The 115,343-nt window shown below is 48.1% G+C and carries 94 protein-coding genes and 1 tRNA gene (1 of these 95 only partly in view); 30 read left to right on the top strand and 65 right to left on the bottom strand.

The genetic code is table 11. The features are described 5' to 3' along the window. Nucleotides 1–1,860: the 3' portion of a TonB-dependent receptor gene (locus B067_RS0104935; RefSeq protein WP_019528954.1), read on the top strand. 432 nt of this gene lie to the left of the window's left edge; only the last 1,860 of its 2,292 coding nucleotides appear in the window; its start codon lies beyond the left edge, outside the window; the stop codon is at nucleotides 1,858–1,860. Between the two features lie 192 nt (nucleotides 1,861–2,052). Here B067_RS0104935 and B067_RS0104940 read toward each other — a convergent pair whose 3' ends face one another. From B067_RS0104940 to purL, 4 genes are all read right to left on the bottom strand, one after another. Then, nucleotides 2,053–2,256, bottom strand: coding sequence for a hypothetical protein (locus B067_RS0104940; protein WP_019528955.1), 204 nt, complete (start codon nucleotides 2,254–2,256; stop codon nucleotides 2,053–2,055). A gap of 56 nt (nucleotides 2,257–2,312) precedes the next feature. Next, a complete protein-coding gene (gene secF / locus B067_RS0104945; RefSeq protein ID WP_019528956.1) occupies nucleotides 2,313–3,233 on the bottom strand; it encodes a protein translocase subunit SecF in 921 nt (306 codons plus the stop codon). 22 nt (nucleotides 3,234–3,255) lie between these two features. Beyond that, nucleotides 3,256–5,121 (bottom strand): protein translocase subunit SecD, encoded by a 1,866-nt coding sequence (gene secD, locus B067_RS0104950; protein WP_026244424.1) that lies wholly within the window; start codon nucleotides 5,119–5,121, stop codon nucleotides 3,256–3,258. Between the two features lie 86 nt (nucleotides 5,122–5,207). After that, on the bottom strand, nucleotides 5,208–9,098 hold the full coding sequence (gene purL, locus B067_RS0104955) for a phosphoribosylformylglycinamidine synthase (RefSeq protein WP_019528958.1): 3,891 nt from the start codon (nucleotides 9,096–9,098) through the stop codon (nucleotides 5,208–5,210). Between the two features lie 205 nt (nucleotides 9,099–9,303). On the opposite strand from purL, the gene mltF reads away from it, so the two are divergent. Further along, nucleotides 9,304–10,764, top strand: coding sequence for a membrane-bound lytic murein transglycosylase MltF (gene mltF / locus B067_RS0104960; protein ID WP_019528959.1), 1,461 nt, complete (start codon nucleotides 9,304–9,306; stop codon nucleotides 10,762–10,764). A 98-nt stretch (nucleotides 10,765–10,862) separates the two neighbouring features. Here mltF and tadA read toward each other — a convergent pair whose 3' ends face one another. The 10 genes from tadA to B067_RS22105 form a co-directional block, all read right to left on the bottom strand. Then, nucleotides 10,863–11,345 carry a tRNA adenosine(34) deaminase TadA gene (gene tadA / locus B067_RS0104965; RefSeq protein ID WP_205619947.1) on the bottom strand — a complete coding sequence of 161 codons (483 nt, stop codon included), beginning with the start codon at nucleotides 11,343–11,345 and terminating at the stop codon, nucleotides 10,863–10,865. A gap of 116 nt (nucleotides 11,346–11,461) precedes the next feature. Next, nucleotides 11,462–12,004 (bottom strand): TOL_0243 family YfiR-like periplasmic protein, encoded by a 543-nt coding sequence (locus B067_RS0104970; protein ID WP_019528961.1) that lies wholly within the window; start codon nucleotides 12,002–12,004, stop codon nucleotides 11,462–11,464. Next, nucleotides 12,004–13,863: a TOL_0244 family TonB-dependent receptor gene (locus B067_RS19665; protein WP_156820758.1), complete on the bottom strand. Its 1,860-nt coding sequence runs from the start codon at nucleotides 13,861–13,863 to the stop codon at nucleotides 12,004–12,006. The genes B067_RS0104970 and B067_RS19665 overlap by 1 nt, the downstream gene beginning before the upstream one ends. 534 nt (nucleotides 13,864–14,397) lie before the next feature. Further along, nucleotides 14,398–16,497, bottom strand: coding sequence for a 3-hydroxyacyl-CoA dehydrogenase NAD-binding domain-containing protein (locus B067_RS0104980; RefSeq protein ID WP_026244426.1), 2,100 nt, complete (start codon nucleotides 16,495–16,497; stop codon nucleotides 14,398–14,400). A 37-nt stretch (nucleotides 16,498–16,534) separates the two neighbouring features. Next, entirely contained in the window at nucleotides 16,535–17,743 is a 1,209-nt protein-coding gene (locus B067_RS0104985; RefSeq protein WP_019528964.1) for an acetyl-CoA C-acyltransferase, read from the bottom strand. A 41-nt stretch (nucleotides 17,744–17,784) separates the two neighbouring features. Beyond that, nucleotides 17,785–18,207: an acyl-CoA thioesterase gene (locus tag B067_RS0104990; protein WP_019528965.1), complete on the bottom strand. Its 423-nt coding sequence runs from the start codon at nucleotides 18,205–18,207 to the stop codon at nucleotides 17,785–17,787. Nucleotides 18,208–18,612: 405 nt separating this feature from the next. Continuing rightward, entirely contained in the window at nucleotides 18,613–20,112 is a 1,500-nt protein-coding gene (locus B067_RS0104995) for an indolepyruvate oxidoreductase subunit beta family protein (protein ID WP_019528966.1), read from the bottom strand. Continuing rightward, entirely contained in the window at nucleotides 20,109–22,289 is a 2,181-nt protein-coding gene (locus B067_RS0105000; protein ID WP_019528967.1) for an indolepyruvate ferredoxin oxidoreductase subunit alpha, read from the bottom strand. The genes B067_RS0104995 and B067_RS0105000 overlap by 4 nt, the downstream gene beginning before the upstream one ends. Nucleotides 22,290–22,295: 6 nt before the next feature. Next, nucleotides 22,296–23,087, bottom strand: coding sequence for a cyclase family protein (locus B067_RS0105005; RefSeq protein WP_019528968.1), 792 nt, complete (start codon nucleotides 23,085–23,087; stop codon nucleotides 22,296–22,298). Between the two features lie 188 nt (nucleotides 23,088–23,275). Then, nucleotides 23,276–25,624, bottom strand: coding sequence for a bifunctional salicylyl-CoA 5-hydroxylase/oxidoreductase (locus B067_RS22105; protein WP_019528970.1), 2,349 nt, complete (start codon nucleotides 25,622–25,624; stop codon nucleotides 23,276–23,278). Between the two features lie 217 nt (nucleotides 25,625–25,841). Between B067_RS22105 and B067_RS0105020 the strand changes: the two genes are divergently transcribed. Continuing rightward, a complete protein-coding gene (locus B067_RS0105020; protein ID WP_019528971.1) occupies nucleotides 25,842–26,324 on the top strand; it encodes a MarR family winged helix-turn-helix transcriptional regulator in 483 nt (160 codons plus the stop codon). 98 nt (nucleotides 26,325–26,422) lie between these two features. Here the strand turns inward: B067_RS0105020 and B067_RS0105025 are convergent, their stop codons facing one another. Then, nucleotides 26,423–27,184: an SDR family NAD(P)-dependent oxidoreductase gene (locus B067_RS0105025; RefSeq protein ID WP_019528972.1), complete on the bottom strand. Its 762-nt coding sequence runs from the start codon at nucleotides 27,182–27,184 to the stop codon at nucleotides 26,423–26,425. Between the two features lie 776 nt (nucleotides 27,185–27,960). Between B067_RS0105025 and B067_RS0105030 the strand changes: the two genes are divergently transcribed. The 3 genes from B067_RS0105030 to B067_RS0105040 all read left to right on the top strand — a co-directional run bounded on the left by B067_RS0105030 (nucleotide 27,961) and on the right by B067_RS0105040 (nucleotide 30,470). Continuing rightward, nucleotides 27,961–28,788 (top strand): enoyl-CoA hydratase family protein, encoded by an 828-nt coding sequence (locus B067_RS0105030; RefSeq protein ID WP_019528973.1) that lies wholly within the window; start codon nucleotides 27,961–27,963, stop codon nucleotides 28,786–28,788. Nucleotides 28,789–28,804: 16 nt separating this feature from the next. Next, nucleotides 28,805–29,986 (top strand): acyl-CoA dehydrogenase family protein, encoded by a 1,182-nt coding sequence (locus B067_RS0105035; protein WP_019528974.1) that lies wholly within the window; start codon nucleotides 28,805–28,807, stop codon nucleotides 29,984–29,986. Nucleotides 29,987–30,050: 64 nt separating this feature from the next. After that, a complete protein-coding gene (locus tag B067_RS0105040) occupies nucleotides 30,051–30,470 on the top strand; it encodes a RidA family protein (protein WP_019528975.1) in 420 nt (139 codons plus the stop codon). A 250-nt stretch (nucleotides 30,471–30,720) separates the two neighbouring features. Here B067_RS0105040 and B067_RS21165 read toward each other — a convergent pair whose 3' ends face one another. The 4 genes from B067_RS21165 to guaB form a co-directional block, all read right to left on the bottom strand. Continuing rightward, nucleotides 30,721–32,784, bottom strand: coding sequence for an ATP-binding protein (locus tag B067_RS21165; RefSeq protein ID WP_083921361.1), 2,064 nt, complete (start codon nucleotides 32,782–32,784; stop codon nucleotides 30,721–30,723). Nucleotides 32,785–32,794: 10 nt separating this feature from the next. Then, nucleotides 32,795–33,865 carry a TMAO reductase system periplasmic protein TorT gene (gene torT, locus B067_RS0105050; RefSeq protein WP_019528977.1) on the bottom strand — a complete coding sequence of 357 codons (1,071 nt, stop codon included), beginning with the start codon at nucleotides 33,863–33,865 and terminating at the stop codon, nucleotides 32,795–32,797. Between the two features lie 150 nt (nucleotides 33,866–34,015). After that, nucleotides 34,016–35,596: a glutamine-hydrolyzing GMP synthase gene (gene guaA / locus B067_RS0105055; protein ID WP_019528978.1), complete on the bottom strand. Its 1,581-nt coding sequence runs from the start codon at nucleotides 35,594–35,596 to the stop codon at nucleotides 34,016–34,018. An 85-nt stretch (nucleotides 35,597–35,681) separates the two neighbouring features. Next, nucleotides 35,682–37,151 (bottom strand): IMP dehydrogenase, encoded by a 1,470-nt coding sequence (guaB, locus tag B067_RS0105060; protein WP_019528979.1) that lies wholly within the window; start codon nucleotides 37,149–37,151, stop codon nucleotides 35,682–35,684. Between the two features lie 215 nt (nucleotides 37,152–37,366). On the opposite strand from guaB, the gene xseA reads away from it, so the two are divergent. Then, a complete protein-coding gene (gene xseA / locus B067_RS19675; protein ID WP_019528980.1) occupies nucleotides 37,367–38,731 on the top strand; it encodes an exodeoxyribonuclease VII large subunit in 1,365 nt (454 codons plus the stop codon). A gap of 7 nt (nucleotides 38,732–38,738) precedes the next feature. Here xseA and B067_RS0105070 read toward each other — a convergent pair whose 3' ends face one another. After that, on the bottom strand, nucleotides 38,739–39,389 hold the full coding sequence (locus tag B067_RS0105070; RefSeq protein ID WP_019528981.1) for a Crp/Fnr family transcriptional regulator: 651 nt from the start codon (nucleotides 39,387–39,389) through the stop codon (nucleotides 38,739–38,741). Between the two features lie 292 nt (nucleotides 39,390–39,681). On the opposite strand from B067_RS0105070, the gene B067_RS0105075 reads away from it, so the two are divergent. The 7 genes from B067_RS0105075 to B067_RS0105105 all read left to right on the top strand — a co-directional run bounded on the left by B067_RS0105075 (nucleotide 39,682) and on the right by B067_RS0105105 (nucleotide 46,815). Next, complete coding sequence (locus tag B067_RS0105075; RefSeq protein ID WP_019528982.1) at nucleotides 39,682–41,187, top strand: adenylate/guanylate cyclase domain-containing protein; 1,506 nt, start codon at nucleotides 39,682–39,684, stop codon at nucleotides 41,185–41,187. A gap of 12 nt (nucleotides 41,188–41,199) precedes the next feature. Continuing rightward, the gene (locus B067_RS19680; protein ID WP_019528983.1) at nucleotides 41,200–41,571 is read left to right on the top strand and encodes a response regulator; all 372 of its coding nucleotides are present in this window, start codon (nucleotides 41,200–41,202) and stop codon (nucleotides 41,569–41,571) included. Between the two features lie 8 nt (nucleotides 41,572–41,579). Beyond that, entirely contained in the window at nucleotides 41,580–43,166 is a 1,587-nt protein-coding gene (locus B067_RS19685) for a sensor histidine kinase (protein ID WP_019528984.1), read from the top strand. A gap of 36 nt (nucleotides 43,167–43,202) precedes the next feature. Then, nucleotides 43,203–43,811, top strand: coding sequence for a YigZ family protein (locus B067_RS0105090; RefSeq protein ID WP_019528985.1), 609 nt, complete (start codon nucleotides 43,203–43,205; stop codon nucleotides 43,809–43,811). A 163-nt stretch (nucleotides 43,812–43,974) separates the two neighbouring features. Then, entirely contained in the window at nucleotides 43,975–45,156 is a 1,182-nt protein-coding gene (locus B067_RS0105095; RefSeq protein ID WP_019528986.1) for an MFS transporter, read from the top strand. Continuing rightward, nucleotides 45,149–45,883, top strand: coding sequence for a tRNA pseudouridine(65) synthase TruC (truC, locus tag B067_RS0105100; protein ID WP_019528987.1), 735 nt, complete (start codon nucleotides 45,149–45,151; stop codon nucleotides 45,881–45,883). Before B067_RS0105095 ends, truC begins: the two co-directional genes overlap by 8 nt. Nucleotides 45,884–45,966: 83 nt before the next feature. Next, on the top strand, nucleotides 45,967–46,815 hold the full coding sequence (locus B067_RS0105105) for a CvfB family protein (RefSeq protein ID WP_019528988.1): 849 nt from the start codon (nucleotides 45,967–45,969) through the stop codon (nucleotides 46,813–46,815). Nucleotides 46,816–47,040: 225 nt separating this feature from the next. Here B067_RS0105105 and B067_RS0105110 read toward each other — a convergent pair whose 3' ends face one another. Further along, on the bottom strand, nucleotides 47,041–47,853 hold the full coding sequence (locus B067_RS0105110) for an alpha/beta fold hydrolase (RefSeq protein WP_019528989.1): 813 nt from the start codon (nucleotides 47,851–47,853) through the stop codon (nucleotides 47,041–47,043). A 104-nt stretch (nucleotides 47,854–47,957) separates the two neighbouring features. On the opposite strand from B067_RS0105110, the gene B067_RS0105115 reads away from it, so the two are divergent. The 6 genes from B067_RS0105115 (at nucleotide 47,958) to B067_RS0105140 (ending at nucleotide 55,084) form a co-directional block, all read left to right on the top strand. Next, complete coding sequence (locus tag B067_RS0105115; protein ID WP_019528990.1) at nucleotides 47,958–48,839, top strand: hypothetical protein; 882 nt, start codon at nucleotides 47,958–47,960, stop codon at nucleotides 48,837–48,839. Beyond that, a complete protein-coding gene (hisA, locus tag B067_RS0105120; RefSeq protein ID WP_019528991.1) occupies nucleotides 48,836–49,600 on the top strand; it encodes a phosphoribosylformimino-5-aminoimidazole carboxamide ribotide isomerase in 765 nt (254 codons plus the stop codon). The genes B067_RS0105115 and hisA overlap by 4 nt, the downstream gene beginning before the upstream one ends. 507 nt (nucleotides 49,601–50,107) lie before the next feature. Continuing rightward, complete coding sequence (locus B067_RS0105125) at nucleotides 50,108–50,710, top strand: HEPN domain-containing protein (RefSeq protein WP_019528992.1); 603 nt, start codon at nucleotides 50,108–50,110, stop codon at nucleotides 50,708–50,710. A 144-nt stretch (nucleotides 50,711–50,854) separates the two neighbouring features. Beyond that, nucleotides 50,855–51,268, top strand: coding sequence for a GFA family protein (locus B067_RS0105130; RefSeq protein ID WP_019528993.1), 414 nt, complete (start codon nucleotides 50,855–50,857; stop codon nucleotides 51,266–51,268). 680 nt (nucleotides 51,269–51,948) lie between these two features. Next, nucleotides 51,949–53,040, top strand: coding sequence for a hypothetical protein (locus B067_RS0105135; RefSeq protein WP_019528994.1), 1,092 nt, complete (start codon nucleotides 51,949–51,951; stop codon nucleotides 53,038–53,040). 40 nt (nucleotides 53,041–53,080) lie between these two features. Next, on the top strand, nucleotides 53,081–55,084 hold the full coding sequence (locus tag B067_RS0105140) for a BCCT family transporter (protein ID WP_019528995.1): 2,004 nt from the start codon (nucleotides 53,081–53,083) through the stop codon (nucleotides 55,082–55,084). Between the two features lie 193 nt (nucleotides 55,085–55,277). Here the strand turns inward: B067_RS0105140 and B067_RS0105145 are convergent, their stop codons facing one another. The 16 genes from B067_RS0105145 to B067_RS0105220 form a co-directional block, all read right to left on the bottom strand. Next, nucleotides 55,278–56,948: an arylsulfatase gene (locus tag B067_RS0105145; RefSeq protein ID WP_019528996.1), complete on the bottom strand. Its 1,671-nt coding sequence runs from the start codon at nucleotides 56,946–56,948 to the stop codon at nucleotides 55,278–55,280. A gap of 54 nt (nucleotides 56,949–57,002) precedes the next feature. After that, the gene (locus B067_RS19690; RefSeq protein ID WP_169335545.1) at nucleotides 57,003–58,160 is read right to left on the bottom strand and encodes an MFS transporter; all 1,158 of its coding nucleotides are present in this window, start codon (nucleotides 58,158–58,160) and stop codon (nucleotides 57,003–57,005) included. Between the two features lie 43 nt (nucleotides 58,161–58,203). Continuing rightward, nucleotides 58,204–59,328 (bottom strand): class II histone deacetylase, encoded by a 1,125-nt coding sequence (locus B067_RS0105155; protein ID WP_019528998.1) that lies wholly within the window; start codon nucleotides 59,326–59,328, stop codon nucleotides 58,204–58,206. Nucleotides 59,329–59,428: 100 nt separating this feature from the next. Continuing rightward, on the bottom strand, nucleotides 59,429–61,750 hold the full coding sequence (locus B067_RS0105160) for a TonB-dependent receptor (RefSeq protein WP_019528999.1): 2,322 nt from the start codon (nucleotides 61,748–61,750) through the stop codon (nucleotides 59,429–59,431). A 386-nt stretch (nucleotides 61,751–62,136) separates the two neighbouring features. After that, nucleotides 62,137–64,875, bottom strand: coding sequence for a winged helix-turn-helix domain-containing protein (locus B067_RS0105165; RefSeq protein WP_169335546.1), 2,739 nt, complete (start codon nucleotides 64,873–64,875; stop codon nucleotides 62,137–62,139). Nucleotides 64,876–65,046: 171 nt separating this feature from the next. Continuing rightward, nucleotides 65,047–65,751 carry a phosphoadenylyl-sulfate reductase gene (locus tag B067_RS0105170; protein ID WP_019529001.1) on the bottom strand — a complete coding sequence of 235 codons (705 nt, stop codon included), beginning with the start codon at nucleotides 65,749–65,751 and terminating at the stop codon, nucleotides 65,047–65,049. Nucleotides 65,752–65,896: 145 nt separating this feature from the next. Then, the gene (cysG, locus tag B067_RS19695) at nucleotides 65,897–67,297 is read right to left on the bottom strand and encodes a siroheme synthase CysG (protein ID WP_019529002.1); all 1,401 of its coding nucleotides are present in this window, start codon (nucleotides 67,295–67,297) and stop codon (nucleotides 65,897–65,899) included. Nucleotides 67,298–67,490: 193 nt separating this feature from the next. Further along, complete coding sequence (cysI, locus tag B067_RS0105180; RefSeq protein WP_019529003.1) at nucleotides 67,491–69,215, bottom strand: assimilatory sulfite reductase (NADPH) hemoprotein subunit; 1,725 nt, start codon at nucleotides 69,213–69,215, stop codon at nucleotides 67,491–67,493. A 1-nt stretch (nucleotide 69,216) separates the two neighbouring features. Further along, on the bottom strand, nucleotides 69,217–71,061 hold the full coding sequence (locus B067_RS0105185) for an assimilatory sulfite reductase (NADPH) flavoprotein subunit (protein ID WP_019529004.1): 1,845 nt from the start codon (nucleotides 71,059–71,061) through the stop codon (nucleotides 69,217–69,219). A 329-nt stretch (nucleotides 71,062–71,390) separates the two neighbouring features. After that, complete coding sequence (gene cysM, locus B067_RS0105190) at nucleotides 71,391–72,278, bottom strand: cysteine synthase CysM (RefSeq protein WP_026244432.1); 888 nt, start codon at nucleotides 72,276–72,278, stop codon at nucleotides 71,391–71,393. Beyond that, nucleotides 72,266–73,093: a serine O-acetyltransferase EpsC gene (epsC, locus tag B067_RS0105195; protein ID WP_240472829.1), complete on the bottom strand. Its 828-nt coding sequence runs from the start codon at nucleotides 73,091–73,093 to the stop codon at nucleotides 72,266–72,268. The genes cysM and epsC overlap by 13 nt, the downstream gene beginning before the upstream one ends. Nucleotides 73,094–73,250: 157 nt before the next feature. After that, nucleotides 73,251–73,709 carry a MaoC family dehydratase gene (locus tag B067_RS0105200; RefSeq protein ID WP_019529007.1) on the bottom strand — a complete coding sequence of 153 codons (459 nt, stop codon included), beginning with the start codon at nucleotides 73,707–73,709 and terminating at the stop codon, nucleotides 73,251–73,253. A 25-nt stretch (nucleotides 73,710–73,734) separates the two neighbouring features. After that, nucleotides 73,735–74,478, bottom strand: coding sequence for a substrate-binding periplasmic protein (locus tag B067_RS0105205; protein WP_019529008.1), 744 nt, complete (start codon nucleotides 74,476–74,478; stop codon nucleotides 73,735–73,737). A 194-nt stretch (nucleotides 74,479–74,672) separates the two neighbouring features. Further along, complete coding sequence (locus B067_RS19700) at nucleotides 74,673–75,110, bottom strand: hypothetical protein (RefSeq protein WP_019529009.1); 438 nt, start codon at nucleotides 75,108–75,110, stop codon at nucleotides 74,673–74,675. A gap of 14 nt (nucleotides 75,111–75,124) precedes the next feature. Beyond that, nucleotides 75,125–75,682 carry a class GN sortase gene (locus B067_RS0105215; RefSeq protein ID WP_019529010.1) on the bottom strand — a complete coding sequence of 186 codons (558 nt, stop codon included), beginning with the start codon at nucleotides 75,680–75,682 and terminating at the stop codon, nucleotides 75,125–75,127. Further along, complete coding sequence (locus tag B067_RS0105220; RefSeq protein WP_019529011.1) at nucleotides 75,679–77,883, bottom strand: marine proteobacterial sortase target protein; 2,205 nt, start codon at nucleotides 77,881–77,883, stop codon at nucleotides 75,679–75,681. The genes B067_RS0105215 and B067_RS0105220 overlap by 4 nt, the downstream gene beginning before the upstream one ends. 215 nt (nucleotides 77,884–78,098) lie before the next feature. On the opposite strand from B067_RS0105220, the gene pdsR reads away from it, so the two are divergent. Then, nucleotides 78,099–78,800 (top strand): proteobacterial dedicated sortase system response regulator, encoded by a 702-nt coding sequence (gene pdsR, locus B067_RS0105225; protein WP_026244435.1) that lies wholly within the window; start codon nucleotides 78,099–78,101, stop codon nucleotides 78,798–78,800. After that, on the top strand, nucleotides 78,797–80,860 hold the full coding sequence (gene pdsS / locus B067_RS0105230) for a proteobacterial dedicated sortase system histidine kinase (RefSeq protein ID WP_019529013.1): 2,064 nt from the start codon (nucleotides 78,797–78,799) through the stop codon (nucleotides 80,858–80,860). The genes pdsR and pdsS overlap by 4 nt, the downstream gene beginning before the upstream one ends. A gap of 465 nt (nucleotides 80,861–81,325) precedes the next feature. Here pdsS and B067_RS0105235 read toward each other — a convergent pair whose 3' ends face one another. From B067_RS0105235 to ffh, 12 genes are all read right to left on the bottom strand, one after another. Then, complete coding sequence (locus B067_RS0105235) at nucleotides 81,326–82,027, bottom strand: OmpA family protein (RefSeq protein WP_019529014.1); 702 nt, start codon at nucleotides 82,025–82,027, stop codon at nucleotides 81,326–81,328. 142 nt (nucleotides 82,028–82,169) lie between these two features. Then, nucleotides 82,170–83,912: a single-stranded-DNA-specific exonuclease RecJ gene (gene recJ, locus B067_RS0105240; RefSeq protein WP_019529015.1), complete on the bottom strand. Its 1,743-nt coding sequence runs from the start codon at nucleotides 83,910–83,912 to the stop codon at nucleotides 82,170–82,172. 140 nt (nucleotides 83,913–84,052) lie between these two features. Then, complete coding sequence (gene thrC, locus B067_RS0105245; protein WP_019529016.1) at nucleotides 84,053–85,450, bottom strand: threonine synthase; 1,398 nt, start codon at nucleotides 85,448–85,450, stop codon at nucleotides 84,053–84,055. Nucleotides 85,451–85,531: 81 nt separating this feature from the next. After that, nucleotides 85,532–86,842, bottom strand: coding sequence for a homoserine dehydrogenase (locus B067_RS0105250; RefSeq protein WP_019529017.1), 1,311 nt, complete (start codon nucleotides 86,840–86,842; stop codon nucleotides 85,532–85,534). A gap of 148 nt (nucleotides 86,843–86,990) precedes the next feature. Beyond that, nucleotides 86,991–87,836 carry a thioredoxin fold domain-containing protein gene (locus tag B067_RS0105255; RefSeq protein ID WP_019529018.1) on the bottom strand — a complete coding sequence of 282 codons (846 nt, stop codon included), beginning with the start codon at nucleotides 87,834–87,836 and terminating at the stop codon, nucleotides 86,991–86,993. 44 nt (nucleotides 87,837–87,880) lie between these two features. Further along, the gene (locus B067_RS0105260; protein ID WP_019529019.1) at nucleotides 87,881–88,636 is read right to left on the bottom strand and encodes a DsbC family protein; all 756 of its coding nucleotides are present in this window, start codon (nucleotides 88,634–88,636) and stop codon (nucleotides 87,881–87,883) included. Between the two features lie 86 nt (nucleotides 88,637–88,722). Next, on the bottom strand, nucleotides 88,723–89,619 hold the full coding sequence (gene xerD / locus B067_RS0105265; protein ID WP_019529020.1) for a site-specific tyrosine recombinase XerD: 897 nt from the start codon (nucleotides 89,617–89,619) through the stop codon (nucleotides 88,723–88,725). Between the two features lie 165 nt (nucleotides 89,620–89,784). Beyond that, on the bottom strand, nucleotides 89,785–90,141 hold the full coding sequence (gene rplS, locus B067_RS0105270; RefSeq protein WP_019529021.1) for a 50S ribosomal protein L19: 357 nt from the start codon (nucleotides 90,139–90,141) through the stop codon (nucleotides 89,785–89,787). Nucleotides 90,142–90,294: 153 nt separating this feature from the next. Continuing rightward, on the bottom strand, nucleotides 90,295–91,053 hold the full coding sequence (gene trmD, locus B067_RS0105275) for a tRNA (guanosine(37)-N1)-methyltransferase TrmD (RefSeq protein ID WP_205619942.1): 759 nt from the start codon (nucleotides 91,051–91,053) through the stop codon (nucleotides 90,295–90,297). Nucleotides 91,054–91,087: 34 nt separating this feature from the next. Next, on the bottom strand, nucleotides 91,088–91,642 hold the full coding sequence (gene rimM, locus B067_RS0105280) for a ribosome maturation factor RimM (protein WP_019529023.1): 555 nt from the start codon (nucleotides 91,640–91,642) through the stop codon (nucleotides 91,088–91,090). 3 nt (nucleotides 91,643–91,645) lie between these two features. Beyond that, nucleotides 91,646–91,894, bottom strand: a complete 249-nt coding sequence (rpsP, locus tag B067_RS0105285) for a 30S ribosomal protein S16 (RefSeq protein ID WP_019529024.1) — start codon at nucleotides 91,892–91,894, stop codon at nucleotides 91,646–91,648. 217 nt (nucleotides 91,895–92,111) lie between these two features. Further along, nucleotides 92,112–93,485, bottom strand: coding sequence for a signal recognition particle protein (gene ffh / locus B067_RS0105290; RefSeq protein WP_019529025.1), 1,374 nt, complete (start codon nucleotides 93,483–93,485; stop codon nucleotides 92,112–92,114). 220 nt (nucleotides 93,486–93,705) lie between these two features. On the opposite strand from ffh, the gene B067_RS0105295 reads away from it, so the two are divergent. Both B067_RS0105295 and B067_RS0105300 read left to right on the top strand, forming a co-directional pair. Beyond that, a complete protein-coding gene (locus B067_RS0105295) occupies nucleotides 93,706–94,488 on the top strand; it encodes a cytochrome C assembly family protein (RefSeq protein WP_019529026.1) in 783 nt (260 codons plus the stop codon). Nucleotides 94,489–94,557: 69 nt separating this feature from the next. After that, nucleotides 94,558–95,838: an HlyC/CorC family transporter gene (locus tag B067_RS0105300; RefSeq protein ID WP_019529027.1), complete on the top strand. Its 1,281-nt coding sequence runs from the start codon at nucleotides 94,558–94,560 to the stop codon at nucleotides 95,836–95,838. A 74-nt stretch (nucleotides 95,839–95,912) separates the two neighbouring features. Here B067_RS0105300 and B067_RS0105305 read toward each other — a convergent pair whose 3' ends face one another. The 6 genes from B067_RS0105305 to B067_RS0105330 form a co-directional block, all read right to left on the bottom strand. Then, nucleotides 95,913–96,137, bottom strand: coding sequence for a DUF1289 domain-containing protein (locus B067_RS0105305; protein WP_019529028.1), 225 nt, complete (start codon nucleotides 96,135–96,137; stop codon nucleotides 95,913–95,915). A gap of 36 nt (nucleotides 96,138–96,173) precedes the next feature. Then, nucleotides 96,174–96,698, bottom strand: coding sequence for a gamma carbonic anhydrase family protein (locus tag B067_RS0105310; protein WP_019529029.1), 525 nt, complete (start codon nucleotides 96,696–96,698; stop codon nucleotides 96,174–96,176). Nucleotides 96,699–96,722: 24 nt separating this feature from the next. After that, the gene (locus B067_RS19705) at nucleotides 96,723–97,322 is read right to left on the bottom strand and encodes an NUDIX hydrolase (RefSeq protein WP_019529030.1); all 600 of its coding nucleotides are present in this window, start codon (nucleotides 97,320–97,322) and stop codon (nucleotides 96,723–96,725) included. An 8-nt stretch (nucleotides 97,323–97,330) separates the two neighbouring features. Next, nucleotides 97,331–98,476, bottom strand: coding sequence for a tRNA guanosine(34) transglycosylase Tgt (tgt, locus tag B067_RS0105320; RefSeq protein ID WP_156820782.1), 1,146 nt, complete (start codon nucleotides 98,474–98,476; stop codon nucleotides 97,331–97,333). A gap of 43 nt (nucleotides 98,477–98,519) precedes the next feature. Beyond that, nucleotides 98,520–99,572, bottom strand: coding sequence for a tRNA preQ1(34) S-adenosylmethionine ribosyltransferase-isomerase QueA (gene queA / locus B067_RS0105325; RefSeq protein WP_019529032.1), 1,053 nt, complete (start codon nucleotides 99,570–99,572; stop codon nucleotides 98,520–98,522). A gap of 112 nt (nucleotides 99,573–99,684) precedes the next feature. Further along, nucleotides 99,685–99,954: a GNAT family N-acetyltransferase gene (locus B067_RS0105330; RefSeq protein ID WP_240472830.1), complete on the bottom strand. Its 270-nt coding sequence runs from the start codon at nucleotides 99,952–99,954 to the stop codon at nucleotides 99,685–99,687. 186 nt (nucleotides 99,955–100,140) lie between these two features. Between B067_RS0105330 and B067_RS0105335 the strand changes: the two genes are divergently transcribed. After that, a tRNA-Leu gene (locus B067_RS0105335) sits at nucleotides 100,141–100,225 on the top strand. 589 nt (nucleotides 100,226–100,814) lie between these two features. On the opposite strand, the gene B067_RS0105340 is transcribed toward B067_RS0105335, so the two are convergent. The 6 genes from B067_RS0105340 to B067_RS0105365 form a co-directional block, all read right to left on the bottom strand. After that, nucleotides 100,815–101,189: a nuclear transport factor 2 family protein gene (locus B067_RS0105340; RefSeq protein WP_019529034.1), complete on the bottom strand. Its 375-nt coding sequence runs from the start codon at nucleotides 101,187–101,189 to the stop codon at nucleotides 100,815–100,817. A gap of 62 nt (nucleotides 101,190–101,251) precedes the next feature. Then, complete coding sequence (locus tag B067_RS21170) at nucleotides 101,252–101,686, bottom strand: ester cyclase (protein ID WP_019529035.1); 435 nt, start codon at nucleotides 101,684–101,686, stop codon at nucleotides 101,252–101,254. Between the two features lie 43 nt (nucleotides 101,687–101,729). Then, nucleotides 101,730–102,128 carry an ACT domain-containing protein gene (locus B067_RS0105350; RefSeq protein WP_019529036.1) on the bottom strand — a complete coding sequence of 133 codons (399 nt, stop codon included), beginning with the start codon at nucleotides 102,126–102,128 and terminating at the stop codon, nucleotides 101,730–101,732. Between the two features lie 160 nt (nucleotides 102,129–102,288). Continuing rightward, entirely contained in the window at nucleotides 102,289–102,789 is a 501-nt protein-coding gene (locus B067_RS0105355; protein WP_156820761.1) for a hypothetical protein, read from the bottom strand. 20 nt (nucleotides 102,790–102,809) lie between these two features. Next, nucleotides 102,810–103,061, bottom strand: a complete 252-nt coding sequence (locus B067_RS0105360) for a CBU_0592 family membrane protein (protein WP_026244439.1) — start codon at nucleotides 103,059–103,061, stop codon at nucleotides 102,810–102,812. An 11-nt stretch (nucleotides 103,062–103,072) separates the two neighbouring features. Then, nucleotides 103,073–103,690, bottom strand: a complete 618-nt coding sequence (locus B067_RS0105365) for a hypothetical protein (protein ID WP_019529039.1) — start codon at nucleotides 103,688–103,690, stop codon at nucleotides 103,073–103,075. 166 nt (nucleotides 103,691–103,856) lie between these two features. Between B067_RS0105365 and B067_RS0105370 the strand changes: the two genes are divergently transcribed. Together B067_RS0105370 and B067_RS0105375 are read left to right on the top strand one after the other, a co-directional pair. Then, on the top strand, nucleotides 103,857–104,759 hold the full coding sequence (locus B067_RS0105370; RefSeq protein WP_019529040.1) for a LysR family transcriptional regulator: 903 nt from the start codon (nucleotides 103,857–103,859) through the stop codon (nucleotides 104,757–104,759). Between the two features lie 92 nt (nucleotides 104,760–104,851). Beyond that, nucleotides 104,852–106,066: an MFS transporter gene (locus tag B067_RS0105375; RefSeq protein WP_019529041.1), complete on the top strand. Its 1,215-nt coding sequence runs from the start codon at nucleotides 104,852–104,854 to the stop codon at nucleotides 106,064–106,066. Between the two features lie 105 nt (nucleotides 106,067–106,171). Here B067_RS0105375 and B067_RS0105385 read toward each other — a convergent pair whose 3' ends face one another. Next, nucleotides 106,172–108,514 carry a TonB-dependent receptor gene (locus tag B067_RS0105385; RefSeq protein WP_019529043.1) on the bottom strand — a complete coding sequence of 781 codons (2,343 nt, stop codon included), beginning with the start codon at nucleotides 108,512–108,514 and terminating at the stop codon, nucleotides 106,172–106,174. Between the two features lie 259 nt (nucleotides 108,515–108,773). Continuing rightward, complete coding sequence (locus tag B067_RS21175) at nucleotides 108,774–109,664, bottom strand: helix-turn-helix transcriptional regulator (protein ID WP_019529044.1); 891 nt, start codon at nucleotides 109,662–109,664, stop codon at nucleotides 108,774–108,776. Nucleotides 109,665–109,830: 166 nt separating this feature from the next. On the opposite strand from B067_RS21175, the gene B067_RS0105395 reads away from it, so the two are divergent. After that, entirely contained in the window at nucleotides 109,831–111,012 is a 1,182-nt protein-coding gene (locus B067_RS0105395; protein ID WP_019529045.1) for a pyridoxal phosphate-dependent aminotransferase, read from the top strand. A gap of 145 nt (nucleotides 111,013–111,157) precedes the next feature. After that, nucleotides 111,158–112,525, top strand: coding sequence for a YjiH family protein (locus tag B067_RS0105400; RefSeq protein WP_019529046.1), 1,368 nt, complete (start codon nucleotides 111,158–111,160; stop codon nucleotides 112,523–112,525). Nucleotides 112,526–112,666: 141 nt separating this feature from the next. Here B067_RS0105400 and nadS read toward each other — a convergent pair whose 3' ends face one another. Together nadS and B067_RS0105410 are read right to left on the bottom strand one after the other, a co-directional pair. Then, a complete protein-coding gene (gene nadS, locus B067_RS0105405) occupies nucleotides 112,667–112,957 on the bottom strand; it encodes a NadS family protein (protein WP_019529047.1) in 291 nt (96 codons plus the stop codon). Between the two features lie 2 nt (nucleotides 112,958–112,959). Then, nucleotides 112,960–113,223 carry a type II toxin-antitoxin system RelE/ParE family toxin gene (locus B067_RS0105410; protein ID WP_019529048.1) on the bottom strand — a complete coding sequence of 88 codons (264 nt, stop codon included), beginning with the start codon at nucleotides 113,221–113,223 and terminating at the stop codon, nucleotides 112,960–112,962. A 479-nt stretch (nucleotides 113,224–113,702) separates the two neighbouring features. On the opposite strand from B067_RS0105410, the gene B067_RS0105415 reads away from it, so the two are divergent. Then, on the top strand, nucleotides 113,703–115,307 hold the full coding sequence (locus B067_RS0105415; RefSeq protein WP_019529049.1) for a zinc-binding metallopeptidase family protein: 1,605 nt from the start codon (nucleotides 113,703–113,705) through the stop codon (nucleotides 115,305–115,307). Nucleotides 115,308–115,343: the final 36 nt, after the last annotated feature.

The raw sequence follows: 115,343 nt of genomic DNA on the forward strand, positions 1-115,343 counted from the left end.
TTGAAAGGCCCACAGGGTACGCTATATGGTCGCAACACCACCGGCGGCGCCATCAATCTACTGAGTAGAACCCCCGACTTTGAAGCCGATGGCTACGCCTCGCTTAGCCTAGGTAATTATAATGCTCACGAGATCAATGCCGCCTACGAGACACCGTTAATAGACCATAAACTGGCAGTACGACTGGCTACCAATATTGCTCGCGCCGATGGTTACAGCGAAAACCACACTCCGGGGCTGGATGACCTCAATCAAGTTGATAGACAAGCTTATAGACTCAGCCTGCGCTATCAGGCCAGTGACAATATTGAAACCGTACTCAAGCTGAATAGCAGTAACAGCGACACCAATGCCCCAGCAGTCATCCCCGAAGCAACACTGCCCGGCGGTATAGATGTATTGAGCGCTACCCTAGGTCTATTCAGCCAACCTTTTTATGTACGCCCCAGCGATTATGATGGCCACGATGCCAACACGAGTAAAAACGGCAAAATGGCGATTACCGTGGACGGCGCCAACCTAGCGGTTAACTGGCGACTAAACAGCGTCAACCTCAACTCCACCACCGGCTACTACGACAGCAGCTATGATTTGCGCGCCGACAGTGACGGCACCCCCCAACAATTGCTGGAGCTGGACTACCTCACCGACACCCGCCAGTTCAGCCAAGAATTTAGCATCAGCAGCCTAGAAACCGATCCTTTGGGCTATATCGCTGGTCTGTATTACACCCAAGACCATGTAGACACCCACGTTACCTTTGACTATTTCCACAGCCTAGAAGCCGTACTACCGGGCTACGCGCCACCCAATACCGGCTTTACCCAAGAGCAACGCTATCAGCAGGATAGGCAGTCACTGGCGGTTTACGGCCAGCTGGATTACCAACTTAGCGATACCCTCAGCCTAACCGCTGGCCTGCGCTACAGCCGAGACCGCAACAAGCAATTCAACGTCAACACCTCTATAGGTAACTACGCCGGCGTGCCCTTGGTGGGGCTTATCCCCTTAACCATCCCCTACGACGCCAATGCAGCTTTCCCCAGCCAGCGTATTACTGATGAAGAATGGACTGGCACCACTAAGCTAGTCTACCAACTCAACGATGAGCATATGCTGTACAGCGCCTATAGTCGCGGCTATCGCGGCAGTGCCTTTAACGGTGCGGCAGTGAATGATGCCAGTGAGCTAAATCCGGTAGACCCAGAGTATGTGAATGCCTATGAAGTGGGTGCCAAAGGCCAGTGGTTTGATGGCCGGCTGCAATACCGCTCGGCCCTGTTCTACTACGACTACCGCGGCCTGCAATTTATTAATATCGTCGGCACCCGCCAGCTGCTGGAAAGCGCCGACCGAGCCAGCATCAAAGGCTTGGACTTAGAGCTTAGCGCGCAGGTGACTGAGCAACTCAGCCTGCAAGCAGGCTTGGGTTTAATCGATTCGGAATTTAAAAAAGGCATCCATCTTGATGCCAGCGGCCAGAGCTGGGATTTGTCCGGCAACGAACTGGCCAATGCCCCAGCAATCAATGCCAACCTTTCGGCCAACTACCAATGGCTAATTAAACAAGGCCGGCTAGACTTTTTTGTCAATTATCAATTTATAGACGATCAATGGTTTACCCCCTTTAACAATACCGCCGGCTACGACAGCATAGGTCAAAGCAACTACAGCCTTATAGACGGCCGCATTAGCTTTAGCCCCAGCGACAGCGATGTAACTGTGGCGCTATGGGGTAAAAACCTCACCGACCAAGAGTACAAACTCTACGGCATTAATCTCAGCGAAGCCTTTGGTTACAACTACACTATTCGAGGCGCACCACGTACCTATGGCATAGAGATAAGCTCTAAGTTCTAAGCTGCAAGCTTTTTACAGGGATGCAAGCAACTATTCTCGGTACGCCATGGACAATATTTCTATTTATCTCCAGCTATAAGCCCCAACAGAAAATAATCCTGCTAGCTTACAGTATCAAGCTTTTTCAGCAGCATAAAAAAAGGCGCCATCCCTAGAGACGGCGCCTTTTTTAACATCTTAAAGCTAGGCTAATTACTCAGCCGCTGGTGCTTCTTCAGCAGGAGCCTCTTCTACCGGCGCAGGCGCTGCAGCGGTTAGTTTAATTAAGCCTTCAGCTAAAAGAATTTTGGTTTTCTCTTCGCCGTTGATCGCTTTTTTATTGGCACCAATTACCGCATAACGCTCATCTTTACGCTGCTGTATGGTGTACTCAGACGTCTTCTTTACTGTTTTCATGGTTCATCCTTTCGACAGTTGTTAAAGCCGGGCAGTATGCTCGGCCAGTTTAAAAATTAGGGTAAGTCATCAATCTCCGCAGCTTCTTTAGCCGGCGGAATCAAATCTTCTTTCGAAATATCCATGGCTAGCAATACATTGGAAGCCACGTAAATAGAGGAGTAGGTACCGATAACCACACCTACTAATAAGGCTAGGGCAAAGCTATGTATCATCTCGCCACCAAACACAAACAAGGCGACCAATACTAATATCGTAGTTAACGAGGTCACTATGGTTCTAGCCAAGGTTTCCGTTAAAGAAATATTAATAATTTCTATGGGCGTAGCCTTACGTATCTTGATGAAATTTTCACGTATGCGATCCGACACCACGATAGTGTCATTCAAGGAATAACCAATAACGGCCAACACCGCCGCCAATACGGTTAAATCAAAGTCTATTTGCAGTATAGAAAACACACCCAGCGTAACAATAACATCGTGGATTAAGGCCGATACCGCCCCCACCGAAAACTTAAGCTGAAAGCGCATAGCCACATATAACATGACTAAACCCAGCGCCATCAACATCGCTAGGCCGCCCTGTTCTTTGAGTTCATCACCCACTTGCGGGCCAACAAACTCTACTCGGCGTAACTCTATAGCACCGTTTACATCTTGGCTGAGGGCGGCAATGATCTCTGCACCTAATTGATCGCTCTGGCCATGCGGCAGGCGCACTAACACGTCAGTGTCGGAGCCAAAGTTGACTACCACTGCACCATTGTAGCCCGACTTTTCCAAGGTGTTACGCACATTTTGTAAAGGCTCAGCTACGCTGTAGTTCACCTCTACCAAGGTGCCACCGGTAAAATCTAAACCAAAGTTTAACCCTTTCACCGCCAGCGAGCCTATAGACAGCAGCAACAACAGCAATGAAAAAGTAGCAGCTATTTTGCGCTGCCCCATAAAATTAATAATTTTTTGTTCTGACATAATATGACCGTTTAATTCCGTGCTATATGGACAGTTTGCTAACTTTGCGACCGCCGTGAATTAAATTAACCAATGCTCTAGAACCGATGATAGCGGTAAACATTGAAGTGATAATACCCAGCGATAAAGTCACCGCGAAGCCGCGTACCGGGCCGGTGCCCACAGCGTATAGTATGACCGCCACCAATAAAGTGGTGAGGTTGGCATCCATAATAGTGACAAAGGCGCGCCCATAACCGGAGTTAATCGCCTGTTGTGGCGGCATGCCATTCTTTAACTCTTCTTTAATACGGGCAAAAATTAACACGTTGGCGTCCACCGCCATACCCACAGTTAATACCACACCCGCTATACCCGGCAGGGTTAAAGTAGCCGACATCAACGACATTAGGGCCACTAACAATATCAAGTTAACCGCCAAGCCCAGCACCGCAATAACACCAAATAAGCGATAGTAAATCATCATAAAGGCCGCCACTAAGGCTAGGCCTATCTGTACCGACATTAAGCCCTGCTGAATATTCTCGGCACCCAGTGATGGCCCTACCGTGCGCTCTTCAACAAAGTCCATAGGCGCGGCTAAGGCACCGGCGCGTAATAACAATGCCAACTCGGCAGCTTCAGCGGGGCTATCTAAACCGGTAATGCGAAAGCGTACGCCCAGCGCAGATTGTATGGTGGCCAAGCTAATAATACGTTTTTCGTCATAGGGTATTTTTACTATGACTTCTTCGCCAGCTTCGTTCATCTCATAGCGGGTGCGGCTTTTGCGCTCTAAAAACAACACACCCAAACGACGCTTGATATTGTTGCGAGTAACGCGGTGCATCATGCTACCGCCTTCGCTATCTAAGGTGATATTGACTTCCGGCTGGCTGGTTTGCGGATCAAACCCGGCGGAGGCATTGGCTACGCGCTCACCAGTAATCACTGCATTACGCTCTAGCCAGGCCGTGCCGCGGCCTTGATCGCGGTATTCGAATTCTTCGCGGGTGGCGCTGCTGGCACTGAGTTTAGCTTCTAAGCGAAACTCCAAGTTAGCCGTTTTACCCAGTATACGCTTAGCTTCGGCGGTGTCTTGCACGCCAGGTAATTCCACCACAATACGGTTGCTACCTTGACGCTGTACCAACGGCTCTGACACGCCCAATTCGTTAACGCGGTTGCGCAGCGTGGTTAAGTTTTGGCTTACGGCGTAGTCTGTAATCTCTTTGATTTTGGATTCGGAAATCATCCAACGCAATTGAAAGCTGTTGTCACTATTATTATCTTCGCGCACTAACTCGGGGTATTCGCTGCGAATTTTTTTACTGGCTTGCTGACGTAACTCTTCGGTTTTAAATTTACCGACAATAAATCCGCCCTGCTTATCTAAGCTTACAAAGCCGCGAATCTTTTCTTCCCGCAGCTGCCGCTTAATACCGGCATTATAAATTTCCATGCGCTTAGCCAGCGCCGCTTGGGTATCCACTTCTAATAAAAAGTGTACCCCGCCGCTTAAGTCCAAGCCCAATTTCATAGGCTCTGCGCCCCAGCTGCTTAACCAGTCGGGGGTAGTGGTGGCCAGATTTAAGGCCACCACATAGCCGTCACCCAAGGCGCGCTGTATCACGCTCTGGGCGTGCAATTGATCATCCCTATGCTGTAAACGAATTAAGGCGTTTTTGGCATTATCGCCTATCTCTTCACCAAAATAAGCGATATCAGCCTCTTGCAGGGCTAGCGTGACACGGCTTAGCGCCTTGTCATCGATTAAGGTGGTACTACTGTCACCGGATATTTGCACCGCCGGGTCGGGGACATATAGATTGGGTGCGGCATAAAAGAAACCCACGCTGACAACAAACGCTATCAGCAGGTATTTCCAAAGAGGGTATGTATTTAGCATAACTGTTCCATTATTAGCGCCGCCTTTATAGCCGCGCCCTAGTTGTTCTTTTTTATTAATGCCTTACGGCGCTTTATAAAATAGGCTTAGCCCACCCAAACCCGCGCATTGCGGAATAGACGCATCCAAGCGCCGTCTTCATCCCACTCATCAGGCTGCCACGAGTTTTGCACGGCGCGGAATACGCGCTCGGGGTGCGGCATCATGATAGTGACACGGCCATCGGCGCTGCTAACTGCACTAATACCTTCCGGTGAACCGTTGGGGTTGGCAGGGTAACGCTCGGTGACTTGTAGGTGGTTATCGATATAACGCATACCTACGTGATCAGTTTCGGCCAAGGCTTGCTGCTGCTTATCACTGCTAAACTCAGCGCGGCCCTCACCGTGAGCAATCGCTACCGGCATATACGAGCCAGCCATCCCCTTCAGTAATATGGAGGGTGATTGTTGAATTTCAACCAGTGCCACTCGCGCCTCAAATTGCTCAGAGCTATTGCGTACAAAACGCGGCCAGTGATCGGCACCGGGGATAAGGCTCTTAAGGTTGGACATCATCTGGCAACCATTACACACCCCCAAGCTAAAGGTGTCTTCGCGGTGGAAGAAAGTTTCGAACTGGTCACGGGCGCGCTTGTTAAACAAGATGGTCTTGGCCCAGCCTTCACCGGCCCCCAATACATCACCGTAGGAGAAACCACCACAGGCAGCTAAACCTCTAAATTCATCTAGGGTGACACGACCCGATAAGATGTCGCTCATGTGTACATCTACCGCAGTAAAACCGGCCTTATCAAAGGCCGCTGCCATTTCCATTTGGCCGTTTACGCCCTGCTCACGCAGTATCGCCACTTTGGGCTTGTTACGTTTTTTGAGGAACTTAGCGGCCACATCTTTATTGGGGTCGTAGCTAAGCTGGGTAGAAAGGCCGGGGTTATCCTCGCTGATTAACGCAAACTCTTGCTCAGCACACTCGGGGTTATCGCGTAGCGCCTGTATACGGTAGCTAACCTCAGACCACATTTGCTGGTAGTGGCTGCGGGGCTGGCTAAGCAGCACGTTATCACCGCGGCTAATCGTGATTTGATCGTCTTCATTGACCTCACCGATAAGCTTAACCGCATCGGCCAAGCCCTGATCGGCAAAGGCTTTGATTACACTTTTTAAGCTGCGGCGCTTCACTTGCAATACCGCGCCCAGCTCTTCGTTAAACAGCACGGCTAAGTCCTGCTCACCCAGCGCCTTGATATCGATAGTGATACCGCAATGGCCAGCAAAGGCCATTTCACAAAGCGTGGTAAACAAGCCACCGTCAGATCTATCGTGATAGGCGATGGCCCACTCTTTAGCCAACACCTTTTGCATGGCATTGAAAAACCCTTTTAAATGCTCGGGGTTGTCGACATCAGCAGCGCTATCACCAATTTGGTTATACACCTGCGCTAAGCAGCTGGCCCCTAAACGGTTTTTACCTAGGCCTAAGTCGATTAACAGTAAATCACTATTACCGAGGTCGGTGCGCAATTGCGGGGTAAGCGATAACCGCACATCGGTAACCGGGCTAAACGCCGAAATCACTACTGACATGGGCGAGGTTACCGTCTTGGTATGGTTGCCCGCCTCCCAAGTGGTTTGCATAGACATAGAGTCTTTACCTACCGGGATAGTCAGGCCCAAAGCCGGACATAACTCCATGCCTACCGCTTTGACGGTGTCATACAGCTTTTCGTCTTCACCGGGGTGGCCTGCGGCACACATCCAGTTGGCGGATAATTTAATGTCTTTAATATCACCTATGGCACTACAGGCGATATTGGTTAGCGCCTCGCCTACTGCCATACGGCCTGAGGCCGGCGCATTGATTAACGCCATAGGGGTACGCTCACCCATGGCCATGGTTTCACCGGCATAGCTATCATAGGAAACCGTAGTCACCGCGCTGTCGGCTACCGGCACCTGCCAAGGGCCCACCATTTGATCTCTGGCGACCATGCCGGTAATGCTGCGATCACCGATGGTAATCAAAAAGTTTTTGCTGGCCACAGTAGGCAGCTTGAGTATGCGTTCGGCAGCCTCCTCTAGTTCGACAAAACGGCTGTTAAACTTCACCCCTTTTACTTTAATGCGATCTAACATGCGATGCATTTTCGGTGCCTTGCCAAACAGTACTGACATGGGTAAATCAACCGGGTTGTTTTCGAAATGGCTATCGCCCACCCGTAGATGCTTCTCATCGGTGGCCTCGCCCACTACCGCATAAGGGCAGCGCTCGCGCTCACAAATTTGTTCAAAGGTCGCTAGGTCTTCGGGCTTCACCGCCAACACATAGCGCTCTTGCGATTCATTACACCAAATCGCTAGGGGCGACATACCCGGTTCGTCGTTGGCTACGTTGCGCAACTCAAAGTTACCGCCGCGATTGCCGTCTTTAACTAACTCGGGGAAGGCGTTAGATAATCCACCGGCACCGACATCGTGAATAAAAGCTATGGGCGTGTTCTCGCCCATAGCCCAGCAGCGATCTATCACCTCTTGGCAGCGACGCTCCATTTCTGGGTTTTGACGCTGTACCGAGGCAAAGTCTAAATCTTCGGTAGAGCTACCCGAAGCCATGCTGGAAGCGGCACCACCGCCCAAACCAATTTGCATGGCAGGGCCGCCTAGGGCAATCAACTTACAGCCGGCGGGGAATTCAGTTTTTATCACGTGTTCGGCTTTGATGTTGCCGTAACCACCGGCAATCATAATAGGCTTGTGGTAACCGCGACGCTCTATGCCGGCTGGGCCATTGACGGTTTCTTCATAGGTACGGAAGTAACCACATAAGTTGGGACGGCCAAACTCATTATTAAAGGCCGCGCCACCGACGGGACCCTCTATCATAATATCCAGCGCCGAAACGATACGCTCAGGTTTGCCGTAATTCAGCTCCCAGGGCTGGTTAAACTCGGGAAGATGTAGGTTGGACACGGTAAAACCCGTAAGGCCTACCTTGGGCTTAGAGCCCTTTCCCACCGCGCCTTCGTCGCGTATCTCACCACCAGAGCCAGTACCTGCGCCCGAGAAAGGGGCTATCGCTGTGGGATGGTTATGGGTTTCCACCTTCATTAACAGGTGTATATCTTCGTGGTGGTAGTTGTAAGTATAGGTTTCGGGGTCGGGGTAAAAACGCCCGCCTTTGCTACCGGCAACCACTGCGGCATTATCGGAGTAAGCCGACAAGACATTTTCACCGCCCAATTCGTTGGTGTTTTTTATCATGCTAAACAGCGAGTGCTTTTGCTTCTTGCCGTTAATCGTCCAGCTGGCATTAAAAATTTTGTGGCGGCAATGCTCGGAGTTAGCTTGCGCAAACATCATCAGCTCTACATCGCTGGGGTTGCGCCCCAAGCCTTTAAAGCTCTCAAGCAAGTAATCAATTTCATCATCGGCCAAGGCTAGGCCCAACTCTTCATTAGCTTTAACCAATGCTTTGCGGCCGCCTTTAAGCATATTAACGGTGGCCATAGGCGCAGGCTGTTCGTGCTCAAACAAAACCTTAGCATGATCCAACTTGGTATATACCGCCTCTACCATGCGGTCATGTATCAGTGATTTGATTAAATCTGCCTGTTCAGACTTTAAGCTCTTCTTGCCTATAATGGTAAAGGCTATGCCGCGCTCTATACGCTTCACCGCTTTTAAACCACAGTTGTGAGCAATATCGGTGGCCTTACTGGACCAGGGGGAAATAGTACCGGGGCGTGGCAACACTAAAAATAATAGGCCTTCGGCCTCAGCCGCTTTAGCTTTGGGGCCGTAGCTAAGCAGCTTCTCTAAAACTTTTTGTTTGGTTTTAGGTAGGTCGCCGTCTAGGTCGGAAAAGTGGACGAACTCTGCGTAAATACCTTCTAGGCCGGGAATGGACTTTGTGAGTTGAGCAACAAGCTTTTCGATACGAAACTCGGATAGTGCTGGGGCGCCACGGTTTATCAGCATGCTGAATTCATTCCTTCCTGAGGGGAGTTATAAAAAGCCCTCATTCTACTCGATTTCTCACAAAAGAGTTATGTTTCTGTCAGCCTAATTAAGGTGCTAAACCCTAGCATTTGCCCAAATAGCAGTGACACAACTAAAACACTGTACACTTTTTCAACAATCATAGGCCGATACAAGCCCAAGCAAGGCTGCTAAAATAAGCAGCATGCACTCACAATTATTCTCACTATGCACAACCACGCTAGCTAGCCCCCTACGCTACACGCTTAGCTACCTGTGCTTAGTGTTTTTATTAACGGCCTGCCATAGCGACTCAAGCACTCACGACCCCAAAACTCAGCTTAAAGTTGTTACCCGCAATGGCCTAACCACTTACTACCAAGATAAAGACGGCCCCACCGGTTTTGAATATGAATTAGTTAAACGCTACGCTGATTCGCAAAACCTAGAGTTGGAATTTGTCTCTGTACACAGCCTGGACGATATTTTTTCCGCACTGCGCGAAAACCGCGCCGACCTAGCCGCAGCCGGCCTAACCATTACCCCAGAGCGACAGCAACAGTGGTTATTCTCACCCTCTTATTTAGATGTGCAGCAGTGGCTAATCTACAACCGTAAAACTCACCTCAAACCCAAAACCATAGCCGACCTTATCGGCACCCGCATCGTAATTATGACCAGTAGCAGCCACGGCGAAATTTTACAGCAGCTACAGCAACAGCACCCAGAGCTAAGCTGGCACGCAGCGCCCGATGCTGAAACTATCGATTTGCTAGACATGGTCGCTAACGGCGAAAGTGATTACACCATCATCGACTCTAATGACTTTATCGCCAACCGCGGTTTTTACCCCACCCTGCGCTCGGCCTTTGAGCTGGGGCAGCCAGGGCAGCTAGCATGGGCACTACCCAACAATGCTCACAGTAATCAACGAATGGCGTCCTTAGAGGCTTTTTTTAAAGAGATTATGGAAGACGGCACTCTGCAACAATTGCAGGAGCGTTTTTACAGCCACGCCGAAGAGCAAAAACAAGTTAGCACTAATACCTTTGCCAAAGCCGTGGAGAGCAAGCTACCCCAGTATCGTGAGCTGATAGAAAAAACCGCGCAACAATACGGCATGGACTGGCGCTTACTGGCCTCTATTAGCTATCAGGAATCACATTGGAACCCACGTGCCCGCTCGCCCACCGGCGTACGCGGCATGATGATGCTTACCCAGGGCACCGCCAGAGAAATGAATATTATTAACCGCGTGGATGTAGAGCAAAGCCTAAAAGGCGGCGCGGCTTATTATAAAAAAATAAAACGTAAACTACCCCGAGCGATTAAAGAACCCGATAGAAGCTGGTTTGCTCTGGCGGCCTATAACCTAGGCCTAGGACATATCAAAGACGTGAGAAAAATAACCCAACAACAAGGTGGCAACCACAACCAATGGGCCGATCTAAAAACTCGCCTACCGCTGCTACAAAAACGCAATTGGTATAGAAACACCAAATACGGTTACGCCCGCGGCCAAGAGGCCCTAACCTATGTGCAAAACATACGGCATTATTATAATTATTTACAGTGGTCGGAACTCAGCCAAAATCGCACCCCGCCGCCGAAACAAATGGATCAATATTTACCGGAAAGTTTACTGGGAAGTTTTGATGCGTTATAAAAAAGTCTATAGCTCCTAGTCTATAGTCGCTAGTAAAAGCAGGACTCCGGTTTTCACCGGAGTGACGATTCTAGCGACTACAAACTAGGAACTAGCGACTATTCTCTAGCGACTTTCTTTTTATCCGCACGCCGCTTTTTAAAAAACGCACTGAGCATAACCCCGCATTCTTCTGCCAACACGCCGCCCTGATACTCGACTTTGTGATTTAAGTATTCATTGTCAAATACACAGGGATTACTGACCACCACTCCAGCCTTGGGCTCGGTAGCGCCATACACTATACGACCAATCCGGGCATGAACAATGGCCCCCGCACACATGGTGCAGGGCTCTAAGGTAATGTATAAGGTGGAATTAGGTAGGCGGTAATTGGCTTGTTGCTGGGCAGCATCACGCATAGCCATTACCTCAGCATGAGCGGTGGGGTCGTTACGACTAATAGGGCAGTTATAGCCCTGCCCCAATAGCTGATCATCGGCTACCAGTACCGCGCCTACGGGCACTTCACCTAGGGCAGCACCTTGCTCAGCTAGGGCCAAAGCCTTGGCCATCCAATATTCATCACTACTCAACGCCAGCACACCTCTTACACAGACACCATTAAAAGGTGGATCATAACAAGCAAGCGCCCGTTAAAATAGCCACTTAACCTTGCGCATCAGTAACAACGCAGGCATTAAAAAGTAGCAACACATTATGGAGACTCTCTAATCACCTGCCTAGCCACAGTTAATAACTGCGAATCCATACTCAAATTTGCCTTTTGCGCGCGAGCCTGGAAAACATCAAAGCGCATACGATTATCCACCTTAATAAAATTAATAATACCCGGCCCCTGCTGATTAACTAGCTCGGTCACCGTCACTACAGGTTGCAGCGCTAGTTGGGATATAATTTTGTGTTTATTGCTCAGCTCAACGCCTGCCATATAAACTAGCTGTACTGAAGTAAGCTCAACACTATCTAAACCACGATAAACAGAAAACGAGCGCCCCTCCGTCAAACGATCTGCAACTATATACTCTAATTCAGCCGCTAACACATCGTCACCCAATATCAGCATTATCACGGGATCATCGCTATTCGCAAAAACCTCTGACGGCCAACGAATATAGCTACAAAACTTATATAAAAAAGCGGCTTTAATACGCGTTTCTACCGAAACATTATCCGCCCAACTGACACTCAAAAAACTAATAAGTAGAATGCTGCATGCGCTGACAACTCGCCTGCGCATTACAAACCCCACCTAAGCGATAGATAAACACTGCGTTCAATTTCGCTGCGCGTAGGGCCAGCGCCAAATTCTGGATGCTGACCATCAAAAAGATTACGCCCCGTTACAGCTATCTCTACATTTTTTTGCCACTGCCAAGCTACGCGCATATCAACAGCCACATAGGCGGGCACCTCGGGCTGTGGCAAAGCGCCTACCCGGCGCACGGTAACATCCAATTGCGTCGTTCTACTCATATCCCACTGCGAACGCAGCGACCATTGATGGGAGGGGTCATTGCCCTCGCTCTCGCCATTATTGAGGTCGGTACTATCGGATTTCACATCAAAACGCTGCTGCTGTATTAACAGCCCTGCATTTAATTGCCAATCATCGTTTGGCCGCCAACTACCCCAAGCTTCTACGCCCTGTGAGCGCCCCTCCAGACCATTGGCAAGAGTAAACGGTCCTAAGCCATTAGACTCCACTGAACGCAAGTAATCATATTCGGCGTAAAACGTGCTTAGCGACCAGCTTACTGCCGCTAACGACTGGCGATAACCCAGTTCATAAACCTGTGCCGTTTCAGATCTAAAATCAGGGCCACCGGCAATTTGATAAGGCTTATCACCCGGAATAAAAAAATCGCTATCTATACGCGAAGGCGTACGCACCGCACGCGATACCGCCCCCCAGAGTAATTGGCTGTTATCGATATTCCATGCCAACCTAGCTGCAGGCATAAACTCTGTGCCCGAATACTCGTTGTGCTCTAGCCGTCCATCTAAGGTTGCCACCAAGGACGAGCTTAATTTAATTTCATCTTGAAAAAAAAGTGAATACCATTCTAAGGTTTTAGTTGCCGGCAAAAAAGCCAACATGGCCGTATTATTAATATCGTCTTTAGCAACACGGTAGTCTGCGCCCCACTGCACACTGTGCGCCGCCAGTGGCTGAAAGTGATAGCGCAGCTCTATATACGAGCTGCGTAAATGTTCGGTAAAAATGCCGGGGTAATCTCTAGCGGTGTAATCATGGTAGGCCGTCATGGCAACGCCCTCATGGGCCCCCAATTGCCGCTGCCAATGCAGTATTATATTGGCACCAGAGGTTTCTTTATCGCCTGCGGCGGTTTGTTCTAAATCACCTCTATAGGCATCGCCCTGTAATTGCAGGCTGTCGTCACCGTAGTCCCAATCTAAGCGAAAGCCGGTTTGCAGACTATCCCAACTATCTTCTTGTTCACCACCATCAGCGCGCTCACTATGCTCTCTATCTGAAAGCTTGGCGTAGGCTCTATAATGCGCATTATCACCCAATTCACCGCCATGGCGCACAGCGGTGTTTCGCTCTACGTTACCGGCCCCCGCACTAATAAAACTACTTTGTGTATCGCCCGCCGGGCGAGTAATAATATTAATCACACCGTTAACCGCATTCGCCCCCCAGATAGCAGCGGCAGGGCCACTAATCACTTCTATGCGATCCACATCCGCCAGTAACACATCTTGAGCATCCCAAAAAACACCTGAAAACAGTGGCGTATAAACCATACGGCCATCAATTAATACCTGTAATTTATTACTCACTGTGCCATTAAAACCACGAGCACTAATGGCGTAACTATTAGCATCAACTTGTGCTACTTGTAGATTGGGGGCTAAACGTAAGGCTTCGGGTAAGCTTGTGGCGCCAGAACGGCGTATATCATTTTGCGTGATAACAAAAATAGCGGCTGGGGTATGCGAAAGTACCGATTGTTTTTTAGCGGCAGAGGTTATTTTTATATTCGCTAACTGCTCTAGGCTTAAATCGGCCAGCGACAATTGTTCAACAGCTTCATGGCTGGCAAAAGCCGACACTGATATCGGCAACACCATAAACAGATGCCAACATACTTTTTTTATATCACCCTGGAACACACAAACATCTCCAGTCAGTTAACCACGGCTACTACAATATGACTCAGTATGGGTCACATCGCTCAAAAAGCAAAAAAGGAGCGGGCTCTCATCTAATGGCCAAACTATCGAGTATCATTGCATTAACACTAATAATCTCAATGCAAGTATTAACCACTATACTGCAGAGGATTGCCCATCTTTGTGAGGGAGTGTCTACTTATGCTTTAGTAAAATTGGCTGCGGTACTTTCTCAAGGTTATTCAATTGAACTGTTTTTAAAATTACTCTGCAACAGTAGGAGGTATTGGAAACGCTTATTCTAGAGTCGAGTAACAGCCCAAAACCCGCCTACTTATGCCTTATTTCTATTCGCTTATCCAGCACAGCTATGCTGCACGCTTGTATCAAATTTTTACAGCGAAATAGGGGAGAGATTTAAACACAGGATATTACCCACCAACACCACTTAAGTTATCAACTTGGCCGAAAAGTGGGCAATAATTTATTTAATTAGATCGCTGATTTAAAGCCCTCACCCTCTGCCGCCATACGCCGCAGTAATGGCGCTGGCTGCCAATATAAAGACCCTTGCGAAGCATGGAACTCTTCAACACGTTTCAGCACATTTATTAAACTCACTGTTTCGGCATAATAAATCGGCCCACCTCGATAACGAGGAAAACCGTAGCCATTAGCCAAAATCAAGTCAATATCTGACGGCCTCTGGGCAATACCCTCTTCTAGCAAGTGGCACGCCTCATTAATAATTGTATAGAGTAATCGCTCGACAATTTCTTTCGCCTCTAGCTTGCGTTGCGGCACACCAAGATGTTTAGCTTCAGCGACTATTAAGTGCTCTACCGCTGGGTCCACATCACGTTGCCGCGTCTTTGGGTCATAGCTATAAAAGCCAGCACTGCTTTTTTGGCCTAAACGCCCCTGCTCAACCAAAACATTGCCAATATGAAAATAACAGGGATCATCGGGCAAGTCGGTACGTGCTTGCCGCGCTTTGTAGCCTATGTCTAACCCTGCCATATCCAGCACTGACAAGGGGCCCATAGCCATTCCCCAATCCACCATCGCTTGATCCACTTGCGATGGCGTCGCCCCTTCTAGCAATAGCATCTGCGCCTCACGACAATAGGCGCTAAATAAACGGTTACCAACAAAACCATAACCAACGCCCACCAAGGCCGTTACTTTGCCGATTTTTTTACCTAATTGCATAACCGTAGCAATAACGTCGTCACTGCTGTGTTCGCCACGTACCACTTCCAACAATTTCATAATATTGGCAGGGCTGAAAAAATGCATACCAATCACATCTTCAGGTCGCTGGGTAAAAGCCGCTATTTTGTTCAGATCAAGATATGAAGTATTGCTGGCCAATATCGCTCCAGGCTTACAAACTCTGTCCAGCTCTTGAAACACTTGTTTCTTTACTTCCAGCGATTCAAACACAGCCTCAACAACGAGGTCAACGTCGGCCAGTTCGTCATAGTTCAAGCATCCCTTAATTAGAGAGAGTCTTTGCTCTACCTGGCTTTCTGTCATACGTCCTTTTTTAGCACTGTCACGGTAATTTTTATCGATGGTCGCAAGCCCCCGCTCCAACGCGGCTGATTGCGCCTCTAGCAGCGTGACCGGAATACCAGCATTAGCAAAACACATCGTGATACCAGCGCCCATAGTACCGGCACCAATCACTGCAACTTTCGCTACCGAACGCGGTTGCACCGTTTTATCCAAATCGAGAATTTTGGTCGCCTGCCGCTCAGCAAAAAACTGGTAACGTAAGGCCTTAGACTGAGGCGAAGTCATGCACTCTAAAAACAGTTCGCGTTCACGCTTTAGACCTTCTAATAGAGACAACTGAGTAGCCGCTTCTACCGCGGACACAATACAGTGCGGCGAAAGGAATCCGCGGTAGCGCTTAGCTACTCGCTCCCTAGTATCAGCAATTAACTGGGCCGTATCGCTGTTGCACTCTATAGCCAGCTCACCTGTACGCCGAATGGGGTTTGTTGCCCCTACGCCTTCATCGATCAGCTGATTAGCAAATTGCAGGGCGCCATCGAGTAAATTATCATTCACCACCCGATCAATTATTCCTATCTCCAATGCTTTTTGAGCCGCTACTGGCTTACCATTGAGTATCATTTCCATAGCCTTCTCAACGCCGACTAACCGTGGCAAACGCTGGGTGCCCCCGCCTCCAGGCAACAATCCTAGGTTAACCTCGGGTAATCCCATGCTGGCCGATGATAGCGCACAACGGTAATGACAAGCTAAAGCCACTTCCAAACCACCCCCTAAAGCAGTTCCGTGTATAGCAGCGACAATCGGTTTAGCTGAACCTTCCAGCGCAGCTAACACTTCAGCTAAAGCTGGACTTTGTGGCGGCTTGCCAAATTCTTTAATATCAGCCCCAGCGATAAAGGTTTTGCCTTTGCAGTACAGTACGATGGCCGCCACGTCATCGGAGTGCGCCTGCTCAATTGCCCCCAGAATACCGCCACGTAATGCCTGCGACAAAGCGTTTACCGGCGGGTTATCCAGTTGAATCACACCAACCCTATCTTGTTTATAATAATCAACGACTGTCACTATAGGATCCTTGTTAAACATTTTATTTAGCTAATTTTTATACGCGCTCAATCACTAGCGCAATACCTTGGCCCATGCCGATACACATGGTGGCCAAACCGTAGCGACCGCCACTAAGCTCTAGCTGACGCAATGCCGTTAGCATAATTCGTGCACCAGAAGCACCCAAAGGATGGCCCATTGCAATAGCGCCACCGTTGGGGTTCACCCTACTGTCATTGCTAGCTACGCCCATCTGCTGTAAACAACCTAGCGCTTGCGCAGCAAATGCTTCATTCAATTCAATAACGTCCATATCAGCTAAGGACAAGCCAGCGCGAGCCAGTGCTTTACGGGATGCCTCTACCGGCCCCAAGCCCATTATGCGAGGTTCAATTCCGCTGATAGCCCCGGTTAATATTCTTCCCCTAGGAAGCAACTCGCATTTCTCTCCAGCAGATAATCCACCCAGCAACAAGGCTGACGCGCCATCGTTAATGCCAGAAGCATTACCGGCGGTGACAACGCCGGAGGCGAACATGGGGTTTAAGTTAGAAAGTTTTTCAAAGGTGGACTCTGGCCTGGGGTGCTCATCCTTATCGACAAGTATGGCCGGGTTGTTGCGTCCACGGCCTACCTCGACGCCGATAATTTCTCCTTCGAAATAACCCGCTTCAAAAGCACGCTGATATTTAGCTTGTGAATCTGCAGCGAAGCGGTCACAGGCTTCACGGCCAATCGCCAACTCCCGCGCTACATTTTCAGCGGTTTCTGGCATGCTATGGTCACCGAATGCAGCTATCAAATCGGGGTTTGGAAAGCGTGTGCCTATGGTCGTATCAAATACACTCACGTCACGACTGAATGCTTTTTCCGCCTTGGCCATCACAAACGGCGCCCGACTCATGGATTCAACACCACAAGCCACATAAAAATCCCCTTCACCACAACGCAATGCCCTTGATACGTCCAATACCGCAGCCAAACTACTACCACAAAGCCTATTAACCGTTTGCCCACCCACAGTAACGGGTAGGCCCGATAACAGGCCTGCCATTCTCGCCACATTACGGCAGTCTTCCCCCGCCTGATTTGTGGCACCGGCTATGACTTCTTCTATAAATGGTGCGACTTGTGGATGGCGCTCAATCAACTTACGAATAGTAAAGCCTAATAAGTTATCCGCGCGTAGCGGGGCTAAAACTCCCCCGTGACGGCCAAAAGGGGTACGGAGCCCGTCGTATATATATGCAGATTCAAGAGACATTTTTCCACCAGAAATAAATTAAGACATTGTGAGAGCTTTTATTAATCCGTTAAAAACTCGGCCATACGCTCACGCAGAGGGGCCGGGATAGAGATACTTTTTCCTTCGTTGTTACCAGAGGTATAGACCAACACATTCTGGGATTTGAGTACGGGCACACCATTATTAAACGCTTCAATTACCAGTGTAATCGAACCCCGCCCCAGCTTGTGAACCACCAATGTGAAATCCAGGATATCACCCATACGACTAGGAGATGAAAACTCACATTCAATCTTAACTGTCGGAACACCATCGTTACGTTCTATTATCAAATGAGTAAACGACCAATCAAGGGCAGATGCAAACCACTCTTCCACCACGGCATTAATCATCTCAAAATAGCGGGGGAAAAATACTATCCCGGCCGGATCACAGTCAGCGAAACGCACGGGTAACTTAATGTTAAACGTTTTATTAGTCATTTACATACCTCTCCACTTTACAGATAAATATCGATATTTTAGAAAAAAATAATGCAACATTGTATCAATAACGCTACGTCTTTAAATAATGTTTACAGGTAAGCTCTACACAGCGAAGCTGTTGCGCCTTTAATTCTACGCCGTCCATAACAGTGCAAGTATAATAAAGAGACGATAAGCAACGGCTTACTTATGTTATTCGCGCAGCTCATAATGACCTAAAAAAGATAGAGCTAGCGTTTATAAAAGTTACCACCACCATTTGCCACAAACGAATAGCAGCCAGCACAGCTGCTCCGCATGAAAACCCTAAAATAAAAGTCTATAAGCTATGGTCGCTATACCGCTTTCAATAATCGGAGCCTAATGGCAGTGATAAACGACTAGACACCGATACCTCGCTGTTTAGGCTAATGCCTTTGCCAGCGCCTTGCCATCATCATCCGCTAGCGCAGCTTCTCGCCATAGTGCTACCGTAGCCGCAGGCGTTTGCGAAGACTGTTCGACACGAGTCAGAATTGTCTTCAATTGACGACTGGTACGTGAACGGGTTTCCCCGTAACCCTTGATTAAGCGCCCGCATTCGGCCAACTCTAGTGCCTGTTCAAACTGTCCTCGGGTAGCAGCGTTGCGTACTTCCTGCAACCAGACACTGAACAAAGCATATTCTTCGGAGTATGCGAGACTACTTCGACGCCAACGCCTCATGCCGGCAAGTAATCGCATCACCAGAAACACACTTACTGTATTGGTACGCAGCTTCTTGCCATTGGTAAAGCGACTCATCAGCGCCGAAACTATTTTGGAAGACTGCATACGACGCCCTAAACTAGCTGGCAGCATGCCACAGAATTCCTCAATTCTCGGCCGGAAAAAATCGGTTATATGTATTAATTGATCCGGATCGGCCTTGACCTCTTCACGTACTTTTTCCATCCGCGTAGCGCGAGTTTTCAACTGCGCCACCCTGGGCACATCTTCAAAACACATCCAGAGCGAGAGATATCGGGCGGTCTCACGCGTCAAGGCAGAGTCTTCAAAACCGTTATCGAGGTCGCGAACAGCTTCCATTTCCAGTAAAAACTGTCTAGCGTAATCATAATCCTGATAGTCAACAAGCTTCACCAGCGCATGGTACATAGTTTCACGACAGGACTCAGGGAAGTCGTCCAAACGGGCCAGTAGTTTGCCTCCCTCAGCCGTCTTGGCTTTTTTGAGTACGGTGAAAACGTCTGGGGATACGGCTGAAACTTCAGGCTCAAACTGTTGTACTCCACCAGCGCTGGCTGCTTCGTAACTGGCGTGAAAAGCCGCAAGATTAGTTTTGACAGCCTTACCGGTTGCTTCGATCACCGCCACATAACTTGCTTTAGCAAACGGCAACACACCGGCCCCTGCCAGAGCACCCAACATAACCGAAGAGATCACTGAATTATGCTGTCTAGCCAACTCAGCCATATCGAAATGAATATACTCACGAGCATAACGCCCGGCGATTGCCTGCACTGTTTCAGGATCAATAGTACCGTCACCCAGATTTATCTTCTCCGTGATACCGTAAACCCGGTGATCAGACGCAATCAGGGCTGTACGATCAGGGGTAACAAAACCGCGCTGCACCAGACGCCCGGCTTCGGCCACCTCGGATGCAATGGCAATGTCTATATCACCCTGCGCGGGAAATAATGACATGACAGGCTGTGTTCCTTCTGGAATATCTGCACGGGGAAACATTTCCAAGTAATAAATCGTAGCACCTGTACGCTGCGCAACACCGGCCAGAAAGGTACTTTGGCATAACCAGTTTTCGCGATCTGCTACGTCAATCACCCAATTAGTTAATACACCGCCACCCTCTCCACCGAGAGCGGCAATAACCATATTTATAGTGCTATCTCTGCTCATAGGGATTTCACTCCCTGTATATTTTCTTCTTTCGTCTGCAACCAACCGATCACAGTTTGCCGTACTTTACCTAACATACGATCGCGCCACCCTGGATTGTAAATCAAATCTACCCTAGAAAATGAAGGGCAAAGTACTGCGGTATGAACGTTCTCACCACAAACACCACAACCCACACAACTATTATCAACGTAAGAAACCGGGTCTTTACGCAGCGGGTCTGGGTTTGCTTTGATAGTAAGAGAGGGGCAACCCGAAAGGCGAATACAAGCGTGATCACCGGTGCAGGTGTCACTATCAATAACAAAACGCGCCCGCAACGTTCGCTTGCCTTCAGCGACCGAGCGTTTCATCAGCGGCTTGATCCGCCGCTGACGATTTAACATACATTCACCCTCAGCAATCACAACTTTTAAACCTTCTTGCGGCGTAGTGAGCGCCTCACGCAAGGTGTCTTTCATCGCCTCAATATTGTAAGTGCTCACGGTGCGAATCCAATTCACGCCTGCGCCACGGCAAGCAGCTTCAATAAACTGCGGATGCTCACGGTTATGACTGTCAGTATCCATGGTCGTCGCGATGATTTTATTAGGCTCTACTATAGATGGAATATCCTGCCCGCCGGTTGCTGCTGCATAACCATTATTAACAATAATCAACAAGCCATCGTGCTTATTGAACACGGCACTGGTCACACCGCTGGTCAATCCGTTATGCCAAAAACCCCCATCCCCCATAATACTAATGGCTTTGTGAGGCAGAGTATGGCGAATACCAGAGGAGCTGGCCAAAGACAGGCCGTAGCCCATAATGGTATTCCCTAGATTAAACGGTGCTAGGGTAGCGAATGAATGACAACCGATATCCGAGCTAATGTGGAACGGACCAATCTCTTCCTGTAGCTGTTTTACTGCAGAGAATAAAGGCCTTTCTGGGCACCCCGTACACAAACCGGAAGGCCGAGGCGGAACGTTAGCCAGCAACTCTTGCTGATCCTGCTCTGACAGCGGAGTTTCCATCTCGGCTACCCGCTCACTGCTTAATGTAGGCGTAAGGCCAGCGGCTTCCATAAAGCGAGCTAAGCCGAGCAGCATTACTTGGCCAGTATATTCTCCCGCCATTGGCATTATGTCTTTGCCGAAAATCCGAGTCTGTATATCCTGACGTCGCAGCACGGTGTTAATACCTTGCTCCACGTATTCTGGCTGACCTTCCTCCAACACCAAAATTTGCTTTTTATCGGCGCAGAAACGAACCAACTCATCCGGCACCAATGGATAGGCAACATTCATCACATAGATAGGAATATCTGACTTGCCCATTACGTCAGACATACCCTGCCGCTGTAGCGCCCTAATCAATGTGTTGTAACAGCCGCCCTGAACGATAATACCGATATCCTGATGTTTGCCAGGGAAAAACTCGTTGAGCGCATGTTCTTGAATAAATTGTCTTGCCGCAGGCAATCGTGAAGATATTTTTTCCTGCTCTTGGGCGTAAATATTCGGCGGCAGAATGATTTTTTCCGCCTCGCGGTTAGGCGTCACAGTATTAGTCTTATTGTACTTCGGTGATTTGTTATCACTGGCGATAAACTCTCCAGAGACGTGACAACCACGAATACGCATCATAAAAAATACTGGCGTATTGCTAGCCTCAGATAACTCAAAACCTTTTTCTACCAAGTTGACAATGCTTGGCAAATTAGGCCTTGGGTCTAATAGCCACATTTGCGCTTTCATGGCAAAGGCATAGGTTCGCTCCTGCATGATGCTGGAGCCCTCACCATAGTCTTCGCCAACGATGACCAATGCTCCGCCGGTCACACCGGAAGATGCTAGGTTAGACAACGCATCGGACGCAACATTGGTACCTACCGTCGACTTCCAGGTAACAGCACCACGTAAGGGATAGTTAATAGAGGCGCTTAGCATAGCTGCAGCCGTAGCCTCGCTACCCGCAGCTTCAAAATGCACACCCAACTCACCCAAAATTTCTTGCGAGTCGCTGAGCACATCCATCAATGCAGATATCGGCGCCCCTTGGTAACCGCTGACATAAGACACGCCAGACTGCAGCAACGCTTTAGTGATGGCGAGAATGCCTTCACCTTTAAACACGTCACCTTCACCGGCACGTAGTTTTAGGACTTCTTGAGAAAACGAACGTTCAGCCATCTGTCATTATCTCCCGGGTACCAGTGCAAGAACGCGTGAAGGGCTACCTGACCCTCCGCGTATTTTGAGCGGCGCGGCAATAATTATTGCACCCGTAGCCGGTAATTGATCAAGATTACAAAGACTCGCGAGACCACATTTATTGGCTCCATGCATCAGATTGTGACAGGGGAACATCGGATCTTGAACGGGAGCTTGGCCCGCATCTGTGCCTACGGTTTCTACCCCTACCCCTGCTATATCACGCTCTGTGGTAAGAAAAGTAACCGTGGCTGGATCCCAACCTGGTGTGTGGCCACCATCCTCACGCATGCCTAAGTATTCGTCACTGTCCATTTTTTTGGACCAGTCAGTGCGGTACAACACCCAGGCGCCTTTGGGGATTTCACCATGCTTGGCCTCCCACGCCTTAATAAAATCGACATCCATTAAGAAATCAGGATCAGCCGCAGCTTCTGCCACCGCGTCAATCACAACTGCAGGTGCTACAAAACTTTTTAGTGGTAGCGTCTCAGTGGTGTTATTTTCAAGATCTTTACCCGACACCCAGTGGATAGGGGCGTCAAAGTGGGTGCCTGTGTGCTCCCCGCACTTTAAATTATTCCAGTACCACGCAGGGCCTTTGTCGTTGTAACGGGAGATAGTCTCAATACTAAACGGCCAGGATTCTCCCCAACCAAAATCAGTTGGCAACTGCAGAGTAGGAGTACCTGGATGCAGCGTAGCAGTGAGATCTAGAATGCGAATGCTTCCATCCAACAGACCTAGTGCAACGGTTTCCAATATGGAATTACTCATATTATTTCCTCGGTTATTGTATTAGGTATCCGTATAGCAGCAGCTATACGGTCTTCGCCAAAACGAGCAACATCGGTATCATGTACGCAACGCAAGCTCATGATATTTCATTACATCCATTTTATTTTGACCCCTAACATAGCTAGGGGGTGTTTCGGTTATAGTAACCGTTAAAAAAAGTGTTATTGCTACTCTTTATAATGACGCTTTGGTTTGGCTTTCCGCTGTAGTTGCAGCTGCGTTTCACGCGCCTTACCTAATACGCTGTACGCCTGCTGCTGGCCAGACAGATATTGATGTTCCCAACCCTGATCGTCCTTAACCCCATAGCTAGCCGCCGCCTGTCGGGTAAAATACGGATTCCATAAATGCGGGCGCCCTATCGCTACCAAGTCAGCACGACGAGTATGCAGAATAGTATTTATTTGTGCCGCGTCGCTAATACTGCCAACAGTCATGGTCGCCATCTTCTTAACATTGCGAATGGCCTCAGAGAACTCCACCTGGAACATACGGCCATAAATAGGCTTTTGATCGGATACCGTCTGCCCTGCAGAAACGTCAATCAGATCACAGCCCGCATCGCTAAAGGCTTCGGCAATAGCAAACGTATCGGCTTCAGTGATACCACCTTCTTTCCAATCAGAGGCCGAAATTCGCACCGACATGGGCTTGGATTCTGGCCAAACTTCGCGCATAGCGTTAAACACCAGCAACGGAAACCGCAGACGGTTTTCTACACTACCACCAAACTCATCGCTACGCTGATTGGTCAACGGTGACAAGAAACAAGCTAACAAGTAACCATGCGCACAGTGAAGCTCTATCATGTCAAAGCCTGCGCGATCTGCCCGCTGCGTAGCAGCACGAAAATCGTCAACAATCCTATCCATGCCTGCTTGATCCAGCTCTTGGGGCACCTGCGAGATGCCATCAAAATACGGGATTGGAGAGGCTGAACACAGCGGCCAGTTTTTATCCGTCGTCTCGATTGGCATATCCATTTTTTCCCAGCCCAGCTGAGTTGACCCCTTGCGACCAGAGTGTCCCAACTGCATACACATTTTGGTATCGGTATGCTCATGAGCAAAGTCGACAATGCGCGCCCACTGGGATTCTTGTTCATCCGTCCACATACCTGGGCAACCAAGGGTGATTCGCGCATCTGGTGAGGGGCAGGTCATCTCGGTATAAACCATCCCCATCCCGCCAGTGGCATGGCCAGAATAATGTACCAGATGCCAATCGGTGAGGTTACCGTTTTCATCCGCCGAGTATTGTGCCATAGGCGACATAACCACGCGGTTGCGCAATTCCATCTCACGGAGTTTGAATTTAGTAAACATCGGGGTCGGTCGACTGTCACGGTAATCGTAACCTGTCTCTTGGAAGTAGCGTTGGTACCACTCGGTATCGACTTTTTCCACAAATTTAGAGTCACGCAAAATCAGATTGTCATAAGTAACAGACTTTGCCCGGCACATCACTACCATGGCAAATTGCATGGTCTCCATATCCCAGGAACGGTCCATGTGTTCAAACCAAGACAGGGATACGTCGGCATTATGCTGCACGATTTGGGCGGGCACTCGGCGTAACTGATCATACTTCCGAAAAACCTTCTCCACACTCTCGTCTGCATGTTCGATTACCGCATCGTGCAGACCAATGGCACACTCCATAGCCAGCTTCGTGCCTGAACCAATTGAAAAATGCGCCGAAGCCTTGGCGTCACCGAGAATAACAATGTTTTTATAATGCCAATTATTGCAAAAAATACGTGGGAAATGTCGCCACAGAGAGCGATTCAGTATCAGCGAATGCCCCTCAAGCTCTTCGGCAAAAATAGCCTCCAGCTTTTGCTTGGAATCCTCCTCATTAACTTCTTCAAAACCCCAACCCTGCCAGCACTCGTCAGACATTTCAAATACCCAGGTAGATTTCCCTGGTTCGTATTGGTAGGTGTGAGCACAGATCAAACCGTGTTCGGTTTCTTTAAAGAAATAGGTGAAATCTTTCAGCGGACGAGTAGAGCCCATCCAACAGAATCGATTGGACTTCATCACCGTGCTAGGTTTGAAGTGATCCTTATAATATTCACGAATCGGTGATGCGATACCATCGGCAGCTAAAATAATGTCAGAATCGGCAAATTGCATTTCCAGATCTTCCGGATTAATACGAGCTTCAAACGTCATCTTAACGCCAACCTCACGGCATCGCTCTTGCAACATAGTCAGTAATCCGACCCGAGAAATCCCACAGAAGCCATTACCCTCGCAACGAACCTCTTCGCCCTTACGCTGGATAACAATATCATCCCAGTAGGCGAATTTGTCGCGGATACGCTCGTAAGATTCCAAATCCCGGGACAAGAATTCATCCAATGTTTCATCGGAAAAAACCACCCCAAAACCAAAAGTGTCATCAGCGCGGTTTTGCTCAAAGAGCTCGATTTCCCAATCGGGCTGCGCTTTTTTGGTTAGCAGCGCAAAATACAAGCCCCCCGGGCCACCACCAATTACTGTAATTTTCATAAATTGTCTCCTCAATATATAAACCGCACCTATATGCAAATATATTACAGGATAATATCTTACATGCAAGATATTAAACTGTAATATACCTCCTTGTGCGTTTTATATTGCAGACTATCGGCCAACCCTTATAATCGCGTGAAAAACACCGCAGCGGCTTGCGCTACAATAGTCCCCCGCCCCTTGCACTACAACCCTGAACTGGACAACGACTTTCATGGAAAAACTAAAAAACCTGCAAATGGACGAGATGGATACTACCTATGTAAAACTCTGGTTGCTGCTAGCTAAGAACTCCAAAGCTATTGAGCAGGAAATGGAGGCCCGCTTTCACAGAAACTTCAAGCAAAGCATGTCACGATTTGACGTTTTGTCTCAGCTGGACCGTTCCGATCCTGAATGGCTCCCTGTCGGCAAGCTAGCCAAAAAACTCATTGCCTCCAAGGGTAATATTACTCGTTTGGTAGATCGCATGATCGACGAGGGCTTAATCGACCGACGCGCCAGCCCTGAAGACCGCCGCATCATCCACCTTGGGCTCACCACCAAAGGACGCGAACTGTTTGTCGAAATGGCCATAGCGCACGCCGAATGGGCAAAGTCCATGTTGGATAGCTTGGACCCAGAACACACACAACAGCTGCTGGCTCTATTAAATGAACTTAAAAAAACACTCAATGTGTCTAACAGCAACACATAGACGGCAGGCAACAGGCCGCTAGAGCTTCAAAACATATGCCTATGATCAACTGAAAGCCTGTCTACAGGCGTTCAAATAACTCATTATTCCAGCAGCCCCTACATGACCTCTCCGCCAGCTACCGCAATTGCTTGTCCGGTAACTGCCGAGGCCCCTGGCGAACATAACCACATAACTGCACTAGCAACCTCCTCAGGCTGCACAAGACGCCCCTGTGGATTGGATTGTGTTAACTCTGCAAGCGCTTCCTTTTCACTACGCCCGGTTTTCTCTACGATATTCTTTATAGAATCACGCACCAACTCAGTATCAGTATAGCCCGGGCAAACAGCGTTCACGGTTATGCCTTTAGTCGCAGTTTCCAAAGCCAAAGAGCGGGTCAACCCCAAAACACCATGTTTGGCGGCGCAGTAAGCAGCAACATAACCGTAGCCCTTCAAAGCTGCCGTACTGGCAATATTAATGATTCGCCCCTCACCGGATTCGCGCATCTGTTTAAGCGATTCCCGGCAACAATAAAAAACACCGTTAAGATTGACCGCCATCATTTGTAACCAATGCTCGTCATCCATTTTATGAACAGGCGAGGTATGAGCCTGGCCAGCGTTGTTGATCATAATATCTATAGGGCCAAACACTTCTTTCGCCTGATTGAATGCCGCTGTTACGCAATCGCTTTGCGTGACATCTAAGGCTATAGCTTGAGCTTGGGGCAGCTGACTCGCTTTTTCCTGCAGCGGCGCCAATGTACGCCCCATCAAAGTTACTCTAGCCCCTTCTTTAGCTAGCGAATCGACTATGGCAGCCCCTATCCCCTTACCGGCGCCGGTGACTACTGCGTGTTTGCCTTTTAACAACATATTTAAACCATCCGAATTAGGGAGCAATAAAAAATCAAATCATGCCATGCCGTTTTGATACGAAATAGCACCTTTTAAAAAACCAACAGACTTACGAGTAGCTACCAAGCATCACACGGGGTTCGTCATGCGCCACTTCGCAGGTATTAACCACCGCTAGGTTCATCACAGCACAAATTATGTCGAATTCATTGTCGACACTGTTGCCCAGTGCATTAATACATATGCAAGGGCTGGACTGGCAACCTACATCTTCGCACTATTTAACAACTAACCCCTAAATAAGGTACCTAAAAAGGTAAGCCCGCTCGACTTTTGTTGACCGGGTTATCATACCTCTCGGGTCATGATCAACTCAGCCTAGCCAAGCTGTACATTCACCGATATCAACCCTGTAGAGTAAGGCCAAAAACTTCGTAACAGTTGACCCTCCATACTCGAGGTAGCAGCCTACCCTAACAATAATGCGCGCAACATATTTGACTATAAACTTCTCATCGGTCAATTGGTCAATTGGTCAGCCAACTAACGCTAGGGAGCGTCCCGATCGACCCCCCATCACAATAGCAATTCCTAACATTGCGCTTATTCTATAAGGTGTCAGCAAGTGATCAAGACTTTATATTACACATAATATATTTGCCAGTAATATTTTTATACCCTACACTATCACTATCAAACGGGTGTGGTCTCACCCAAAGCATCACCCGACCCAGAATTAAGGCTAACTTATCCAGTGAAAGGTATTGTTGGTAGATTTCGACAGGAGCAGAGCAATGAGCACAAAGAACAACTTAGAGCCGACGTCTTTTACGCCCAAACATTTCCTTTGGAACTATGACAATGGCCTAGCCACCATCACCTTAAATATCCCCGAGCGCAAAAACCCACTTACCTTTGACTCTTACGCCGAACTGCGTGACACCTTCCGTGACCTGGTGTACTGCAGAGAGGTAAAAGCAGTGGTAATTACTGGGTCTGGTAACAACTTTTGCTCTGGCGGAGATGTGCACGACATCATCGGCCCTCTGACCAAAATGGATATGCGCGAACTGCTGGACTTTACCCGTATGACTGGCGATCTAGTCAAGGCCATGCGTCACTGCCCGCAACCTATACTAGCTGCCGTGGACGGGATATGCGTCGGCGCCGGCGCCATTATCGCCATGGCCAGCGATCTACGCTACGGTACCGAAAACAGCAAGGTTGCTTTTCTTTTTACTCGCGTTGGCTTGGCCGGCTGCGACATGGGTGCCTGCGCAATACTGCCACGCATAATCGGCCAAGGGCGCGCTTCGGAACTCCTCTATACCGGCCGTATTATGCGCGCCCCCGAAGCTGAACGGTGGGGGTTTTTTAATCGCCTATGCAGCCCTGAATCCATTTTGGAAGAAACTCAAGCCGTTGCTCGAGATCTAGTGGCAGGCCCGACCTTTGCCCACGGAATTACCAAGACCATGCTTCATCAAGAGTGGAATATGGGTATCGATCAGGCTATTGAAGCCGAAGCTCAGGCGCAAGCTATCTGCATGCAAACTGCAGATTTCGAGCGCGCTTATCAAGCGTTTATCAATAAAGCCTCCCCTCTTTTTGAAGGCAACTAATTTTTGGGTGTAACAGATGACAGAACAACAGACCATAGACAAAAGCTATTTACAATGGCCTTTTTTGGCGGACAACCACCGCCAGCTGGCCGATGACATCGAAAACTGGGCACAGCAACATGTAGACTCAGCCCCCCACGGAGACATCGATGTCGACTCAGAATGCATAAAATTGGTGCGCCAATTAGCTGCGGGGGGGATCTTGGCCCACTCAGTTGCTCAGCGCCAATCTGGCGAAAAGCTCGATGTAAGAAGTATGTGCCTAATACGCGAAACACTTGCTCGCCACTCCGGCCTAGCGGATTTCGCCTTCGCTATGCAGTGCTTAGGCAGTGTACCCATCAGCCTTTTTGGTAATGACGCGCAACAACAACAATACCTAACAGCGGTTCGTGCCGGAAACAATATTGCCGCTTTCGCCCTAACAGAACCCGAAGCAGGTTCCGACGTAGCCGCGATGAGCACCGCTGCCGTGCGCAAAGGCAACGATTATGTGCTTAGTGGCGAAAAGACCTTTATTTCCAACGGCGGAATCGCCGATTTCTACATCGTTTTTGCCCGCACTGGCGGCGCCGGCGCCAAAGGGATTAGCGCATTTATTCTCGATGCCGACACGGTTGGGCTGGAAATCGTAGAGCGCATCGAAACCATCGCGCCTCACCCATTGGCCCGCCTTAAATTTAACGACTGCCTCATGCCAGCGAGCAAGCGACTAGGTGAAGAAGGCGAAGGCTTCAAGATCGCCATGGCCTCCTTGGATACTTGCCGCTCTACCGTAGGTGCCGCAGCTCTTGGGTTTTCCCGACGCGCGCTGAGCGAGGCCCTGCAACGTACCGGCAGCCGTAAACTGTTTGGCGAACCGATGATCAAGATCCCTGGTGTGCAGACGCAACTAGCGGAAATGGCATTAAATATCGATACCAGTGCCCTACTGATCTATCGCGCCGCCTGGGAAAAGGACTGCAATTCTGATCGAATTACCCGCGAAGCGGCCATGGCAAAATTACATGCCACAGACTCTGCTCAGAAAACCATCGATGCCGCGGTCCAACTGTTTGGCGGTTTGGGCGTAACCAAAGGCGTCAAAGTTGAAGAACTTTACCGCGACATTCGCGCCTTGCGGATCTACGAAGGGGCCTCTGAAGTGCAGAAATTAATCATCGCACGGCAGACACTACTAAACGCGGGCATGATCTAAAGTAACAAACTCACGCCTACTGCTAGGCCGCCATCATTAAACGATAACCACACGGAAAAACACCATGCAGATAATTCAACCCGAAGGCTGGAAACAACCCAAAGGCTACTCCAACGGAATTTTGGCCGAAGGCAAAACCCTCTATATCGGCGGACAAATCGGCTGGGACATCAACGAGCAATTCCAGAGTGACGACTTTGTCCAGCAAGTCCATCAAACACTGCTTAATACGGCCGCCATATTGAAAGCCTCTGGCGCAGGGCCTGAACACATAACCCGTATGACTTGGTATATTACCGATAAACAAGCGTACCTTAGCTCGGCTAAAGAAGTGGGGCGAGTTTACCGAGATGTGATTGGCCGAAATTTTCCTGTTATGGCCATGGTGCAAGTGGTAGCCCTGATGGAAGATCAAGCGAAAGTAGAAATAGAAACCACAGCCGTCATTCCACATGACAATACTAAGGAACAGCACCCCAGTTAATCATTGGCCCTGAAAAGCGCCAGCCAAACTATCAGTAAGAGCATCTACCCGCTAGATGCTTTGGCTATCGGAATATGGATTATATGCTGCAAGGTATCTATGCGTGATCTAGTAGAGGCTGGAATTGCCATTTGAAATATAGAATACCGCCGGATAGAAAACGAGGGCGGAGAATGGCCGAGAACTTTTCTAGATATAGGTCGGCCTACTTCCCTAAATTACGGGTAAGTACAAATTAGATATCGAAAAGCTAATGCTGAGAAATATTTTTCAATATGCAATATTTCAAACGCTTAGGGTCTATAGGCTTACTGAGATAATCATCCATTCCTGCCGCCAAAAAACGCTCTTTATCGCCAACCATGCCATGGGCTGTCATGGCAATAATAGGTATGCTATCCCAGTGTGATCGCCTGCGTATCTCCTGGGTGGCGGTAACACCATCCATCACAGGCATATCGATATCCATAAAAATTAATGCATATTTTTCGCTATTGCTACCATCTATTTTAACAACGGCCTCTAAGCCATTGTCAACCACATCAACTTCCATATTAAAATGTTCCAACATGCCTTTTGCTACAGTCTGATTTACCAGATTGTCTTCAGCAAGTAGCACTTTAAGGCCCGCGGGAATGTGCTCTTGTTTGTCATCAGCGTGCTTGTCAGCACCCTGCTGAGTGCTGATAGTAGCTGAGGAAGAAAGTGGCACCGGAATAAAAAAACTAAACTCAGCACCCTTACCTTTAACACTGCTTACGCTGATGCCGCCGCCCATTAAATCAAGCAATTGCTGGCATATCGCTAAACCCAAGCCTGTGCCCCCATACTTTCTAGTCGTTGAACCATCCGCCTGCGTAAAAGCTTGAAATATTTTTTGCTGCTGCGCCAAGTCCAATCCTATGCCACTATCGACAACGGTAAATATCAAATCTATAGCGGCATCAGCACGCGCTATCGCACTGATAGATAAACGCACCTCGCCTTGATCAGAAAACTTAATAGCATTACTCAGTAAATTCGTTAACACCTGCATTACCCGCGACTCATCAGCGCGTACAATGTCGGGAACAGTGTCAGCAATCTCAACAACTAACTGTAAGCCCTTCTCTTCTGCGGTATAGCTAAATAAGCGCTCTATTTTTAGTGCTAAGCCAGCCACCTCAAAATCTTGCTTATCTATCTCCAGCTTGCCTGCTTCGGCTTTAGAGTAATCTAAAATGTCATCTATAATTCTCAGTAATGAATGTGACGCTAACTGTATATTGCCAATTTGCTCTTGCTGTTTATCGGATATAAGCGATTTCCCTAGCAGATAAGCCATACCTACCACCGCATTCATGGGGGTACGTATTTCATGGCTCATCCTAGCTAAAAACTCACTTTTTGCCTTATTAGCCAGCTCAGCCTCTTGCCGCCGTAAGGTCTCCTGGCTCACTCGCTGAATTTCAACAATCAGGAACAAGCCAAAAACAATAATAAGAAAAACAATAATAATGCCAGCAATAACGGTTATTTTAAATTTACCCAAATCAGGGCCACCACGAAAGCTGCCATCAAAAAACCAACGAAAATGCCAGTTCGCCCCTGCTGACAAAAAACGCGTATCCAGTGAGTAAGCGATAGTCTCGACGACATCACCATTAACTGACAATGTTGCTAAACGCTCACCCACAATAGACTCTATGGAAAGCTGACCATTAAAGCCTGGCTCATTTTTTAGCAACGATAAATCATGTAACAATGCCTCTAGGTGAACCACTGACACCACGAATAAACCTTGCTCATGACCACCGCCCACAGCACTGATCAATAAACTTCTTGCATCAGTCGCGTTGTCACTCATGGGATAAAAATACAATCTGTCATCATTAGCGGCGGTTTTTACCGCGCCAGCAATTATTGAGTCAGGCATAAATTTGGCACCTACCTGTAACATAGAGTCAACAACTGAGGAATGCATCACGGTGATTTCACCACTATCAGCTGCACGGCTAAGCACCGCAACCTCTACGGTGCGATTTTTCTCCCAACTGTATTCCAAGCGCTCTATAGCAGTAAAAAATTCATCTTCTGACACATACTCCGATGCCTCGTGATGTATCAGCACCGTCAATAAAGTTTCTTGATACTGCTGCAACCAACTCAGCCACGTACCGGAAGCATCTTGCGCCGCAACACTAGCCTGTTGTTGCCAAGAATTATGCGCTGCCCGCCATTGATCCATGGCGAATAAAACTATCATTGTGCTAATGAAAACAAGAAAAATAAGGCCGCCTATAAATAGACGTATTGACGATGGTGAAACCCGCATAAACGCTCAGCTATTTAATGGATAGTTCAGCAGAAAAACCGTTAGGCGCTAAAATAGTGTCGGTATCAATATGCTGAATATTACTTTGATCGATGATTTGTACTCTAGGCCCCGCATGCTTATAAAAAGGCCTGCCCTCTAAAACCCTTACCGCCTGATCTATGGCGATCTGCCCCTGCAACACGGCAGCAATACTGGGTGCTGCCAACACTTGCTTTCTGGCTATCGCATTATAAATACTGCGGGTCATATAAGAGGAAATTAATACCGGCTTGTTATCGCCGGGATAGCGTCTCATCATAGGTAAGGCGGCCAATATCGCTGCGGCATTACCCACTATCACATCGATATCGTTATGTTCAGCAAAAGTTTTTTGTAATAACGCCCCTTGTACTTTACGACCCACATCACCGTATTGGGTAGTAATGATATTAATAGGATAGCCTGCTAAGGCATCCACTAAACCACGGTTACCCATTTCCACCCATGAAGCCGACTGTGGCCCGGGAAACCAAGCCACATTTAAAGGCCTTTGCTGCTGGCGCTGTAGCTCAATAATATATTGGCCGGTCACTGTGCCTACATGATAAAAAGAAACCAGTGAACGGGCACTCAACACTAGGCTAGACATGCCGTTAACTAGATCGATAACCGGTATATTTTTGGCGATGAGCTCAGCAACTAAATCATTAAGGCCTTCACTATCTATAGCGGCAATAAGTACCGCCTGCGCGCCTTGCGCAACACATTGTTCTATCTGCTCTATCTGATAGTTCAAGTTATCATAGCCACCGGCCGGATAGAGCTCTAACGCCACTCCCAAACGTCGTGCCTCTTGCGCCACGCCATAATTTAGCGCCATCCAATAGTCATCTTTTAAATGGGGAATACTCACGCATAAGCGCCACTTTTTACTGGCCTTAGTTAGAGCGGTATAGTTAAGCTGCCTGCTCGCGCCCTCTATATTAAAAGAGTTTACTGCTGAATCCACCACCACAGGAAACCACGGCTTTTGCTGCGCCCATGTAGGCATAGACACAGCAACGATTAAAAATGCAGCAATAATTTTTATTATATTCATGCCCTGCCTTTTATTAATGGTCGCTATCTTATATAGCCCATAAAGCTAATAACGTACACCATTTCACACTGTTTAATAACCACGGTTAAACTCAGCTCAAAAAAAACGGCGCTAGTAGCGCCGTTTCTTCAAGTGTTTAAACCGTTAACACTACTCCCACTCTATAGTGGCTGGCGGCTTGCTAGAAACATCATAAGTTACCCGCGACACACCACTAATTTCATTAATAATGCGGTTGGATACTTTTTCTAATAAATCATAGGGCAAGTGCGCCCATCTAGCCGTCATAAAGTCTATGGTTTCAACCGCACGCAGGGCAATCACGTAGGCATAGCGGCGAGCATCGCCCACCACACCCACCGACTTAACCGGTAAAAACACCGCAAAAGATTGGCTGGTTTTGTGATACCAATCGGCAGCGTGCAGCTCTTCTAAAAAGATGGCATCGGCTTCGCGTAAAATATCAGCATATTCTTTTTTCACTTCGCCTAAAATACGTACCCCCAAACCTGGGCCGGGGAAGGGATGCCTATAGACCATGTCATAAGGTAGGCCTAACTCTAAGCCCACTTTACGCACTTCGTCTTTAAATAATTCGCGCAGCGGCTCTACCAATTCAAACTGCATATCATCAGGCAAACCACCGACATTGTGGTGCGACTTTATGACATGAGCCTTACCGGTAGCGGCAGCAGCAGATTCAATCACGTCAGGGTAAATCGTACCCTGCGCCAACCATTTCACATTTTTTAATTTTGATGCTTCTTCATCAAAAATATCAATAAAGGTATTGCCTATGATTTTTCGTTTTTTCTCTGGGTCGCTTTCGCCCTTAAGATTATTCAAAAACAATTCTTCGGCATCAGCGCGTATCACTTTTACACCCATGTTTTTGGCGAACATCTCCATGACTTGGACGCCTTCGTTTTTGCGCAGTAGGCCATTGTCGACAAATACACAGGTTAGCTGATCACCTATAGCGCGATGTAATAAAGCCGCCACCACGGAAGAGTCCACCCCGCCGGATAAGCCTAGTAAAACTTTATCGCCGCCTACCTTCGCTTTTACATTGGCAATAGCATCTTCAATAATATTGGCCGCTGTCCACAAAGCGTCACAGCCACATAACTCTAATAACAGGTGCTCAAAAATACGCTTGCCCTGTAGGGTATGGGTCACTTCAGGGTGAAACTGCACACCAAAAAAGCGTTTCTCGGGGTGATACATGCCTGCGATGGGACAAGATTCCGTAGAGGCCATTAACTCAAAGCCTTCGGGCATCACTACCACCTTATCGCCATGGCTCATCCACACATCCAACAACGCCGCACCGGTGTCGGTGTTTACATGGTCTTTAATATCGTGCAGCAAGGCTGATTCGCCTTCGACCTTAACCTGGGCATAACCAAACTCGTGTATCTCAGAACCTTCTACCTTGCCGCCCATTTGCTCGGCCATGGTTTGCATGCCGTAGCATATACCTAATACCGGCACACCCAAATTAAACACTAACTCTGGTGCACGGGGCGATTGCGCCTTGGTAACTGATTCTGGGCCGCCCGCTAAAATAATGCCCTTGGGATTAAACGCTTTAATATCTTCATCGCTAATATCAAAGGCACGTATCTCACAATACACGCCTATTTCACGCACTCGACGTGCAATCAGCTGGGTATATTGCGAGCCAAAATCTAAAATTAAAACTTTCTGGGCGTGAATATCACGTGGCATAGTCAGCGATCTCTAAAACAATAAAAAAGAAAAGGTCATTACACATAAGTAAAAAGGGGCAGCCTGTGGCTGCCCCTGCTACTGTTTATGCGCGTGGATAATTCGGTGCTTCCTTGGTGATACTGACGTCATGCACATGACTTTCGTTCATGCCTGCGGCAGTCACCTGCACAAACTTAGGTTTAGTGCGCATGGTTTGCATATCGGGGCTGCCGGTATAACCCATGGCCGAACATAAACCGCCCATTAATTGATGCACTATGGCCGACAAAGGGCCTTTATACGGTACCCGGCCTTCTATGCCTTCGGGTACTAATTTTTCTACCCCGCCATCGACACTTTGAAAGTATCTATCACTAGAGCCTTGCGTTTGTGCCATAGCACCCAACGAGCCCATGCCGCGGTAGGATTTATAAGTACGGCCTTGGTACAACTCTACTTCGCCAGGCGCCTCTTCCGTGCCGGCAAACATGCTGCCCATCATCACCGAGCTAGCGCCAGCGGCTATGGCTTTAGATATATCGCCAGAAAAACGTATACCGCCATCGGCTATCACTGGCACATCGTGCTCACGTAGGGCCATGGCAACATTGGCTATCGCTGACATTTGTGGCACACCTATACCCGTAACTATACGCGTAGTACAAATAGAGCCTGGGCCTATACCCACTTTAACCGCGTCGGCACCGGCTTCAACCAAGGCCAAAGCAGCCTCAGCCGTGGCGATATTACCACCCACCACTTGTATTTCGGGGTATTTTTGTTTGATTAAGCGCACACGCTCAATTACGTTTTTAGAATGGCCGTGTGCGGTATCAACGACCAACACATCCACACCCGCCTCTATTAATGCCGCAACGCGGTCATCGGTATCGGCACTGGTACCCACAGACGCACCCACCCGTAAACGACCGTCGTGGTCTTTACAAGCTTTGGGATAGGTTTGCGCCTTGTTCATATCTTTAACAGTAATCATGCCGCACAATTTAAAGTCGTCATTAACCACTAATACTTTTTCTATGCGGTGTTTGTGTAATAGCTCACGTACCACTTCTAAATCTTCACCTTCTTTCACGGTGACTAATTTTTCTTTAGAGGTCATGATTTTAGCAACGGGAGCATTGAGATCTGTTTCAAAGCGCACATCACGGCTGGTGACTATGCCCACTAAATCGCCCTTATCAATAACCGGGACACCGGAGATATTATATTTCTCACGGATCTCAAACAATTTAGAGATGGGTTCATCGGCATTAATGGTAATAGGATCTTTTACCACGCCACTTTCATATTTTTTAACTGAGCGCACCTGCTGGGCCTGCTCGGCTATGGTCATGCTTTTATGAATAATGCCTATGCCGCCCTCTTGCGCAATGGCAATGGCTAGGCGAGCTTCGGTCACCGTATCCATAGCCGCCGAGACCAGTGGCATGTTTAGGGTGATACCGCGAGTGAGGCGCGTAGTTAAATCGACATCTTTTGCGGTGACTTCAGAATAGCCAGGCAGCAATAAAACATCGTCGAAGGTTAAGGCTTGTTCAGCAATGCGCAACATATTAGATTCCAGTTGATCTGCTGTAAAAAGAAACGCCGCTTTGACACGGGTATAAATTAGCCCCGCATTGTAAGCTATTGATAAGCCAAGGTAAATACGAAAGCCCTGTGTTTATGGGGCTTTCCTAAAACTAAGCCAAACCTTATCCCAGCCCTAAACCCAGCTACAGCGACAAGAACTTATGCAATTACAAGGGTTTATGTTTCAATAGCGCCATGCTTACACCTCAAAACCCCGCCAATAATCGCACCGTACTCAGCGTAGCTGAGCTTAATCGCCAGGCCAAACGCTTACTGGAATCGGAATTTCCCAATGTTTGGATAGAGGGCGAGCTTTCCAACTTCTCGCAGCCCTCCTCCGGCCATTGGTATTTTAGTTTAAAGGATGCCAGCGCCCAAGTGCGCTGCGCCATGTTTCGCGGCAGTAATTTGCGGCTACGGTTTCAACCTCAGGCTGGGCAAAAAGTGGTAATTAGAGCCAAGCTCAGCCTGTACGAGGCTCGCGGCGACTATCAGTTAATCGCCGAATATATGGAGCCCGCCGGTGCCGGCGACTTGGCTCGTGCCTTTGAAGAGCTAAAAGCTAAGCTTAGCTTAGAAGGCCTGTTTGACCCTGCCATAAAACAAGCCCTACCCGAACACCCCAAGCACATAGCCGTTATCACCTCCCCCACGGGGGCTGCCATCCGCGACATTTTAACGGTACTCAAACGCCGCCACGCCGGCATACGGGTCACCATTTTACCGGTGGCGGTACAGGGCAATGAGGCGGCCGGGCAAATAGCTAAGGCTATAGCCACCGCCAACCACTTGGCCGCCAGCGAGCAGGCCAGCTTTGATGTTATTTTGCTAGGTAGAGGTGGCGGCTCACAAGAGGATTTATGGGCCTTTAACGAGGAGATAGTTGCCCGCGCCATCGCCGCCAGCGAGTTGCCCTTGGTTAGCGCGGTAGGCCACGAGACCGATTTCACCATAGCCGACTTTTGCGCCGACCTGCGGGCTGCCACCCCCTCGGCCGCAGCCGAGCTGCTCAGCCCCGACCTCAGCGAACAAATAGCAACGCTGGCAGGCTACCAGCAATGGTTAATCAGCTTTATGCAGCAGCGACTCAAGCAGCAGCAACAGCAATTGGGCTGGCTGTCCAGCCGCCTGCGCCACCCCGGTAGCCGTTTAGCAGAACAACAGCAACGGCTGGATGAATTAGACATACGTCTGCAACAGGCCTGGCAGAAAAACCGCAACCACAACAGCCATCGCGCCGACTTGCTGCGTATACGCCTACAGGCTTGTCAGCCTCTTAGCTTAATCAACGGCCTGCGCCAGCACAGCCTCAACCTGTTAAAACAGCTGAAACAGTTACACGCGCAACAATTACAGCGACAGCAACAACAGCTGAAGAGCACCATGCAACGGCTGCACACGGTCAGCCCGCTGGCGACCTTAGAGCGGGGTTATTCCATACTGTCGGATCAGCGAGGGCAAGTAATCAACAAGATTGAGCAAGTACAGGCAGGCCAGCAATTAGAAGCCAAGCTCAGTAACGGCAGGCTCAGCTGCGTGGTGGCCGATGTTGGTAAGTAAAAACGGGTTAATATTCCGACGGTAAGCGGCCGTGAATAATAATTTGTCGGCCCTCAAAGCTAATATAGTCACCCGCCACCAAGTCTTTGAGTATGCGCGCCACCATCTCGCGAGAGGCACCCACCCTATCGGCTATATCCTGCTGGGTAAGCTTCTCGGGGATAATAGAACTCACTTCATCTCTGGGCGTAGCCATATCACTGAGCACATTAACCACCCGGCCATAAACATCTTGCAGCGCCAGCAACTTCACATCCAAGGTCAACTTACGCACTCTACGAGCGAGGTTGCGTATTAGCACCTTTGCGATATTGGGCTGCTCATCTAAAACCCGGTTAAAGTCCTCTTTATAAATAATACAAAAATTCGATTTATCCATGGTGCGCACGGAGGCTGAGCGCTTATCGTCATCCAGCAGTGCCAGCTCACCAAAATGCTCACCGGCCTTCATGGTATTCATAATAAATTCCTTGCCCGCCTTATCGCTGCAATACACCTTTACTCGGCCCGAATTAATGATGTACAGGGAGTCGGCATAATCCCCTTCATTAATCACCACGGTGTTTTTAGCATAAGTGCGCACTACCACTTTCTCCGCCATTAATGCTAGCTCCTGCGGATTTAAGCCCTTGAAAATATCCAGTTTTCCGAGAATCATTATTATTACCACTTATTATAATTGTTATTCTCAAGGCTAAGCGCACACGGCCATCCCTTGACTCCATCCCATGGCACGAACGGTAGCTCCGCTACCTTTCTACCACCTTGCCCCACGTAATAGTGCCAAAAATATAACACAGCATTGCCACATTGCCAGTTTTCACTTATTGACTACCCCAATACGGTACTATCGCTTTAGCCATACTAGGATATACTTAATTGCGTTTGCTCAGTAGTAGCGGCTAAATATCCAATAATACTAAAAAAAATATCCTTAGCATGGTGGCTCTATGAACACACTCACTCCCGGCCACGTAGCCGCAGCCAACAGGCCATCTAAAAATTGGCCGGCAACAGCCCGCCTGATTATTACTGCCACCACCGAACTCTATAGCAACCAATACCAACAACACGGTGTCATCCATAGCGATTTTAGCAAACTACTTATCGCCGCCGAAAAACTAGAGCAGCTCAGCCTACAACAGGAGCACGGCGCCATACCCGAGCACCAAAAAATCTGGCACGACCTACGAAATGTAATGGCTGCCCTGCAAGGCTACGTAGAGTTAATTCAAGAAGAACAACAGGTCGATGAAAAATCCCAGCAGCAGCTAGAACACATAGACCGCCTCACCCTGCAATTACTAGAGTTTGATAACAAACACAAATTTCCGGCCAGCAGCTTATACACCGACAATACCGCTAACCCCAAGCTCGTTGTTAGCGGTAGTATTTTAATAGTCGATGACCAACGTGAAAGCCGCGAGCTAATACGCCGCCACTTACTGCGCGACCAACACCAAGTGCTAGAGGCTGCATCCGGGCCAGAAATGCTAGCGCTGCTAGAGCACCAAACGGTAGACCTCATACTGCTAGATTTAATTCTACCCGAGATGGATGGCCACGAACTGCTGGCGCGACTGAAACAACATCAGAAATGGCGTGCCATACCCGTTATCGTAATATCGGGCAATAAAGATACCGAGCGCGTAATACGCTGCATAGAAGCCGGCGCCGAAGATTATTTATTCAAACCTATTAACCCTGTACTACTAAAAGCGCGCATTAGCGCAGGGGTTGAGCGTAAGCGCTGGCTAGACAAAGAGCAGCGCTATAGGCATGAGCTGGAAAAAAGCCAAACCTTTATCCGCAAAATTTTTGGCCGCTATGTTTCTGAAGAGATAGCCGACACCCTATTACAAAACCCCGACGCCCTAGACTTGGGTGGCACCCAGTGCAAAGCCACCATCATGATGGCTGACATACGCGGTTTCACCACCATAGCCGAGCAATTACCGCCACAACAGGTGGTACGCTTGCTTAATAATTATTTAGGCGCCATGTCTGAAATCATTATGAATCACAATGGCACTGTTAATGAATTTATCGGTGACGCCATACTGGCTATATTCGGCGCCCCCATAAACCGCGAAGACGATAGCGACAGAGCCATACAGTGCGCACTGGCCATGCAAAACGCTATGGCCACTATCAACCAACAAAACATAAAAGAATACTTACCCGCTATACAAATGGGTATTAGCATCAATACCGGGCCAGTCATCGCCGGCAACATAGGCTCTTTAAAGCGCACCAAATACGGTGTGGTTGGCCACACCGTTAATCAAACAGCACGGATAGAAGATGCTTGCCCTGCCGGTAAAATCCTTATTTCTGAATCCACCCTAATCGACTCTACCGCCATACTGTCCATAGGCAAAAGCCAAACCATACAAGCCAAAGGCATCTTAGCTGCCATCAATATTTTTCAGCTCAACGATGCCGCCCTTCCATAAACAGGACAGACTATGGACACCATTTTATTAGTAGAAGATAACGAAATGAACCGCGACATGCTGTCGCGACGCTTGCAGCGTAAAGGTTATAAAGTGGTATCCGCCATTAACGGTGAAGATGCGGTCACCATAGCCAAGCAGTTGAAACCCCACCTCATTCTAATGGATATGGAACTGCCCATTAAAGACGGCTGGACCGCCAGCAAAGAAATCAAACAACTACTACCTAGCATTCCCATTATCGCCCTCACCGCCCATGCCTTTGAGGGCGACAAAGAAAAGGCCTTAGCGGCGGGTTGTAATGACTACGCCACCAAACCAGTAGACTTTAATGCCCTGCTGGGCTTACTCAGTCGCTACCACGACAAAAACTACCAAATATAAAAACCATCATGAGCTTACGCGATCGACTCACCCTAGCTGTTATTACAATTTTGGTCTTATTCTCTATTAATGTAGGTACAGACTCTTGGAGTAATAACACCCGTAAAGCCAGCATGAAAAAACTGCAAGAGGCCGTACAGGGGCAGCTGGAAATATCGGCTATTAAACAAAACCTAGACAGCATTTACCGCAACGTATCGTTGCACAGCTCATACCAACAAACAGCCGCGAAAAGAATTAGCCTAGAAGATACCACGCAAGCCTTAGTTGACATCAAACAACTACAAAACGATATGCAAAAAATGGGTTTATTAGTCAATAAATTCAATGCTGACAACTTCCAACGACTCTGGCAGCAATTTTCCCAACTCAGCCAAAGCTGGGAGAGTTTTTATAGGAATAATAACCCCCATAGCGATAACACGTTCTACATTCATAACAGCGCCTTACAATACCAACAGGTTTTATCCTTACTGCAACAACAAAAAGACCAACTCATCACTATAGTCGAAAGCCAAAATATAGAAATAAATAAAACCGAAGACCTTACCAATCGCATCACCATAGTGGTGTTTTTTATCTCCATCATACTCACTATAGGCTTGGGGGTTATTTTAATACGCTACACCAATAGCGAACTCAACCGCCTCAAGCAAGGTGCCATTATTATTGGTAATGGTAATTTTGATTATCGCATACCCATTAAAAATAAAGATGAGCTAGGTGCGGTAGCTGAGTCTTTTAATATTATGTCTACAAAAATGAAACACGCGATGCATGAAGTCCATACGGCCAAAACCCAAGCCGACCAGGCCAATCGTTCCAAGAGTGATTTTTTGGCCAACATCAGCCATGAACTACGCACACCACTCAACGCCATCATAGGCTATAGCGAAATGATGCTAGAGGATTTACAGTGCGGTGACATTGACAAAGAAGAACAAGCCAAAGATTTGATTAAAGTGCTATACGCCGGCCGCCATCTGCTCAGCCAAATTAATGATGTATTAGACTTCTCTAAAATTGAATCGGGCAATATGACTATCTATAAAGAACGCTTTAACCCCAATCAAATATTACAAGAAGTAGTTAACACCATACGGCCGCTGGCAAGAAAAGGCGACAACACCCTATTTTTTGACAACAGCCAAATTGCCCCAGACCTACACACTGACATCACCAAATTTCGGCAGATATTTTTTAATCTACTCAGTAATGCTTGTAAGTTCACCCAACATGGCGACATACATTTACGCGTGCTGTATGACCAAAAAACACCCGAGCGGGTACAGTTTGTGGTTAGCGATACCGGCATAGGCATGAGCGCCGATCAGCTTAAAGTGGTATTCGACCCCTTTATTCAGGCTGACACCTCCACCACCCGCCGCTATGGCGGCACCGGCTTGGGCCTAGCCCTGTGCAAACAGTACTGCCAATTAGCCGAAGCCAGCATCCATGCCCACAGCCAACCCGATAAAGGTTCACAATTTTATGTAGAATTCGCTACCCTAGTAAACCAACAAGTAGCTGGCCAACCATTAGCCGGCCAACAGCACAGCAGCGATACCACACCAACCAGCTCCGCCGCTATCTGAACCTACCACTAGTCGACCATAAGCCAAAACCCTATCGTGTCTTACTTAGTACCCCAATCAGCCGTGCGTTTTGAATTAGAAGAAAAACGCAGCCGCTTTATTTGCTACCTACAACCGGTACATTCCCGTGCTCAGGCGTTGGGCTTTTTAACCCAGCTGAAACAGCAATACCCCGATGCCAGCCACCACTGCTGGGCCTATGTCATAGGCAACCCACAAAATCCCCAGAGTATGGCCGCCAATGATGACGGTGAGCCCTCGGGCACCGCGGGCAAGCCCATGCTGCAAGTGCTGCAATACCGCCAAATCGGTAATATCATCGCCGTGGTAGTGCGTTATTTTGGCGGCACCAAACTGGGCGTTGGCGGCCTAGTGCGCGCCTATACCGCGGCCGTGCAACAGGCCACCGAGCAACTCGCGCTACAACAACACGTGCCGCTGAGCCAGCTCAAGCTGCAATGTAGCTACCCTTGCGAAGCCATTGTTCGCCACCTCATCGAGCAAGTTCAGGGCCGCATAGTGGATGCCGACTACGGCGCCGATGTGAAGCTGTGCTTAGAACTACCCAGCGCCGAGCAAGCGGCGCTACTAAGCCAACTAGGCAACCAAGCACCGGGTCAATTTAGCCGTTTAGATACGGAATAAACCCTAGCGCCCCCTTTATTCATAAGGCTTATCGCGCAGATAAACCACAGCGCGCTGGAAAAGTCACCCCAAACTGCTTATGCTTGCGGCTTTTATTATTAAAGCGCAATGGGCTAATAACCCACGGTCATTAACCCATAACCATCATTAATTAAACGCTTACATGCCTATTCTTTTTATTACAGTTGTTATCGACCTCATTGGATTTGGCATCGTTATCCCTATACTGCCTTTTATCGGTTTAGAGATAGGCCTTAGCAGTTTTGATATAGGCGTACTGATCGCCATTTACTCTATCTGCTCCGGCATCTGTGGCCCGTTTTGGGGCAAGCTTAGCGACAAGTGGGGGCGCAAACCCATTATGTTGTTTTGCCTATTTGGCGGCGCAGTAGGTTACGGCCTACTGGCACAGGCCGATAGTTACTGGAGCATCTTTTTTGCCCGCGCACTGGGCGGTGTGATGGCCGGTAACTTCGGCATAGCCTCCGCCATCGTCGCCGACATCACCACTAACGAAAACCGCGCCAAGGGCATGGGTGCCATAGGCGCCGCCTTTGGCATAGGCATGACCGTAGGCCCCTTTTTGGGCGGGGTATTGGCCGGCGACCACTACAACCTAGCACTGCCCTCCATGGTGGCCGCCGGGCTTTCGCTATCAGCCATGCTGGCGGGCTTTCTGTTTTTAAAAGAAAGCCTAGGCCCAGAGCAGCGCTTATTAAAAGCACAGCAACCCGCCGACAAAAGCTCCTTATACGGCATGATGAAACAAACCGGCAACCGCTGGCTGTGCCTGCAATATTTTTTACACAACCACAGCGTTAGCCTTATGGGTTATCTGTTTCCGCTGTGGGTAGCGGCCATGCTGGGCTGGGGCCCTAAAGAAACCGGCTATGTGTTTGGCGCCCAAGGGGTAGTGGCGGTATTAATTCAAGGCGGCTTGATGGGCCGTCTAGTCAAACATGTGGGTGAATTAAAACTACTGGCCATTGGTATAACCGGCTTAATAACGGGCTATAGCATAGCGCTGTTTTTTCAAAGCGAAGTCGGTATAGTCACCGCGTTTTTTGTGGCGATTACCGGCGCCACCTTTTGTATGCCCGTGCTCAACTCACTGCTATCACAACGCACACCTGAAGCCATACGCGGCCGCATGATGGGCACCGCCACCTCCATATCGGCACTGGGTAGAATGTCAGCCCCTATCGCCGGTGGCATAATGCTCACCCTGTTTGGCTACAGCGCCGCCTGGATACTGGGCATAGTGATGGGCTGCATTTATCTCAGCTGGGTAGTACATGAACTGCGGCAAGCCAAACGCCAAGCCATTATCACTGAGCATGGCTGAACCGTTAGCCATCATCTACCGCGACCAATACCTGGTCGCCATTAATAAACCCTCGGGCTTATTAGTACACCGCAGCATGATAGACAGGCACGAAACCCGCTTTGCCCTGCAATTGCTGCGCGACCAATTAGGCCAACACGTCTACCCCATACACCGCTTAGATAAACCTACCTCCGGGGTACTGATATTCGCCCTTAGCGCAGACATCGCCCGCCAGCTCAGCCGCTACTTTCACGATAAAGTCGTCAGCAAAACCTATTGGGCGGTAGTCCGTGGCTACACCCCAGAAGCCGGCACCATAGATCACCCTCTAAAAGAAAAGCTGGATAAAATCAGCGACAAAAAAAGCCGTCTAGACAAACCCGCACAAGAAGCTATCAGCCACTACCAACGGCTGGCCACCATAGAGCTGCCCTACTGTGTTGATCGCTACCCGCAAAGCCGCTACTCGCTAGTGCAAGTCAAACCCGAGACCGGCCGCAAACACCAAATACGCCGCCACCTAAAACACCTAGGCCACCCCATTATAGGCGATGCCAAACACGGCAAAGGCATACACAACCGTTTTTTCCAACAGCAGTTTAACTGCCATAGGCTATTGTTAGCCTGCACAGAAATGTGCCTGCCCCACCCAGTAAGCCAACAGCCGCTGCGCTTACAAGCCGGGCTGGATGCCAGCATGACTGCCCTCCTCCAACGTTTTAACTGGCCGCAGCCCGCACAATAGATCACAAAGCCCAGCGCTTTGCGGTAGAATGGCGCTTTTACACATTTAGCCGTTTACACATAACGCTATAGATAGAGCACAACATGGACCAAAGCAGCACCGTACAGCTGGGTAAAACCAACACCCTCAGCATTAGCAAAATTAACGCCGTAGGCGCCATGTTAGATGGCGGCCCGCTGGGAGCTATACTGCTCACCGCCACCGCCAATACCCCCAGCCTCACCGTGGGCGCGAATATAGACGTGTTTGTATATTTAGATGCCGAAGGCGAGCTGGCCGCCACCACCCTGAAACCGAAAGCACAGCTGGGCGAAATCGCCTGGCTACAAGTGGCCGACGTTACCAACGTAGGCGGTTTTTTAGATTGGGGCCTACCCAAAGATTTGTTTATCCCCTTTGCCGAGCAACAGTTCGAGTTGCAAGCAGGCCGCCATGTATTAGCGAAAGTGTATTTGGATAAAAAGAATCGCCTCACCGCCTCCACTCGCCTAGACCATCTATTAACCGACGACGAGCACGACTTTAGCGAAGGCGAAAAAGTAAACTTAGTCATCGCCGAAAAAACCGAACTGGGCTACAAGGCCATTATCAACCACCACTGCTTCGGCCTACTCTACGACAACGAATTAATCCAGCCACTAAAAAAAGGCCAGAACCACATAGGCTATATCAAAAAAATTCGCAGCGACCATAAAATAGACCTCAGCCTCAACCCCATAGGCTTTAACCAAGAACAACACGACGCCGTCGCCAATAGCATTTTAGAAAAACTAAAAGAAAACGACGGCTTTATGCTACTCAACGACAAAAGCCCACCCGAAGCCATCTACCGCGTGTTTGGCGTCAGCAAAAAAGCCTTTAAAAAAGCCTGTGGCACGCTATATAAGAAAAAGATTATCACTATAGAAAAGCAAGGGATTAGGTTGTGCTAGGCGCACAAGCTGTAAGCTGTAAGCTGTAAGCTGTAAGCTGTAAGCTGTAAGCTGTAAGCTGTAAGCTGTAAGCTGTAAGCTGTAAGCTGTAAGCTGTAAGCTGTAAGCTGTAAGCTAATAATTTTGATTAGCCCCCACCTACCCTGTCAATGTTTTTCTTACAATTTGAAGCTTGCCGCTGCTGTGATTTTTCTTGCCGCTTGAAGCTTGTCACTTGTCGCTGCCTTAATTTTTTTGCAAAAAATTAAGGCACAATAAATTAAACGCCTCCGGCTTTTCTGCATGCAACCAATGGCCGGTGTTTTGTATCACTTTCACGCTGGCCTTGGGGAATAACTGCAATATGCGCTCGCGGTGTTGCGGTAAGATGTAATCCGACTGCTCGCCTTTGATAAATAATACTTCGCCCGGATATGCCGTTTGCTGGTCTAATCCAGCTTTAATCTCTGCGTAGTTGGCTTCTAAGGCAGCCACGTTCATGCGCCAGGCAAAACGCTTGTCATCGCCCCTATACATGCTGCGTAATAAAAACTGCCTCACTGCGGGCTCTTGTACGTGGGCGGCCAGCATGGCGTCGGCGTCGCGGCGGTTGTTTACGGCGCTAAAATCGACGGCTTTCAAACCGGCAAACACCGCGTCGTGGCTTGCCTCGTAAGCCACCGGCGAAATATCCGCCACTATCAGCTTGCTAACCCGCTCAGGCTGCGACAGCGCCAACTGCATGGCTACCTTGCCGCCCATGGAGTGGCCCAGCACATGGGCCTGTGCAATGCCCTGGGCGTCCATATAGGCCAACACGTCACTGGCCATTAAGGGGTAACTCATCAACGGGCTATGGGGTGATAAACCGTGATTGCGTAAATCCAAACTGTGTACGTTATAGTGCTCGGCCAAGGCCTTAGCCACCGCCCCTAAATTGATCCCCATACCAAACAGGCCGTGTAGCAAAATCACCGACTCTCTGCCAGGCATGGCAGTACTAGGTTGTTCAAGGTGGGCATGTAGTTGCAGGGCCTGTTCTAGGGGCAGCTCGCTCATTATTTATTCTCGGCTTCTCATATGGGTATACGGTTGTTAGAATCACTCAGCAAATTCATCACATAAGCCAGTAGGCCTTACTTAGGGCCGTAATAGGACTCAACGTGCGCATTATACTCATTACCCTAACATTACTCATCAGTGCTTGTAGCAATAACGGCAGCATCTCTGAAAAAGGCGCTTCCGCATTCCCCTATCGTTACAATAACGAAATCGTTAAAGCCAAACCCATTAAAAAAGTCATCGTCGCCAATACCAGTTTTGGCCGTCCAGTCATGTCACATTTACGTAAAGCCGACAGTCGCGTAAAGCGCCACGTAAAAGAATTTTTAAAAGATAGCGGCTACCAAGTGTTACCCGAATACCATTTTGAAAACGCATGGAAACAAGCGGTACGCAGCTACGGCCAGCCCTACGACCCCAGCACCGGCCGCATAGACAACGTCACTTGGCAGCGCGTGATGTACACCGCCGGGCAAACCCTTAAAAAACAAACCGATACCGATGCCATCGTCTTTGCTGACGTCATCGAACACAACGCCCAACACAACAACGGCCTACAACACTTGGCCCGCTTTAACGGCGTCAACCGCAAACCCATGTTAAGAGGTGCCGACAAATCGATACCCTTAGGTTTTGATTGGAACCAAGAGATTAAAGCTGCATCATTATTAGTTAACATTTACAACATAGACTTACAGCGCGTGTTAATGAACTACGGCGGTATTTCTACCACCCAAGAGTTGGACACCAAAAAAGCCGACCCCGTATGGGTGCGCAGACGCAAACTACTCTCTAGCGAAGACGATATAGAAGAAGCCATGGCCATCGCCTTCCACCCTTTTATAAAAATGTCTGACTACCCCGGCAAAGAACAGCCGTACGAAACGCTGCTTAATAACCAGAGCTCAGATCAGAGCACCGATCAAAGCACCGATCAAAATGCTGATAGCTCAGCGACTGAACAGGCGGAGCCCGCCCAGTGACCCTGTTTAGACCTTGCATAGATTTACACCAAGGCCAAGTGAAACAAATTGTAGGTGGCAGCCTTACCGAACAAGGGGCTGCCACTAACTTTGTGAGCAGCCACGATGCCCGCTACTACGCCCAGCTATACCAACAGCGGCAACTCAACGGCGGCCACGTTATCGCTTTGGGCCCCGGCAATAAAGAGCAAGCCATTAGTGCGCTACAAGCCTGGCCCCAGGGTTTACAATTTGGCGGCGGCATCAACCCCGAAAACGCCAGCGAGTTTTTGAACGCCGGCGCCTCACACCTAATCGTTACCTCTTACTTATTTGAAGGCGGCGAATTCTGCTGGCAGCGGCTAGAAAAAATCAAAGCTGAGTGCGGTAAAGACAGGCTGGTATTAGATTTAAGCTGCCGCAAAACTGACAGCGGCTGGCACATCGCCACCGACCGCTGGCAAACCATTACCAATACTGCGGTTAATGCCGACACCTTAAAAGAATTGGCCAGCCACTGCGCTGAGTTTTTAATTCATGCGGCTGATGTGGAGGGTTTGCAGGGGGGTATAGATAAGGAGTTGGTGACGCTGTTAGGGCAGCATTGCAGTATTCCTGTTACCTATGCCGGTGGCGCAAGGTCGTTGCAGGATTTGCAGGAGGTAGATCGGCTTTCTATGGGTAAGGTGGATTTGACCATAGGTAGTGCTTTGGATATTTTTGGGGGTAGTGGTGTTACTTTGGATGAGTGTGTGGATTGGAATAAGAGGCAGGTTGGTTAGCCTCCCCGCCATATCGTACAACACCCCTCATCCGCGCATTCAGGTTTTATTACACTGTCATACCGGCGAACGCCGGTATCCACGGCCTTTTCTTCTTTGTTATCGTAGCAACCTGCTTGGCCGGGTTCCGCCCTGCTAGGCGGGTTACTTTCTTTTGCTTGCCCAAAAGAAAGCTAACCAAAGAAAAAGGCACCCTAGTCCGTCGTCGGCTACGCCGATCCCCTGCGCTACTCAATTTTTAACGGTCGTTCCGTTAAAAATCTCCGTTGCTCGGCGACTCCCAAGGGGAGTTTGGGTGCTTCGTAGCGAGTTTGGTGGGGCATAGAGCTTAGGTGATAGTGTTGTGAATAATTTACATAAAAATGCCTAGGCATGGCTGTTTGAAGATGTGTATATTTAGGCATGAATGTGTGGAGATGTACGTATCGGTTTAAATGTAGGCATAGTGCCTAAATATAGATATGCTAGTTAATAAAACTGTTAGAGCTAAAATTAAAGTGAGTATCCATGTTTGATAAGAGCAGTAGTTCTGTTTGGCTGAGTTATGCTGACAATAGTTATATAGCAACACGCTTATTATGGTTTACAGGATTTCTAATTGAAACCCCTGTAAATTCACATAGAACAATTGAACTCTATATTAAGGCTTTTTTGGTTGGTAATGGTATTCAAGTAAAAATGGGATCACCTGCTTGGGGGCATAAATTAAGTGACCTTTATAAATCTGCAGTTGAAATAGATCCTAGCATTGAAAGTAAAGATGTATATAGGCGGGTAAAATTTTTTGAAAGATACTTTGATTTCGTTAGATATCCAAGCGATAAAGTTTGTCCAGATGATGGAAGCTTGACGTGGTTTAGTTTCGATTCAAATATAGCGCCTTTAGATGAGTTAGTTGCATTTATTCGCCCAAGGGTTTCACTTGATCTAACAGATTGGAGTAAAACTAATATATGTAACTTATTAGCTGATGAAGAAAATGCACAACCACATCAATTACGCGCACTAAAAGATGGAAATAATTTTATCGATACCATTAATACAAATATTACGACATCTCCACATGTTGTTTTTGACTGTGATTTTAATTTTGACGAAGCAGGTTGCTGATATAGCTCTAACAAAAACCTAAAAAAGACAAATAAGTAGTGGGATCAGATGAAACTTTGAAATTTTCAACATACCGACCAAACTGGTAACAGTCTTAGCCAAAAACTCTCACCAACCAAACAATACAACAGGAGCACCACCACCATGAAATACCCCATAGAAGGTTCCTGCCAATGCGGTCAGCTCACTTACAAATTACATGAAGCACCAAAAATGGTGATTGCCTGTCACTGTACCGAGTGCCAGAAGTTATCGACGGCGCCTTTTAGTGTGACGGCGATGGTGCCGGCGGATACTATCGAGTTTAGTGGTGAGCTGAAGGAATGGAGCCGTTCTTCTGATAGTGGTAATACGAGTAGTGGAAAATTTTGCCCTAGTTGCGGCAACCGTGTGTACCACTACAACCCTGACGATCCATCCATAGTAAAACTAAAGCTTAAACCCGTAAACATGGCTGACGATAGCATATTCGAACCTACGGCACATATTTGGGTAAGTGAAAAATTAAGTTGGTTTGATATACCAGAAGGCGCAAAGGTTTTTGATAAACAGCCGTAGTATCGCTGTGTCATCGAAATCCAAGCCACTGGATACCGGCGTTCGCCGGTATAGCCTTCCCCATTAACACAGCGTGACCCACGTAGTGCTATTGCCATCAAACCTAACAACGCGCTACTCAACAACCTACTATCACAAACCTCCCCCTCTACGAAGCACCCGTTCCCCTTGGCAGTCGCCGAGCAACGGAGAGAATTAGCGGGGCGAAGCAGCGACGCATGTCTGAGCCTTTTGAAGATTTATTATCTTCAAAAGGTGAGTTCGGAAGCGACCGCTAATTTTTGATTCAAATACGCTAAGGCGTATTTTCACCCTACGGGCGCCTTTAGAAAACATGCGTCCAAATTGCTAAGCAATTTGTGGGCACGCAAAGGCCTCTTATCGCCCGGCAAGGCGAAACATCGCTAAAAACACAGTGAGATAATAAAAAAGCAAAAGCCCCACCCCTCCCAGCAAAACAACCTAATTTTTTAAACAAGCTAATCCAGCAGCATGCACTATCCTTTATAAACCAACACAAAACCCCCTTATATGGCCTTTTCAAAACAAAGAAGGCATAAGCTTGTTATGATGGCTTAGCAAAAAACCCCGTGTTTTAGCCGCAGTACCGCTAAAAACTCCATTCACCTCAAACCGGCCTGCCTATCGAGAGCTTACCGGCACCGAACAAGAGAGCTAACATGCAATGCCTACAGAAACGCCTAGCCTACCCGCTTGCATTTTTTAGCCTTATGGCAGAGCCTCTTAGCGCTAGCGCCGAGGCCGAAAGCACACTATCTGCAGGTGTGTGGGGTAATTACAAATACCTGCCCGGTGACAAATCCAATACCAATAGCGGTGGTGAGTTCACCGACGAAGCACTGATTATTTATGCCGATGGTGATGCCCAAGACGAAGGTGACTGGCTGTACTCGGCTGAGATGCGTATAGGCCCCGGTAGTTTTACTGACCCCGACAATAATTCCAGTGGCAGTGAATTCGCCCTACACAAAGCTTGGGTGGGCTGGCGTTGGGGTGAAAACTCCATCTTGCGGGTGGGTAAATCACAAATACCCTTTGGCTGGAAAACCAGTAACTTCTGGCCCGGCGATATGTTGCTGGCAGGCTACGGCGACCAAATGGACGTAGGCCTAAAACTCAGCCACGAGCACCAGCAGTTTCACTATGACTTCGCGTTTTATCTGGCTGACGACTGGGGCGGTAGCAGTACCGACACCCTTGATGACAACGGCCACTGGGGTAGCTCTACCACCTACCGCAAGGTGCAAACCTGGGTGGCTAATGGGCTATGGCAGGCCAACGAGCAGCACGCCATAGGCCTGTCACTGCAAAGCGGCCAACTACAAGACCTTACCGGCACGCCGGACAAGCCTACCAGTGGCGCCCATCAGGCTTTCGCGCTGTACTATTTAGGTGAAATCGACAATCTATTTTTAAAAGCCTCTTATATACAGCAATCGCGGGACTTACCTAAGGCTCACTGGCAGAGTGCCCTACTGCCGGAAACCATTAAAAACAACCGTTTGGCGGCCGAGATAGGCTATCACTGGGGGCCCTGGACCTTTTACCTAGACGCCACCGCTGCCCAGCCCAAAACCAAAGGCAGCCGTGCCGATACCGTTACCGCCTATGTACCGGGGGTTAAATACGACTATGGCCCCGGCTGGATCTATGTAGAATATTTACAACAAAATGGCTTTGTAGACCGCAATGGTCAGGTAGGTGAAGGCGACTTCGATGCACTGTATATCACCTTGGATTTTTACCTGTAGCCATTAACTCCACACACAGTAACTGTAAACGGATAGCATTATGAGTAAACAAACAGACCTAGCCTCTGATCCTGAAGAGAAGAAAAAGAGCTGGATAAAAGTTAATCCTCCGGTTTTTATCGGCTCAGTCACATTGTGTCTGATATTTGTGCTCTTTACAGTTCTTGCGCCGCAACTGGCTAACCACTTGTTCTCAGCGATTAATGGCTGGGTGGTTCACACCGCGGGTTGGTTTTATGTGTTGGCGGTGGCGCTGTTTTTATTGTTTGTGGTGATTATAGCGCTATCAAGTTACGGCCATATCAAACTAGGCCCAGACCATAGCGAGCCGGATTACAGTTTTTTATCCTGGTTCGCCATGTTGTTTTCCGCCGGCATGGGCATAGGCCTAATGTTTTTTGGTGTTGCCGAACCCGTCATGCATACCATGAACCCACCCGTAGGTGACGCCGGCACCGTTGAAGCCGCGCGTCAGGCTATGCGCATCACGTTTTTTCACTGGGGCATGCATGCTTGGGCGATCTATGCGGTAGTCGCGTTGGCACTGGCTTATTTTTCCTTTCGGCATAATTTACCGCTGACGATACGTTCAGCGTTTTACCCACTGATAGGCGATAAAATTTACGGCCCTATAGGCCACGCTATCGATATATTTGCAGTGTTAGGCACGCTGTTTGGGGTGGCGACATCGCTGGGGTTTGGGGTTATCCAGGTCAACTCCGGCCTCAACTATCTATTTGATGTGCCAGTGAATACCAACTGGCAAATGGCATTAATCGCCATCATCACCTGTTTCGCTACTATTTCAGTAGCGAAGGGTTTAGATGGAGGCATACGTCGTGTATCTGAACTGAACCTGATACTGGCTGTTATTTTACTGGTGTTTGTCTTGGCGGTAGGGCCTACCGTGTATTTACTACAAGCCTATGTGCAAAACGTAGGGGCCTATTTATCGGGGCTGGTAGAAACTACCTTCAACCTCTATGCCTATGAACCCGGCGACTGGATCGGCGGCTGGACTCTATTTTACTGGGGTTGGTGGATAGCATGGTCACCGTTTGTGGGTATGTTTATCGCACGGGTTTCCCGTGGCCGCACCATACGCGAATTCGTTACCGGCGTATTAATCGTACCGGTAGGCTTTACCTTTATGTGGATGACGTTTTTTGGCAATAACGCCCTGCATATGATTTTGGATCTGGGCAATGTGCAATTGCCGGCAGCGGTCGCCGCTGACACTTCAGTAGCACTGTTTCAATTTCTGGAGTACTTGCCACTCTCAACTATCTCCTCGCTAATTGCCACCGTGCTAGTGATTACCTTTTTTGTCACTTCGTCTGACTCCGGCTCACTGGTGGTGGATATGTTAACTTCCGGCGGTGAAGAGGAAACCCCAGTTTGGCAGCGTATCTTCTGGTCGGTGCTAGAGGGTTGTATTGCGGCCGCGCTGTTAGCCGCTGGCGGCCTAGCGGCACTACAAACCGTCGTCATTGCCAGCGCCCTACCCTTTGCCATTATTATGCTCTTTATGTGCTGGGGCTTGGTACGCGCTTTGCGGCTAGAGGTGGTGAAACAAGTTACCTCGCGCGAGGCTATGATTGCACCGCGCCTACCACCCCGGCCCGGTGGCTGGCAGCAACGGTTGTCGCGCATAGTGCACCAACCCGGCCACGAAGAGGTAATGAGTTTTCTAGAGAACGTGGTAGAACCCTCACTAAAAAAGGTGGTGGATGAATTAACCAAACGCGCGCTAGACGCACGCGTCACTAACGACAAACAGGGCCGAGTTTGGATAGAAGTAGACCACGGCGATGAGCAAGAATTTTTCTATTCTGTACATGCACGCCCCTACATCCCTCCCACCTACATCATGCGCGACACCACCCGCCGCCGCGATGAAGAACTACGCTACTATCGCGCGGAAGTTTACTTAAGCGAAGGCGGACAAGACTACGACATCATGGGCTGGGCCGACGACCAAGTCATAGCCGACGTACTAGACCAGTATGAAAAACATATGCATTTTCTTAGTGCGGTGCGTTAGGTTTTTATTTTGTTTTTTAGCGGCCCTGAAACTCACGTTATGGGCCGTTAACAACGCCAATAACTGCTACTCCTCAGGCTGCCGGAGCTTGAACCTCTCCCGATAATGTAGACACCTCCATCAATATAGGGAGCAGAACATACCTGCCCCCTCACAAAAGCCTGGCAACTCAAAAAACTTTCAAATATACCAATCAATAACTGCTGTACCAATCAGGAATAATGACATTGTTTTTCTTGGCGTATTGCTGCCAGCGTTTAATCATGGCTTGTAGCTTTTGTGGGTGTTTAGCCGCTAAGTTTTTCTGCTCGCCGGGGTCAGTGACTAGGTTGTAGAGCTGCCAAGCATCATTACCATAAGGGGCTTGTTGATGAAGCAGCTTCCAGTCACCGTGACGATAACCTCGCCTGCCAATTAACTCCCAACCTGCCTCAGGCAGTGCCGAGGTATCCACGCTGTTTACCAATAAAGAGCGGCCGGTGATGGGTAAAACTTCTCTGCCCAAAAATTGCCCTGCCGGCGCTTCAACACCCACCAGCTGCAACAGTGTAGGCATCACATCTTTTACCGTAACAAATTGTGTTGATAGTGGCTGCGCAAAAGTTTTTTGAGGGTAGGTGATAAACGCAGGAGCTTTAATGCCGCCTTCAGATGTATACGCTTTGTAATGTTTATAGGGGCCAGCGGTAGCCCGTGCCCAGTTGGGGCCGACTAAAAGATATGAGTCGGGCTTGCCCATATTCTCGTAACGGTTGTTGCAGCACTTCTCTACCCAGGGAATAGCCTCCACTAGGCCGTGCTCCAGATCGTGGCCTTCGGCACCGTTATCCGACATAAAAAATATAATGGTATTGTCGTACTGCCCTGTGCTTTTTAAATAATTAAGCAACTTACCCATATAAATATCGACGTCGTCTAACATGGCGGCGTAAATTTCCATTTTGCGTTGTTCGTAGTGCTTCTTTTCTTCATCTAAGTCAGCCCAGGCGGGCTCACCTTGCAAGCGAGGCACTGGTTTACTATCCGCCGGCACAACACCTTGGGCTATGGCGTTGTTAATACGCTGCTCATGCAGCTGGTCATAACCCTGCTCGTATTTACCTCTATATTTTGCAATAGACTCCGCCGGCGCCTGTAGCGGCCAATGCACTGCCGAATAAGCCAGGTAGGCAAAGAAGGGTTTGTTTTGCTGTTTACCGGAGTCTATATACTGCATCAATTTTTCGGTAAAAAATTGTGTCGAGTAAAAATCTTCAGGGAGCTTAACCAACTTGCCATCTTCACGGTATTGAGCACCACCTTCAAACAAACCCAAGTCATCAAAATGGCCACCGCCACCATTTAATAAAGCATATGATTTGTCGAAACCTCGCGCCGCCGGGCTGTGCTCAGCCTGCTTACCTAAATGCCACTTACCGGTCATATAGGTGTTGTAACCGGCCTGTTGTAAAACTTCTGCTAGGTTAGCTGCTCTGTCGTTTAAGTAGCCCTCATAGCCTGGCTGCCCCTTTTGGTTGGGCGATAATAGTTCGGCCATATTGCCTAGGCCAACCAAGTGATTGTCTGCGCCGGTTAACAACATCGCTCTGGTGGGCGAGCAAGTAGGTGCAGTGTAAAAATTAGTTAAGCGCATGCCGCTATTGGCGAGTTGATCTAAATTGGGCGTTTCAATCTCTCCGCCAAAGCTGCCTAGGTCGGTAAACCCCAGATCATCAACAACGATTAATAGTATATTGGGGCGCTGGCTGCTAGTAGCATTGGCCGCTACAGACTGGCCAGTAACAGTTTCTTGTTCAGGTTTTAACCACGTACAGGCCGTAACCATAGCAACAATCGCAACAGCTACTAAAAACGACTTTTGCATAAAGCCTCCTAACAGATTTTTAACATTATTATTAAGCGCTTGTTTAAGACATCATTAACCATTCAATGAAAAATCAGTTTTCACTTTAGTTAAAGAAAACACAGGCAAAAACAACAGCAAGCAAATACTCATACCGACTATTCCCAACCAAATAACCGGCATGTAATTAGTTCCGTTTATCAGCAAGGCGGCAACCGCAGGGCCAGTCGCCAAACCACCGCCCATAAAAATATTGGCTACAACAATAGCGCGCCCGGTTTTATCGGTGCTCGCAATAGAGGCCAATAAAAAAGGCAGCACAAATGTCCAGGCGAATTTAAATAAGGATGCGCCCATCAAATAAGCCATCTCCGATGTGTCGCCCAGTAATAGTAACAGCGAAATAAGAACGGTAATAAAACCTGCAACACCGGGTATGACACGCCCTATGCGTTTATTGAGTACAGTAGCTGAAAGCGCTCCTACTATGCCCATAAAGGAAGCTACAGAAAGGTGGTAGCCTATGGTTTTGGCATCTAGGCCAGAGGCATTTCCTATGCGTTCCAAATAGGACCAAACCCCACTTAAAGCAATATAAAAAAGATAAATACCGCTAATACCTAGGCAAGCAAGTAACAGAGGACGATAACCCGTCTCTGTTTTATCGTTGGCGGCCTCTATATGTTTAGCCGTACGCCCCTGCGGTATCATCTTAAAAAAGAAAGCCAGCACCACTAACGCCAAAGCGGCAATCAAAAAAACACTTTTTACCCCCCACATAGGCACGATATGTGGCATAAGAGCCAAGCCCACTGTACCCACGCAGAGCTGGCCAACCACCCACAAACCAAAATTTCTATCGGGATTATCTGTCATGCCTATAGAGGCCAAACATATTGACATGGCCGTACCCCCCAGTAGCCCCGACACAAATCTAATAATGAGTAATTCCGAAAAGCTGCTAAGGTTAGCGGTTATAAGGTGACAAACCGCGAGTAATACTAAGCAAGGTAATATGACCTTGCGCCAGTTCACCTTATTAAGCCATAGCAGCGCTGGCAAGGTGGCCAGCCCCATACCGGCCATATCCGCTGAAATAAGATAGCCAGCTTGCTGCGGCGTCAAACCTAGTTCGCTAACAAAAGCACCCACCAAGCCAGGAGCGATGATCAATACAAATGAGGTCAGTGCCCCCAGTGCAACCAATGTCGCAATAGCGTAGGGGCTATTCACGTTATACGCTTTTTGTTTAATCACCGCGTTTGCTTCCCGTTTATTATTTTAAATTAGCCAACAGAGCTTCGGCTGCACGTATGGCCTCGTCTTGGTGTGGCTGTAAATCTTGGCCGCCTAATGCCGCCATAATTTCGAGAAAAGGATCTGTTACATCGGTTTTAATACCCGATAATTCCTCTAACACTGCCAGCCCATAAAAAGGTACCGTGGCTGGGTTGTAACCGCCTTCATGGCACATAACCACTCGGCCATCACACACTTCATCGGCCACCTTCATGATTTTTCTGGTTAAGTTACGGTAACCTTCGCTATGCATTTGCATGCGGCCCATAGGGTCATGGGCGCCGGCATCAAAACCCGAAGGTACTATAATCAATTCCGGTTTATAGGCTTGCAGCGCCGGTATAACAACTCGGTCGAACGCCGCCTCATAGGCCCCCACCCCACTACCTGGAGGCAAGGGAATATTCATATTATAGCCCTCACCTGCGCCAGTCCCGATCTCTGTAGTAAAACCCGAATCAGCAGGAAAACACCGATCCTGATGTATGGAAATAGTTAAGGCTCTAGGGTCTTCCCAAAAACCGGCCTGGGTACCGTTACCGTGGTGTACATCCCAATCTACGGTCGCGATACGTTTTAAAGCACGCACCTCTAAGGCATGCAAACCCGCCAGTACCGCATTGGCAAACATACAAAAGCCCATGGCCATGTCGGCCAGCGCATGGTGGCCCGGCGGGCGTACCAGCGCGTAGGCATTATCGACCTCACCATTTAGCACGGCATCCACCGCGCTAATCACACCACCCGCAGAGAGTAGAGCGATATCATAAGTGCCCCTGCCCACAGGGGAAAAAATACCCCCATCACCGCCATGTGCCGCACTTAAGGCCTTAATATTGTCTAAATGCTCACGCGTATGGTGGCGTAGAATCTCTGCTTCGGTAGCAGGGCGTGCTTGAATAGATTCCAGTTTCGCCAATAAGCCACTAACCTCCAGCAGGTTACGAAAGCGGCGTTTAGTTTCAGGGTTTTCAACATGCTCCCCAGGCTGTACAGGGTTGCCATAGGGCATAATACCCGCGTAATTACCGGTGTTATGCCACATATATATTTCGTGGTACATAAAGCCAGTTTTTAATGATTTGTTGGTTGCTGAAGTCACTTTGCGCCTTCCTATAATCGTTTATGTAAGAAAAATAAGAGCCCATGCACTATGACAATGGGCCCTTCCCCTCCATGTGGGAGTCGGAGGGAAATTCCTCTTAAAAGTGGTAAGTTGCATCCACGCCATAAGTAGCGCCGATGTTGTAAGTCGAAAAGACGTTGTTATACGACGGAATTATCCAGGTAAACTCTTCGTATTCATCATTGCCAATATTTTTACCCCAGGCCGCAACCGACCACGTTTGATCCCCGGATAAATAACCGATCCGCAAGTTGACCACATCTCTGGAGTCCACTTGCGTGCGCTCAAAATTATTGGGCTCGGCAAACGTCTCACTTTTATAGCCCCATTCGGCACGGTAAGTCAGCTCGCCATCGAAAACACCCTGTGTATATTGAACGGCCGCGCTGGCGGTTAACTCTGGTGCCAGTGTCAGTTGATTGCCATTGCAGCTTTCAACATTGATAGGCAGAGTAGATCCGGTAAAAACATTACTGTTAAAGTTATCAATGGCGTTAATATCACCGCCGCAGTTATCAAAGTCTGTGTACTCACTATCGATATAACCAACACTGGCTTCGACCTGTAGGTTTTCAGTTAATAAGGCCAGTATCTCACCTTCAAAACCAAATATTTCTGCAGCTTTTGCATTGTTGATTGCAAACCCAACGCCTACGTCAGTCACCGCTAGTCGTTGCACCTGCAAATCTTCATAGTCGGTAAAGAACAGCGCGGCATTGACACGAACACGGCCATCCACTAAGTCAGCTTTATAACCCAATTCATACGACCAAACCGTTTCGCTATCAAATCCTATATCCGCACTGGGTACAATATCCGGGTTAAAACCGCCACTTTTGAACCCTCTAGATGCAGAAACATAAGCACTGGAGTTGTCACTGAGGGTATAATTCAACGCGATATTCCCCGAGATCGCTTCATCGTCTATATCTGGCGCAGTAGTTAAACTGGGGTGTGATGTGAACGTGCTATTCACTTGGCGAAAATCCATTTCTTTTGATTCTTCGGTGTAACGCAAACCTAAACTCAAAGTAAGATCTTGGTTTAGGTGATAGTTGCTATTAAAAAATAGCGCCACAGCCTGTGTATCAATTTCACTTTCGCTACTAATGGCACCGATAGGCGCTAAGGTAAACCCGTTCACATTAGTTGCACCCACTAAGAATGCAGGGGTAGCTATAGAGGTAGCACGACTCGCCTCTGCTGTTTGATCCAAATAATAAAACCCAACCATCCAGTTATAGTCTTCATTGTCCATAGATTCTAAACGCAGCTCTTGAGTAAAACTGTCTGAGCTATCACCAAACAATGAATGTGATCCAGCAATAGGCCGGGAGTCATCATCGGCCCCCAAATCAAAATCAGCTATTCGGTAAGCGGTTATCGAGGTGATGGCCATACCGTTGTCCAGCATCCAATTAACATGCAACGACGCTCCACCAACCTCTCGGTTTTCAAAAGTAGGGCCATCCTGTGAGCTCTGGTTGGGGTGCGCATCCCCCGAGTATGGATCAGTTGTCAATGTGCCTAGGTCACCACTAAAAGCAGGGGGGGAAAAGGGAAAATCCGGCGTATAATTTAACTCGGAAAAGAACCTATCCATTTTCTGTTCCAGATAATCCGCGTTAAAACTAAGTTCTAACTTTTCGCTGGCATCCCAGTTTAAACCTAAGCGAATACCTTTCTTGTCTTCTGTGTTGATATCTTTACCATTAAAATAATTTTTGGCGCTGCCATCACGCTCCTGCGAATACACACTGACTTTACCTGCCAAGTCATCCGTTAATGGCCCGGTCATAAACAGAGAGGCGTTAACGGTATTAAAATTACCGATGGTGGCCTTTGCTGTTCCTTCAAACTCTTCGTGATTAGGTTTTTTTGTGGTGATATTAATAGCACCGGCTATGGTGTTACGGCCAAAGAGTGTGCCCTGCGGGCCGCGCAGTACTTCCACCTGCGCCACATCAGCCAAAGGCTGGTTAAACGCAACAGGGCGGCCTAAATACACCTGATCGATATAGGCCCCCATACCACTTTCAAAACCGATATTTCGCGTAGTTGTGACTATGCCGCGTATGCCCATGCCAGAAAGCGCATTACCGCCACCGTCGTAAGCCATATTGGGAACACGATTAACCAAATCAACCGTTTCATTAGCGCCCATAGCCGTTAACTGGTCGCTGCCAAAAGCGGATACCGCTATGGGCACGTCCTGCAGGCTCTCCTCCCTCTTACGAGCGGTGACGACCACTTCCTCTAGAGCAAATTTTTCTGCCGCATGGGCAGAAACCGGAAACTGCGATGCCAAAAAGACACTGACCCCGCTCACCGCTACGGCTTTAGCGATTGCGTGATTAATCTTATTACGTCTAAATGGAAGCTGCTTAATGGTGTTCATACAAATCTCCTACCTTCATGCTATTTATTATGATTTATGACAATGTGGAAATACTCTATGTGAACAAAACTACTACTTCGACTAACTGAGAACACCACTCATTATGGGTGTTCTATACCCCACCCCACCCCACCCGAAAGTAGGGCTAGGCTGAAATAGGTGGATATTTAACGTAAGGTTTCAAGTGGGATATGTAGCAGGAAATACTGAAATATATACGCCTAAAAACGGCTAAGTCTTTGAAATAAAAAGTTTTTGTATAATAGTGCAGCGCCACTTTTATAAATGACACTAAAAAGAAGGCGTGAAAATCATAGGTTTGAGTAGCCTTGGCGCAGGCTAACAAAAAAGGGGAATAAACTGTTACTAAGATTACCAACGAAGTATTAACTGCTTATAAGCTTTAATTCCTGTGCGGTAATAACCGCCGCCGTACGGTTCTTAACGCCTAATTTTCCATAGATGTTTTTACCGTGCCACTTAACGGTGTTTTCACTGATATGCAGCATATCGGCAATCAATTGATTGGATTTTCCTTCCGCGATTAACTTCAAAACATCCAGCTCTCTTTGGCTAAGAGGCTCAATCAGACCCATCTGGGCGCTCTGGTTAAGAGGCGACTGCAGGCGTGAGGCTTCTAGACCTATAGCCTGATTAAGTACTTCTAGCATATACCTAGACATGGGGTTATTGGTAAGATCAGCCTCGCAGCACAACGCTAACACATCCGATAAGCCCGGCCCCTCATCGATAAAAATACGCAATAAGTCATTCGCCCCTGCCTGCGATAGCGCTAGCAGCATAGACTCTACAGCCTGTGATTGCTTGCCTGCCTTTAACTGAGCCTGAGCTAGCAACAGTAGCGACTCTATAGCCCTATGCCCTAAGCCCAGCCGATACGCTATATTATAAAGCCCCTGGCTCACCGCTATCAGTGCATCCCACTGACCGCTGATCAGCAATAAACGGGCTTGAATAAATTGCTGTTGAAACACCGCTCTATCCCACTGGCTATCAGCTTTTATAAAAGGATCATCTAGCGGAATTTCCAACAACGAAGCGGCCTGCAAGGCTTCAAAATGCTTACCAGCGCGTAATAATAGTTTGATACGGTGGTAACTGACAAATAGACGGTGATAGTTATTTGATTTACTTAAGGGTAAAAAGTCGGCCAGGTGATCCATTATTTTTAACGCGGTAGTGTAATCTTCTTTAGCGGCAAAGCATTTGGCTAAGGTTGTATAGCCCAACTGCAGCAAGCTGATATGGCCCACCTCCTCTATCAGCTTTAAGTTTGGCTGTAATAATTGTATAGCCTGCTCTTGTTGATTCATTTCATAGCAAATTGCACCACGCAAGACATTGAGCGCAGGGGTAATGTAAACGGTTTCTTCGTGCCGGCTGAGCAAATCGGTTTGAAATTCATTAAGCACCCCTAGGGCCCGCTTTACGTTACCCTGGGTATATTCTATTAATCCCAAAAAGCACACCGAATACATCATGCCAAAATATGAATTAATTTTTTGGTGAGCAACCCGGGCATAGGAAATATGCTGTTTAGCCTTTTCAAACTCCCCTAGCACAAAATAACTATAGCCTTTAACGTTATTAATAACGCCTTCCATAAAGTCTTGATGGGAGTGCAGCTCTTCCGGCGAAAAACGAATCACATCAGCCACATTATCCAGCGACATACTAATACTGGCATTTAAAATGGCCATTTCATCGGCAAACTCTACCGCAGAATTTTTAGACAGCTCACCTTCAGCGGCCATGGTAGCGACTATTACTTCCAGCTGATCACGAATAACGATAGCCTCATCGATTTGATTCATATGATACAAAGCTGTGCTGTGCAGCAACATAAGATTGGGGCGCTTAAGGCGCACCTCCAGCGGTATTTTGTTAATCCACGCCGTAACCCTAGGCATACGCCCCTGCATAAACTCTTCTATTGCGCGCTGTTCTATCAGCTCTGCGGCAACGCTCATATCACCAGCACGCAGCGCATAGTCTACCGCCTCGCGTAGATAGCCGTTCTCTTTAAACCAGATACAGGCCTTGCGACAAAGGGTCTGGCTGCAATCTATAGCAGCGCATCTGGCAGCAGCTTGTAGAAATTCCTGAAACAAGTGATGAAAACGGTACCAGTTGCGGTCTTGATCAAGGGGGATAATAAACAGATTATCCGCATCCAGTTTTTGTATTATTTGCTGCGAGCCTGATTGCTCTAAAACATAATCACAAAGATCACCATTCAAACGATCAAACACAGAACAGCTTAATAAAAAATCTTTTACTTCCTGCGGCTGTTGATTTAATACGGCGGCGGTAAGATAGTCTGCTACATCTTGAATATTCCCCGAAAAACGATGTATCACCTCATCCTTATTTTCTGCTTCGCGCAGAGACAGCGAGGCCAGCTGTAAGCCTGCCGCCCAACCTTCGCAGTGTTCATTTAATGTTAATAGCTGTTCTTTAGAAAGCGGGAGCTTGCGTAGCTCCAGCATAAACTCCTCTGACTCATCAAAGTCAAAGCGCAGCTTTTCAGCGGGTATTTGCATTAAGTCATTTCTAACTCGCAAATTAGCCAAAGGCAGTGCCGGAACTGAGCGACCAGAGATGACCACATGGAAATTAGCCGGCGATAAGTTCAGTAATAACTCCAGAAAATCTATAATCTCTTCCGATTCAATAAAATGTATATCATCAAGAAACAGGTAGGTTTCTTTATCCAGCTGTATAAGGTCATTAACCAGTGAGCCCAAGGGTTTTGAAATATCCAACACGGGAGTATTTTCGAGGTACTGCAAGGTGTCGGCACCGATTCTGGTGTCTATTTCCTGCAAAGCGGCTATCACATACCTTAAAAAAATTCTGGGATCGTTATCGTTAATATCCAGTGACAACCAGCAAACTGCATTGCCTGATCCCTGCAAACTTTCATACCACTGCCCCAGCAATGTGGTTTTTCCAAAGCCCGCTGGCGCTGTAATCAATGTTAATTTTCGGTGCACCGCGTGCGCTAATTTCTTAAGTAGCTTGTTACGTATGACAACTCCCGAATGATGAACCGGGGCAAAGAGTTTGGTTTTTATTAGGGCAGATAAATTATTTTTATTCATAAAGCATAACTTTGGCATACACCTCTGAGTGTGAAAAGCTTAGTGCTGGCTGGTATTAAATTTAGTCGCCGCCAGTATTCTACACACAATTGCCGCTGGCGGTTAAGCCACAAGCTTACAAAAGCTTAGCTGAAAACAAAAAATCCCCGCAATGCGGGGATTTTTTAAATACTATTTCAAAATAGTCACCGGCGCTTCCGCCACGTGCAAACCACACTCCTGGCCACCTTCACGCTGCTCCCACCACCAACGGCCGGCGCGTACATCTTCGCCTGGCTGCACTGCACGGGTACAAGGGGCGCAACCTATGCTGGGGAAGCCTTGGTCGTGTAAAGGGTTGTAGGGTACGTGCTCGGCGTGCAGGTATTGCCACAACTCGGCCTCTGTCCAGCTAGCCAGCGGGTTGTATTTCCACAGGTCATTGCCCTCGTCCCACTCTTTAGCGTCTATACCGGCGCGTGAGAGGGATTGCTCGCTGCGCATGCCGGTAATCCACGCTTCTTTACCGGATAAGGCGCGTTTTAATGGCTCTACTTTACGTATATAACAGCAGCTTTTGCGGGATTCTAAGGAATTGTAAAAACCATTAATACCGTTTTCAGCCACGTAATTTTGGGTGGCTTCGGCCTGGGGGTAATACACATGCACGCGGTAATCGTAACGCGACTCTATGGTAGAGAGCAGGTTTACCGTTTCGGGGTGCAGGCGGCCGGTATCCAGCGAGAAAATATCGATAGCAATTTTGTTACGCAAAATCACATGGGTTAGCAGCATGTCTTCTGCGCCCAAGCTGTTAGCCAAAACTATGCCCTTGTGCGCTTGCGCCATGGCCTGTAAATCGGCGATTAGGGTGTTTACTTTGTCTGCCAATGTCACGGCAATCTCCTACTTTTTAAAAACGAAGCTATACGTACTTAAGCCCAAAGGCTTAGTGAAGTCGCGTATTATGGGAAATATTAAACATGAAATAAAATACTAACTATCACTAAGCTAATAACTAAAAAGCATAACCTAGTGAGGGCTAGTATAGCGGCTTAGCGCCAAACCAGTGGTAGTCGCCCAACTGCTCACAAACCTCACCCACCAAGATGATAGCCGGTGATTTCACCTCGTGACGCTGTATTAGCTGGGCTAAGTCTTTAAGCTCACCGCCTACGCTACGCTGCTGGGGGCGGCTGGCGTTTTCTATAATCGCCACTGGCGTATTAGGGGCACGGCCATGCTGTATCAACTGCCGCTGTATATCCGCTGATTGATGCAGGCCCATATAAATAGCTAGGGTTTGCTGGCTTTTGGCTAGGCTAGCCCAGTCTAGGTCGCCACCCTCTTGCCCGTGGCCGGTAACAAATACAGTGGACTGGGCATAGTCGCGGTGGGTTAAGGCCACACCGGTATAAGCCGCTGCTGCTGCCGCTGCGGTAATGCCCGGCACTACGTCAAAACTAATGCCCGCCTCGTCTAAGGCCTGCAGCTCTTCGCCGCCACGGCCAAATACAAAGGGGTCGCCGCCCTTGAGGCGCACTACCCGATTACCCGCCAGCGCTGAGGCGACTAAGCGCGCCTGTATCTCTTCTTGCGGCACGCTGTGAAAGCCTTTGGTTTTGCCTACATAGATAAAATCGGCATCGCGTCTGGCGCGCTCTAAAATACTTTTATCGACTAGGGCGTCGTAAAAAATGACATCGGCCTGCTGTAAACGCAGCTGCGCTTTTAAGGTCAGCAATTCGGCATCACCGGGGCCTGCGCCGACTAGGCTAACGTGGCCTAGCTTTAACGTTTCCCTATTGGCACTGCAATCATCTAACAATTGTTGGGCTAACTGCTCAGCTTGTTGCTGTTGGCCGCCAGCGAGTTGCTGAGTAATTTCAGAATCTAACAAGCGCTCCCAAAAGTTGCGACGGCTATCAAAAGTGGGCAGGCTTTGTTTTACTTTATCGCGCCAACGGCCCATAAGCTGGGCAACATCGGCAATGGCCTGAGGCAGTAAATTATCGATTTGCGCCCGTAGGCGGCGCGCTAATACCGGTGCGTTACCACCACTGGAAATAGCTACTTGTATATCGCCGCGATCTACCACTGCCGGCATAATAAATTCGCTATGCTGAGGGTCGTCGACACTATTACACCAGATGCATTGCGCTACGGCGGCGGCCTGCACTTGCTGATTCACTGCGCTGTCGTCGGTAGCGGCTACCACCAACCAACATTGAGTGACGTCATCGGCGCTAAAGTTTTTTAGGTGTAAGGTCAGCTGCTGTTGCTGCGCCCAGCCCTGCACCGTGGCGCAAGCTTTAGCTGCCACTACGTGTATATCGGCACCGGCTTTTTGTAGCATCTCAATTTTTCTAGTGGCTACTTTACCGGCGCCTACCACCAACACTTTTTTATGCTGCAGGTCGGCAAATATAGGGAAAAACTTCATAGTCAGTCGTTACGCCTGATAGTTTTGCTTGATAGCCACTGTCGCTACAGCCCTTGCTCATCATTAACAAAAAAGCCTTATTCAGGGCCTGTATAACACAGTGAATAAGGCTTTTTATTATGGAAGATTTCTTCGCTAAGCGAAGAAATCTTATGCGCTTTTAAGTTTATTTAAAAACGAAGCTTCTTTCTATTTAGGCTTCTTTACGATGAAAGTCCTGTGGGCCTTCATAGGCTTTAATCTCGCCGGTACGCACTAAGAAATCACCAAAACGCTCATCGGTTTTACGAGTAGCGGCGTACTTGCCTAACAGTTCATCGGCAATAGTCAAAATTTCTGACTCGTCGATATTCTCTTCATACAAAGCACTAAAACGCTCACCGTGGCCACCGGCACCTAGGTACATATTGTAGCGGCCTGGGCCTTTACCGATAAAGCTCATTTCAGCTAACACTGCACGGCCACAGCCGTTGGGGCAGCCTTGCATGCGTATAGTAATAGGCTGATCGGCAATACCGTGTTTTTCGGCTAGTTTCTCTATATGGGTTACTAAGCTAGGCAAGTAACGCTCACTCTCAGCCATGGCCAAGGGGCAAGTAGGCAGTGCCACACAGGCCATAGAGTTTTGGCGTATTAGCGATACTTGTGGCCCAGTTTGTAAACCGTACTGCTCTACCAAAGCTTCAATTTGCGGGCGATTTTCCGGCGTAATATTAGCAATAATAATATTTTGGTTAGGGGTCATGCGGAAGTCACCTTGGTGTACTTCGGCAATGGCGCGCATACCCGTTAATAATTGCAAACCTTGCTCGGCGTCATCTTTGATGCGGCCGTTTTCTATAAATAAGTTTAGGTGCCAGTTACCGTCGTGGCCCTCTATCCAACCGTAGCGATCGCTGTTGCTGATAAATTCAAAAGGCCTATCAGCTTGCAGTTTAAAACCACAGCGCTTTTCTAGCTCTTCTTTAAACCATTCTATGCTGCGGTCACCAATAGTGTATTTAAAGCGGGCAAAGCGACGCTCGACACGATTGCCGTAGTCACGCTGAATTCTTACGGTTTCTTCGGCCACTTTTAGCATTTGATCAGGGGTACAAAAACCGATGTGATCCGCTAAACGCGCATAGGTTTTAGGGTCACCGTGAGTCATGCCCAAGCCACCACCCGCGGTGATGTTATAACCTACTAATTTGCCGTCTTCGATAATGGCGATGTAACCCAAGCAGTGCGCGTAAATATCCACGTCGTTGTATGGGGGCACGGCCACTACCACTTTAAATTTACGCGGCAGGTAGTAAGGGCCGTAAATAGGCTCTTCTACATTTTCGGGGTTTTCAACTTTCTCACCGTCTAACCACAGGTCGTAGTAGGCGCGCGTTTCTGGCAGCAAATGCTCAGATAATTTTTTCGCCCAGCCAAACACTTCTTCATGGGCGTGACTGTCTACCGGATTAGGGTTACACATAACGTTACGGTTAACGTCACCACAACCACAAATGCTATCCATTAATACTTTGTTCATGGCTTGGAAAGTGGGCTTTAAATCACTTTTAATTACGCCGTGTAACTGGAAGGTTTGACGAGTAGTAATACGAATTGAGCTGTTGGCATACTCTTGGCACATTTCATCCAGCGCCAACCACTGCTTGGGTGAACATACGCCACCCGGTATGCGCGCACGTATCATAAAGCTGTACTCAGGCTCTAAGAATTGCTTTTTACGCTCGTGCTGGTTTTCGCGGTCAAACTGCTGGTAAGTACCGTGGTGTTTTAGGGTGTGGATATCGCTATCGGCAACCGCGCCACTTAATTGGTCAGCAACGCTTTCGTTTAAAGTGCTGCGTAAACCTTTGCTGGCTGCTTTACCTTTTTCTATATCGGTAACGGGTATGTAGTTAGGATCGGCTAGATATGTCATCTTAATATACGTCCTTCTGGTAGCGACCTTTGCGCTGTAAATCGTCTAAGTAAGCTTTCGCGAACTCTATACCTTTGTCGTTGTGCGCGGCGATAACATCTATCAACGCCTGCTCTACACCTTTGGCCATGGCATCTTTATCACCACAAACATAAAAGTGTGCGCCTTTTTCCAACCAGGTAAATATGTCTTCACCCTGTTGGCGTATGCGATCCTGCACATAGATGCGCTCAGCTTGATCGCGGGAGAAGGCTAAATCGATACGGCTTAATAAACCGGATTTATGCCAGGCCTGCCATTGGGTTTGGTATAAAAATTCGTAACGGGCATTGGAGTTGCCAAAGAACAACCAGCTCTCGCCTTGCGCACCTTGTGCTTCACGCTCTTGCATAAAGCCGCGATAAGGAGCAACACCGGTACCGGCACCTACCATAATAATAGGCGTGTCTGTGCTTTCAGGTAAATGAAAGTGGCGGTTAGGCTCTATAAACACTTTCGCCTTGTCATCGTCGGTTAAAGACGCTAAGTAGTGCGAAGCGCCACCAAAACGTTTTTTGCCCTGACGCTCTGCTACCACTTCGCGCACGGTGACATGCACCTCTTCTTCCACCGCGCTTTGGCTAGAGGCGATAGAATATAAACGGGGTGTTAGCGGGCGCAGTTGATCAAACAACTCTTGCGCTTGCCAGCCATGTGGCATTTCTGCCAACACTTCTACCACTTGGCGCGTATAAAGAGCCGCTAAGAAGTCAGCGCGTTCGCCTTCGGCTAAGCCTTTCCACACTAAGCGCCTATCATTTTCACCGCTGTTTTCTACCAAGTACTCAACCAGTTTAGGGTGTAATAAAGTTAACTCCCTATCGCTGAGTAAAGCCTCACGCAGTGTTTTTTGCTGTTTGTTGCTGGTGATCTCAGTGTCGCCCTCTAATTGGGTGACCGCTAAAATCTCTTCCACTAGCTCAGCATCGTTGCTGTGCCAAATACCTAAGGCATCACCAGGCTGATAGCTCAAGCCTGAGTCTTCCAAAGAGATTTCTACGTGCATAATCTTTTTCTCACTACCGCTGCCGGTAATGGCGAAGTTATCAATAATATCTGCACTGAAGGGAGCAAATTTATTGTAGGCACTTTCAGCAACCAAGCTTAACGCCGGTGCTGCCGCCGCAGCCGCTGCCGCGCTGCCCGCATTCGCCAAGTTATCTTGCCAGTAGCCCTGCCACTGCTCTAACCATTGATCGGTTTCGGCCTGGTAATCGATGTCGGCATCTAGGCGATCGCCTATACGGCTAGCGCCTAATTCGGCCAAGCGTTCATCAAAGTCTTTACCGGTTTTGCAGTAAAACTCGTAGCTGGAATCACCTAAGCCTATTACGCTGTAGCTAAGGTTAGCCAACTTGGGCGCTTTTTTACCTTGCACAAACTCTAAGAAGCCGCGCGCTGAATCGGGTGGATCGCCCTCGCCTTGGGTGCTGACCACTATCGCTAGATGGGTTTCGCTTTTTAGGTGGCGTGCGTTGTAATCTTCCATATCTAGCAATTTGACCGCTGCGCCTTTGCTGCTTAAGTGGGCGTGTAAACGCTCAGCAACACCGCGGGCATTACCCGTTTGCGAACCGTATAACACGGTAATCGTGGCGCCGGGAGCAGCCTCAACAGCAGGCGCGGTTGCACCCGCAGCCAAAGACTGGCCGCTTAAACCGGCAAAATAACCGCTTAACCAGATTAACTGCTGTGGTTGCAGATCAGTAATAGCGCCCTGTACACGGCCCATTTGTTCAGTGCTCAACAAGCCCTGTGGGCCTGTTTGAGCCACGGCCAGCTGCGCCGCAGATTTTTCATTTGACATAAGTCGTCTCAAATAATTAATCTAAAAAATTCAAATATTACTGGAGCTAAGTACTCCAGCCACTAACGTCAGCGCACTAACTCTAGCGCGACAAATAGATAAACACCCTAGCTTGCCCCGCCCAGCACTACCGCCGATTTCACAGCTGATATAGGTAGCAGGTAGAGGCAGCATAAGCCGCCTATTTAGCATGGTGGCGCGCATTATGAAGCATTCTTTTAATCAAATAAAAGACTAAGTATTAATAAGATAATAACTTTTTGATATAAGGTAAGATTGTATTCTCTACGGCTATCATCTTGGACTATCTAATGTTATCTCGGGTGCCGCTACTGGAATAAATCCGAGCTTAAATAGCGATCGCCGCGGTCACATATCACACACACTATCACCCCGGAAGCTATCGTTTCTGCGACTTTAGCGGCCACAGCTACTGCACCACCGCTACTCATCCCGCAAAACAGCCCTTCCTCACGCGCTAAACGGCGCGTCATTATACGTGCTTCTTGCTCAGATATCTCTATGACTTGGTCAACTCTTTTACTATCGAAAATTTTAGGCATATAGGCCGCCGGCCATTTACGTATACCGGGTATTTGCGAACCATCGGTGGGCTGGGCACCGATAATCTGTATAGCCGGGTTTTGCTGCTTCAGGTATTGCGACACCCCCATAATAGTGCCGGTGGTGCCCATGGAGGAAACAAAGTGGCTAACATCACCCGCGGTATCGCGCCATATTTCAGGGCCAGTGGTTTCAAAATGGGCGCGGTAATTATCGGGATTGGCAAATTGATTGAGCATCTTATAGCCGCCCTGCGCAACCTTGTCCTCGGCATAGTCTCTCGCTGCCTCCATGCCACCTTTGGCGGAGGTCAAGGTTACGGTAGCGCCATAGGCACGCATGGTGAGTACGCGCTCAGCAGTGGCGCTCTCGGGCATTACTAGCTCTATCTCCAGGCCATGCAGGCTGGCTATCATGGCCAGCGCTATGCCAGTGTTGCCGCTGGTGGCCTCTATCAGTTTCACCCCAGGGCTAAGCTCGCCACGATCCAGTGCGCCTTGAATCATAAAGGCGGCAGCTCGATCTTTAACGCTACCGCCGGGGTTTTGGCCCTCTAGCTTAGCCAGCACCTTAACCCCAGGTTGTTGCACCACGTTTTGCAGCTCAACTAAGGGAGTATTACCAATTAGCTGCAATAAGTTCATAAACTGGATTCACCCAGTTTTTCTGAACAATCTGCCTGTTTAATCTGAATTTCTGGCTGGTGATACACCCGTGAGCAATGCGGCACCGATTTAGTCAACCAGACGTTACCGCCTATGATGCTATCGGCCCCCACCACGGTATCGCCGCCCAATATGGTCGCCCCGGCATATATCACCACATTGTCTTCTATAGTGGGGTGACGCTTACGGTCAGCCATACTTTTATCAACACTGAGCGCACCCAAGGTTACCCCTTGATACAGTTTGACATGCTCACCTATCACCGAGGTTTCACCTATCACCACGCCACCGCCGTGATCTATGCAGAAAAAGCGGCCTATATGTGCTGAGGGATGTATCTCTATGCCGGTGCGGCTGCTGGCAAACTCACTGAGTATACGCGGCAGCAAAGGTACTTTTAGCTTATCCAGCAAATGGGCGATGCGATACAGGGCGATGGCATAAAAACCGGGGTAAGTAGCGATAATTTCCAAGCGGCTTTTCGCTGCCGGATCACCGCGCTCTATGGCGATTAAGTCGTCTTGTAATAAATCAATAATCGCAGGCAGCTCCATTTCGAACTGCTCACGTAGAATCGCTGGAGCACGCTCATCACCTGCGGCGGCAAACACCACACTCAGTAGGCACTCAAAATCTAGCTGAAACTGGACATAGGCACGACTAAACTCCGCCTCATCAGAAAACTCTTGCTGCAGACGTTCGGGGAATAAAAAAGCCAGTAGCTCATCGACCCAAGCCAACACTTCATCTCTATGGGGCAATCGAGAGGCGTGCTTATAGCGGCAATATAATGTTGAACTCAAAGATTCCATGCATCACAACCTATGATTGAAGAGAATGGTTTAATAAGACTTTAACCAGCCTTATGGAAGGAGTAGTAAGCCAGTGATCATAACGGAAAGTTAGAATTGGGTAAATAGAACGGCCATGCCTATGACCAAGTGACAACCCGGGAATCGCCTAATACCAGCGCTTTAATAGCTCGGCTACGCACACTGGCCGTTGATAATTTTCAGCCTCAAAATGCAATTGATATTTAACATCGACATAATCAGCCTGCGCTGTTACAGCTATCACCGTTACCCGCAGCCTAAGCTTATCACCCACTTTTAAGGGGCTGATAAAGCGCAAACTATCAAAGCCGCGATTAACACCCATACGGCTATCGACGACGGTGAAAATTTGATCCATAAACTGCGGCGCTAAGGCAATAATTAAATAGCCGTGGGCTATGCTGCCACCAAAGGGGCTTTCGACAGCGGCGCGCTCGGGGTTAGTGTGTATCCATTGCTGATCACCAGCAATGGCTGCGAACTGATCTACACGCTCTTGCGCTATCAGCAGCCACGGGGAAACACCCAGCTCTTTATCAATATATAAGGCAAAATCCGCCGCCTTTAGCGCTATAGCACTGTTCATAGTAGGCAGGATGGATTCAGAGGTTTTATTTCCAATCTGTTAACCCGTATTGGTTCATGATTTTTTCTAACTCGCCGCTGGCTCTCAGCTCTCTAATCACAGTATCTACCCGCTTAACCAGCTTTTTAGAACTTGCTTTAGCAGGCGAACAAGCGATATACATAGGCTGGGGTAAGTTAGTATGACCTACCCGTTTAATTTTGCCGCTTAACCCCATTTGCAATATTTTGGCATTGGCTACCGGCTCACTTTCTACCAAAGTATCTATACGACCCGCTGCTAATTTTTTAAAGTTTTTCTCCAGCGCATCGACACCAGAAAGCGCCTTAAACACATCTTTGCGGGTTTTTACTAGGGCATCAATTTCATCTTCATAGGAATAACCTTTGATAATCCCCACTTTTCTAGCTAGCAATGACTCCACACCTTGGTAGCTCCAGCTATCCGCAGACCTGACATACACAGCTGTTTGATTGACGCCCCAGCTCTCTTCGGGAAACACAAAGCCTGGCGCATCTTCTTTAAAAGCACCTATCACGCAATCAAAACTGCCATTTTTAACCTCTTCTACCGCGCGCTGCCAAGACATTAGCTTGTAATCAACACTATCAAAGGTGCGCTCAGCAAAGTCTATAAGAAAGCCGGCAGGTTTTTGCCCTGGCGTGCCGTTCATGGGAAACCACTCATCTGTACGTATGCTCACAGACTGAGCAAAACTGACATGGGCGAAAACCCATATCATAGTTATCAATAATAAACGCACATTCATCTCCATTTAGTTTCTTTATTCTTATCATAAAAACTAGGCACAACAACACTATACCTAGGCGCTTATAGATAGTAGAGCAAGGCTATCAAAAAACCATTGCCCCACTAACAATACACTACTTAGCCATGACGGTAGCAAGCACGCCTAGCATTACCAATACCCCTATGGGGTTGGATAAGTTTTATACAGCACTATCAGTAAAAGCCTAAACAATCCCTAGCCGCCAGCTTCTGCCACAGTAGGTTATCTTCGCAGGTGAAAGCTGAGAGCAACTCTATAGAACCTACAATGACACTGTTTAGTTGCGTCAACTCAGCGATGGGCACTTTATATTCTAAGTGCTCATCATAACCCACCGTTTGCAGCTCAAAACCTGCTATAAACTCCTGCGGCACAGTAAAGCGCACCACAAAACCGGCACTGTGCTCCACCGCATGCCACTGCCGCGCTAAGGACTCTGCATAAATACGATGCAGCTTGGGGTAAAAGTGTAGCTGCTCAGGCGTATCGGGGCTAAGGCAGCGCCAGCCCGACCGGATTAATGCCGCTAATTGCACTGGGGTGATAGGTTTATATAAATCGATGCCTTTAGCGCTGGTATCAGTGATGCTCTCAATGATGGTATGACTCATGGTTTTTTACCTTGTTAGATGGCGGTTGCTGTCAGCACATAGCGCAATGGACCGCTGCTGAAGGATTGAAAGGGATAGCAGGTCACCAGCAGCAAGGTGGGGCCTTGTGGCAACTGCAAGCTTTGCTGCTGGCTATTGACCACGTCATGTTGACTCACCACATAGCGCTGCTGCTTGCCCTGGCTATTGCTAAGCAGCAAGACATCACCCTTATGTAAATGCTGTAAGAAGTTGAAATGGGTATCTCTATGACCCGCCAATACCGTGCTGCCGCCACTGTTTAACGGGGCCGTGCCCTCTAAGTAACCGGGGCCAAAGGCCAGCGCATTACCCTGCGCGCCCTGTAATACATATAAATCCACCCCTAGGCTGGGCACTTGCAAGCGCCCCACCGGCCAGGTGTCGGCCCAGGGCCAGGGCTTTTGTGGTGCGTTGCTATGTAAGCTTTGCTGCCAAGCATGGGCAATCAAGCCCTGCGCCACGTAGGCCTTGGCCGTTATCCACAAGCTATCGACGAATAAGCCTATAGCCACTAGCAATAACAGCACGCCCACCCATCTGCGCCTATTCATAGGAGTGACCTAACTCGGCCATTGCTATAAACAATCGCCGCCAGCAACAGTAGCAACAACCCTAAATACAAACTTTGCTGGCGACGGGTAGCGGTATTGGGATAGGCAAAGCTTTGTGCCGCCTGGCCTTTGGGCCTAGCATTAATTAGCGCCATGGGCTGTAGAGGTTCATCACTGGGGCGACTAACAACTTGTTCTACCGCCACAAAGCTGCTGTAAGGGCTGAGCAATTGATGCTTTAACGAAAGCTCTAATACCTGAGCTTTAACTCGCTCTTTATCTGCACCGCTAATCACCTCATCTAATAGCCGCTCAATTTTTTCCCGCGCCCATAGTTTTGCCACACCGTGATGGGAAGCTTGCGGGCTAAGATTCAGAGTCTGCTGCCAAGGCTTGCCGCCGTTGTCGCCTCTCACCACCACTTGGCCGTTTAACTGCTTAACCGCCACTTTGATTAATAGTGGCTGACCTTGATACAAATCGGGAATTTTACTGGGGTATTGCTCGTCCTCAATATCACTAGGCCAAGCCACGGTAATAGCCGTTAATGCGGGGCTTTCCAATTGTTGCAACAGCGTCGCCATTTTGTCCTGCACTTCATTCACGCTACCTATATGGGTAAAACTACCGCGGCCAAACTGCGCGGCCTTGCGCATAAAATAACTGTTGGGGGCTGAGCCTATCCCTATAGTAAATAAACGACTGCTCGCTAAATTATTGTGTATTGCGCTAAACAAAGCGGATTCATTACCCACTGCACCATCGGTAATAAAAACCACCTGACGAACCCGCGGATTATCATCTTCCTGCGGTAAAGGTTGTTGTAATGCTTGCTGCAAAGCCGGCAACATATTGGTGCCACCTCTAGCCTGCATTTGCTGCACTTTAGCTATGGCCTGTTGTAGATTTGCGGCGCTGGCGGGCACTGCTTGTGAGTGCATGGCATAGGACTGGCTGTTGAACTCTATAACATTAAAATAATCCTGCGGCTGTAAACGGCTTAGCGCCATGATCACGCTATCGCGCGCCTGCCGTATCGATACCCCGCCCATAGAACCAGAGGTATCCAATATAAACACTAACTCCCTAGCCCTATGCTGCACCGCCGCTTGTTGGGGAGGCATTAGCATCAACAGGGCATAGTCGTGTTGATCTACGGTTTCCATAAACAACGCCGCCTGCGGCTGCTGGCTGGGCAAGGGCTGCCAGCTAAGCACAAAATCCTGCGCCATAGACACCTGCCCCGCACTTAAACGCAGCTGATATTTACCCTGCTGCTTGGCCACGGTAATGGCGTGATAGGCGCTATTTATAGCGGTTAGCGGCATGCCCATATCAATATCGGCGCTAATGCTAATGGGGTTGATTAGCTGTCCGGCGCTGCTGGCTTTAGGATTTAACCAAGGGGTAATCAAACTACCATCGGTAACTTGATCAGTATTAAACCCCCAGCCTAAGCCGCTCTCTATAGTGAGCACTTGATTAACCGCGTTTATATCGCGCTGCAACTGCTCGCTACTGGCCGAGCTAGCCGAGAGTGACAACCCCGGTAAATAGCGCGGCGTAATCGTCATAGGAAAACGCAGGCTAAATTTGCCCTGCTGATACTGCACTGTTTGGCTGTAGTGCAACTGCACTTGCACCGTGGTGTTGGGCGGAATATTGGCTACTTTCGCGGTAAACATATTGGGGCGCTGCTGTTCTAGCAACGCCGCTTTTTTACCGGCCTGCTTAGCGGCTTGATAGATTTTTTTAGCAGCTTGTTTTTCGGTAATACTGCCGACGATTACTCTATCACCTATGCGTATTTGCATTTGGTGCACGGCGGCATCATCCGGCAAGGGGAATACATAAACCCCTTCCACCCAGTCGTTACTGTTATTGGTAAATTGTTGCTCTAGTTTGGCACTGGCCACCATGCCATTAATAGATAACTGCAAATCACTGTCGCCTAACTCCGCAAGGTAATAATTTTGATTGCCTGGCGACTGCAAGCGTAATTGCCCGGCTTGGGGCTCACTGTCATCCGCTATACTATCGGCCTGCACCGAATACCAGGCCACCGTACTTAGCACTAGGGTTATTAAGCTTAAACACAGTAATCTTACAGCCCCTGATTTTTTACGCCGGTAGCCATAGCCATAGCCGTAGGGGTAATCCTCTAACACAACGCGCTTGCGGGTGGGCCTCAGTTTGAACATGCTATTACCTATTGATAGTCTGTGATGGGTAATGCACAGTTAAACAAGCAACTAAGACAATATGCCGACTGAGTTATGGCAATGTCATGAGCAATTGTGATGAATTATGGCAAAGCGTTTTTTTGCTGCGCCGCTGTATTAGTATTAGCAGCAACCCACTGACTCAAAGCAAAGCCATTTGCACTAACAATAATTTACTCCGAACAGGAACTTCCATGCCCCGCCACATAGCTATTGTTGAAGATGAACTCGCCATCGCCGAAAATTATCGCGATGCCTTGGTTAAGCAAGGATATCAAGTCAGTATTTATAATAATCGCGCCTCGGCGTTAGCGGCCTTTGCCTTGGCACTGCCGGACTTGGCGATTATTGATGTAGGCTTGGGAGATGAGATTGAAGGCGGTTTTGATTTATGCCGCGAGTTGCGCCAACGCAGCGCCGAGTTGCCCATTGTTTTTTTAACCGCCCGCGAAAGTGAGTTTGATGTTATCTCTGGCCTACGTTTAGGCGCCGACGATTACCTCACCAAGGACATTAGCCAAGCACAAATGATGGTGCGTATTATCGCCCTGTTTCGCCGCGTCGACGCTTTTAAAAATCCCGCCACGCAAGAAGATATTATTCAACAAGGGCCACTTACCGTTAACAAAGAACGCATGACCACACTCTGGCGCGAGCAGGCGGTAGAGTTAACCGTTACCGAGTTTTGGATTATTTATGTGCTGGCCAAAAAACCCGGTCACGTTAAAAATCGCCAACAACTAATGGACGCCGCCAATGTAGTGTTAGATGACAACACTATTACCACCCATATAAAACGGCTGCGTAAAAAGTTTATCGCCGTAGACCCACAGTTCACCGCCATAGAAACCGTTTACGGCATGGGCTATCGCTGGAAGGCTGACTCAACAGCATGAGCCTAAACAAACAATTACTCTGTATTAGTTTATTGCTGTTAGCCATGCCCTGGGCCGGCTGCCAATATCTACAAGAAATGGACAGTCTGTTACGCAAAAATCAAGATCAAACCCTAATGGCAAGCAGCAAGGCCATTGCTGCAGTATTGTCACAGCGAGCGGAAGAGCTATTTCCTCAACAAACCAGCAGCAAAACAATAGACCCGCCATTATATTTTCACAGCTTAAGTAGCGCCTTAGAAGTAGACGGCTACCCCGAAGGCTGGCAGGACATACCCGCACTAGTCACCAGTAACCCCAACAACAGCCAACAGCGCAGCCGCTACCGCAGTGCCATCTTTCAAGATCAACTGTATTTATTTTTTGAAGTTCAAGATAGCGAGGTGCGTTATAACAATCCTTCGCGCTCACTCACCGACGATGGCGATAGAATTATTATTAGCACGGGCGCTAGTAGCGATACGGAAAAAAACAGAGCCTATATTTTTACCACCTCGGCACCGGGCTATGTGACTGCCCGCTACCTCACCGCCAAAGGCACTTATCGCGAATCACGTATACGCGCCCACTGGCAGGATAGCGAGCAAGGCTATCATCTTGAAGTTGCCATACCCATGGCCTTGGCGGCAGGTAAACTAGCCTTTACTATTGTTGATCAAGATCGTAGCGATCCGCCTATCACACAAAGCTACGGCCCTTTCTCCCACTACTTAGATAATCCCCCTGCGTTTATTTACCAAAGCCCTGCGCTAGCAGAACAATTAGCTATTTTTAAACAAACGGGCTTGCGTTTAAAAGTGTATGACCAGCACGGCTGGCTATTGGCAAAACAAGGCAGCTTTGCTACTAGTAGCACTAACGATTCACACTGGCTCATTAAAAAACTGTATAGGGCGGTATTACAAGCACAACCCCAGCAACTCAGTAACTACCCTGCCGAGCAAGCGATATTACAGCGCCCAGAAATCCAGCAGGCTTTTCAACAGCAAGTCAGCAGCCAGCACTACCGCGATAGCAGCCGCCGTAATCACCGCATTATTGCCAGCGCCGCGCCGATACAACTACATACGGAAAACGGCAGTCGCGTTATTGCCAGCCTAGTGGCCGAACAAAGCAGCGAACAAATGGCCGCGCTTACCGATACGGCCTTTAAACGTCTGCTGGGAAAAAGTTTGGGGGTGATGAGCATAGTAGGCTTAGGGTTGTTGGGCTACGCCAGCCTGCTCTCGTGGCGCATACGTAAACTTAGCCGCGCCACCCAGTATGTGATTAACGATCAAGGGCAGTGGCTAGGTGACTTCCCCCACAGCAATAGCAAAGATGAAATAGGCGAACTCAGCCGTAGCTATGGCCAGCTATTAGCACGTATTAGAGATTACACCGAATATCTACAAACCCTATCGCGCAAACTATCACATGAGCTGCGCACACCTTTGGCGATTATTCACAGCTCGCTGGATAATTTAAGCCATCAGAATTTGAACGACCAAAGCGTCGTTTATCAAGACAGAGCCAAGCAAGGGGCGCTGCGCTTAGGCAATATTTTAACCGCCATGAGCGAAGCCAGCCGCGTAGAAGAAAGTATTAGCCACGCCGAAATGGAAAACGTGGATATTAACGCCCTAGTCAACAGCCTTAGCCAGGCTTATCAAGATTGCTACCCCAGCAAAGTCATAACGCTACGCAACACACTGCCTAGCGACTGCACGTTGCATGCTTCGCCGGATTTATTAGTGCAATTATTGGATAAGCTAATGGATAACGCCGCCAGCTTTTGCCCCGATGGTGGCCATATTATTTTTGCGGTGCAACAACATAAACAGGAAATATCGATTAGCCTCAGTAACGACGGCCCACTGCTACCAGAAAAAATGCGCGGTCAGTTATTCGATAATATGGTGTCAATGCGTGACGACAAACAAGACAGCACTCATTTAGGTTTAGGCCTGCATATAGCTTATCTCATTGCCCAATTTCATCAGGGCAAAATTAGCGGCCAAAATCGCGATGATAATAGTGGAGTTATATTTACCCTTAGCCTACCGCTGTCATTAATATAAATAAGTCACCTGTAATCAGGTAATGGTTTACTGGCACCGATGGCTGAGCCGGATACTGTCGCTACATGGACTGGCCCCTCCGGGGTTCCCTCATACGCTACTGAGCCTTAAGGCGCTACGCTGTCTCATCCGCTGCTTCGGCCAGCCCTTTGATATTTCGCGACAGCACCCGCCTCAGCCCTCTAGCATCATGCGTGATTTAATATCACCAGAGAGAAATATACATCGTGACGCCGCTGCGATAGATAGGTAATGGCCCAAGGTTATTGCGGAATATAAAAGATGAGCGCTGAGTGAACGAATGAGACCGGCGGCTTTTCCCGTAGGGGTGCCGGGCTCAAGCGAGAGTGAAGGCAGCCCGGAGGGCCGCTATCATGGAGCAATGACCTTGGGCCATTACCGAGTTAAAAAATTCCAACTATAAGCAAGCCCAACATCATGGCAGTCCATTAACGAATACAAACACTAGCGCAAGTTAATATCGGCTAGCGCCTGCTCATCATCTCGGCTTAACTGTATACGCACTACCCGCTCCATCGCGTAGCTTTGGTAGTCACCCTGCTGCGCCTGTGACTGACTAGCACCATGACTATAAGTTGCTATACGCTGCTCATCCAAGCCTGCCAGTTTTAATTGCTCAGCCACGGCATTAACTCGCTGCTCCGATAAAGCCAAATTAAATTGCTGATCACCACTGGGGTCGGCATAGCCATCCAAGCGTAAGTTTAACTCTGGGTTATTGGCCATAAAATCTGCCAGCATCGCTAAACGTTGTTGACCCGCCGCACTTAATTCGCTGCCGCCAGTTTTAAATAACAGCTCTACTTGCAGCTGCTCTAAAATTAATTGCGCGTAGCGTTGGCTGTGATCTTCCGCAGCTGATAAGCGCGACTGCACGCGGCTGAGCTCATTGTGGGAAGCTTGTAGGGCGCTGTTATAATGTTGCAGCTCCTGCGCCAAACTATCGGCCTGCTCAACTTTGTCATCTAACCAGACACCACTGGCCGCACCTACCACCATACCTATGGGGCCGGCCAACATTGCACCGGCAATAGCAGAGCCAAAAAACACCCCCGCTTTGCGGCCAGCATGGCTATCATCGGCGGCGTAGGCTGGGTTCACAGAGGCGGCTGCAATTAATGTAGAGAGTACTATCGCTTTTTTCATAACTCATTCCTTATTCACGGGTTTGTGTAAAGTTCGAGTTCATTAAACAATAGTAAGTGGGCAAGCTAGGGGATGAAATGTGGAGTTGTGCGGCTCAATTATGATGAATTATGGCCGCAGCAGTAGAATTAGAAAGTTAGCGTTACAAAGCCTCTATATAATCGACCATTAACTGTAGGCTTTCATTGCCTCTAAATTCGTTTACATCTAATTTGTAAACCAGTTTTGCTTTTTTAGCAGCCTGATTGGGCCAAGCCTTTACGTCTACATTAAAGGCGATGGCATCAATGAGTTGACCACCCTGCGGCTCGGTAGAGAGCACTAACTTAAGATGCTTTTCGCCGACTATACGCTGCTGTATCAAAAACAACTCGCCTTCAAACAAAGGCTCAGGGAAGTGCTGACCCCAAGGGCCACCGTCCCGCAGCTGATGTGCCAAGGGCAACTGAAAATCCTGTGGGCTTAATTCACCGTCGGTTAATAACACCGCCTGTAAATCATCGGCGCTAAGCTGCCGCCGCACTTCCGCATCAAAGGCGCTGGCAAACTCCGCATAATGCTCTTTCAATAAACTCATCCCCGCCGCCATGGCATGGCCACCAAATTTGCTTAGCAGGTGCGGGTGTTTGGCCGCCACCGCGTCTAAGGCATCGCGTATATGCAAACCGACTATAGAGCGCGCCGAGCCTTTAATTTGCTGCGGGCCACCATCATCTTCGGCATCAGCAAATACAATAACCGGGCGATGGTAATGATCTTTAATACGCGACGCTAAAATACCGATCACGCCCTGATGCCAATCGGCTTGATATAGGCACAGACCATAAGCCATATCGCTATCATCTAAGCTAATTTTTGCTAGGCTGCGCATGGCCTCTTGCTGCATGCCCGACTCTATCGCCCGCCTATCGTGATTTAACTCATCCATTTGCTGGGCTAATTCGCGGGCGCTGTATTCATTCACTGCCAGCAAACACTGTATACCTATGCTCATATCATCCAAGCGTCCCGCGGCATTTAAGCGCGGGCCTATAGCAAAACCAAAATCTGCCGCCACTATGCAATGCAGGCTTCTATTGGCTATTTCTAACAGGGCTTTAATACCGGGGCGCACTCTGCCGCTGCGTATGCGGCCCAAACCCTGCGCCACTAAGATGCGGTTATTTTTATCCAACGGCACCACATCAGCTACCGTACCCAAGGCCACTAAATCTAAATACTCAGCCATATTGGGTTCGGCGACATTATTTTCCGCAAACCAATTGCGCTGGCGTAACTGCGCCCGCACCCCCGACATAACGTAGAAAATCACCCCTACCCCTGCCAAGTTTTTGCTAGGAAATTCACAACCGGGTTGATTGGGGTTAACTATGGCCGCCGCTTGCGGCAATTGCGCACCGGGTAAATGATGATCGGTTACCACTACCTGCATACCCAATTGATTGGCAGTCTCTACCCCATCCAAGCTGGAGATGCCGTTATCAACGGTTATAATAAGATCAGGATTTTTTTGCTTGGCGACCTGTACAATTTCTGGCGTTAAGCCATAGCCGTATTCAAAACGATTAGGGACTAAAAAATCGATATGCTTGGCACCCATATCACTTAAGGCGGTCACCGCCAAGGCGCTGCTAGTGGCACCGTCACAATCAAAATCACCAATTATCAAAATACGTTTTTGCTGTACCACATGATCGGCAATTAACTCGGCAGCCTGGGTTAGGCCTTTCATTAAGTTGGGGGATAGCAGCTCTTTTAATTCGTGCTGGGCATCTTGATCGGTAAAAACGCCGCGGGCAGCGTAAACCCGCTGTAGCGTTTTCGGTACTGTTGCTAAAAAGCTGGCTTTTGAAAAATCGTATTGGCGTTGTTTGATTACTGGCATGTACCACCTAATAATTATTCGATTAATTTCGGCAAGGCGTAATAATAATCCGACAATGGATACCGGCATGCGCCGGTATGACGAGCACTAAGCAATATACACCGTAATTAAAAAAGGCCGGTAAAACCGGCCTTTAATGATTAAGCAGTGATGTTATCCACCACAAATTCATGCACCTTCGCCAAGTCATTAGGCAACACCGTGCAGCGCTCTGGCAGGTCAAATAAGTCCGCCATGTGCAGCGGTAGTGCTGGCTCATGGGGGTAGCCTGCTTTCATAACGGCTTCGGGGAATTTAGCCGGATGGGCGGTGGCCATAGTAACCATGGGCACATCACTGTTGCGTCTGGCGGCACGTGCGGCCTCTACACCTATAGCTGAGTGCGGGTCTAATAAATAGCCTGACGCGGCATAGACTTCGGCTATGGTTTTAACCGTTTGCTCATCGTCTACCGCATGGCTATCGAATAAATCACGCACGTTGGCGAAAGCGGCATCGGTAATTTGTACATCTTCGGTTTGGAAGCGCTCCATTAAATCCTTAATCGCAGCACCATCGCGGCCGTAGCAATCAAACAACATGCGTTCGAAGTTGCTAGAAATAACGATATCCATAGAGGGCGACAAGGTATGCGCTAATGGTTGCTTAGAGAAATCGTTATTGGAAATACAGCGGTGTAAAATATCATTTTTGTTAGTGGCTACCACTAACTGATCTATGGGCAAACCCATTTTTGAAGCCAAGTAACCGGCATAGATATCACCAAAGTTACCAGTAGGCACCGAGAAAGCCACTTTGCGGTGCGGGCCACCCAAGGCCAAGGCTGCATAAAAGTAGTAGACGATTTGCGCCATAATACGCGCCCAGTTGATAGAGTTAACCGCAACTAGCTGTCTATCAGCAGGCAAAAAGCTTTTATCGTTAAAGCTGGCTTTGACCATGCTTTGGCAATCATCAAAATTACCTTCAACCGCAATATTGTGAATATTGCTTTCGGTAACCGTAGTCATCTGTTTACGCTGCACATCAGACACGCGCTGATGCGGATGCAATATAAAGATATCGATATTGCTGCAACGCTTACAACCCTGTATCGCGGCCGAGCCGGTATCACCGGAGGTAGCACCCATGATTACCACTTTTTGTTGCTTGCGCTCTAATACGTAATCCAACAAGCGGCCCAACATTTGTAAGGCAAAATCTTTAAACGCTAAGGTGGGGCCTTGAAATAATTCCAACACCCATTCGTTTTTATCTAGCTGCACTAAAGGCGCTATCGCTGGGTGACGAAAATCCACATAGGTGTCGTCGATAATGGCTTTTAAATCGGCATCGGGTATGCAACCACCAACAAAAGGCTGCACGATTTTAAAAGCTAAATCGGTGTAGCTTAGCGCTGCCCAACCGGCGATCTCATCAACAGAAAACTGCGGCAGTTGTTCGGGCACATACAGGCCGCCATCAGGGGCCAAGCCAGTTAGTAATACTTCTTCAAAATTAAGTGCCGGTGCTTGGCCACGGGTGCTGATATATTTCATATGACTATCTTCTTAAACTCTTTTCATATTTCTTTAAATGTTTATTCAAACACTTTTTAAAAAACCATTAAGCACTGCGAATTAACCGGCTAAGGACTCTACCCGTATGCGGGTAACTTTACCGCAAACAAAACTCAAAGCCTCTATTTCAGCAATCACTAGGTTGAGTTGTTTTTCTACCACACGGTTGGTCACTAATATCAGTGGCACAGTGGTTTCGTCCTCTTCCTCTTGTTCTTTTTGAATAATGGCTTCTATGCTGATACCGGCGGCGGCAAAAATCTTAGTGATTTCATTCATTACACCAGGCTTATCATCTACTGTCATACGCAAGTAATGGGCGCTGACGGTTTCTTCTATAGGCAGTATAGGGTCGTTGTTAAGCTCACCTTGCTGGTAGCTTAAATAAGGCACTTTATGCTCGGGATCGGCAGTTAAGGTACGCGCCACATCAATAATATCGGCTATTACTGAAGAAGCGGTAGGCTCGCTGCCCGCGCCCGCGCCGTAATACAAGGTAGGGCCTACAGCATCGCCTTTAACCAATATCGCATTCATTACGCCGTTCACATTGGCGATTAAACGTTTTTTAGGGATCAAGGTAGGATGCACACGTAGCTCTATGCCCTGCTCGGTTTTACGCGCCACGCCCAAGTGCTTAATGCGGTAACCCAGCTCTTCGGCATAGCCCATATCTTCGGTGGTGATTTTGCTAATACCTTCGGTATAAGCTTTTTCAAACTGTAGCGGTATACCAAAAGCCAACGACGCTAGAATAACCAGCTTATGCGCCGCATCTATACCCTCAACATCGAAAGTGGGGTCGGCTTCGGCATAACCTAAGGCCTGCGCCTGCGCTAACACATCGGAAAAGTCGCGACCCTTGTCGCGCATTTCAGTCAAAATAAAGTTGCCAGTACCGTTGATGATACCTGCCAGCCATTCGATTTTATTGGCGGACAAACCTTCACGTATGGCTTTAATAATGGGGATGCCACCAGCCACTGCCGCTTCAAAAGCAACGTTAACGCCCTTGGCGTTGGCTGCGGCAAAAATCTCGTTGCCATGCTCGGCTATCAACGCTTTGTTAGCTGTAACCACGTGCTTGCCATTGGCAATGGCGGTTAGCAGTAACTCTTTGGCAACAGTAGTGCCGCCGATAAGCTCAACTAAGATATCTATCTCAGGGTCGGCGGCAACCGCGAAAATATCGCGGCTAATGGTAATAGCACCAGTATCAATATCAGGATTGGCACGACGCTGACCAATGTGGGTGATTTGTATATCGCAGCCTGAGCGCGCTGAAATTTCAGCGGCATTGCGTGCTAATACTTTAAGAGTTCCCGCACCTACGGTGCCTAAGCCACAAAGTCCTACTTTTACCGGGTTCAAACCACTATCCTCATTGACAAAATTAAAGCCGCAATTGTAGTAGAGCTGTTACGGCGTTGCACCTATTTTAGAGCTGTATAACGCTATCACGGCTAAAAAAGCACCGTATAGCGGCAATTGAGTATTTTTTATACGTAAGCTGGGGGATTTACTGCGAGGGGGCAGTTTGCTCAGGGTTGGCGGCGGCAGGCTCAGCGACTAACTCGGGCTCTACTTCAATCTCAGCCGCTATCTCTGCCACTATGCCTAGCAAGTTGAAGATCTGCGGCGCCCGTAACAGGCCTGAGATGAGACGGCCATCGGTGGTTAGCACCGCGGGCAGGCGCTCCACCCCTAACTGCTTGGCTAAGGCTATATGCTTATCCATCAAGCCGGGCGTACACTGCTGCTCCGCCAAGGAGCGGCCCTGCATTAACATATCTAAGGCTTGCTGAGGCTGATCCGTACACCAAGTGCGTCGCACTTTGAGATAAGCCGAGGAACCGGGACGCTGACGGTTAAGCGATAAATAACGCACCTCTACCCCCTGCGCCAGTAACTGCTGCGATTCTAGATGTTGAAACTGGCAGTAATAACAATCTACATCCAGCACCACATAGATAACCGCCTGTGCAGGCTGCTCAGGGATTAGCGACAAATACTCATTAGGCTGCAACTGCGCCAACAGCTGGGCGCGCTGCTGCTGTTTTAACTGCTGACTGAGGTCCACTACGCCGCTCTCAGTGCTTTGATAAAGATTACCCGCTAGAAAAAACTCAGCGGCAGGCAAGGTATACACCAGTAAGCCGCTAGCGAATTCCACCTGATATAACTGGCCATTGGCCACGGACGTTACTGCACGCACTTCTTTTAGAGGGAAATTAGCGGCCATTTGCTGACGCACTGCTTGCTCAGCCGAACTTGTTGTTTGCGTGACAGGCAAGCCCTGCTCGGCCTGCGTCAGGGTAGAAAAAAGCAATAGGCAAACCAGCCCGGCGGCGGCAAAATTATTCATAATTAACCTAAAAAATAACGAAAGTGTTTATTGTTAATAGTGGTTTAAAGCTCTATAGCCTGAGCTAATTTATCAGCAGGCATATAGCCCGGTAGCAATTGGCCACTAGAGGTAATAATGGCAGGCGTGCCGCTAACCCCTATCTCTTGGCCCAACATAAATTGCTTGGCCACAGGATTATCTTCACACATATTCAACGACATGGTTTTACCCTGTTTTAAGCTGGTTAAAGCCTTTTTCGGATCATCGGCACACCAAGCGGTAACGATTTTATTATAGGACTTTGAGCCTATGCCTGCTCTGGGGTAAGCCATGTAGCGCACTTCTATGCCCATCTCATTAAGCTTGGGCACTTCGCCGTGCAGTTTGCGGCAATAGCCGCAATCGATATCGGTAAAGACGGTGACATAATCTTTGACCTTGCCTGCAGGGGAAAAGATAATCATATCTTTTTTCGCCACCCCAGCCATAAGTTTGGCCCTGTCACCGGAGCGTTCATGCTCAGTAAGGTTCACAAAACCCTTATCAGTAATTTCAAATAAATCGCCGGCCACAAACTGCAAACCACTGGCCGATGAATATAATAGCGGGCCATTTAAAATCTGCACTTTATATAAGCCGGGCATACGCGAAGGGCTAACTGATTGCAGCTGCCAATCGGGCCGTACCATGTTGAAAGCACGACTAATATTAGTGGCCACTTCTGCCGACACCTTGTCATCCTCAGCCTGAGCACTAGTCACCAGCAACACCGTAGCCGCCACTAAAGCCAAACTAAAACCTTTAACACTTACCATCATTATCCTAAAACCTTAATTAAATTATCTTGCTGCTTGGAGCTCGGCAATACTTAGAAGTTCAGCTAGAAGCTCAGCGTGTTTAGACATCAGCCCCTAGGATGATGCTGTGCGTGCAGCTCTTTCATGCGTGCCCGCGCCACATGGGTATATATTTGCGTGGTACTCAGATCACTATGCCCCAGCAATAATTGCACAACTCGCAGATCAGCACCATGGTTTATTAAATGGGTGGCGAAGGCATGACGTAAGGTATGCGGCGACAAAGGCCGCTGTATACCGGCCCGCTGCGCGTACAGCTTGATGCGATGCCAAAAGGTTTGCCTAGTCATCATGTCACCGCGCCGCGAAGGAAACATCACCTCACTCATCTTGTGGCCCAGCAGCACTGGCCGTGCCGTTTGGCTATAGCGCTTAAGCCAGTGCAGCGCCTCTTCGCCGGTGGGCACCAAGCGCTCCTTACTGCCCTTACCCATGACCCGCACCACCCCTTGCGCCACGCTCACCTGCCCTAAGGTTAAGGTCACTAACTCGGTCACCCGCAGGCCTGAGGCATAGAGTAATTCCAACATGGCCTTGTCACGCAACTCCAATGGATTATCCACATCGGGCTCGCTTAACAAATTATCAACATCGGCCTCGGTTAAGATTTTAGGTAGGGATCTACCCAGCTTAGGGCTATCGATATCTAGAGTAGGGTTGACGCTGATATGGGCTTCGCGCAATTGGTATTGATAAAAGCCCCGCAAACAAGACAACAGCCGTGCCGTGCTGCGCGCCGACTTACCCTGCCCCCTAGCCTGCCCTAAATAATCAAATACCTCAGCCTGCCCCGCCGCCAACAGTGTTTGCTTATTGGCCTGCAAAAACACCGCGTATTGTTTTAAGTCGCGCCTATAGGAGGTAAGGGTATTTTGACTCAAGCCCTTCTCCATCCAAATCGCATCGAGATAATTATCAATAATGACTAGCTGTTGATCTAACACAGATATAAGTACACGGTTATTAATTATCGCCAGAAAGTAGCACGTTTACCCCAAACTAGAAACCGCCTACATAAGCTAGCGACTATAGGCTACCCACTAGCGACTTACATTTTTCAAACATAAAAAAAGGCAGCCAAGGCTGCCTTTTTAAAAAGAAGAAGTGGCTTATTTACCCAACTTCTCTTTGATACGTGCTGCACGGCCGCTAAGCTCACGCAAGTAGTATAGTTTGGCTTGTCTAACGTCACCGCGACGCTTAACAGCAATGCTGTCAACCAAAGGGCTGTAGGTTTGGAAAGTACGCTCTACACCAACACCGTGTGAAATCTTACGCACAGTGAAAGCAGAGTTTAACGCGCGGTTACGTTTACCAAGCACTACACCTTCAAAAGCCTGAAGACGCTCACGAGTACCTTCTTTTACTTTAACCTGCACTACAACAGTGTCACCAGGACTAAAGTCTGGAATCTCTCTAGTCATTTGTTCTGCTTCAATTGCAGCGATAATTTTGTTCTTGCTCATGGCATTTCCTAAATATATAGGCTGTGTTTTCACAGCTATTTAAAACCCCGTACTTGTCCGTGTTTTTATTCATACCTTCTCCCGCATTGCCAGGGACTAAAGATATACAGACATTGGTCCAGATGATTGTTGCGTTTTTTATTAGCCTGCGAGCTAGCTTACGCTATCTTGCTCGGCTATAAAGCTCGCCAGCAAATCTTGCTCTTCACTGTTCAGTGGCCGCTGCTCTAAAAGCTCTGGCCGCCGCTGCCAAGTTCGCCCTAACGCCTGCTTTAAGCGCCAACGACGTATTTTGTTGTGATCACCGCTTAACAACACCTCGGGCACCGGCTTACCGGCTAACACCTCTGGGCGCGTATAGTGCGGACAATCTAGCAAGCCCTCTGCAAAAGAATCCTCTTTGGCAGATAGCTCATGCCCCAACGCGCCGGGCAACTGCCTCACTACGGTATCTATCATCACCATGGCGGCCAATTCGCCACCACTTAATACGTAATCGCCTATAGACCATTCTTCGTCTATCTCGGCTTCTATCAAACGCTCGTCTATACCTTCGTAACGACCAGCGATAAAAATCAATTTTTTGCTTAGCGCTAATGTTTCTACGCCTTGCTGGTTTAGCTGACGACCTTGCGGTGATAAATAAATCACCTTACTGTCGTCACCCATGGCCTGTTTGGCTGCCGCTAGCGCTTTGCGCAAAGGCTCTACCTTCATCACCATGCCAGGGCCACCGCCATAAGGCCTGTCATCGACAGTGCGGTGCTTATCTTCGGTAAAATCTCTAGGGTTCCACCACTGCAGACTGACTAAGCCCTGCTTGACCGCCCTACCGCTAATACCGCTTTCGGTAATCGCCGTGAACATTTCTGGGAACAGCGTTATGACACCTACCGTCAAACTCTCTGTCATTACCCATCCTGCTCTTGCTGGTCTTTACATGCGTTTAAAATTCTGGATCCCAATCGACCCGAATTAAACCGTTTTCTATATCGATGTCAGTAACAAACTGGCCCGGTAGATAAGGAATTAAACGCTCCTCGTCATCGATACTGCCTGCGCATTTCTGCACTACCATCACATCGTTAGCACCGGTTTCTAGCATATGGCTTACCGTGCCCAACAACAGCTCTTCGCCCTTGTCGTTTGCGGTGTATACCTTTAAGCCTTCTAACTGATGCCAATAAAACTCATCATCAGCCAATACCGGTAAGGCATCAGCTGCAATCGACACATCGCACTTGCAATATTGTGCCGCAAGCTCGCGATCATCGACACCAGTGATACGAGCGACTAAACCCTTACCATGGCGTTTGCCGTCTTCAAAGCTAATCGGCTGCCATTGGCCGCCGCGCTGAATCTGGCAATCCGTATACGAGAAGAAGTTTTCCACAGGTTCGGTATACGAATGTATTTTAACCCACCCTTTAACGCCGAATACGACAGTGACTTTACCAATCACCACGCGCTCAGCGGCCATATCAGTGGGTTTAGCTGACATCAATTAAGCCGCTTTCTTAACGCTCTTAACTAACTCAGCTACGCGGTCAGATAATTGCGCGCCTTCAGATACCCAGTGTTCAACGCGCTCTAATTCAACGCGTAAACGCTCTTCCTGGCCACGCGCAACAGGGTTAAAGAAACCCACACGCTCAAGATAACGGCCATTACGTGATGTACGGCTGTCAGTCACAGTCAAGTGATAAAAAGGACGCTTTTTTGAACCGCCACGAGCTAAACGAATTGTTACCATTGTTAATTTCCTAACGCTTGAGCAGGCCACCAAGGCCCACAAATCAAATTCTTTACTCCGCACACATATTCAACAAGCGAACACATGCCAGAAAGGCGCGGTATTTTAAGTTAAGCGCGCTAACTTTGAAACCTCTTTTATGGTTTTTAAGGTAAATAAGCCTAGATCGCGAGTTTATTGACCTTAAAAACCACTGATCACCTATACAATCAAGTGCTTAGCGACCTAAAAAGCCGCCGCCACCGGGGGGCATCATGCCGCCCATACCACGCATCATATTGGCCATACCGCCTTTTTTACTCATTTTTTTCATCATTTTAGCCATTTGCTTATGCTGCTTGATGAGGCGATTAAGGTCTTGTATGTCGGTGCCCGAGCCGGTAGTGATACGGCGCTTGCGCGAGCCGTTGAGTATGTCAGGATTGCTGCGCTCAGCGGGGGTCATGGAGTCTATTAAGGCCTCCATTTTTACGAACATCTTGTTATCTACCTGCTGCTGCGCCATTTGCGCCATACCACCCATGCCGGGCAGTTTGTCTAACATGCCGGTAATACCGCCCATGTTCTTCATTTGCTGTAACTGATCACGCAAATCTTCCAGATCAAACTTCTTGCCCTTTTTCATCTTCTTGGCAAGCTTGTCGGCTTTTTGCTTATCTAGTTTTTGCTCGGCTTCTTCGATTAGCGATAGCACATCACCCATGCCCAGTATACGCGAGGCGATACGGTCGGGATGGAAAGGGTCTAGCGCGTCAGTTTTTTCGCCCACACCCATAAACTTGATGGGCTTGCCGGTAATATGCCTAACCGATAATGCGGCACCGCCACGGCTGTCGGCATCAGCTTTAGTTAAGATCACACCGGTTAACGGCAGAGCATCGTTAAAGGCTTTGGCGGTATTGGCGGCATCCTGACCGGTCATGGCATCAACCACGAACAGGGTTTCTATAGGCTTGATGGCGGCGTGTAAGTCTTTAATTTCCGTCATCATGTCTTCGTCTACCGCTAAACGACCAGCGGTATCGACGATAAGCACGTCAGCAAACTTAAGCTTGGCTTCTTGTATAGCGGCATTAGCTATATCTATGGGCTTTTGCCCTATATCGGAAGGGAAGAAGCTGGCACCCACCTCGCCTGCCAGAGTTTCTAACTGCTTGATAGCGGCTGGGCGATATACATCAACACTCACCACCATCACTTTTTTCTTTTCTTTCTCTTGCAAGTAGCGCGCTAACTTGGCTACCGAGGTAGTTTTACCCGCACCCTGTAAGCCAGCCATCAACAAGATAGCTGGGGGCTGAGTGGCTAGGTTCAGGCTCTCGTTGGCCTGGCCCATCACTTTTTCTAATTCGTCGCTAACAATCTTAACGAACACTTGGCCGGGGCTAAGGCTTTTACCTACCTCTTGGCCCACCGCACGCTGCCTAACCGCCTCAATAAAATCTTTTACCACCGGCAAGGCCACATCGGCCTCTAACAGCGCCATGCGCACTTCGCGCAGGGTCTCTTGAATATTCTCTTCCGTTAAACGCGCTGAGCCAGAAATGCTGCGCAGCGTATTGGATAAACGTTCTGTTAAATTGTCGAACATGTCATGCCTTCTCAAAACCATGCCCTAACTCTGCGATTGAAAGCTAAGACTATTGAAATAAACGGTGTAAACTGGTGAAGTATACCTGAGCCTATAGCAGTAACCCAAATCCAATTCAGTATCGCGCAGCAAACAGCCAATAACCGCATCAATGAATTGAACTGTTACTGCAACAAGCACCATAACCGGAAACGCAATAAGAGCCACAATAAGAAACGCTATGACTGTACTTTTTGAAATAAGCGCCATTACTCTGTATTTATTAGCAGCGACCTACCAAGGGGCCTTTCTACTCAACCTTGCCAAGCAGCCGCAAAAAACACTGCTACTGGGCCTTAGCGCACTGGCGCTGCTATGTCACGGCATCAGCCTGTTTAGCCGCCCTATCGATTTAGGCCTGCTAAATATTAGCTCGCTATTCTTTTGGTTTATCGCCTTACTGGCCTTGCTCAGCACCCTGCGCCGCCCCACCTACAATTTGTTAGTGGTGCTGCTGCCGCTGGCCGCGCTGGCCATTGCCGCCGGCATGAGCAACACCACTGCCCAACCACTGCAAAGCCACCTCAGCAAGGGTATGCTCAGCCATATACTCAGCTCCATACTGGCCTATAGCGTACTCACTATCGCCATGTTTCAAGCTATCGCCCTGAGCATACAAGACCATCAACTGAAGCAGCATCACGTTAAAGGCATCATCCGCGCCCTGCCGCCACTACAAACCATGGAGGCCATGCTGTTTGAGCTGCTATGGATAGGCGTAGTGTTATTAAGTATTTCCATACTTAGCGGTATCGTTTTTTTAGAGGATATTTTCGCCCAACACCTCATCCACAAAACCGCACTAAGCATCGCTGCCTGGTGTATTTTTAGCACTTTATTGTGGGGCCACTGGCAGCTGGGCTGGCGCAGCCAAACCGCAGTGCGCTGGACCATAGGCGGCTTTATCGCCTTGATGCTAGGCTATTTTGGCAGCAAATTTGTATTGGAAATTATTCTTCAATAACACTTATTGCGTGTTCAGCCTTTTTTCGTCAAGATACGCGCTTGTTGACCCTATAAGGAATATCACTCGTTGGACGAGTTATCGTTAAACCTGCTTTTTACTATTATTGCCATTCTTATTTTGTTATCGGCCTTCTTCTCTAGCGCCGAAACCGGCATGATGTCACTCAACCGCTATCGCCTTAAACATCTGCTTAAGCAGCGCCACAAGGGTGCCCGTAGAGCCTACAAACTACTAAAAAAACCCGATCAATTAATTAGCTTAATTTTAATTGGCAACAATCTGGTTAACTTTATTACCGCATCGTTATTTACCGTGGTCGCTATACGACTATGGGGCGAAGATGCAGCGGTCGTTGCCGCCCCCGTTATTTTAACTATGGTGGTGTTGATATTTGCAGAAATCACCCCTAAAACCATCGCGGCTTTACACCCCGAAAAAATCGCCTTCCCAGCCGCCAATGTTTTAACGGTGCTACTGAAAATTCTATTCCCCGTTGTGTGGTTAATTAATAGCCTCACCAACGGCATACTCAAATTAATAGGCATCGACCCCAGCATCAACAGCAACGAAGACCTTAGCTCGGCCGAACTACGCACTATCGTGGGCGAAGCCGGGCCACATATACCCAAGCGCCACCAAGGCATGTTGATCAATATACTCGACCTAGAAGACATCTGTGTTGAAGATATTATGATCCCTCGCAACGAAGTAGTGGGCATAGACTTACAAGAAACTGACGAAGATATTTTAGCCACCCTGCGCGACACCGAATTTACTCGCATCCCCGTTTACGATGACGACATCAACAATATCTTAGGGGTATTACACCAGCGCTATGTCAGCCGCATTATTGATAACGACGGCCTCAACCGCAGCCAGCTCACCAAGGAAATGGTGGAGCCGTACTTTGTGCCTGAAAGCACCCCTCTACACACTCAGATGGTTAACTTTCAAAAACACAAACACCGCATGGGCATGGTGGTAGACGAATACGGCGTAGTACAGGGTTTGGTTACCCTAGAAGATATATTGGAAGAAATCGTCGGTGAGTTCACCTCAAACTTTGCCGATAACACTGAGGACATACACACTCAGGACAACGGCACCCATCTTATCAATGGCACCACCACCATACGTGACATTAATAAAAATCTGGACTGGGAGCTACCCACCGAAGGCCCAAAAACCTTAAACGGCCTATTATTAGAGCACTTAGAGTCATTCCCTGACGCGACTGTCTGCGTACAATATGGTGAGTACTTGTTTGAAATTGTTGAAGTCAAAGACAATATGATACAAAACGTTAAGGCCCATAAACTGATAAACCCTAACGAACACTCGCACTAAACCTCCACCCAAAAAACTGCGCAATTTTTTCAGTAAGTAAACAGCTTGTTATGCCACCCTATTACAACAAGCTTTTACAGCAGCAGATGCTTATTCATTTTTTTAAAACGCTTTTTGCACTCACCTAAAACGCCACGCTTTTCATCGTTGCTATACATCACCCAATCGGTGATCTCTAAGGCACTGCGGTAACAACCCTCACAGATATCCTCATCGTTTAACAAGCAGATGGAAATACAGGGGGATTTAACTTTTTCTTGCTCAGGCTTTTCTGCTTCAGCCACTTTTTGTTCAGTCATGGTACAACTCTTACTTCTGTAAATGGATAACAGCAACTAATCAGCCAGTGCTGATAAGTCCTGTAAAAAACGACGGCCGTTAGCCACATAATGCTCTGCCGACTTATGCAAGCCGCTAATTTCTTGCTCACTCAACTGGCGACGTATACGCGCGGGCGAACCCACCACCAAAGAGCCATCGGGTATATTCATACCTTCGGGCACTAGCGAGTTGGCGCCTATTAAGCAGTGCTTGCCTATAGTAACACCGTTAAGTACCACGGCATTTATGCCGACTAAGCTGTAATCTCCCACGGTGCAGCCATGTAGCACAGCCTTATGCCCTACCGTCACGCCTTCGCCTACGGTTAAGGGGTAACCGGGGTCGGCATGTAGCACGCAACCATCTTGTATATTGCTACCCTTGCCCACGGTAATTTTCTCATGGTCGGCGCGTATCACCACATTAAACCACAGGCTAACATCGGCAGCTAAAGCCACATCGCCGACTACCGTGGCATTATGGGCAATAAAATTTTCAGCTTCTTGCTGCGGGCTTTTATCCGCCAAACGAAACAACATGCTTATACCTCCAGCGATTGAGTGTTAGCCATAATCCGGCAAGGCCACATTAAAAAATCCTGTCATTAAATCGGCGATTAAACGCGCGGTTACACCCTGAACCCTATAATCCTGATATGAAAACTGCGGCGATAACTGCTGCCTACCGGCATAAATCTGCTGGGTAAACTGCCAGTTGCTGGCCTCAGACAACTGCGCCAAGGGCAGGGTAAAAATAGCGGCTACCTCATTAGCATTCGCTTTTAGATTGACACTATTTTTAACTAAAGCCACGCAGGGGCTTAAACTAAAACCGCTGCGGGTAACACGTCGATTAAGCTGGCCCAGATAAGTTACCGCCGCTGGCGGCAGTGCCACTTCTTCATAAGCTTCACGCAAGGCGGTGGCTACATCATCACCATCTTCGGGCTCGGGTTTGCCACCGGGAAAAGCAATCTCGCTGGGGTGCAGCGCTAAATGCGCCGCCCGCTGGGTCAGTAATAAATCTGCCTGGCCATCGATATTCATCACCGCTAGCAATACCGCGGCACGCCTGCTGGCGAAGTCATCTTCGACAGCCCTTGCAGGCACAGACAAAGCAAAAGGCTCCGTGAGCAACTGCTGCCTAGCCTGCCAAAAATCCACAGCTAACCCTACGACTCAGCTGCGGGCAATTGATCAAAAGGCGTTAAGCCCTGCTGCTGATAAAAGGCATCAGCATATTGCTGCAGGCGATTGTCAGTTATGGCCTCGCGTATGTTTTGCATATGTTTTTGGTAGTAGCGCAAATTATGTATGGTGTTGAGCTGGCTACCTAAAATCTCTTTGCACTTGTCTAGGTGATGCAAATAGGCACGGCTAAAGTTTTCGCAGGTATAGCAATCGCATTCGGGGTCTAATGGCTCGGCGCTGTGTTTATGTTTAGCATTACGTAACTTAATCACCCCCTGTGAAGTAAATAAATGCGCGTTGCGTGCATGCCTAGTGGGCATAACGCAATCAAACATATCGACGCCACGCATTACCGCCTCTAATAAATCCTGCGGCGTGCCTACCCCCATTAAATAACGAGGCTTGTCAGCGGGCAGCTCTTCGGTAATGCAATTTAACACATCAATCATTTCATTTTTAGGCTCGCCCACTGACAGTCCGCCTATGGCATAGCCATCAAAACCTATGTCTTTTAAGCCACCTATAGACACTTTGCGCAAGTCTTCATACATGCCGCCCTGGATGATACCAAACAAGGCCGAAGGGCTATCGCCGTGAGCCACTTTGCTGCGCTGCGCCCAACGCAAAGATAGCTCCATAGAATCTTTGGCTTCTTTGTGGGTAGCCGGGTAAGGCGTGCACTCATCAAAAATCATCACGATGTCAGAGCCTAAGTCACGCTGCACTTGTATAGACTTTTCTGGGTCTAAAAATATTTTTGAGCCATCGATGGGGGATTTAAACGCCACCCCTTCCTCAGTAATTTTGCGCAGCTTACCCAAGCTAAATACTTGGAAGCCGCCGGAGTCGGTTAGGATGGGTTTGCTCCAGCCCATAAAGTCATGCAGCGTTCCATTATTATCGGGCCCATGGGCTTTGATCACTTCAGTGCCAGGGCGTAGCATGAGGTGAAAGGTGTTACCTAAAATAATTTCAGCGCCTATGGCCTCCACATCTTTGGGCAACATACCTTTAACCGTGCCGTAGGTACCCACCGGCATAAAGGCGGGGGTCTCTACCACACCACGGGGAAACTTTAGGCGGCCGCGACGCGCCTTACCGTCGGTGTTATCCAGCTCAAAGGTCATAAAGGTTTTACGTTGGGGTTTATCGCTCATAGTACATTCTCAATCAGATTGGCTGCGGCAATACAAACATGGCATCACCATAGCTAAAAAATCGGTATTGTTGTGCCACCGCCTCGCGGTAAGCGTTAAACACATTATTTTGGCCGGCAAAGGCACTCACCAACATAATGAGGGTGGATTCTGGCAGATGGAAATTGGTGACCATGGCATCCACCGATTTAAATTGATAACCGGGGTAAATAAAAATTTCGCTATCGCCACTAAAGGGTGTTAGCTCACCGCTTTGTGAGGCACTTTCTAGACTGCGCACGGCGGTGGTGCCTACGGCAATAACTCTACCGCCCTTGGCGCGAGTGGCTGCCACCTGCGCACATACTTCAGCACTCACCTCTATCGTTTCGGCATGCATCTTATGCTCGGTAATATTCTCTACCCGCACCGGCTGAAACGTACCCGCCCCTACATGCAGGGTGACGAAGGCGGTATCCACGCCCTTGTCTTTACACTGCTGTAAAAAGCCTTCACTAAAATGTAGCCCAGCGGTGGGCGCAGCTACCGCACCCTCTTTACGGCCGAACACGGTTTGGTAGCGTTCTCTGTCGCTAAGCTCATCCTTACGATCTATATAAGGAGGCAGCGGCATATGGCCTATGGTGTTCATTACCGTGACGGCATCACCACCCTCGATAAAGCGCAGCTCGAACAAGGCATCGTGACGCCCCAACACTTCTACCTTAGCTAACACCTCATCGCTATCGGCCAAGGCTGTTAAGTATAGCTCGGCACCCGCCTTGGGGGACTTGCTGGCTCGCACATGGGCCAACACCCTGTCTTGGTCTAGCATGCGCTCTACCAGTATCTCTATGCGACCACCGCTGGCCTTGCGGCCCCACAAACGGGCGGCCAGCACCTTGGTATCGTTAAGCACCAGCAAATCGCCCGCCTGCAGCTGGCTTAGCAAGTCGGTGAATTGACCGTGCACGATCTCGCCGCTGGCACCATCAAGCATAAGCAGACGGCTGGCGGTGCGCTCAGCAGTGGGATAGCGAGCAATAAGCTCATCGGGTAAATCGTAGCTAAAATCAGATAACTTCATAGTGAAAAGTATAGGTGGCAAACAGGCTGTTAATCAGGCGCGCAAGGGTACCGTAAAATCAGCCTGCAGACCAGAAAGCCGGCCCAACAGAGCCCACTAATGGCGAATCAGCTTAAAGAAACTTGCTCACATACCAACAACTGCTGCTAATGCTATAAGCCTGCTCCTTGGCCCAAGCTAAACCAGCCCTGACTATGGCCTCAGCCAAACCCATACCACGCAAACTCTCAGGCACAAAAGTACGAGTAAACTCTACCTGCTCAGCGCCTAGCATACGGTATTGCAATACCGCCTCCTGGCCCTGCACCACAATCACAAAGCGCTCAGCCTGCGGCTGATGCTCTATGTTAAACGGTTTTTCACCCACAACATTCTGGTTCAAAATAATTACCCCTGCTTGTTACAACAAACCTCATCGCCTTAGCCTGCAATAATACACACACTCGTGGCAAGCCCCACAATACAACGCCACGTAAACTAAAAAAACAGCCCGTTCAAAAAACGCACAAGCGATAAATACTTTGACCTTTGAAAAAGCATTGTTATAATGCGCGGCTCCAAATGCAGTGCCAGTGTGATGAAATTGGTAAACATACCGCATTCAAAATGCGGCGCCTAACGGCTTGGCGGTTCGAGTCCGCCCACTGGTACCATTCTACACTGCATCATCCCAGCACCAACAAAACTCCTTAAGAACTACGCTAATGCAATGCGGGCTCGGACCCGGTTCGACCATTTGTGCTTACAGCACAAGGGGAACGAGGAGCGTAGCGACGATGCCCCGAAGGGGTTAAAACAGCATCAAGCTGTTTTAATTACAAAATGCGAAAGCATTTTGGTCGCCAGTTTTCTCATGGCGCCCCGAAGGGGTCGTAACAACCTCAAGTTGTTACGAACAGTCCGCCCACTGGTACCATCTAATTTATATACCCACCACCCGCGATTCTCCCGGCTTAATTTATTTACCCTATCTTCACGGGTGGGCGAGAGCCGCCATCGGTTCGACCATTTGTGCTTACAGCACAAAGGGAACGAGGAGCGTAGCGACGATACCCAAAGCATTTCATGGGGCACGCTGAGCCCCAAGGGGTTAAAACAGCATCAAGCTGTTTTAATTACAAAATGCGAGAGCATTTTGGTCGCCAGTTTTCTCATGGCGCCCCGAAGGGGTCGTAACAACCTCAAGTTGTTATGACCAATCCGCCTACTAGCAGCGCGTAGCAATCTCAATTAGCACACGGATCACTCAATAAGCTCAAAATCCCAAACCTTAGCCACTATTTTCCAGTCGGAACCAAATTTCATCAGCGTCAATTCATCAGTGAATAGCTTAGGAAGAAAAACCTCACGCGTTCTTAATATTGCCGTTGTTGGCGTATCTTGAATTACAGCGAGTATCTCATCACTTCGTTTTTCGTTACGATCAACAGGATTTGTTCGACCCCTAACCAAGCCCAAGTAATCAGCAACCGTCATAGTGACAAACTGATTATTATTATTGCAAAAAAGCCCCGCTTGCGGATGAAATATTTCAGCAAACAAATCCGCATCGCCATTATACAAGGCATCAAAATACTTTTTCGCCAACTCGCAGATAGCATTAAAATCTTTACTCACAGCAACCCCCCAAAAACAAACTTTAAAATACTAAAAACAACAACTCTACAACATAAGTAACGTTATAAATCTGGCGACTCAGACAACAAACCCAGTGTAAGCAGCATAGATGTATCGTCGGACAAGCACCACTGCTCTATAACCTTACCCTCTTCTATTCGATAGATAGAGATCTCATCTAATTCAATTTTTTTACCTGTAGCCTTAACCCCTGCATAATCACCTAGGTTAACACCCGTCGAGGTATATCTTGTTACAACTTTATCTCCCTCTATAATCATGTCATATACTGTCTCAGTCCAATCAGGGATAGCTGTTCGAACCCCCTCAATAGTACTACGAACCCCGTCAATGCCACGGCTCTCACTAAGCAAAAAACCTCTTGGCCAATGCACAACAACATCCTTAGAATACACTTCTTCCATCATACTATAATCAGCTTCATTCCAGATATGATGTAAATTTTCTATAAGTTTCTTATTAGCTTCTCTACTCATGACAACTCCTGAAAACTCATTCAAAAAACAAAACGTTTAAAAACTATGCTGAAAACTCATGTAAAGCAGCCATAGCAAGCTCGGATTTTCCTGCTTGAACAAAAATATGATCATGGTAATAGGCAGCTATAACGTTAGCACTAACCCCTTTCTCAGTTAACTTTCTAGCAATAGCAGCCGTTAAACCAACCGCCTCAAGACTAGAATGAACTGTCAGTGTTATGCCTTTAAATACAGCCTCATAGGACAACTCAGCGTTATCTGCATTTTCCTTAGTGACCAAAAGTGTTAACCCCTCTTCCTCAAGATAGGATGCCAAAGGCATAAGTTCAGAAAAATCTCCATACTTAGCCCTCTTAAAAGTACAAAAAACATACTCTCCATCCAATAACTTGGGTTTCATTGACGCTAACAATTTATCTAGATTTGTTTCACCAGTCATAACACATTCCAATTAATTTATTTATGTCACAATCGAAGTGCTAAGCCGCTACTACCCTAAGAGTAAATAACAGTTGTATTGCTTATGGTTATTCTACAAGCGCACAACACCATTCGCACACAGCGCTATTTTGCCTGCACTACCTCTAATAAAAACTCCCTCATATGAGGGAGCTTTTATTATCAACCCAATCACTCCAGGATATTGTTCTTCCTGGATATGCTCTATGCGTAAATGGCCACTCAGCCTTTAACCATTTTTCAACTTCATTAAAAAGATCAGCATCTAAATAAGTCTCAGTATCTCTTACCCAAAGGTAAACTTCACAATCATAGCCATCAGCTTTGGCAGGATTTATATACACACAGCCAATATACCTATCTTTATCCTGAGTAAAAACCGCGTAAGCAAAAGCCTCCCTAGCATTAAATTCTTGCTCATGAACAACTAATTCATCTAGGTTAAATTGAATACTCATATCATCTTTAGGCCAGCTATCATTTTCGAAAAAAATACTCCTCAAACGAGAACGACTGGACATAACCGCTTCATAATCAATTGCGGTAAGACTTTCCTTCAGCACTTCCAACCGAAATTGATCAGTCCGTAAATGGCTAGGGATTTTAAAGTTTTCTGGAATAAACATACCGTTACTACTCATACATAAACTCTCAAATTCTACTAATTTAATTTTTTTCGCTTTAAATTACACAAACCATAAAGACTAATCAGCAGCCAAAAAAACTCAATAATAAAGGCCGATAAATTAAAATTAAAATAAAGTGAAACTAAAACAAATGTCGCCCCTAACGCATTAGCAAGACTAAAAATTAAAGAATCACTGCTAACTTTGCCAACCTGGAGCAACAAATAAGTCCCCACTATTAGCAATACCCCTAAATTACCTAAGGCGTCACACCATGTATAACCCATACCGACTCCCATCACTCGCCAATAACATCGACACACTTCCAGCTTAAATCATTAACTATATAGTCATGACCTACTAAAGCCCGCTCTGGAAATTCAAACTCTGGCGTTACACCAACACCCCATTGTTTAACCCATACACCCTTAATAAACATAAAATAGGCACTACTAAACTTATCACCATCAATTATCACAGCAGCATGGCCACCTACTTTAACTGCCATTCCCTTTAACTCATTACTAGCATTAAATAGTTCCATTGCAACGGCCTTTGAAGGACACGGTGTTAGTCGAAGCCAGCGCTCTTGCATGTTGACCACCTGCCCATTTTCTTCGAAAGTCGCATCCTCTATAAGTACGCCTCCTTGCCAACTAATAACCCCTACATCAACATCATCATTATTTAAGTCAATATCATGGCTGAATGTAAATTGAGAGCCACGCCAACTAACTGTTCCGCCAAACGACTCCGGCCTAGCATTATGCCCAGGGAGGCTAATACGTACATCAATAAAGCGATTAGCCGTTTGTAGCCAAATAACCTTGCTGTTTTCACTAGCGCCCCCCTCAGTCATTTGAAACGACTCCCGCAACCAAGCGCCGATAAGCTTATTAGGCACAACCTTGCTCATTCAACATACACCTTATATAAGCGGTTAATGATTACTATTACGCCTTATCAACCAGGCCACACTTAATTGCCACACTGTAGCAACACTTGTAACACCGATAAATATGAATTAACCTAACTTTACTTTAGATTTATTGATGTATTGGTAGCAGTTTGCGGGGCCACAGATGCTAGGACAATTGCAAGACAGCGATATAAAGCTACTAAGAGTATTTTGGATGGTTGCTAGATGCGGTAGCTTTCATGCAGCACAGGTTGAACTAAACACCAGCCAAGCAACGATTAGCACACAAATCAAACAACTGGAAGCGAGATTAGGCCGTAAGATCTGCCACCGCGGCAGAGCTGGCTTTCAATTAACCGATGAAGGGCGCGCTTTATTAACCTGCTCCGAAAGACTATTTTCTTCTATCGATGATTTTCGCAACAACTTATCTGAGGCGTTTAACGAGATCAGAGGAGAGCTACAGTTCGGCATAGTTGATAACTTAATTCACCACCCTAATTGGAAGCTTCCGGCAGCGCTAGAAAACTATTATAAAATCGCACCATCAGTAAAAATAAAATTAAACGTCTATGCACCCAGTGAAATAGAAACCCGTATACTCGACTCCACCTTGCAATTTGCCATTATCAGTTCTTCTCGAAAGCTGCCCACCCTGAGCTACCAGACACTCTTTGAAGAGCAACAACAATTGTACTGCGGCAAGAATCATCCACTGTTTAAACACCCACAAACAACATTTACACACAGTGATTTACAGGAGCACGATTATTTTAACTGGGATCACCTTGAATCCAGTTTTACAGGTAAACATAAGTTATTTAAAGAAAACAAAGGCGGTAGCGCCTCTATGGAAGCCGTAGCTTACGCCGTACTATCCGGCCAATACCTTGGTTATTTACCAGAACACTACGCCCAGCAATGGGTAGATAATGGAGAAATGCGCGCCATTGATAATAAGAAACTGCGCCGATTCATGCCGATAATGCTAGTCACCAAAAAAACAGGAAAACTGTCCCAGATAGCTGAACTATTCATCAAAGAGCTACTAGACTTACACCAGTAATTAGTCATGACTGAAAAAGGCAACAACTAACTACATTCAGTTCTGTAATAACATCTAATAACATTAAGAATAATTATTCATAGCGGTGACTTATGTCTATTAATGCATTTGAAAATAAAACATTAAGCTCTGAAATAGATATTAACTCAGTAAAAACGGTTAGCTCACTGGCTTGTGTTGGCGCTATAGGGGCTGCAGTTATTTTACTATTGCCAATTATAGTCGGCGCACTCGTTGACCACTTATCGATGACTGAACAGCTAGCGGGCATTATCGTGGCTATCGATATGGCCGGTTATACTCTGGCCACGTTAACAGCTCTTTTATGGATTCATCGTAGCAATTGGCGAAAAATAACCTTACTTAGCCTCTTAGTAATGTTATTTGGTAACGTATTGTCAGTATTTATTTCAGAGTTTGAATGGCTTGCTATAGTTCGATTTATTACAGGGATTGCAGCGGGAGCAGTCACTGCAGTCGTAGTCTCGGCCATGGGTAAAACAAGTAACCCCGATCGATCTTTCGGGCTTTGGATAGTTGGCCAACTTTTCCTAGGCGCTTTTGGCTTTGCATTTTTACCTTCGTTTGTTGAATTCTATGGCCCAGCAGCAATATTTAGCTTACTGGCCGTGCTATTACTAATCGCATTGCCTTTAACCTTTTTCATACCTTTGTCGGCCGCTGATGAAATTAACAACAATTCACAGCCTGTAAATAAAACGACTAAAACTAAGAAGATCTTTGTTTATCTTGGCGTCTTATCAATACTAACGTCTTATGCCGGATTAACCGCGGTATGGAGTTATGTGGAGCGTATTGCCGTTGGTGCAGGTTATTCTTCCGAACTAATAGGCCAAAGTTTATCAATTGCCTCCATAGCGGGGATAGTTGGCGGCTTAGGCGCTACGATTTTGGGCGCTAAAATAGGCCGCATAATACCTATAAGTATAGCGCTTGCTAGCGCTGTGGTTGGGATAGTGGTTCTCAAGTTTGAGTTTAGTCATGTCCTTTATACCCTAAGTGCTTGTTTATTTTTATTTGGCTGGAATTTTATGCTGCCTTTTTTTATGGGTTCAATCGCTGCCGTTGACTCATCCAGCAGAATAGTTGCTCTGGCAAATGCAGCCATAGGTATTGGGTTAATGGTAGGCCCTGGCTTGGGTGGCATGCTACTTACAGAAAGTAGTTATTCACTATTAACATCAGTAGGTATTTTTCTAATCATCATTAGTTTAATTCTAATCACGCCATTAGCGCTTATTAGTCATGGAAAATATGATTTTATGAAGAGTCTAGGGCGTAGTTAATATAATGTTTTCGGCCATCTGAAAACTATGTGTAGCAATAATGACTACCATAAAAAAAGGGCCAGCAATGCTGACCCTTTTAAAAAACTCATCCACCTATACGCTTTAGAACGTATAAGCCAAGCCTACACCTGCAGTTCTAGGACGATTAACATAATCAAACGCGCCATCACCGTAACGGGCCTCTGTACGATGGCCAACTTCGGCACGTTCATCCGTTAAGTTATCGATAAATACCGTCGCCTTCCATTGGTCTTTTCTCAAAGTTAATGAGGCATCCAAGATAGTGTAACTATCCAGTACCGCATAATCAGCAGAGCCTTCAGTTAAAGACGTGGTGATTTCATCGCGGTAAGAGGCGTTAACGTGATACTTAAGCTCTATACCATTATCCAAATCTTGGAAGTGATCTAGCGCCAACATAGCGCTGTGCTCTGGCACACCCGGCAACTGGTCACCTTTGTTGCCACCTAAAACACCCAGCACACTAAAGTCTTTACTTAATTCAGCATCGACATAACCATAACCTAGAGTAATCGTAGTATCTTGAGTAAAGTAATATTTAGCCTCTAATTCCAAACCTTGAGACACGGCTTCATCACCATTTACTGCCACAGGAAAAGCAGCAACCGGTGAAGTGGTGTTGATAATGATATCTTGCCAATCGATATAAAATAACGAGGCGGTAAATTCTACGCGCTCAAATAACACACCTTTAACACCCACTTCCCAGTTAGTCGCCTTGTCAGCATCAAAACTGTTTAACCGTGCGTCTTCAGCAAAGTTACCCGCTGTCGGTAAGGCATTAGCACCACCATGGCGGAAACCTTCTGCCCAGGTGAAATACACCATGATGTCATCGTTAAGATCATAGGAGGTGTTGAATTTAAAAATACTGTCGTTAAGATCACGTTCCAATTCAGCCTCAACCAAACCTAGCGGGTTAACACCATCGTTAGAACAATAAATGCCACAATAAGGTAATAAGGTGGTGGTGTCTGACCCTACGGTTTGGCTAAAGAAACGCGCACCACCTGTCATCTGCCAAGCGTCAGTAAGATGGTAAGTAATTTCACCAAAAACCGCTTTTTCTTCAAAGCTCAGTTTTTGATCCAAGCTGTAGGCCAATTCATTATCGGGGCCAAAAGGATTCGCCGCTGGATCTGTAGTTACCGCAGCCCATTCGTTATAACCGGGGAAGCTGTCTTGCTGTGATAAATTGTTTTCAGTATCGGTGTAATACAAGCCCGCTACCCAATCAATATCGCTATCACCCGCTGAAGTTAAGCGGAATTCCTGCGATAAGCCTTCGCGCTGATAATCAACGGAACCCGCTACAACCCAGCGAGGGAAGTTGCCGTAATAATCACTAAAGTCATTGATATAACTCTGGGTATTATCTTTTTGGCCCAGTGAATCGTAGTCATAAGCAGAAGTCGATGAGGTAAAGCTGGCAAACCCTAACTCTACTTCTACATCTATGCTCCAGGCATTGACTTCACTCTCTAAGTCTTCATCTAGGGGAATTAAGTGTGAGTAATCGTCACCACCGGCAATTTTCGGGCTGCCTACTTGACGACCACCGACTTCATCTTTTTGATAAAAGTAGTTGGCTAATATTTTAACTTCTTCAGACGCATCCCATAAAAAACTGGCTCTAGCGTGAGTCACGCTATTGTCGTTAACGTCTTCACGGCTTGCTAACTTAGCGGGGCTGTTAGCCACATCGCCTGGGTTAGTAGCGATGGCCTTGCCATTAGCGTCTAAGGCATAACGGCCCACGGCATCAACAAAGCCTTGGTTATCCACATAGCCACCGCCTATACGTATAGCCATATCATTGTTAAGAGGGATATTGGCAACAATATCGGTATCGCTGTTTAAACCGCTGCTGCCTTTGGTGTTACTAATACGGGTATTCACTTCGGCGCTAAATTCAGTAACATCTGGCTCTTTATGTATATAGCGTATGGTGCCGCCCAATGAACCGGAACCGTATAGCGTGCCCTGTGGCCCGCGTAATACTTCTACCCGCTCTATATCTTTTAGCTGCAGGTTAACAAATAAAGGCATGTCACCTAGGTAAGTTGATACCGGGTCAGAGGTATTATTAATACTGTCGTTGGGGCCTAACGGGTTGGCATTAAGGCCGCGTATAATTAAACCGCTGCTAACACCGGCATTACGTGGGCCAGTATCAACATAGCTAACACCAGGGATGCTACGGGTAAGCTTGGATAAATCGCTTACGCCCTGATCTTGTAAGTCATCACCCGATAACGCAGAAATATTATAGGGAATTTCTTGGGCACTTACCGCACGCTTGGTGGCTGTTACCATCACTTCTTCTAACACTATCGCTTGCGCAGCCTGGGCTAGCATACCTGACGCTAGCACCACCCCTGTTACCGCTGCGCTTAAAGGTTTTTTATTTAATACTACTTTCATAAGACTTTACTCTCTTCACCGTTACAGCATTATGCAGCCTGTTCAATAAATGCACTTATCAAACACTGACCAGAGTCTAAAACCCACGGCCACGGCTACCCTATGATTATTGTTATCGCATACTAGGCAAGCCACGCTGAAGATAAAACGTCCCATTTGTAGTGTTTGTCACTACCATTTAGGGGGGGGCACCCACAAAAGAGGGGGGGAGTAAAAAAGAGTCAAAGAAAAGTGAATGCTATAAAAAGGGCTGTGAGCGCTACTTAAAGCGCTCGTTATACACCACAAAAGGGTCTTCATTATCATTAACAGTGACTTCACCTATCACCGTAAAAATCAGTGAAAACAACTCAGCCTGAGAGGCCACATTGAGCTTGGCGTAAATATTCTTACGGTGACCGCGCTCAGTATCAGGCGAAATATTCAACGCCTTGGCGGCAGATTTAGAGGCCTTACCTTCAAACATCAGGTGCAGCACTTCACGTTCACGCTCGGTTAATAAAGACAGCCCAAAATTATGCAGTGAGGCCTGTAATTGATTATGCACCTCGCGGGCAGACACAGAGCTAGCCCACTCATTGCTTATATTGCTCTGCCAGTGTTTTTCCATCGCCGCCCTAATCACCGGTTCAGCAACATGTAGTTGCTGCAACTCTATAGCACTAAACGGCAAACGCATCTGCTGGCGACCAAAACTGGCCACCAGAGCGGTATCGTCGGATGTTTTTAATAAAAAGTTAGCGTCATCGCAAAGGCCTGAGTCATTAAAGTAAGCCAAGCCAAAGTCGCTCTTTTCAAAGGATGAGTTTTCTAAAGCCGACAACTGATAAAAGCCCGAGCGCATAGAGGGGAACAAACGATACAGCGGGCTTAATAGGTAAGCTCCGGCCAAATAAGACTCTTCAAAAAAAATCGTCTCGCTGGGATGTAAGCCATCGTATAACAAAGTGGGTTTTTGATTGGGTCGGTACAGCATCACTATGGCACTATCGATGGGGGCAATACGGTTAATACACTCAAACAACAATCTAGGGAAAGACTCGGTATTTACCGCCGTAATTAAAGGTGCCACCAAATCAGGCCAATTGTGAATATTAATACCGGCATAAGCCGCGGCCAGCTCGGTGTTTTTCTTATCCGTTACACTCATATTGTTGCCTTAACCACCCTTAATAAATAACTCCGCCCCCCATTTGAGGTAAGCCACCAGCCAGCATGGGTTATATTAGCGGTACTGGCCTTACTTTACACTCCCCTAGTATTATTCATTCACACAGCTATGCAGGCCATACAGGCTAAGTAGTAATAGGACAGCTATGAGATATTCTAACTTCACTCAACGTATAGACGGAGAAGGCGCAGCAGCTTGGGATATACACAACCGTGCAGTAGAAAAGTCTCGCCAAGGCGAGGACATCATCCTGCTCTCTATGGGCGACCCCGATTTTGATACCCCGCGCCCTATTATAGAAGCCGCCATAGATAGCCTACGTGCCGGTGACACCCACTACACCGACTTTACCGGTGAGCCCGAACTGCGCCAAGCCATCGCCCAGCTGCACCAACACACTACCGGTCAAAAAGTAGGCATAGATAATATCGTAGTCTTGGCCGGTGCCCAGTGCGCACTGTATTGCGCCGCCCACTGCATACTAGACCCAGGCGACGAAGTGATAGTGCCCGAGCCCACCTACGTGACCTATGAGGCGGTGATCGGTGCCACCGGCGCGAAAACCGTTAACGTGCCCATGGACCCGGATAACGGCTTCCGTATTAACGTAGCCGATATTGAAGCGGCTATTACCGACAAAACCCGCGCCATTATGCTTAACACCCCGCACAACCCTACGGGCGCGGCGCTGAGCGTAGCCGATATAGAAGCCATAGCCGCGCTTAGTATTAAGCATGATTTATGGGTAATTTCGGATGAGGTTTATGCCTCATTGGTCTATGACGAAAGCCACCACAGCATCGCCGGCATACCCGGCATGGCCGACCGCGCCATCACCTTAAACAGCCTATCTAAATCCCATGCCATGACAGGCTGGCGTTTGGGCTGGATAGTAGGCCCCGAAAGCCTTAGCTATCACCTAGGCAATATGGTGACAGCCATGCTTTACGGTGTGCCCACCTTTATTCAAAAAGCAGCGGTAGTGGCTATCACCGGCTCCGACAATGAAGTAGAGGCTATGCGCATCGCCTACCGCGATCGCCGCGACCTAGCTTATAAACACCTCAACGCTGTGCCTAATCTGCGCTGCCACCTACCCGCAGGTGGCATGTTTATGATGATAGACATACGTAAAAGCGGCCTCAGCGCCCAGCAGTTTTCCAATGAGCTATTAGATCGCGTCGGCGTTTCTGCCCTAGCCGGTGAAGCATTTGGCCCCAGTGCCGCTGGCCACATACGCATTAGCCTAGGTGTGCCTAACGAGGTATTAGAACAGGCCTGCCAGCGTATAGCTGCTTGTTTTACTGCTATTATGGACGAGCAGTAATCACCTAAGGCCGAGTGTATGCTCGGCCTTTTTATTTACACGCCATTTGTATTGACCTTCGTTTATTATGTAGATCCACTTTTACTTAAGCTTTACTTTTTATTTACGTTTTTATTTTTATTCATATTATAGTCGCGGCAATCTTATGAGCTTAGAAAACACGTCCACTGTTAGCAGCACAAATAACTGGCAGCGCTACGCCCAGTTTCTTATCCCTTCGTTGATTGGGGTTTTATTATTTTTAACCCCCATCACCTACGAGGGTAAGCAAACCATAGTCATAGGCCTGCTATCCGACTTTATTAGGCAAGCCCTAGGCGCAGCGCTACCGCTGTTAGTCACCGTCACCTTTGTGCTCTCGGGTATTATGTCTAGTTATGTGTCGTTACTAAAGCCACGCTGGATCACCCGCCATCCTTTATTACAGCATGTGTTTACCACTACGCCGCTGTGGCTAGTTCTGCGCTTTTTAGGCGGCCTGTTTTGCGCCATGACCTATTTTCAATACGGCCCTGAATGGATTACCGGCAGCGATACTGGGCAAGTAGCCTATATGGAAATAGCCGGTATTATTTTTTGTATTATCGCCATCGCCAATTTATTACTGTCGTTTTTAACTGACTTTGGATTTTTAGAATTTATCGGCACTTTAATTAGCCGCCCTTTCCAAATATTATTTCGCCTGCCCGGCCGCGCTGGCTTAGATGCCATTACCTCCTGGGTGGGCGACTCCAGCATAGGCACCATACTCACCATACGCCAATACGAAAGCGGCCATTACAGTGCCCGCGAAGCCGCCACTGTAGCCACCAATTTTTCGGCGGTGTCGCTACCCTTTTGTGTGGTGATTGCGCAAATGGCAAAAATTGATGACGTGTTTGTGTTGTTTTATTGCACCGTAGCCGTCTGCGGTATAGCCGCCGCCTTAATCACCCCACGGCTGCCACCGCTCTCTAATTTGCCGCAGCGTTTTTACCAACGCGAACAGCGCAGCGATGAACAACTAGAGCAGCACAATAATATTTTTGTGCGCGCCACCCAAACCGCCTTAGCGCGAGCGCAAAACGGCCCCAGCCTCAAACAAATACTACGTCAAGCTGGCCACTCTATAACGGATATTTTTATCGCCGTATTGCCTGCCGCCATGACCATAGAATTAATCGTGTTAGTGATATATCACCACAGCAACCTATTGCAAACGCTGAGCGCGCCCATGGTGTATGTATTGGAAGTACTGCAACTGCCCGAGGCCGAAACCGCCGCTGCCGGCACACTCATCGGATTTTTTGACCAATTTATCCCCGCCATTATCTCTACCAATGTCGACAGCCCCATTACCCGCTTTGTGCTTGCCGGTTTATCGGTTACCCAGCTGATCTACATGGCAGAAAACGGCCTGTTGATTTTGCGCTCCAGCATACCCATAGGCTTTAAACAGTTGGCGGTGATCTTTTTACTACGCACCGCTATCGTGCTGCCTATTTTAGCCGCCGCGGCGCATATTATTTATTGATAAAATGAAGGGGAGTCTTAGAAAACCGTGATAAGCATGACTGACGCCACGGCATTGGCAGAAACTATGGTAGGTCTTTGATGAATAGCTACTAGCCTGATATTTCAAGCACTCGGCTATCTTCTTTTTAAAGCTAAACGTTTACGCGCTCAAAGCTTGCAACGCATGCTCTGGGTCAGCTTCAACAATTTTCAATAATGAACGTGCAGCACCGGTAGGGTGACGACGACCTTGTTCCCAATTTTCAAGCGTGCGTTTGCTAACCCCAAGCAGAACCGCAAACTTATCCTGAGAAACACCTAGGCGCTCACGAATCGCTTTTACCTGCGGTTCAGCAAAATAAAAACTTCGGGACGCTTTTTTCTTGCCCTTAACAATAGCATCCATTTCTTGGGCGCTATTTAACAGTTCATCAAACATTTTTTTATCCATAATCACCACTCCTTAACAATGGCTTTTAACTGTGCAACCTGAGCCTTGGTCAGGTTTGCCTGTTTACCTTTGGGGTAAACATACAACATTCGAATATGATCATCATTTACCACCCAATAATAGATGGCACGAACACCGCCGCTCTTTCCTGTGCCTTCAATATTCCAGCGAACCTTACGAACACCGCCTGAGCCTTTAATAAGATCGCCCAAGTCTGGCCGATTAACCAAAGCCTCCTGTAAGTCCTTATATTCATCATCACTCATCAATTCTTGAATAAGCTTGGTAAAGATTGAGGTTTCAACAATAACTATGATATCGATTATACGCCATTGGCGTACACTATCCAGTTGTTTATTAAACGCACAGGCTATATAAGAGATCAGCTGAAATCTAGAAAAAGATTAGAAAAATCAATGGGTTTTACCAGGCACATGATTTGAGCATGATGATAAGAGACCTTTGCACGGAAGACGATTTCGCTTTCAGACAAGGTAAAAACGCACGGAATGAGGGAATTTATACGTATAAATGACCGATTGAGCACCTTTTAAACACCGCATGGAAGTGGGATGGCTTTCGTATAAAGGTTTCGATAAATCTATAGAAGCATCTATTATCATCCCACTCCCCCCCAAATAGACCCCCGCATCACCTAAAAAGGGGATAGCAAGGCAGCGCCTAGCCAATTATTGTTAGCCCATAAATCACAACGACAATTACCAACCACAATAATGGTGTACTCATGCAAAACCAACCCGATTACAAAATCAGCGCCCACGATTGGGTAGAGCAACAAGGCCCTGAAATCTCACAGTGGCACCAAACCATTTTTGACTACGCCGAAACCGCTTGGCGTGAGTACCGATCCTGCGCCTGGTACGTAGAAAAACTTAGAGCCGAAGGTTTTGAGGTAGAAGAAGGCAGCGGCGGCATGCCCACGGCATTTTGCGCCACTTGGGAAAACGGCAACGGCGGCCCCACCATAGGCGGCTATGCCGAATACGATGCCGTTCCCGGTAACTGCCAAGCGGCCGATGTAGTAGAAAGGCCCCGCGACGGCCTAAGCAAACATGCTGGCGGCCACACCGACCCCCACTCTGCCCTAGGCATAGGCTCACTGACGGGCTTTTTAGCCGCTAAAGCCGCCATGGAAAAACACAACATCCCCGGTCGCTTAAAGTTTATAGGTGAGCCCGCCGAAAAGCAGCGTGCCTCTAAACCGATACACGCGGCACAAGGCTATTACGACGACATGGATGCAGCGATTAGCTTTCACCCCTGCTATATGTTGCCGCTCACCAACACTACCCGTTGGAACACTCACTGCGGCGCCGCCTTTGTGGTGATGTATACCTTTGAATGCGACAGCCCCGAAACCTGGTTAGACAGCGGCGAAGCAGCCTCCCCCATTGCCGCCTCACACGCCTCAGCGCGTGCACCCGGTGCCAATGACGCGCTAGTGCAAATGTACAGCAACTCCAAGATGCTGAAAGAGCATTTAGTGGCCGCGGGTTGCGGCTGGTCTATGAACGAAAGCATTACCCTTGCCGGCCAAGCTACTGCCGATAACCTGCCCGCGCAAATTGCCCAAATCCATTATATTATGCGCGTGCCTACTATAGAGATGGCCGAGCGCATCGTGCGTGGCCTAGATCAAAACGCCGCCGCCGCTGCCAGCACCTCGCACTGTACTTGGAAGAAAGATTGGATAGCCAAGTCACGCCCCGGCCTGCCCAACCACGCCATGGCGCAATTAACTTATGACAACTTAGCACTGGCCGGTGCGCCGCAATTCAACACCCCCGCCGCCATCGCCAAGGCCCAGCAGATACAAAAAAACCTAGGCATGGAAGTAATGAACCAGCCCTTTATGGAGGACATAGAAACACTGATCACGCCACAAGCAGCCGAAGCCATTTTGCGTAAAGAACTACCCGAGTGGCAAAAAAACTTTACCTCCGACGACTACACCGAGTACTGCTGGCACGCGCCTACCGTGCGTCTGTACATAGGCCGCCCCATGCTAAAAAGCCCCAGCAATGGCGGCAAATATCCCGCTTGGGTAATGAACGCCCTAGGCGGTATCGCTGAAACCATAGACCCAATGATTTTTAGCGCCGGTAAAACCATCGCCGGGACTATTTTGGACCTGCTGTGCCAGCCCGGCGCTCTAGAACAAGCACAACAAGAATTTAAGGAGCGCACCGGTGGCGGCGTAGGCGGCAGCGAGTGGATAGCACCTTTATGCGACTACCCAGCACCGATACATTTCCGCTGGCCTGAATATGTGCAAACCGAACGCGGCCACGAGTGGTGGATACCCACCCAGCCCCACGAAAAAAACTAAGCGCGCCGCAGCGCTCAACACACGCACTGCACACGC

Origin of the sequence: Dasania marina DSM 21967, from assembly GCF_000373485.1 — a bacterium.
GTDB lineage: Bacteria > Pseudomonadota > Gammaproteobacteria > Pseudomonadales > Dasaniaceae > Dasania > Dasania marina.

What these genes read in the sequence shown, in the direction of transcription:
- B067_RS0104940 (WP_019528955.1), bottom strand. Translation starts at nt 2,256, where the DNA reads ATGAAAACAGTAAAGAAGACGTCTGAGTACACCATACAGCAGCGTAAA.
- secF (WP_019528956.1), bottom strand. Translation starts at nt 3,233, where the DNA reads ATGTCAGAACAAAAAATTATTAATTTTATGGGGCAGCGCAAAATAGCT.
- secD (WP_026244424.1), bottom strand. Translation starts at nt 5,121, where the DNA reads ATGCTAAATACATACCCTCTTTGGAAATACCTGCTGATAGCGTTTGTT.
- purL (WP_019528958.1), bottom strand. Translation starts at nt 9,098, where the DNA reads ATGCTGATAAACCGTGGCGCCCCAGCACTATCCGAGTTTCGTATCGAA.
- mltF (WP_019528959.1), top strand. Translation starts at nt 9,304, where the DNA reads ATGCACTCACAATTATTCTCACTATGCACAACCACGCTAGCTAGCCCC.
- B067_RS0104970 (WP_019528961.1), bottom strand. Translation starts at nt 12,004, where the DNA reads ATGCGCAGGCGAGTTGTCAGCGCATGCAGCATTCTACTTATTAGTTTT.
- B067_RS19665 (WP_156820758.1), bottom strand. Translation starts at nt 13,863, where the DNA reads ATGGTGTTGCCGATATCAGTGTCGGCTTTTGCCAGCCATGAAGCTGTT.
- B067_RS0104985 (WP_019528964.1), bottom strand. Translation starts at nt 17,743, where the DNA reads ATGTCTCTTGAATCTGCATATATATACGACGGGCTCCGTACCCCTTTT.
- B067_RS0104990 (WP_019528965.1), bottom strand. Translation starts at nt 18,207, where the DNA reads ATGACTAATAAAACGTTTAACATTAAGTTACCCGTGCGTTTCGCTGAC.
- B067_RS0104995 (WP_019528966.1), bottom strand. Translation starts at nt 20,112, where the DNA reads ATGAGCAGAGATAGCACTATAAATATGGTTATTGCCGCTCTCGGTGGA.
- B067_RS0105000 (WP_019528967.1), bottom strand. Translation starts at nt 22,289, where the DNA reads ATGGCTGAACGTTCGTTTTCTCAAGAAGTCCTAAAACTACGTGCCGGT.
- B067_RS0105005 (WP_019528968.1), bottom strand. Translation starts at nt 23,087, where the DNA reads ATGAGTAATTCCATATTGGAAACCGTTGCACTAGGTCTGTTGGATGGA.
- B067_RS22105 (WP_019528970.1), bottom strand. Translation starts at nt 25,624, where the DNA reads ATGAAAATTACAGTAATTGGTGGTGGCCCGGGGGGCTTGTATTTTGCG.
- B067_RS0105020 (WP_019528971.1), top strand. Translation starts at nt 25,842, where the DNA reads ATGGAAAAACTAAAAAACCTGCAAATGGACGAGATGGATACTACCTAT.
- B067_RS0105025 (WP_019528972.1), bottom strand. Translation starts at nt 27,184, where the DNA reads ATGTTGTTAAAAGGCAAACACGCAGTAGTCACCGGCGCCGGTAAGGGG.
- B067_RS0105030 (WP_019528973.1), top strand. Translation starts at nt 27,961, where the DNA reads ATGAGCACAAAGAACAACTTAGAGCCGACGTCTTTTACGCCCAAACAT.
- B067_RS0105035 (WP_019528974.1), top strand. Translation starts at nt 28,805, where the DNA reads ATGACAGAACAACAGACCATAGACAAAAGCTATTTACAATGGCCTTTT.
- B067_RS0105040 (WP_019528975.1), top strand. Translation starts at nt 30,051, where the DNA reads ATGCAGATAATTCAACCCGAAGGCTGGAAACAACCCAAAGGCTACTCC.
- B067_RS21165 (WP_083921361.1), bottom strand. Translation starts at nt 32,784, where the DNA reads ATGCGGGTTTCACCATCGTCAATACGTCTATTTATAGGCGGCCTTATT.
- torT (WP_019528977.1), bottom strand. Translation starts at nt 33,865, where the DNA reads ATGAATATAATAAAAATTATTGCTGCATTTTTAATCGTTGCTGTGTCT.
- guaA (WP_019528978.1), bottom strand. Translation starts at nt 35,596, where the DNA reads ATGCCACGTGATATTCACGCCCAGAAAGTTTTAATTTTAGATTTTGGC.
- guaB (WP_019528979.1), bottom strand. Translation starts at nt 37,151, where the DNA reads ATGTTGCGCATTGCTGAACAAGCCTTAACCTTCGACGATGTTTTATTG.
- xseA (WP_019528980.1), top strand. Translation starts at nt 37,367, where the DNA reads ATGCTTACACCTCAAAACCCCGCCAATAATCGCACCGTACTCAGCGTA.
- B067_RS0105070 (WP_019528981.1), bottom strand. Translation starts at nt 39,389, where the DNA reads ATGATTCTCGGAAAACTGGATATTTTCAAGGGCTTAAATCCGCAGGAG.
- B067_RS0105075 (WP_019528982.1), top strand. Translation starts at nt 39,682, where the DNA reads ATGAACACACTCACTCCCGGCCACGTAGCCGCAGCCAACAGGCCATCT.
- B067_RS19680 (WP_019528983.1), top strand. Translation starts at nt 41,200, where the DNA reads ATGGACACCATTTTATTAGTAGAAGATAACGAAATGAACCGCGACATG.
- B067_RS19685 (WP_019528984.1), top strand. Translation starts at nt 41,580, where the DNA reads ATGAGCTTACGCGATCGACTCACCCTAGCTGTTATTACAATTTTGGTC.
- B067_RS0105095 (WP_019528986.1), top strand. Translation starts at nt 43,975, where the DNA reads ATGCCTATTCTTTTTATTACAGTTGTTATCGACCTCATTGGATTTGGC.
- truC (WP_019528987.1), top strand. Translation starts at nt 45,149, where the DNA reads ATGGCTGAACCGTTAGCCATCATCTACCGCGACCAATACCTGGTCGCC.
- B067_RS0105105 (WP_019528988.1), top strand. Translation starts at nt 45,967, where the DNA reads ATGGACCAAAGCAGCACCGTACAGCTGGGTAAAACCAACACCCTCAGC.
- B067_RS0105110 (WP_019528989.1), bottom strand. Translation starts at nt 47,853, where the DNA reads ATGAGCGAGCTGCCCCTAGAACAGGCCCTGCAACTACATGCCCACCTT.
- B067_RS0105125 (WP_019528992.1), top strand. Translation starts at nt 50,108, where the DNA reads ATGTTTGATAAGAGCAGTAGTTCTGTTTGGCTGAGTTATGCTGACAAT.
- B067_RS0105130 (WP_019528993.1), top strand. Translation starts at nt 50,855, where the DNA reads ATGAAATACCCCATAGAAGGTTCCTGCCAATGCGGTCAGCTCACTTAC.
- B067_RS0105135 (WP_019528994.1), top strand. Translation starts at nt 51,949, where the DNA reads ATGCAATGCCTACAGAAACGCCTAGCCTACCCGCTTGCATTTTTTAGC.
- B067_RS0105140 (WP_019528995.1), top strand. Translation starts at nt 53,081, where the DNA reads ATGAGTAAACAAACAGACCTAGCCTCTGATCCTGAAGAGAAGAAAAAG.
- B067_RS0105145 (WP_019528996.1), bottom strand. Translation starts at nt 56,948, where the DNA reads ATGCAAAAGTCGTTTTTAGTAGCTGTTGCGATTGTTGCTATGGTTACG.
- B067_RS0105160 (WP_019528999.1), bottom strand. Translation starts at nt 61,750, where the DNA reads ATGAACACCATTAAGCAGCTTCCATTTAGACGTAATAAGATTAATCAC.
- B067_RS0105165 (WP_169335546.1), bottom strand. Translation starts at nt 64,875, where the DNA reads ATGAATAAAAATAATTTATCTGCCCTAATAAAAACCAAACTCTTTGCC.
- cysG (WP_019529002.1), bottom strand. Translation starts at nt 67,297, where the DNA reads ATGAAGTTTTTCCCTATATTTGCCGACCTGCAGCATAAAAAAGTGTTG.
- cysI (WP_019529003.1), bottom strand. Translation starts at nt 69,215, where the DNA reads ATGACATATCTAGCCGATCCTAACTACATACCCGTTACCGATATAGAA.
- B067_RS0105185 (WP_019529004.1), bottom strand. Translation starts at nt 71,061, where the DNA reads ATGTCAAATGAAAAATCTGCGGCGCAGCTGGCCGTGGCTCAAACAGGC.
- B067_RS0105200 (WP_019529007.1), bottom strand. Translation starts at nt 73,709, where the DNA reads ATGAACAGTGCTATAGCGCTAAAGGCGGCGGATTTTGCCTTATATATT.
- B067_RS0105205 (WP_019529008.1), bottom strand. Translation starts at nt 74,478, where the DNA reads ATGAATGTGCGTTTATTATTGATAACTATGATATGGGTTTTCGCCCAT.
- B067_RS19700 (WP_019529009.1), bottom strand. Translation starts at nt 75,110, where the DNA reads ATGAGTCATACCATCATTGAGAGCATCACTGATACCAGCGCTAAAGGC.
- B067_RS0105215 (WP_019529010.1), bottom strand. Translation starts at nt 75,682, where the DNA reads ATGAATAGGCGCAGATGGGTGGGCGTGCTGTTATTGCTAGTGGCTATA.
- B067_RS0105220 (WP_019529011.1), bottom strand. Translation starts at nt 77,883, where the DNA reads ATGTTCAAACTGAGGCCCACCCGCAAGCGCGTTGTGTTAGAGGATTAC.
- pdsR (WP_026244435.1), top strand. Translation starts at nt 78,099, where the DNA reads ATGCCCCGCCACATAGCTATTGTTGAAGATGAACTCGCCATCGCCGAA.
- pdsS (WP_019529013.1), top strand. Translation starts at nt 78,797, where the DNA reads ATGAGCCTAAACAAACAATTACTCTGTATTAGTTTATTGCTGTTAGCC.
- B067_RS0105235 (WP_019529014.1), bottom strand. Translation starts at nt 82,027, where the DNA reads ATGAAAAAAGCGATAGTACTCTCTACATTAATTGCAGCCGCCTCTGTG.
- recJ (WP_019529015.1), bottom strand. Translation starts at nt 83,912, where the DNA reads ATGCCAGTAATCAAACAACGCCAATACGATTTTTCAAAAGCCAGCTTT.
- thrC (WP_019529016.1), bottom strand. Translation starts at nt 85,450, where the DNA reads ATGAAATATATCAGCACCCGTGGCCAAGCACCGGCACTTAATTTTGAA.
- B067_RS0105255 (WP_019529018.1), bottom strand. Translation starts at nt 87,836, where the DNA reads ATGAATAATTTTGCCGCCGCCGGGCTGGTTTGCCTATTGCTTTTTTCT.
- B067_RS0105260 (WP_019529019.1), bottom strand. Translation starts at nt 88,636, where the DNA reads ATGATGGTAAGTGTTAAAGGTTTTAGTTTGGCTTTAGTGGCGGCTACG.
- rplS (WP_019529021.1), bottom strand. Translation starts at nt 90,141, where the DNA reads ATGAGCAAGAACAAAATTATCGCTGCAATTGAAGCAGAACAAATGACT.
- trmD (WP_205619942.1), bottom strand. Translation starts at nt 91,053, where the DNA reads ATGACAGAGAGTTTGACGGTAGGTGTCATAACGCTGTTCCCAGAAATG.
- rimM (WP_019529023.1), bottom strand. Translation starts at nt 91,642, where the DNA reads ATGTCAGCTAAACCCACTGATATGGCCGCTGAGCGCGTGGTGATTGGT.
- rpsP (WP_019529024.1), bottom strand. Translation starts at nt 91,894, where the DNA reads ATGGTAACAATTCGTTTAGCTCGTGGCGGTTCAAAAAAGCGTCCTTTT.
- ffh (WP_019529025.1), bottom strand. Translation starts at nt 93,485, where the DNA reads ATGTTCGACAATTTAACAGAACGTTTATCCAATACGCTGCGCAGCATT.
- B067_RS0105295 (WP_019529026.1), top strand. Translation starts at nt 93,706, where the DNA reads ATGACTGTACTTTTTGAAATAAGCGCCATTACTCTGTATTTATTAGCA.
- B067_RS0105305 (WP_019529028.1), bottom strand. Translation starts at nt 96,137, where the DNA reads ATGACTGAACAAAAAGTGGCTGAAGCAGAAAAGCCTGAGCAAGAAAAA.
- B067_RS0105310 (WP_019529029.1), bottom strand. Translation starts at nt 96,698, where the DNA reads ATGTTGTTTCGTTTGGCGGATAAAAGCCCGCAGCAAGAAGCTGAAAAT.
- tgt (WP_156820782.1), bottom strand. Translation starts at nt 98,476, where the DNA reads ATGACCTTTGAGCTGGATAACACCGACGGTAAGGCGCGTCGCGGCCGC.
- queA (WP_019529032.1), bottom strand. Translation starts at nt 99,572, where the DNA reads ATGAAGTTATCTGATTTTAGCTACGATTTACCCGATGAGCTTATTGCT.
- B067_RS21170 (WP_019529035.1), bottom strand. Translation starts at nt 101,686, where the DNA reads ATGAGTAGAGAAGCTAATAAGAAACTTATAGAAAATTTACATCATATC.
- B067_RS0105350 (WP_019529036.1), bottom strand. Translation starts at nt 102,128, where the DNA reads ATGACTGGTGAAACAAATCTAGATAAATTGTTAGCGTCAATGAAACCC.
- B067_RS0105355 (WP_156820761.1), bottom strand. Translation starts at nt 102,789, where the DNA reads ATGAGTAGTAACGGTATGTTTATTCCAGAAAACTTTAAAATCCCTAGC.
- B067_RS0105360 (WP_026244439.1), bottom strand. Translation starts at nt 103,061, where the DNA reads ATGGGTTATACATGGTGTGACGCCTTAGGTAATTTAGGGGTATTGCTA.
- B067_RS0105365 (WP_019529039.1), bottom strand. Translation starts at nt 103,690, where the DNA reads ATGAGCAAGGTTGTGCCTAATAAGCTTATCGGCGCTTGGTTGCGGGAG.
- B067_RS0105370 (WP_019529040.1), top strand. Translation starts at nt 103,857, where the DNA reads ATGCTAGGACAATTGCAAGACAGCGATATAAAGCTACTAAGAGTATTT.
- B067_RS0105375 (WP_019529041.1), top strand. Translation starts at nt 104,852, where the DNA reads ATGTCTATTAATGCATTTGAAAATAAAACATTAAGCTCTGAAATAGAT.
- B067_RS0105385 (WP_019529043.1), bottom strand. Translation starts at nt 108,514, where the DNA reads ATGAAAGTAGTATTAAATAAAAAACCTTTAAGCGCAGCGGTAACAGGG.
- B067_RS21175 (WP_019529044.1), bottom strand. Translation starts at nt 109,664, where the DNA reads ATGAGTGTAACGGATAAGAAAAACACCGAGCTGGCCGCGGCTTATGCC.
- B067_RS0105395 (WP_019529045.1), top strand. Translation starts at nt 109,831, where the DNA reads ATGAGATATTCTAACTTCACTCAACGTATAGACGGAGAAGGCGCAGCA.
- B067_RS0105400 (WP_019529046.1), top strand. Translation starts at nt 111,158, where the DNA reads ATGAGCTTAGAAAACACGTCCACTGTTAGCAGCACAAATAACTGGCAG.
- nadS (WP_019529047.1), bottom strand. Translation starts at nt 112,957, where the DNA reads ATGGATAAAAAAATGTTTGATGAACTGTTAAATAGCGCCCAAGAAATG.
- B067_RS0105410 (WP_019529048.1), bottom strand. Translation starts at nt 113,223, where the DNA reads ATGAGTGATGATGAATATAAGGACTTACAGGAGGCTTTGGTTAATCGG.
- B067_RS0105415 (WP_019529049.1), top strand. Translation starts at nt 113,703, where the DNA reads ATGCAAAACCAACCCGATTACAAAATCAGCGCCCACGATTGGGTAGAG.